The organism is Shewanella decolorationis S12 (genome assembly GCF_000485795.1).
GTDB classification, from domain to species: domain Bacteria; phylum Pseudomonadota; class Gammaproteobacteria; order Enterobacterales; family Shewanellaceae; genus Shewanella; species Shewanella decolorationis.
In genome coordinates this window covers 57,672-173,014 of sequence record NZ_AXZL01000073.1, presented here as the reverse complement: position 1 = coordinate 173,014, position 115,343 = coordinate 57,672, and the positions used below count along the sequence as shown (strand labels likewise).

The window sequence follows — 115,343 nt, the reverse complement described above, 5'->3', positions numbered from 1 at the left end:
AACTAAGCGCTTATCGCCTTCGGGTGTGGTCCACAGTGTGTTATCCAGATTTAAGCGACTCAGGTAAGTATCAGTCACTTGTTTGCTGGTGTAAAAGGCAAGACCAAAGGCTTGCGCTGCCTGCATTTTTTCATCGGAAAGCAGCTGATATTTTAGTTCGTTTTTAGCGGCTGATGCCTTTAATTGTGCGGGCGTATCGGGTGAAATGCCCACCAGTTGAAAGCCCATGTCGATAAGCTTAGGCTCGATTGCTTTGAGCTGACCCATTTGGTTGTTGCAAAACGGGCACCAGCCGCCACGGTAAAAGAAGAAAATCGTTGGCTTTTGTGCCGTTAATTTCGCTAAATCAACGCTTTGACCATTCATATCTTGCAAAGTGATTGCGGGGATTTGCTCACCGTTGAGTAATGGGCTCACCGAATATTCATCCTTGGCGATAGGTTGGGCTAACGTACTAAAACTGCCGAGCAATAGGCTGGTGGTCAGTAAAAAGCGCTGTAGTAGGGACTGCATCAGTCATCTCTCCGTGTTATTTGATTATTCTTCTTAATCAAGCGATTGAGTCTGGCTTGTGTCTTTGAGTCGGTCTAGGTTGTAGTGACTCAGATAAGAACGGCTAACGGGCCAATTTATTGCAGTTTTAGTGGCATCTTTTATCAAGGAGTATGAATTAATCGTTAGCGTGGTGGAGCTTCGTTTTGCTGTGACTCAAGGGTGTGGTGGAGAAGCATGTAGTGATACTATTGCTTGGATGTTCATAGGTTACAGAGCAATTCACTCAATTTTTCAATAGGAAGCAGTAAATGGATAAGGGATTATTTAACGCATTAAAGAAAGTCTATTATAAAAAGTCCTACCGTAAAGATGAGCATGGCTATCAGCAAAGAATCGATAATGGCGATGTGTTCGATGTTGATACGGGAACCTCTATCTATTCCTATCAAGGCCTATCTGATACCGAAATAGCATTGATTGAACAAAGTGGCTATCCGGTTAACGACAGGGTTAAGCTGAGTCATGATGATGTGGTGCTCGGCTATAAAGCGATACTAAAGCAGGCTAATCTTTCCCTCGACAATTTACTGGCGGCCTATTTATGTGGTTTTTCAAGCTTCCCGCGCGGTCGTCAACCAATTCTCAGCTATCTGTTTGCTAAGGCGCTACCAGAACATTCGATGCCAACCGATAGTGACATTTGTCCTGTGTGTTCCATCAAGCGCGTTAACTGGATTGAGCAGGGGCAAGAAATCTTTTCCTGTTACGCTGGCAGTGTGTGGAACGAGCGCTGGGCGCACAAACTCATAGAATTACAAGAATTTTTTACGCTATCGCCTTGTAAACCAAGCGCTGAGGATGTGGCCATCTTCAGTGCTTTAATTGAGGCAATTCGTCAGGCTCCTGCGGATGAAACACCTGGAAAACTCGAGCAAAGGGTGAAGAAAGCCAAGATTATCCCTAAATTTAATAAGTACAGTTTCCGTGGCCAACTGACGGTGTTAGCTGAGCTTGGTATCATGCCTAATCCTTATGTTGCGCCGCTCTATGAGACTTTTACGCCATTTGAGAATATCTGCAATATCAAATATCCCGGCAGTATTCGCTCCGATATCATCTTACCGCTTGCGGGCTGGTGCGGTGAAAATCCCATTGATGAGGCACGACTTAACCAATTGTTTGGCGGTTTTTCGAATAAGTGATCAGCCTCAGTTCCGTGGGCTAAGTATTGAGTAAATGAGGCCTGCTGATTTAGTCCGTTTAGAGATTGGACTGAGATAAGCCATCTTTAGAGCGAGTTACTCTTATAGCCTATGGCTTGTAGCTCATGAATTCGGCTCAATAGAAAAGCGTCCCTTGGGACGCTTTTTTGCTTTTATGGCGAGACTGATAGGCAAAGCGGTATCGCCTATATCAGTTGTTTATTTTAGCTTTTTTGCCTTGCTTGGGGCTTGGCCAACCTTCATTTTCACCCGGCGGCCCTGCATGCTTTTCTCGGCGATGATCTGCTCGCTGACGTTGTCGAGTCGCTGTTGTTTCTTGGCAAAACTACGACGGGTTTGTAGCTGCTTTAACAGCAAGTCGCGACTACCGACTTCGTATCCTGGCACGGTAATTCGACGAATTTTTTGGCCGATTAGCTTTTCAATATCAGCTAGTGTGCGCTCTTCTTCACGGCTCACAAATGAAATTGCAACCCCAGATTTACCCGCGCGGCCGGTGCGGCCAATACGGTGCACATAGTCTTCGGCAAGGAAGGGTAAGTCGAAGTTGACTACATACTCAAGGCTTGGGATGTCTAAGCCTCGGGCGGCGACTTCGGTGGCAACTAAAACGCGCACTTTACCGGATACAAACTCACGCAGCGCACGGCGACGGCTACCTTGTGCCTTTTCTCCGTGGACGACTTCAGAAGGAATACCGTCTAAATTCAATTCTTTCACTAAGGTGTCAGCCGCATCGCGCGTTGCGGTAAAGACTAACACTTGTTGCCAGTTCTTTTTGCCAATCAGCTCGGATAAGAGTTCGCGTTTACGGCGCTGCTCAACTGGATACACCACTTGGCTTACAGTATCGGCGGTGGTGTTTTGCTTATCGGCACTGATCACCTGAGGCTTGACCATCATCTCGTTGGCCAGATTTTTTACTGCGCTCGAGAAAGTAGCCGAAAACAACAGGTTTTGACGTTTCTTATTCACCGCTTGGAGGATTTTTTGAATATCGGCATTAAAGCCCATGTCTAACATACGGTCGGCTTCATCGAGCACTAAAAAATCTACGTTAGAGAGGCTTAAATTACAGGCGGTAAGATGCTCAAGTAAACGGCCGGGTGTCGCGACAATAATATCAGCACCGCGTTTAAGTTTTTGCGCCTGGGTCTCAATCTTTACGCCACCGTAAATAGTTAATACGCTGAAATTTAAGTATTTGCTGTAGGCTTCAACGTTATCGGCGACTTGGGCGGCCAGTTCACGAGTCGGCGTTAAGATTAATACTCGCGTGTTCGATTTTAAGGTTTCGCTGGGATTTTCTGCCATCTTTTGCAGAATAGGGAGAGCGAATGCCGCTGTTTTACCCGTGCCTGTTTGGGCGCTCGCCAGCACATCTTGCCCCCGGCGGATGGCGGGGATGGCCTGTTGCTGAATAGGTGTCATTTTTTGATAACCGCAATCTGAGATAGCGCGTAAAATCTCGGGGCAAAAACTAAAAGATTCAAATCTCATTTTGGATTCCTGTCAGTCACTTATTCAATCATTCAAGCGCATCATTCTATTGTTTAAAGCGCACTCTGCCGCACTTTATTCATTACAGCAGCGCTTCACTAAAATAGTGCTTCAAACCTATGCACTTGCTTACGCATTCCCACCACTCTGTATTTTCATTTTCGCACTTTGTGCAGCAGAAAAATGGCGGGCGCGGAGTATAGCAAAATTTTCGGTTAAAACCTGTACTTTTTAACCTTTTGGGCTTTTATACCAATCACATTAAATATCTAATCAGTTCAGAGTCTCACAGGCATCTCAATCCAAGGCGCATTGAAGAAGAAATGGTTATTAAGTCAATGTAACACGGAAGCGAGATGCCTGTGAGGCTCCCGCTGAATGAACAGATATTTAATACGATTGGTATTATGGCGCAGTGTTAGCGGGTTTTGACATGGATAAAGGCGTTGGAAAGGCTGAAGTGAAGCGTCTCGCACCATTGTCTGTATCGACAATGGTGCGATAGGCATATTAACCAAAGGCGCGGCGTAGACCGAGCGCCTTTTCGGCGTTTTGTTTGAGGTGATTGGCGGCATCACCAATTTGATGGGTGGCGGCGAGGTTTTCGCTACTGGTTTGGGTGATGGAGTGAATGTTGTTAGTGATTTCATGCACCACTTGGCGCTGCTGATCGGCGGCCACCGCGTTTTGCTGGGCGAAGGTGTGGATCTCACTTACCTCTTGGTAAATGGTGTTGACGTTCTCGGCGGAAGTTTGAATATCGTTAGCACACAACTCGGCATGTTGACGACTTTGCTCCATCTCCTTCGCCCAAGCATTTAGCATGCTGAACATCTTGTCGACGCTTTGGGAAATACTGTTAGTTGATAACTGGGTACGGCTCGAAAGCGCGCGTACTTCGTCGGCAACAACCGCAAACCCACGGCCTTGCTCGCCTGCGCGAGCCGCCTCAATCGCGGCGTTAAGGGCGAGCAGGTTAGTTTGCTCGGCAATCGAGTCAATCTCACCCATGGCACTGGCAACCCGCTCGGCTTCTTGATTGAGTTGATGGGCATTATTGGCCGCATCGGCGACGGATTTGGCTAATTGCTCAACTTTTTGGGTGTTGGCCTTCATATTGGCGCTGCTTTTGAGGCAGAGATCATAGGCGGTGTTGATACTGGTCGAGGTCAGCTGAGTATTTTGCGCGACTTCGGCAATGGTAGAGCTCATTTCTTCCATTGCACTGGCGAGTTGCTCAAGCTGGTTTTTCTCTTGATCTAGACTGACATAGGTTTGCTCAGTGGTCACCACCAGCTGATCGGCAATGGCGTGCAACTGATGAGCCTGATCTTGAGTGCGTCCAAGTACGCCGTTCATCTTGGCTTGCAATAGGATCAATTGGAAATCGAGAATCGATGAGGTATCTGCGCCCGAGTAGATATAGCGGCTGATAGAGTCATATTTCTCCTGCATTTCAATCAATTTGGCTGGAATGCGAAAGGCCTCGTCGTAGAAAATGGCCAGATTGAGGCTCATCAAAACCGCCCCTGCGAAAATCACGCCCCAACCCCAAAAGTAACCTGCAATCAGTAAACCTGTGGTAGCGACGACTGCGGAGACAAAACGTTTTTGCATTAAGCTGAGTGGTTTAGGGATGGGTTTATTTTGTATTAGCCTGCGGTAGATCTCCGTGGCTTTACTGACATAGGCCGCCTGCGGCTGAATACGCACCGACTGATAACCTATGATAGTCCCATTCTCAAACAGGGGAGAAACAAAGGCATCGACCCAATAATAATCACCATTTTTACAGCGATTTTTGACTATGCCTCGCCAGGATTGGCCGGATTTCAGCTTTTCCCACATCTCTTTAAAGGCGTCACTAGGCATATCTGGGTGACGCACTTTGTTGTGGGGATAGCCAATTAATTCTTCGGCACTATAACCTGATACTTCTGCAAAACGTTGATTAACGTAGGTAATAATCCCACGGGTATCAGTGGTAGAAATTAACTCGTCTTGTGGTTTTAGGCGGATTTCTTGTGCATTGCTATGGATATGGCTGTTTTTACTGCGGATAGGGTTACTCTGGCTCATTTAGTGTGTCCATTCAGGGCCGATACGACTTTTAGGGTAAATATAATGGGTAGAACAGGTGCCAGCTCTCATGGGGGCGGGCTGATTATGTGATAATGGTATCATTTTTGTGTGGGTATTGGAGAGCGGTTTTTTAGCTTTACCCGCAACCAAAGTAATGTTTTATTGCTTTTATAAGGTTTTGCAAATATTAGTTTTTTTATTGTTGTTTAAACGAGTGTTTATCCTGCCTTTCACCAAATTTAGTGTGATATCTACTTTAGTGTTAGCGGTTTTCTTAAGGTAAAAATAACCTTAGATTCACAACGCGTCCTGAAATTTTTTACTAAGCTCATTAACATATTGGTTTGCGGTTTTTATTTGGTTTGTACAAGACAAAATGTTATCAGATAGAGATGTTAGAGAGTTCTAAAGGTAAGGCGATTAAGGGTTTTAGACTTACTCACAAGCTAGCATTGGATTGCAAAAGGATTTTTATGGCTAGAGCAGAGCCGAGAGAGTTTACCCGATATACATCTGGTCTTTCCCACTGGCGCAGAGTGATTTTTAAACGGTTATTTGGGTTTCTTGCGATCCTGTGTGTGCCTGTGTATTTCACCAGTGTTTATCTTTGTATTGCTGCCGATTTATGGGGCATGGCGATTTTTGATACCTTTGCATATTTGTTATTAGTCTTATTGCTTTTTTATCCTCATTTTTCTGATCGGCTTAGATTTAGTTTAGGATGTTTGCTTGCCTATGCCATTGGTGTTGGCTTTCTTATTGCGATAGGGCCGTCAGGCGCTGGATTTTTCTGGCTATTTATTTTCCCTCCGCTGAGTAACATTTTTTTAGGCACTAAGGCGAGCATCTACGCCCAAGTTTTAAATGGTGTGAGCTTAATTTTGATTGGGTTGGCGTATCATTATGAGTGGCTGATTTGGCCCGTCACTCAAGGATATAGCACTGGCATTTGGGCTGTTGTTTCAATTAATTTCCTCGTAACCAATGCGATGGTAACCCTGACTATCGCTTATCTCTTAGGCAAGTTAACCTCCTCCCTCGATTCTACTCTGGCTTCTCGGCAAGCGACTGTACTGGGCTTAGCTAAGCTTGCTGAATATCGAGATAATGAAACCGGAGCGCATTTGTTGAGAATGCGGCAATACTCAAAAATGCTCGCTACACAGCGTATGTTGGCTGACAATCCGCCACCAGAGTTAGACGAAGATTTTATTCAAGACATTAGCCTCTCGGCAATTTTGCATGACATAGGCAAAGTTGGCATTGCCGATGCAATTTTGCTAAAACCAGGCCGATTAACTCCAGATGAGTTTGAACAAATTAAGGCGCATCCCGTTATTGGGGGGCAGGTTCTGGCCAGTTTGTTAGAGTATGCTCCCCAATGCACCTTTATTAAAATGGGTAGGGATATTGCTTCAGGCCACCATGAGAAATGGGATGGTAGTGGTTATCCACTTGGATTAAAAGAAGAAAATATTCCCTTGTCCGCAAGAATTGTTGCTCTAGTCGATGTGTATGATGCGTTAACATCGCCACGCTGTTATAAGCGGCCCTTTAGTCATGAAGATGCCAAAGCCATGATTCTTGAGGGGCGAGCCACACATTTTGATCCTGCCTTAGTTGATTGTTTTATGCAAATTCATACTGAGTTTGAGGTGTTGTCAAAAGCGTCGTTACATGATGATCCTCAGTTAACGGTGGCACAACCTAAAACGTTGTAACCTCAATACGCTAAAACAATAAACCCAAGACTGATTGTCTTGGGCTTATGTGGTTTGGGTTTTTAACGATGAGTGATTAAATGGCTTTTGTCGCCTGTGTGAGCCACTCAAGCTCACTGCCCGACATTAATGGCGATAAGGTATTAAACACTTTCTGATGGTAAGTATTAAACCAGTCGATTTCGCCTTGGGTTAACAGGCTCTTATCGATAAGGCGAGCATCCATTGGGATCAGCGTTAAGGCATCAAATTCATACATCTCACGCTCGGCGCCCTTTAAGGCTTTACAGTGTTGCACTACCACTAGGTTTTCTAAGCGGATCCCAAAACTGTCGGCGCGGTAATAACCTGGCTCGTTGGATAGCACCATGCCTGGCATTAGGGCGATGGCATTGAGGTTTTTACCGATGCGCTGCGGGCCTTCGTGCACGCTGAGGAAATGACCGACGCCGTGGCCAGTGCCGTGGTCGTAATCAAACCCATGTTGCCACAGATATTGGCGGGCGAAGGCATCGAGTTGTTGCCCCGTTGTGCCTTTAGGATAGCGGGCTTGATCTAAGGCGATATGGCCTTTTAATACTAAGGTGACCATTTTCTTCTGTTCATCGGTCACTTTACCAATGGCGATGGTGCGAGTGACATCCGTGGTGCCGTCCAGATACTGAGCGCCAGAATCCACAAGGTAGATGCTGTTCATCGTCATCATCGCAGGCGTGCCATTGTTATGGTTGTAGTGGCACATGGCCGCATTGGCGCCAGCGGCGGAAATGGTATCGAAACTTGGCTCGCGATATTGTGGATCTTCGAGGCGGAAGCTTTCTAACTTGTCGGCGAGGGTTGCTTCATCGTGCAGACGATTGGCGGCAACTTCGGCATCGAGCCAAGCGAGGAAACGGCTCACGGCCACACCATCACGGATATGGCTGGCGCGCATGCCGGCTAATTCGGCGGCATTTTTCTGTGCCTTAGGCAGGGAGACGGGATCAATACCGGCAATTAACTTAGCGCCTGCATCGCGGGCGAGATTTTGTGCCCAAGCGTTAGCAGAATTTGGATCGGCGAGCAGTTTCACGCCCTGTAGGCTTGCCAAGGTATCGGCAAGGGAAGCTTCGCTGTTAAAGCTCACACCTGCTCCAACGTGTTCCTCAATGCCTTCAGGGAGTTTGCTTAAATCGGTGAACAGTTGCATATCGCCATTGGCGTGAAGTAGCGCGCAGCCGAGCACTACGGGAAGACGCGGCACATCGTTTCCACGGATATTGAGCAGCCAGCAGAAGGAGTCCAAAGCGGCGATCAGCGCGACATCGGCGCCCGCTTTTTTGACTAATGCGCCAATCTCGGTCCGTTTTTGCAGGCTGGTTTTACCCGCACTCTCATTACTAAATAGCGTGATAGGTGCGCTCGATGGTGCTGGTCGGTTTTGCCAGTGTTTATCAATCGGATTCTGTTCGACAGCAACCAGTTCAATTTGGACTTTCGCTAATGTCGCTTTGGCGTTTTCAAACCAAGCTAAGGTGTGTAAACGGGCATCAAATCCTACGCGCGCACCAGCGGTTAACGTGTCACATAGCCATTCGATTTGCGGTGTGTCGGTCAGGCTTTCATAACTGAAGAGATTTGCATCCACCTGCAGACGCACTTGCACCGTATAACGACCATCGGTAAAGATGGCGGCTTTGTCTTTTAAGACAATAGCCATGCCCGCAGAGCCAGTAAAATCGGTTGCCCAGTACAGACGCTCGTTATGCTCAGGCACATATTCGCCTAAATACTCATCGGCGCGCGGGATGATAAAGGCATCTAAATTGGCACTGGCGAGTTCACTACGAATGGCGGCAAGACGGTTAGCAATCTTATTAGGCAGTTGGGATGATAACGACATAGGGGCTCCAAATTTTGGCATTGGCGGCTGACGTAGGCGGCCAAATTATCCTGCGTAAGGTTGGCGAAAAGGATGCGAATTGGCGGCGATTATCGCAAGCTCTACGCTTAAGATGCAAGGGGATGGAATAAAGGATTTTGTATACAATTTTGTTTTTTAGGCATCACTTAGCGGTAACAAGGTGTGTGATCTTAGGCGAATTCTCAAATTGAAATGTTATCTTTATCACTCAGTTCTTTCGACTAATTCTTACAAATTAGCTACTTAAGTTTTATTCAATCGCTAATATTTGCCCATTATGCTAACATTCGCCATCTCCGCTCGGGGTCAGAGGGGAGCACATGTATCAGTGGAGTTGGCGATGCAAACATTAACAATAGACGTGGGCGGTAGCAAAGCCCTGTTTGAACTTCAACTCAAGGGGCATACAGAACAATATAAAATCCCCACGGGTGAAGGCTTTAAAATTGAAGATTTAAATGATCAAATCGCGGCGCTGGAACGGGATTATGATTTACAGAACTACCATTTAGCGATCGCTGTACCTGGACTCGTACAACAGAATCGTTTGGTGTCCTGTAAATCTCTGCCCGGTCTCAATGGGCTAGACTTTGAAACCGTGAAAACCCAAGGCGAACTTAAGTTTATCTGCAATGATATTGACGCTGGTATGCAGGCAACCTGTGACGAAAAATATGCCTGTGAGCTGTTAGTCATGTGTGGCACTGGAATAGGCATGTCGATCGCGTTGAGCGGCAAGGTTTTTACGGGCGCGACGGGAGTCGCGGGGGAGCTTGGGCATTGCCGGGTGATGACGGAGGCGGGGGAGTTTAGTCTAGAGCAACTCGCCAGCGGTGATTCTATCCGCAGCCGTAAGATTGCTACCGCCGATGATTTATATCTTGCCGGCACTTATCTTGGGATGGGGCTGGCGTGGGCGGTTAATCTGTTTAATCCGAATCGGATTTGGTTAGCAGGCGGCATGATGAACAGTGCGCCGTATTACAAGGGTTGTCTCGATAGTTTAAGACGCATGGCCCTAAGAGCGCCGTTAGCCGAAATGAAGATTAATCGTGTCGATGATATGGAAACCTTAGTCTGCCGTGGCTTATCAGTGATCTTGGCAAGGGATTACTCGAAGGACGCCGCCTGACGGCTTTTGATTGAGGTGCGCATGGGCTAAGATTGAGGCGTGATAGGTTCGTTCAGGCGATTAATCTTGGCTTGCTGACGCAGATATTGATTCAGATATTGATTCATATTAGGTCAAGTTCAACAGCATGCGGCCCTCGGATTTGTGTGTATGCAGTGCACTGTGCATATCACCTTGTTCGATGACCGCATTTTTGTTTACACGAGTTATCAAGGTGTCTTGTATAACCTCTTTCTTAAGAATTTCGATTTTTGTGTTGTTTTTGCTGTTGATTACTCGAGGCGATGATTCGACTCAATTGCATAATCAATCCCTTTAAATACAATTAATTGCTAATTTTTTTGAACTCAATAGTTCTACCTTTCTTTAAAGCCAATCCGGCGTTGATAATCGGTGCAACGGCCTGTTTGTTAATATTTAGTTGCAATTTAACGCTATCTCGGCATATGCTAATTAATGTAATGACAACGTTGTCATTTGTGTAAAAGGCAAACCAATCGAAAGATTGGGACGCAAAGCCTCCGGTCTAAGGGTTCGTTTGTACCTATGATAGCGGGGATACCACAGGTTGTTTCTTCATGCTGCCGTTGTGCGCACATGGTTTTAAGAGTGTTGTTTCCTGTCTACGCTTTGTTTGCCTTATTGATGCATAACTTACTCAATAGGGAAATCTCATGTTTAAGACTCAAATCTCCACCTCGGCGATGCTGGTGGCCTCGGTGCTGGCCTCTGCTGCCAGTTTTCAAGCCTTTGCTGCGCTCCCCGGTAAACCGACCTTAGGTTGGGGGGAAACCAAGTTTGCCATTATCGAGGTGAATCAAGCCGCCTCAGCCTATAACCAATTAGTGACGGTTAAAGATGCCGCCGATGTGTCGGTAAGTTGGAATCTGTGGAATGGCAATGTAGGTGATAAAGCTCAGGTTTTACTCAATGGCAGCCCTGTGTGGGAAGGGCCATCAGGCGCTTCTGGAACCGCAAATTTTAAGGTGAGTAAAGGTGGTCGTTATCAGATGCAAGTGCAACTGTGTAACAGCGATGGTTGTACAAAAAGCGATGCTAAAGAAATCCTCGTTGCTGATACTGATGGCAGCCATCTAGTCCCACTGAATGCGCCTTTAAAGGAAAACAATCGTCCCTACGCGAATAAATCGGGCAAAGTGGTCGGGGGGTATTTCGTAGAGTGGGGCGTTTATGGACGTAAATTCCCTGTCGATAAGATCCCCGCGCAAAACTTAACCCATATTTTATATGGCTTTACCCCGATTTGTGGTGGCAATGGCATCAACGACAGCTTAAAGGAAATCGAAGGCAGCTTTGAGGCATTGCAGCGCGCCTGTGCTGGCCGTGCCGATTTTAAAGTGGCGATTCACGACCCTTGGGCGGCGGTGCAAATGCCGCAGGCGGGGGTGAGTGATTACTCCGATCCCTACAAAGGCAACTTCGGCCAATTGATGGCATTAAAGCAAGCCTATCCCGATTTGAAGATCCTCCCGTCCGTTGGCGGCTGGACGCTCTCCGATCCCTTCTACTTTTTAGGGGATAAAACCAAGCGCGACACCTTTGTCGCCTCAGTGAAGGAGTTTTTACAAACCTGGAAGTTCTTCGATGGTGTCGATATTGATTGGGAGTATCCAGGTGGTGGCGGGGCAAACCTCAATTTGGGTAATGCGAATGACGGAGAAACCTATGTGCTTCTGATGCGTGAGTTACGTGCCATGCTGGATGAGCTAAGTGCTGAGACTGGCCGTACCTATGAGTTAACGTCTGCAATTGGTATTGATGACAAAAAAATGCAAAAGGTTGATTATCAGGCTGCTCAGCAATACATGGATTACATCTTCCTGATGAGCTACGACTTTAGCGGAGCGTTTACTTACACAGGTCTTGCCAATCAAACGAATCTTTACCCTTCTAGTTGGGACCCTAATACACGTTTCAGTGTCGATAAAGGGATCAAAACCCTTTTAGGTCAGGGCGTTACTCCAGGGAAAATTGTAGTTGGTGCAGCCATGTATGGCCGCGGCTGGACAGGTGTTAATGGCTATACAGATGGAAATCCATTTACAGGAACGGCTACAGGGCCTGTTAAAGGGACTTGGGAAAATGGTGTAGTCGATTACCGTCAGATAGTAAACGAATATATGGGGAATGCTTGGACCTATCTATACGATGACGTTGCCGAAGCGCCTGCTGTTTTTAACGCTGCAACAGGTGACTTAATTACCTTCGACGATGCTCGTTCTGTTAAAGCCAAGGGCCAATACGTGTTGGCCAATCAGCTCGGTGGTCTGTTCGCGTGGGAACTGGATGCCGATAATGGCGACATACTCAATGCCATGCACGAAGGTCTAGGCCATGGTGAGGGCTCGACGCCACCAGCAAATAAAGCGCCGATTGCCAATGCGGGAGCGGATATCACGGTAACGGGTGCTGCGGATGTGACGCTCAACGGCAGCGAGTCGCGGGATCCTGAAAACGGTACCTTGAGCTATCAATGGAGCCAAGTCTCGGGCCCAACTTTGAGTATCAGTAATGCGGATATGGCCAATGCGCTGGTGCAGCTGAGCGAGGCAGCATCGGATGTGGTGTATGTGTTTAGCCTGCGAGTCACAGATCCTGAAGGATTATCGTCAACCGATACAGTGACTCTCACCCATAAGGCCGAGACAGCAAACCAAGCGCCTGTGGTGACTGTGCCAGCGAGTGTGACGGTTGAAGCGGGGCAATCGGTGAGCATCAATGCGACGGCGACCGACGCCGATGGCGACAGCCTCACCTACGCATGGACAGTGCCCAGCGGCGTGACGGCGAGTGGACAAAACAGTGCCGCATTGGTGGTGACGGCGCCGACGGTTACCCAATCGACCCAATACAGTTTGAGTGTATTGGTCTCCGATGGCGCCTTAGATGCCAGTGCAGCCTTGACCTTAACCGTGACGCCTAAGGCGTCGGGCGGTCAATGTGACGCAACTGACCCTAATGCGGCCAACTATCCCGCCTGGAATGCGACAAGCATTTACAACACGGGTGATACCGTGAGTTATAACCAACTGGTTTGGAAGGCGAAATACTGGACTCAAGGTAATACACCTTCAAGAACCGCCGACCAATGGCAATTGTTAAGTCAGGTCGAGTTGGGCTGGGATGCGGGTGTTGCCTACAACGGCGGCGCAACCACTAGCTATAAAGGTCGCAAGTGGCAGGCCAAATGGTGGACAAAGGGAGATGTCCCCGGTGTCGCGTCCGTTTGGACAGATATTGGTGCTGCAACATGCCCGTAAGGGATAGCTAGAGCGCCTAAATGGAACAAAGCCATGCAGTGCATGGCTTTGTTTTTAAAATCGAAATTAATTTATCTTTAGCAGTTCAACATCAAAAATCAGTACCGAACCACCGCCAATTTTGCCAGTGCTGCGATTGCCATAGGCCAGTTCGCTTGGGATAAAGAAGCGGTACTTATCGCCTTCGACCATCAATTGCACGCCTTCGGTCCAACCTGGAATGACACGATTGAGTGGGAAAGCAATGGGTTCACCGCGCTCGACCGAGCTATCAAACACAGTGCCATCAATTAAAGTGCCGTGGTAATGCACAGTCACTGTATCACTCGCCTTAGGATGAACCGTGCCAGTGCCTTGCTGTAACACTTGATACTGCAAACCAGAGGCGGTGGTTTTCACCCCTTCTTGGTTTTTGTTTTGCGCTAAAAACTCATTACCTAAACGGATATTTTCTTGGGCCGCTTTTTGGTTATTCATCGAGGTAAAGAAGTAAAAAATCACCCCAGCAATCACAACAACGGCAAGTAACATTTTCATTTTAAGGAGCACCTCAGTCAATTTTGGCCATGTTATCAGTTTTTTAGCCGAAGTGGCTAGCGCCTCGGTTTGGCGCGGTGCTGGATGATCCGCGTTACATTTTCTCACTGTTTTAAAATGGCTAAAGGCTTTATCCCGTTTTAGAGATCGCTTAACCTGTGACATTAGACTCCACAAAAACTCAATAAAAACAGATAAGAAGAATAAACAAGGACAGTCTTATGTTAACCAAAGCGGCAAAACCTCTGGTCAAACTCGTCGACCGTTATTTACCCGACCCTTATATCTTTGTCTTGCTCTTAACCTTAGTGGTGTTGATTTCGGCCGTGGTGGCCGAGCAGAAAACCCCACTCGAAGTCATCAATTACTGGGGCGATGGCTTTTGGGCACTGCTGAGTTTTTCGATGCAGATGCTATTAGTACTGGTGGCAGGATTTATGCTCGCCAGCTCGCCACCGATTAAGAAATTACTCGATGGCATCGCAGGATTTGCCAAGTCGGCGCCTCAGGCGATTATCTTAGTGACCTTGGTTTCCCTCGCCGCCAGTTGGATTAACTGGGGATTTGGCTTAGTGGTCGGCGCCTTATTCGCTAAGGCCTTAGCGCGTAAAGTGCGTGTAGATTACCGTTTATTGGTTGCCAGTGCTTACTCGGGATTTGTGGTTTGGCATGGCGGCTTAGCGGGCTCGATTCCGCTAACCATTGCCACGGCGGGGCATTTCTCTGAATCACAAATCGGTATTATCCCCACCAACGAGACCATATTCGCTAGCTTTAACCTGTTGTTAGTGCTGATTTTGTTTGTGGTGATGCCGCTGGTAAACCGCTTTATGTTGCCCGAAGAGAAAGACAGTATCTATGTCGACCCTAAGGCGCTTGAGGATGGGGGCGCAGACGATAACGCGGCGCAGTTAACGGCCAATTCGACTCGTCCTGCCGATAAATTAGAAAACAGTCGCTTGCTCGGTTGGAGCGTCGGCGGCGCGGGACTCGTTTACTTAGGTTATTATTTTACGGTGCAGGGCGGCAGCTTAAACCTTAACCTAGTCAACTTCTTATTTTTATTCCTCGCCATCGTGCTGCATCAAACGCCACGCAGTTTGTTGCTGAGTCTCAACGAAGCCATCAAAGGCGGCGCGGGTATCGTTATCCAGTTTCCTTTTTACGCTGGCATTATGGCGGTGATGGTGCAATCGGGGTTAGCCCAGAGTATTTCTGAAGGTTTTGTGGCCATCGCCAGCACCGAAAGCCTGCCATTTTGGAGCTTTATCAGTGCCGGGATTGTGAATATTTTCGTGCCTTCGGGGGGCGGACAATGGGCGGTGCAGGCGCCGATTATGTTGCCCGCTGCCGAAGCCTTGGGCGCCGATGTGGCTCGTGTTGCTATGGCCGTGGCTTGGGGAGATGCGTGGACCAATCTTATCCAGCCTTTCTGGGCGCTGCCTGTGCTAGCGATCGCCGGGTTAAAAGCTAGGGATATCATGGGATTCTGTTTAATACAGTTGCTGATCACCGGGGTGATTATCAGTATCGCCCTAAGCTGGTTTTAATTAGGGCGGATTGACATTTCCTAGGCTATTTGGGGTGTCTTTTGACTGATGTTTCTGTAAGGCAATGGCCGGATGATATCGTTATTCTACATTCTTATGTTTGTCCCAGGATAAGCTGCAAGTTATCCTGGGTCTTAAATTTGTATTTAGATAGCTAAGGCGTATTGACGTTTCAGGGGTATTTTTGCAGCCAAATGCTGCCCGAAGGGTTCGTCTGGCAAGCCCTTGCTCTTACTTTCTGTTATAAGTGCCGCTTGTCATTTGAGTAGAATAACGACACATCATTCCTTGTTTCGCGAGCACATGCACGCCAGAACGAACAAAATTTAATCTCGAAACGTCAACATGCCATAATCATCCTGTTTTTCATTTTTTAAAATTGCAGATGTTAGGAGAGTTGTTGCCTTTGATAGTGCTGATTCAAGGCATGAACTTTAGATAAATTTCTCCATAAGGCCTGTGTGGATCCCATAACCTAGCAGGGCTAAGTTGGTCACGACCGTGAGCCAAAACAATTGACGAAAGGCGGCTTTGACCGATTTATGCCGTAGTAAATGCTGGGCAAACAGTGCGCCGGGCCAACCACCGAGGAGAGACATTAGATGCAGGGTGCTTTCCTTGGTGCGCCAGCGACCTTTTCGCGCCGCCGATTTGTCGAAGGCGTAGGCGGTAAAGGTACATAAACTCAGCAGCAGGTATAAACCCACAATCGCGATGGGCAGCATATGCCAGCAAGCGGCGCCGATTAACATCGCCAGAAAAACCAGTGCTAATAATAAAGGCATCGAACTCTGACGCGAGCGCACAGCTCTTGGTTTTGCCACTTTTGATTTCGCGACTCTTGGTTCCGTGGTTCTAGATTTAGTCGCTTTTCGCTGATTTACTCTTTGTTGAGTCGCTCTTCGTTCATGTACTGGAGCGGATGGCGTTTTACTGACTCTTATGTTGTTCATTGTTCGAGTTCAAATGGCTACTAGCGTTGATGGACTTAAAGGCGAGCTGGCGCCAGAGTTTTTCGAGTGGCCCTTGGTGAAAGTAGCGTAAATACAAGCTTGCGAGTAGCAATTGCAGCAGCGAGTAACCCAGCGCTATTGCTATATAACCGCCCCTATCGAGGGTTAATAGTAACTCGGGGGCGAAGTGGCGAAAGATAAACACACCGACAATGGATTGCAATATATACAGACTAAAGGCGAGTTTGCCGACATTTTGCAAAGGTCTTAGCACTGTCGTGCGATTTTGGCAGATTTTAACCAATATATGGATGTAAATCAGTGCGGTAGGGATAGCACTTAGCATGACTATGATGTCCGAAAACATCACCAGTATCGGGTTTTGAGTTAAGCTCAGCAGAGTATCTAGGGCTGAGAGCGCTAAGCTGGCTAAAACCAGCTTGATTAAGGTGTTACGCTCAAACCCCTGCTCGAAGCTACCTTGGCGATAGAGCGCCATACCGAGCAGCATCAGGCCACCCGTGAACCACATTAGTGTAAAGGGAATAACCAGCGCCATGTAACCGACCTGCATGACATGCAGGAACAGTTGATTGCTATAACTCGATGTCCAAGCGCTGTATTGCTCGGCGAATAAGGGCGATTCGCGGGTAAAGAGTTCGTCACTGCCCATGATGCTGATTAAGCAGATAACCACTAACGAGCTGAAAATAAAAATATTGGCCTTACGTTTTAACTCGGCGATGCTGGCATCTCGGTAGCAGAGTGCTAAAAAGCCGCTGACCCCATAGGTCAGTAAAATATCACCTGGCCAGATAATGATGCCGTGGATCAGGCCAAAGACAATCAACCATTTCAAGCGTGAACGTAGCAGCGAATAGGCCGCTAAGCCTTTATCGCTAAATCTTTGATATTGAATATAAAGCCCGACACCAAATAAGATGGAAAACAGGCTGATAAAACGCCCTTCAATAAAGAAATTGCTAAAGGCTTCGAGCACTTGGTCTGAGAGCAATGGGATTTGATGGGGCGCATAGCCATAAAAGCTGATCCCCATAAAATAGATATTCATAAAAAATATCCCCAATACCGCTAACCCACGTATGGCATCGAGGTTGGCATTACGTCCAATTGGGATAGGCTGATGGGGCGTGTGAGTCGCATCTACGGGATTTCCCCAAGGATCCTTGGCAGCTTGAGTGATAGGTTTGATAGCAGTCATCCTTTTGCTATTGGGGAAAGTTAGCCGAGTCAGCTCGGCGAGATTGAGTTGATAATACAAGGCGTTAGCTTAATAGGCTCTCAAACCAATGAACACTCAACTAATTAAAACGTTAGGCGCGAGGATCGCTTTGAAAGATATTGGCTATTCACCAATATCTTCGTTCCATAGCTGTGGCTTGGCGGCGATAAAATCGCGCATTAACTGTTTGCACTCTTGATTGTCTACCACTGTCACCTCTACTCCGCGCGACTGTACATAGGCCTCCGGTCCTTGAAAGGTGACATTTTCACCGACCACTACCTTAGGTATACCGTAGAGTAAAATCGCGCCACTACACATATCGCAGGGGGAGAGGGTCGAATAGAGCGTGGCCTTTTGATAATCGGCGGCGGTCAATCTGCCCGCATTTTCAAGGCAATCCATCTCGGCATGCAGCACCGCGCTGCCTTGTTGCACGCGTTTGTTATGGCCGCGGGCGACAATTTTCCCGTCGATAACTAATACTGAGCCAATGGGGATCCCGCCTTCGGCTAGTCCTTGTTTGGCCTCATCAATCGCGGCCTGTAAAAATTCATCCATTTAGATCCCCTATCTTAGGTTGTTTGGCTTAGCATAGCAGCCCGCAAGCATTGAGCAAGACAACCTAAGTGATGATTTCGGTTTACGATTCTTGGCTAACAGATTCAGACTTAGGGACTTTTGTTTTCGAGCTTTTGTTTCCGAGCTTTTGTTTCCGAGCTTTTGTTTCCGAGCTTTGGCTTCTGAACTTTGGCTTATTTCTGCGGCTTTTCTGAAATCCATAACTTGATATGTCCTTTTACGACCACCACGCCTTGGGTATCGTAGGCGGTAACCGGCACCAGCATATCGCCGGGCGTCCACTGCTCTGGGGTGACTTCGGCAACACATAAAATATCACTACCCGCCTTGGCGGTGTAATCTAGGCTCATGCCCTTGGGGATCCAACGTAGGTGCGCTGGAATCGATGCTTCGGCCATCACGCCCATCGCCATTTCTAAGCCGTTACAGATGGCAATAACATGCACGGTTTTTATATGGTTATGAACGGCATGACGTTTATTAATCAGGCAAGCACAGCGGTTAAGGCGCAATTCAGTGATTAAGGGTTTAATGGTGGCAAAATAAGGTGCCATGCGTGACACCATGATAGAGAAGATTTTTTGGCCAAAGGGTAAACCTTGGGTCTTATGGTAAAGCGCTAGAACCTTATTGGGCTTAGCGTTTGGATTTTGTGCGTTAGGGCTCATGGTTATCCTTCATCGGAGTGCAAACTTTAATTGTTAGTCTTTGGCCGTTGATATTTTTAGCGCTTGGCGGCGTGCCTTTTTCTTTCTGGTCGGATGAGTGTAACATTGGGGTAACATTAAATGCCAGTCGGGTAAGTTAAGTAAACTTCATTTCGCGGTTTTTACACCTACACCGTATAATCTCGACAAATTTGTCATCAATGACACCTCATATTGATTTAACTACAAGGACTTACATTGAAATATTTGCTGACCTATTTTAAGGGGATGGCCATGGGGGCCGCCGATGTGGTGCCAGGGGTTTCGGGCGGCACTATTGCTTTTATCACTGGGATTCTTGATACCTTGCTCGAAAGCGTTAAACGTATCAATCCTTCACTGTGGGGGGTAATTAAATCGCAGGGGATTAAAGGCGCCTTTGAACATATCAATGGCGGATTTTTACTGAGCCTATTAGCGGGGATCCTAACTAGTATTTTTACCTTCGCTAAACTGATTTCTTGGTTGCTGGTGGCACATCCGATTCCGATTTGGTCATTCTTCTTTGGTCTGATCATCATCTCTGTGGTGCATATGCTTAAACAGGTAAGTGGTTTTACGCTGGCACGTTTGGGGTTATTCGCGTTAGGGGTTTTGGCTGCTTGGGTGATCACTGTACTGAACCCTGTGTCGGTCGAGGCTAGCTATTTAAATATTTTCTTCGGCGGTGCAATTGCCATTTGTGCCATGGTATTACCGGGGATTTCAGGCAGTTTTATCTTATTATTGCTTGGCTTATATCCAGTGGTACTCGCGGCGGCAAAAAATATCCAAATCGATATTTTGGCCTGTTTTGCCTTAGGCGCTTTGTTGGGAATTTTATGCTTTAGCCATTTACTCTCAGCCTTGCTGCGTAAATACCATGATGCGACCGTAGTATTTCTCACGGGCTTGATGCTCGGCACCTTAGGTAAAATTTGGCCTTGGAAACAAACCTTAACCTGGCGTACCAACTCCCACGGTGAACAAGTGCCGTTATTGGAGCAAAATATTTCGCCGCTGAATTTTGAACAAGTGACGGGCCAACCTTCACAGCTGATGTTAGCTGTGGTGTGTATGTTGGCGGCCATCGCCTTAGTTTGGGGTTTAGAGAAGGTCGGCAAACGGGATTAAGTCAATACTGTGGATGATATGAATAAAAGCAGCGATATTCGCTGCTTTTATGTTTTAGGGCTAATGGAAATTGCTCGACTTAAGGTCAATGTCATTTTGGTTCTGCTTTGTTTACAATCAGCGTTTAGATTTTGCGTACATCTGTCGATGTTGTACATCCGTTTAAACTCAGTGAGAGTTTGCCGTTACGATAAGGATATAATTGTGGAAAAAAATCAGGTCTCTTGGGTTGGTGCGGCGCTAGCCATTTTTGCCTTAGGTCATGTGGTTAACCTACTCATAGATAAACAAGATTCTGAAATATCTCCCGAGTTAAAGCAGCAAATTTCAGACACGATACAGGCTCACAGAACGCCCGCTTCAGCGAATAATGTCTTAATCCATGAGCCAAACAACCGTGAGATTGTCGAGACTTCGACCAAAATCCCTATGCCTGCAGAATTAGCCGATGTGAGTCAAATCTACAGTAATCTCAGTGCTTTTGCCGCACTCAAACGAGACGGAACTGTGGTCACATGGGGCGATGGCGAGTGTGGTGGTGATAGCACTAACACCGCCGAGCCTCTACTTAATGTAAAACAGCTGTATGCGGCTGAGGATTCCTGCGGCTTTGCTGCATTAACCCATGATAACAAACTGATCCCTTGGGGAATGGGCTATGAATTTATGCCTTGGACTCAAGGGATGAGACCTGTACTGTATGATGTGCGCGACTTTGTTGTGACTCATGGTTTTTATGCGGCTATAAAACAAGATGGAAGTGTCGTCAGTTGGTCTAGTGACGATGCATCAACTGCTGAACTAAGCTCTGGTAAATACGCCGCGCCTGCGATGACCAATGTCGTGTCTGTGTCTGTTAACCATGGTGCTTTTGTCGCCTTAAAACGGGATGGGACAGTCGTGACATGGGGGCAGGCTGAGTATGGCGGCGATAGTCGCGAAGTCGCCTCAGAGCTTAACAATGTGAAACTCCTCTATGCTAACGATAATGCTTTTACCGCCATGACCGCGACGGGGAGATTGGTGTCGTGGGGTGGGGTAAGAGCGGATCAAAAAGGTCGTGAGCAAGTGGCAAAACTTAACCAGCTTGCGCCTGCCGTGAAAGTTGTTTCTTCCGAAAATGGCTTTGCAGCGCTGCTGGCTGACGGTAGTGTTTATGCGTGGGGGGAGGGGGAGTTAGCTGAGGATTATGTGCCATTCCCTGCTCGTTTATCTCGCCCAAATCGCGCCAATAAAGTGATTGATATTTTTGCCAATAATGGCGCGTTCGCCGCCTTAACTATCAGCCGTCAACTTATCGTATGGGGCAGTAAATACCATGGTGCCGATACGACAATCCTTAAGGATAAGTTACAAAGCGTGCATAAGGTTTATCCCTTTGATGAAGGATTTGTCGCGCTACGTAGGGATAATACGGCTATCGCTTGGGAAGGATGGGAATTGGCAGAAAACCAGCCGCGTTATCAAGAGGTCACTCAGGTGAGCAAAGTGGTGATCTATGAACGTGAGTTTGCCTTTTTAAAGCAGGATGGCACTGTGATTGATGGACACACAGGCCCTAAAACTGAAATCACTCAAGCCACGGATATTTTCCCCACGGGGCTAGGTTTTACGGTTAAACGCCAAGATGGTTCGATTGCAGTATGGATGGGTGAAGAGCCTGCCGTGATGTTAGATAAGCAAGCCGTTGATTTGAGTCAAATGCGGGATATTCGTAGTAATTTGCTGGATGTGATTGCGTTAATGGACGATGGCACGGTTAAGGCGTGGAATATGATGGGCAATTTGAGCAATCTTTAAGCTAATGGTTAATAAAAACTGATTAAATTTAGATAATAAAAACAAAGGGCTAAGATAAATATCTTAGCCCTTTGTTTTAGGCTGAGGCTTTGTCATTTTCAGCTTGATTGGCTTTGATTTCACGCAAATAGCGGTAAATAGAATGCACTGAAATCCCCAATCGAGTGGCGGCTACTTGGGCGCTGTCTTTGAGTTCAAAAATCCCTAATTCATAGAGTTGATTGACGATTTCACGACTTTTTTGCGAAGGTGAAATCGCCGCGTTAGCACGAACTTCATGATTCACACTGTCAATCGCACTATGTAGCGCCTCATCAATATTGCGTGCGAATACTTCGGGTGAATGGGTCTGCTCACTGCTAAACAGTTGCTCTGGCATCATAGTGCGCAGGACTGATTGCAATGGGGCATCCATATCCGTGTTGATACAGAGCAATCCAATCGGTTGATCTTTGCTATTGCGGATAATGGTGGTGGTTGATCTGAGTGTTTTGCCGTTGGCACATTTTGTCAGGTAAGCGTTAGAAATATCTTGTCCCGATTTTAGTTTTTGTATCGCAAGATTGGTAATCGGCGCGCCAACTTCTCGCCCGGTTATATGTCCATTGGCAATTTTGATCACCGAGGGGTGCTTAGCGTCTAAGCTGTGCAGCACCACCTCTGTGTGTTGACCATACATGGCGGCTATCCCATCGACGATATTTTCGATGGACTTGAGTATATCCAGATCGCTTTGGGTTAAGTCATGTAATTTCATCATGTTAGCCTTTATTCAGAAGCCTCTCAGGAATAACCGTCTTACTCTGACATGATGTTAATAATGGTGACATCCGTCGATGACATACCATTGAGTACCATCTTGCCAATGTTTTTGATGGTCTTCTCTACATCTTTGGCAATGATACCTTGCCCAGAAACGTTTTGGCTGTTGAGCGCCATTAAGAAGGATCGCACCGCCGCACTCGATGAGGTACTGACCTTCATAGCACAGGAGGCTTTAGCACCATCACAGACCATACCCGAGCTGTCACTGATGACGTTTTGAATCGCAAAGCAGGATTGCTCGAAACTGCCGCCCGCTAAATACACCATGGCCATAGAGGCGGCGGCGCTGGTGACCGTGTTGCCACAGAATGCTGACAATGGCGGATAGTGGGACTTGATATAAATCGCCCCTAGGTGGCTCATGATGAGTGCGCGAGCCAATTTCTCTTCGCTGACTTTATAACACTGGGCGGTGATCACCACAGGAATCGTCGCTGCAATTCCTTGGTTACCACTGCCTAAATTGCTCATGGCGGGCAGATTGGCACCGCCCATTCGCGCATCCGAAGCCGCCGCAGTGAGCATCACAATCTTATTGAGTAGGTCTTCGCCAATAATCCCTGCGGCAATGCCGTTTTTCATGGTGCGGCCGACTTCCAAGCCATAGGGTTTGGACATGCCTTCATCGGATAATTTACTGTTTAATTCCGAGGCTTTAAGAATAAATTGGATTTCTTCGAAGGGGACTTCTTGGGCGAAGCGGTAAATCGATTCAATATTGATATCGACGCCGTCGCAGATTGAGCCTGTAGCCTTGGCTTGGGCGTTATCAGCGGTAAATACTAACTCACCATTTAAGCGCTTCTCGGCAATTAAAGTATGGCCGCCGCAGATTTTCACCATGGCTTCCTGTTTGCCAGCGGTTAATGTCACACAACAATAGATAAATTCGTCGGTCTCGGTACGCTCAACCTTCACTTTACCGGCATCAATAAGGGTTTGCGCCTGTGCTACTTGCTCTGGTGTCACATTGGCTAGCACTTCTAATCCCGCATCGGCATTACCAGCAAGTGCGCCTGCGGCAGCGGCGATAGCGAGGCCGATTTTACCTGTGCCGGGGACATAAACGCCCATCGAGTTTTTATACAAGTTATCAGAAACTTGTACTGCAATTGACTCAGGGTCCACCGGTAATAAGGTACGGGCCACGGCCGCCGCATAGGCTGCGGCAATCGGCTCGGTACAGCCTAAAGCGGGTTTAACCACTTGGTTAATAATCTGAATATATTGCTGCCATAGAGGTTTCATCGGGCTACAACCTTACCAATTTATGCGTGAACGTGGGCGATGGCTTCGACTTCCACTTTGACACCCAGTGGAAGATCTTTTACCGCAAAGCAACTGCGGGCAGGGCAGTCAGTTTTAAAATAGGTTTTATAGACTTCATTAAAGGCGGCAAAGTCGCTGATATCACTTAAGTAGCAGGTGGTTTTAAGCACAGTCTCTAGGCTGCCACCGCCAGCTTCAATCACGTATTTCAGATTCTCAAGGCATTGCACAGATTGTTCGCTGATCCCGCCTTCGACAACCCCACCTTTCTCTTTACATACAGGTAGTTGTCCAGAGGTAAAAATCAGGTTGCCATAGCAAGTACCGTGGGAATAGGGGCCAATCGCCACAGGAGCGCGTTCTGCGTGGATAGTTGTTTTCATCATTGAGCCATCAAAGTTTAAATTTGCAACATTATTTGCATTTTTTCTCATTAGAGCAATTGCTATTACAAAAGATTTTTATAGGATGACGATGAAATTAAGATTATCTTAATATTATCAGTGTTTTGCGGTTATCCTGGTGAGTAAGCAGTCTTACGTTGGCTCAAATGAATTTGCATTAAAGATAAGTTAATCAAGAACCAAACTGTTAAATCTGTAGTGGACTATTCTTATCTTTACCAATTTGAAGAGGTTAATGGGGCGATATCAAACAATGACGCAGAACTAATCGGATGATTTCGTAATTAAAAATACATCAAACAACAGAAAACAAGCACCAATACAGCTCCAAAACTGCGTTCGAAGTTGTATTGGTCATTGGATACGGTTAGAGCTTGAATTGTGAGGTGGCGTTTTTCAGTTCATCAGCAAAATCGACTAATCCTTCCGATACATCCCGTACTTGCGACAAGATTTGTAAGGTTTCGTCAAAGGAAGCATTCATACTCACCACATTATTCACGACTAAAGAAGCAACGGAAGCTTGCTCTTCAGTGGCTGAGGCAATGTGGGTATTCATACCATTAATACTCACAATCTGTTCTTGGATCGATTTTAGCGCCAGCCCCGTATTTTGAGCATTGGTTTCGTTTTCAGACGACTTGGCTAGGGCAACATTCATGGTATTCACCGAAGAAACCGCGGCGGTTTTTAGGTTTTGTAATACCTGACGGATCTCCGTTGTTGCATCCGCTGTTTTAGAGGCTAGCGCTCTAACCTCGTCGGCAACAACGGCAAAACCACGCCCTTGCTCACCCGCCCGCGCGGCTTCAATTGCCGCATTTAACGCTAACAGATTGGTCTGCTCTGCAATTGATGTAATCACATTCAAAATTGAGGTGACATTTTCAGTATCCCTTGCGAGTTCATTAATTGAGCTGGATGCAACCTGTATGCCTTTATTGAGATCCTGTGAGATATCAATGGTTCTTTGTACAACGTTCATACCTTGCATGGCTTCTTTTTCGGCTACTTGAGCTGCGCTGGCCGCTTGGCGGGCATTTTGTGATATTTCTATGACCGAGTGACGCATATCTTCCATTGATACTTGCACTGTACTGGCATCTTGGCTTTGCTGTTGTGTTGCTTTGGTAGCATCTTCCATACGTTGTTTTAACGAACGAGAGCTATCCAAAAGTGGGTCGGTTACATTAACAACTTGAAGGATTGAATCGGCCAGTAACCGAAGGAAACGGTTGAAGTTACTGGAGACTTGTCCTAACTCATCTGTACCAGAAACCTTTAATTGATGATTTAAATCGCCTTTACCATCGGCAAGTTCTTCTAGTGAGCGGGCAACGCTGTGGGCGGATGAACTAATAGACCTTGCAATGGCGATAGTCACTATAAACATGACAATCAGCAACGCGATTCCAAAAGATACAGTAAGCCATAGGCTTTGCTCAGAGCGGTCAGCCGCTTCTTTAATGGCATCCTTAAATTCGATAATTTTATTTTGTTTATAGGTTTGAACCTCATTGAGTACAGCTTCAAAGGCTTGGGATTTTTCTTGACTGATTTGGCCAATATTCGCCATATCGATAGTACCAGCCAGCATGCCCTTAGCCAGTTTTAGCGTCATTTCATTATAGCGAGTGAGTTTGTTTGAGAGTTCGTTGAGTTGGTTTGCTTGGGTGGGATCGACAATATCGAGTTGTTTAAGGTTTTTGCGAACCGAGTCGTACATATTCCCAGCATTGGTGAGTAAATCTTCATCTGCAAATGAAACTGATTGCGTATAAAGTTCATCGAGTCGTTGAACAAAGAATACGTTTTGGTTTGCCAGTTCCACTCTTTGATAAACCTGTTGTTCCATGTAATTAAGTGTTGCGCGGTTTTTGTTAATTGAAATAACACTAATGCTTAAGTTCAAGGTGAAAATAATTACCGCTAAAATAAAAATTGCACCAACTTTTTTAAAAATTGAAACGTTATTAAATAAATTCATTATCAGCCCCCAAACGGTGCCGGAGCATGCTCCGGCACTCCAACTTAAAATTCGGCAACGACTTTGACCGAATCATTGGCCTCACTACTATCAATATAGCCAATAATATTGGGGTTTGAAGAAACAAGTTTGATCATTTCTGCCCCACTAGTGACTTCTTTGGGCGGTGTTCCTTTACCGGTAAATACTTTTTGTGACCAATAGGATTTGAGTTGACTCGAAGACTTACCTAAGACTTTAGAATCAAAGGTTTCTCTTAACGGTACTGCACTGTCTAAATTGACGGGGACAGCGGGAGCACCACCAGGGAATGTCTTTGTTTTTCCTAGGTAAATATTTTCAATGGCCTTTTGGTCAATTGTATCGCTATTGCTTGGATGGACGATGACGACCACGCCCGCAAATAATGGCATCGATACTAAACAAAGTAGGATTGAGCAAAGTAATTTTTTCATGTCTCTCTCCTAAAATACCAAGTCAACGCCGAGGCTGATTGATTGCGAGTCACCCGCTACCTTCATTCCTGGGCCGCCATCATCTTTTACGTCATCGTACTGAATTTTAAAGGCGGCGGAGGGATGGAAATCCCAACGTATACCCGCAGAAGTAGTGTGATGGACTTCACCACCTTCACCATCATTAAAGTCAGAATACGAGACATAAGGCATAACAGATTTTATGCGGTATCCCAATGTGACGAGATAAGTGTCTAGATTACTGCCATCTAGATCCAATCTATTCAGCTCAGATAAAAATAAGAAGTTGTTATAATCGATATTGACCGATAAGCCGTAAAATTTACCTGTTCTTTGTTTATTGCCATTCCATTCTTGTTGTACACCACCAATATAACGCTCATTGGTATATTGCATATGGGTTAAGCGAATATCCAACCAGTCACGATTTAATTGCACTACGATTCCACCAATATCTTTCCAAACTTCGCGAGTGTTCTCGAGAAAGAAGAAATCGGAGAGTAATTTATTGGGGTCACTATCTTCACTGCCGTAATAGACCTGTCCAGACATAGTCCATTCGCCAATAAGATAGTTATATAGTGCACTAACACCTGTGTAGTTAAATATTTGCCATGTGTAGTTGTCTGCTGGTGGACGGATCCAAGGGTAGGCGTAGCCTACGTCAAAAAAGTCACTGTAGTAGTACAGTGGTAGACGTTTCTTGCCCCCCTGTACTGTCCAGTGCTCATTGATTTCGTACGACAGATAAGCCCATTCAAAATCGGCTGAAAAGTCATCGGCTCCGCGGGAAACAACCTGAGCGGTTGCTGATAACCCTTCAAGTAAATCGGCAGAAAATTGAATACCAAAAAGTGTGTCGGGTTTAAAGCTGATATCTTCATCGTATGCGCCTACGAGTGGGTAATCAGCGAGGAAGGTTGGACCAAGATCAAACTCTGCAACGCCAGTGCCATCTATTACTCTACCCGCAACCACCGAGGCAAAACCCGAAATATTCACTTCGGCTTGGGCACTCGTGGCAAGTAAGAGAGAACAGAGACTGAATAACAGTTTATGTTTCATAGATTAACCTACTTTTGTAAGGTATGTGCATTTTTAAGCCTAGAATGAATGTGGATTTTTACCATTTTTTTTGGAACATTTTTGCAACAATCAAGTCTAAGTCTCATTTTCCTGCAGAGCTTCAGGGCTTTTTAACTTTTATTTTGATTTATTTGGTGTTTCGTCACTTTGTTCATGTATGACTTAAGAGGCTGTCGAGCTAAACATGCGCAAGTAACGTGTGACAACGTTTTTAAGAGTACAGAATTGACCAACTGTTAAACTCAATACCTTTGCGACAAAATGTCCCACTTGTCTTAACTATTCTTGCATTAATGTGCTCTTTAAGGCGTTTTTGGTACATCGATCTCATTCCCATTCACAACACTATTGAGGTGCAGATGGGACTTTCTATAATCGCTACCAAGTACTTTAGTGGTCTCTTTTTTTCTAATGCTCATCAACATAAGGAATGCCTAATGCAAAGACGTGATTTTTTGAAAGGTGCAGCGATTTTGTCGGCGGCGGGAACCGTGATGCCAGTGTTGGCGGCATCGACCCAAGCCAGTTCAATGGCCGATAAAGCCTGTGGCCGTCGCCGTTTTACTTTAACTAATACTTATCAATTAGTGGCGCCAGAGGGCTCATCGGGCGTAGTGAAGTTATGGGTTCCGTTGCCTGAAAACACGGCTTTTCAACAGGTTGAAAAACTTAATTTTAGCGGCACTTATCAAGATGCCTATATCAGTGCTAATAACCATTATGGTGCGAAAACCCTGTTTGCCACTTGGCCCGATGCCAAGGGTAAGATGACCCTAACACTAGAGTTAGTGATTGAAACCCAAGATTGGGAACCCCTTAAAAGTGGCGAGTTAACCCATTATCGTGCACCAGCTAAACCTGAGTATCCTGCCGATGTGTCGATTTACCTGAAACCAACCAAGCATATGCCAGTAGACGGTATTGTGAAGCAAACCGCGGATAAAATTGTGGGTAAAGAAACTGATCCGCTCAAACAAGCACAACTCATTTATAACTGGGTGAGTGCGAATATGTACCGTGATAACAGTGTGATAGGTTGCGGTAGTGGTGATGTGGCGGCGATTCTTGAAAGTGGCAAACTCGGCGGTAAGTGTACCGATATCAACTCAGTCTTTGTGGCGCTGATGCGCGCAGTAGGTGTGCCTGCCCGTGAAATGTTTGGTATTCGCTTAGGCCAAGCCATCAAAATGGGTAAATACTCCAAAAAAGCCTTTGGCAGCGCCGATGATAAGGGCTTTGCCGACGTGACTGGCGGTCAACATTGTCGTGCTATGTTCTATTTAGCGGGTTACGGCTGGCTGCCCGCCGATCCTGCGGATGTCACTAAAATGCGCCTCACCGAGAACAAGGAACATAGCGATCCTGCGGTGCAAGCGGTGAATGATTACCTGTTTGGTAACTGGGAAATGAATTGGGTTGGCTTTAACTATGGCCGCGACTTTGACTTATTCCCCGTGGCGGAGCAGACTCCACTGAACAATTTTGGTTATCCCTATGCCGAAGTGGACGGCGATCCTGTGAATTACTATGAGCCAAAAGTCTTCGCCTATGAGTACAAGTCAAGCGAGCAGCGCTAAACCACTGCTTGCCACCATGGCCGCCGCCGTTGTTGCGGCGGTTGCCTCTAGCCTTTGCTGCATCGCGCCCTTAATTTATTTAGTGTTTGGCGTGTCTGCGGCAGGGCTGTCGGGGTTATCGAGCTTAGCTTGGTTACAAGTGCCCATGTTGCTCCTATCAACAGGGTTGATTTTGCTGGGTTTTTGGCGTTTGTACTTTGCGAAAAAGCCGCTTTGCACAGGCAAGTTTAGTCGGGGACAAATGTTGCTTATCTATTGGCTTAGCGTGCCGATTGTGCTGGCATTCCAATTGTATCCCTTTGTTTTACCTTGGCTATTAGAGGTATTCGAATGAAGCCACTATCACGTATAGCACGACTCGTGCTCATCACCTCACTGGGGTTTACGCCATTCACTTGGGCGGATAACGTACAGGTAACACTCGATGTTAAAGGCATGACCTGCCCACTGTGCGTCACCGTCGTCAATCAAGCACTGCGCAAAACCGATGGTGTGATTAAAGCTAAGGCGAACCTGAAAACCGAGCAAGCCGTGGTCACGGTTGCCGAAGATTTTAACCTCGATAAGTTGATTACCGCCGTCGATGCCACAGGCTATAAAGGCACTATCAATAAGGTTGAAAAGCAGAGCTGATATTGATTTAGTACAGCTTCACTATTTAATCTAAAAAGCACAACTTAATGGGGTTGTGCTTTTTTGTTGGGAGCAATTAGGTGCTGAATTCTATCAAGCAAAACAATATTAATATTGAGTTTTTCACTCACACTGCAATGGTTAATGCCGATTAATTTACTACTTTTGACTGAATAAAATTTCTGGTTGTCGCAATGACTATTTTACTTGCAGCTGTAATATGCGATATAGACTCATTACATTATTAGTACAAATAAAACCAGTAACTAATTATGAGGGCCGGAATCTTATCAATACCCTTGAGCTAACGCATTTGAATAAGAAAAGAATCTAATGGCATGTTTACAAGGTGAATATTTATATTTTTGCTAAAATGTGTATGACTTTAAAAGTCTTTATCTCGACTTTAATTTGGGCTTGTAATAGATTTTTTAATACTATTAATGAACATATGTGATTATTTTGTTAGCATCAGCGTTGTTTTTTAAGGTGAGTTTGTCGCTACAGCCGTCATCGAACACTACTCATTTTAAGCTGCTGCAATCCTATTTTTAATACTTCAAAAGCTATTTTTACGGTCGAATTCTTCGTCTGCACAGAGCATTTTGAATGCGAAATTACCTTCTATATCCATCAATAACACAGCTTGCGAAGCTGGCGTGTCCAATAAAATCGCCGCAAAAATGTATTTATGTTCGATTAACAGGCATAATGCGGCGTTTTAATATTCAGATACAAGGAATAACCATGAAGTATTTGGTTAGCGTAGTTACATGTTTTCTATTATCAGCCTGCTCATTTGGCGATGCCGATGTGGAGTTTAAGCCGCAGAAAGGCGATGAGCGCGCGTATCAGGTGTATAGCACGGCCCTCATCTCGGTCGAAGCCGGTGGGCGTTCCGAAACGGTGAATACCACATCCCATCAATTGCTGCGTTATAAGGTGCTCGAGGCGGGTAAAAATAGCCGCTTCGAAGTGCACGTCGATTATATGAAAATGCGTGATGGTCAAGGGAGTGGCGTAAGCAGCGGTGAACGGGCTGAGCGAAATCCCGAAATGCATGCCATTTTCTCTCAGGGTTTTGAATTTACTTTAAATTTAGACGATGGCACGGTTAAAGAATTTAGTGCATTAAATAAACCCGCTTGGCAAGCCATGCTGGCAGAGCGCGGGCTTGAGCTTGAGCAGGAGCTTAAAAAACTCTTTAGTTCATCGGTCTTTATTAATGCAATACCCGCTAAAGAGGGGGCAGTGGTTATGCTTCCGGCCTATCAAGGCCATGCAAATTCAAAGCTTACCGTGTTAAAGGTCACTGATACTCATGTTTTGGCTCAAGTGGAAAGCGAAGGTGAGCAAGCCAAAATATACGGCCAACTAATGCTCGAGCGCGACCGCGGATGGCTCGTGCAGATGGGACTAGTGGCTGAGGTGCCCTTTGAGCGTTACGGCTTTAAGGGGACGATGCGCAGCAATGTGATTATGGTGCCTAAGGAGCGTGAGTTGGGCGACCTATCGCAGCGAGTGGCTTTTGATTACGATTTCCCACCGGGTGAATATGAAAAACAGCCCGAATTATCATTAGAAGAGGCCAATAAACCCTTAAGCCAAGAGGCGGTTTTTGCCTACGATGCGGGTTACTTTGACCTTTACGATGACCAACTTAGTCTTACCTATCAGCATGATTTTTCAGGTTTAAAAGCATCAGGAGAGTTTCGTCTAACCGATATTACGGCGCACAGTGCCGATGGTAGCGTTTTACCGCTACAACTCGATAAGATTTATCGCTTTAATTTCGCTGAAAAGGATGGTTTTTATAAATCCGTAGAACAACATTTACTCGTTGGCTGGAATGAGCCCTCAGAGCTGCTATCCCAAGTTGTTGAGTTTCGCGCAAAGGCCCATTATCAGGGCGCTAAGCTGGTTAAACTGGCATTAACACCCGATCCAAACAAAACGGTGTCCATGCAGTATAAAGATTTACAGCTGGAATTTGCCCCTATCCCCGATAAGCCTTTTTCTTATGTGCTGACATCGCGCGATCCAACCCATAAATCTTGGTTAGCGGGGCGATTTGACGGTGCCGAAGGTGCCATGATGAAGTACCAATCGCCGTCGGTAGAAGGGCCTGCTTGGTTAACTGCAGCCGAACGGAATATGCTGGGGTTAGCTGCATCGATGCAATTTGAACCCATCACCTTCTTTAGTTTTCCGGCCGAGCCGCCAACGCTAACCATCTATGTCAATACTCCGGATGAGAGCCGTGAGTTGACCAAAAATGTTCGTTTTATTCCGATGATGGATTACATGAAGAACGTTGCTTATCCCCCAGTGGATCAGCGCACGCTTTACCGTGATGATATGTATGCGAGCTACAATGAAGCGCCGCAAGAGACATTAGCTGCGGACCCCGCCTTAGTCGAACCCCAAATGGTGGCTAAGTATGGTGTGAGCCTACAGTTAAGCACCGAGCAAGCTGCCGTGTGTTCGCTAACTGTGGTGGATGCGCCCCAAGTTGACGGTCACAGCTTGCAATGGACGCAGATCAAATCCGAAAACAGTATGGCGGAACACCTTGAGAAGACAGTTCTATATCAACTCACCAGTGCCGATAGGATCCGTCGCAATTTTTACGATATTAAAGTCAGTAGCGCCTTGAGTTGTAGCGGTACACCCGAATGGCAATCGCTTGCGTATCAACCTAAGCAAGGTTGGTTGATTGATACCACTCAATTGCCAGAACTCGATACCACGCAAACAGTGGGCGAGGTGATGCGTCGTTATCGTTTTTTAAATGCGCAGAAGATTCCACTCGCGCCTTTTATGTCGGCTGAGCGCGACGATTTTTATCAACGTCCGTTACAGCAAGTGTTGCATCAAGACCGATGGTTGGAGCTGCAAGGGCGAGTGCAAGCGATTGAATACCTGAAGGTTAGCGGCGAGCCCGTTAATAAACAGTGGGTTACTACATTTCCTGCGCTGCCTTAAGGAACTGATATGAGAGCCTTATTACTATTATCTGTACTATTCATGTCGTTTAATGTGTTGGCTGATCGCATCTTACTCGACCAACAATGGCTGCCAAGCGAGGTGCCAGGTGAAGCGATTTACTACCAGAAACAGCAAGCGATTGAGCAAAATGGCGTGTGGCCAGTAGCGCTTTTTTATGTAGAGACGGATAAACCCGTTTTTAAGGGGACAGTCAACGGCCCCAATTTAGCGGAGAGTGCTATTGTCGGTGATTTCGAATTTTATCACCCTAATGGTCAACTCTCTCGCAAAGGGCGTAGCGATGCACAGGGGCGTTATCAGGGAATGCATCTGTATTACTGGGAAGATGGCACACGCTCGGGTGAGTACCAATATCAGAATGGCAGGCTTCATGGGGAGCAAAAACGTTTTCACACCAATGGTCAATTACGCGATCATAAACATTATGTGAATGGTGTAGAGTCTGGATTAGCGCAAGGTTATTTTGACAATGGCCAACTGCAAACACGAGTCACCTATGGCGCTAACGGTATGGAAGGCTTATATGAAAGCTTCCATAGCAATGGTCAGCCAGAGCAAACCGTGAATATGGTGGCGGGAAAAAGAGAAGGCGAGCGCCTTTACTGGGCAAAAGAAGGCTGGTTATTCACTAAAGAATTTTACATCAAAGGAAAATTACACGGTGAAGTGTTAGTTTATCAAGCCGCTGATGTGCCTCGAGAAATTAAACATTATCAGCATGGTAAGCAGGTAGGAAACCAACAGCGTTTTGATCAGCAAGGGCGGTTAGTTGAGCAACAAGTCTATGATAAAGAGGGTCGTGAAATACAAAATACGGCCTATGATAATGCGGGTAATGTTACGACCCAAACTGACACGCAATATCTGGCCAAAGGTCGACTGACTACGCAAAAACGTTTCGATGCAACAGGAGCATTAACCTATCAATATCAGCGTGATACCGTGAAGGACTGGAGTCTGCTTCAGCGTTTTACTGCCACTGGTGAATTAATCGGACGTGAAGAACAACTCAAAGGGCGCTACGAAGGCGTATATATCGGCGATGGCTGGAATGGCTATATAAGACGGATAAACTACAGCAAAGGTGAAATGCACGGCGCATATCGTGAAGATAACGCCTTAGACGGCGGGTTTGTTACTGGGCAATATCACTTCGGCACAAAAGTTGGCAAGTGGGTAACAAAAAATGCTGATATGACCCGTAATGAGCAGTTTAATCAACAAGGCCAGCTTAATGGCGAACAGATTGAAATTGCCGCCGATGGCACGGTAATGCATCAAGCGTTTTACAAAAACGATAAGTTACATGGTGCATATTTACAGCGTGACTTTGATAAACAAATTCAGGCCAAAGGACAGTATGTTAATGGCCAGCGTGAAGGCAAATGGCTAGTCGATGAAAGTAGCTACAATCAGGTCAAGTTATGGCATGGGCAGTATCGGGCTGGGCACGAAGTCGGTCAATGGCAAGCTTTCTCCGTTAATGGCCACTTATTAGGACAAAAGCAATATGATAATAAAGGCCAATTGCAAGGCAAAAGCTACAGCTTTAACGAAGATGGCAGCTTAGAGCGAAGCGAGGAGTTCGTTGATAACCAATTACACGGCAAGTTGGTGTACTACTTCAACGGCGAAGCCTCATCCGAGTACCATTATCAAAATGGTGTCGATGTGGGGGAATAACGTATGAAACTCACTTTGAGCTTTTTTTAATTCAGTTGAGTGTTTACCTATTTGCATAACATACTAATTTTGCATGCATTTCATCCTTATCCCTTCGTAAAACCTATGGATGGTCAAAGGCAAGGTAAATTAGAAAACTGCGTTGGCTGTGGTGATCAATTTTCAACTAGATAAATTGACCACCGCTGCTGATGCCTCGAACTACAAGGTCGTCATCAGCTCAAGCGAGGCGTTCGAGTAAGAACTTAACACACTAATTTTGTCTTTCTAGGACGGCTTTTAAGCGCGCAAAGGTTTTCATTGAGTCCGTGGCTAACATCGTTTGATACGCCGGATTTTGGGCATGCAACTCATATTGATTCGACGCTGTTTTTCTAACAACGCGGAGCAAATACTGGTTATCACCCGTATCGTCTTGGGTTTCAATTGCCATGGTCAGGTTTGAGATAGACCCTGCACTTTCTGGCGTGACCCATTCCAGCAGCAATAAATCGCCATCTTGAATTGGATTTTTACCCCCATTCATCGAATTGCCAGATGCGGGGGCAACAAAGTGCCGTTTGGGATCAAGTAAACCGTAACCAGCGGGGACGCAATAGTGCTCGGCATTTTGTGCTGAACCATGCTTAAAGTGGCCACAGGCGATTTTCAGTTCAGGATAGAAGGGTAACAATGTTCCTTCTGTTGATGGTGTTGACTCAAAAGGTAACACCTGCGCCAGTGGTTTTGCTGCCGTGTTGGTATTTTTGGTGTTGTTAGTGCTGGCATTGCTCGTGTTCACCGTGGCTTTTTGCTGCGGTCGCTGCACATATTGTGCTAAACGCAAATCGACTAGCTCTTGTACCCAGTCATGCAGTAGTTCGATATCCGCTTCATCTATTGCAAATGTCGCCACAAAACGCTGCATAGCGTCTATTTGAAACCACGGCGGTGTTTTACTGTTGGCCTTTGTAAAAGCCTTAATTGGATTGTCTTTCCAATAAGTTAGCCAGCCTTTATCCTGAGCCTTAAATTGCTTGGCGGCCTGCGTTAATTCCTGCGCCATTAAATCGGGGCGGCGACAAAATACGGCATGGCTACGCTCGGCAAGTGCCGCAAGCGTGGGCGGATTGCGCAAACCATCAAGTTCGAGCAGGGCTTCGAGCAAAATGGCTTTGAAGGATTTTGTCATGGTGGTGGTTTCAACTCCATGCAGCAAAAAATCACCATAACGCGTCACCATGTCCGAGAAGCGCGGCTCAGCCTCTTGGCTGGCTACGAGGTGAAACCAGCTTTGTGCTTGTTGACGCACTTTATTCATCTCAATCCCGTGATGGTAAAACTCGCTGGCGGTGGGACGATGGGCTAACTGGTTTGCAAGTTGTTGATATTCTTCTTGTACAGAAAAGCGCAACCGTTTAACTAAGCTTTGCCAAAACTCAATCAGTTCCAGATCAAAATTGACATGGCAACCTTTGGGCAGCGCGTTGACTTGATTGAGATTTTTTAATACTTCCCGCAGACTGCCAAGGTTGTATAGCGTTGTAGGCCGATTTAAAAATGACTCGTGATTACCAATAAAATCAAGCACAACCAGTTTTTGCTTTTGGGTTTGATGGCTAAGACGCAAGCCTCTACCTAACTGCTGCAAAAACAGGATTTTTGACTCGGTGGGTCGGATCATCAAAATGGTATCAATCGCTGGCAGATCCGTGCCTTCATTAAATAAATCGACTGAGAAAATAACCTCTATACGTCCTTGCGCTAACCATTGCAGTGCTTGATTGCGGCGCACTTTTGAGTCGCTGTAAACGGCGATGGCGTTAATGCCTTTGTTGGTGAAATACTTCGCCATAAAGTCAGCATGTTTTTTAGAGACGCAAAAGGCTAAGGTGCGAGTTTGCTTACTTTGTTGCCAATGATGCAGAACATGGGCTGCGCGGCGTTGGGTGGCAAGGGCATTATCCAAAGCATCGGGATCAAATTTGCCGTTTCGCCAAGGGATGTCTTGATAATTGACCGCTTGATCGTAAATGCCGTGATAATCAAACGGCACCAGTAATTTCCCATCAATGCCATGCACTAGGTTGCGTTCAAACACTAGGTTGTTATCGCATAAACTAAGGATATCCGCTTGATCCGAACGCTCTGGTGTGGCGGTTAAGCCAAGGAGAAATTGGGGACGAAAGTAGGCCAGCAGTTGACGGTAGCTTTTGGCCGCTGCGTGATGGAATTCGTCCACCACAATATAATCGAAATGATCGGCAGCAAAGTGCTGTAGATGCTGTTGCTTGCCAAGGGTGGCTACCGAGGCAAACAGGTAGTCCGCGTTTCTATCTTGATTCAATCCATTGTACGAACCTGTTTTTACCTCAGGCACCAATTGATTAAAGGTCTTTTCCGCTTGAATAAGGATCTCTTCTCGGTGGGCAACAAACAGTACCTTTTTGGCCTCAGTTTGCAGGGTATCAAATGCGGCCAACCAGGTTTTGCCCATGCCCGTTGCTAGAACCACTAATCCTCTGGTGAAACCCTGTTCACGGCTCGCCTTCAGTGCTGCTAATGCCTCCATTTGTACCGCATTGGGCGTGGGTGGCTCGATATGTTCTTGTTCTTCGTAAAGACTAACGGCGGCAATACTCCGTTGTTGCTTAGTGTGTTGGTAGCGGCCAAGGTAACTGTCGATCCACTCATGGGTCAGCGACTGACTCTGATTGTGGTTAAAAATGGCCTCAAACTGCTTACGGATATGGGCAAACTCAAGCGCCGCGGGTGAGGTGAGTGGCAGCTCAAAATCATGGCGTAATGCCCATTCATGGCTGTGTAATAACGCAGTTTTACTGATGTTATTAGAGCCAATCCATGCGCAACCTTCGATTATTTCATCCTGCTCGCTACGGATAAAAATGTACGACTTCATATGAAAGCTTTGATGGCCGCACACAAATATTTTGCACTTGGCACCACGTTCGGCCAGTAGCATTAAACGGCGCAGGGCAACAGGATGGGTGATAGAGAGATAATCCGATGTTAGCAGTTTTAAACTCGCACCACTTTGAAGGGCATCGAGCAGCGGATCAAATAGTAAATCGAGACCTGATGGTTGGATAAAAGAGACGGAAATTTCGATTTCACTGGCGTGATTAATGGCTTGGATCAGCCTTGGTAGCAAGGGATCGTTTGCCCCGCCATAGGACAGTTTTTTGCCTGAGTAGAGTGAGGTTTGTTGTTCGATCATGGTTTACTGCTTAAGGAGTACTGCATTGAGCCACTGTTCGTTTTCACGTCCTACGCGTAAATCGGTTGTTAGCCAGACTTTATCAATCGCAAGTGGCAAACCAGTTAATAGCTCGGCTAAGAGTGCTTCATCGCAGTGGGTAAAGCTGCGGCCGTCACGTTCGACTTCACCCTGTCCATATTTGAATGAACAGTAAAATGCACCGCCCGATTTCAACATACTGGCAAGATGCGCGAAGGTATCTGGTAGTGAGGCTTTTGATACATGCAGCAGCGAGGCACAGGCCCAAATGCCGTCATATTGCTGAGTCGATGTGAACTTCATAAAGGTGGCAACCCTAACAGGCTTGCCTAGCAACTGCTGCGCTAGCGTGGCAAGTGCTTCACTGGCATCAAATGCATCGACGTGAAAACCAAATTCGATCAAACGTTTACTGTCTCGACCTGAACCGCAACCCGCATCAAGCACGCTGCCGCCTTTAGGTAAGTAAGGGGTAAATTGTTCAAGTAGGGAGGTAGAATCAACTTCTACGGTCGAGGCATAAAACGAGCTGGCGTTCTGGTTATAAAAATCGATGGACATAAACACTCCTTATCTAGCTGTCGATAGTAGCGTTTTAGTCTTTATTGTTCAATGTGTTGCATTGCTGTGGTTAACAGTTTCTACATTCTGTAAAAATGCAGTTGCTGTTATCATTTTTACCTCATTTTTTGGGGAGTGTTATTAGCGCTTCTAGGGTGAGCTTTTTAGGTATACGTCTGTTATTAATCGTATTTAACCAAACAATTTGCGAGCTGTTTTCTGGGCCAATACTAATGTGGATGGGGTTGTCATCACCATAATAATAAAGTCGATCAAAGGGCAAATGGCTCGCGACCCAAATAGCTACTGCTTGCGATGAGGTGTTGTTTACCCGTAAATCCATTGCAGCACCGAGGCGAGGGCAGATAGGCTTGCCCTTGGAATTGAGCTCATAGGCAGCATGTTGGTCTAACGTTGGGGCGATTCTTGGGGAGGTATTTTTGCGGATTAAACTTCTAAGTTGTTGCCCACAAAATCCAAACGTGAGTTCTACTGAGCCAAAGTGGTCTGTAATGGGGTCGAGTATTTCTTTCGCGAGTTTTTGGTAGGCTTCCCAGCTTTGCGTTTGCATGGGTAGGTTATCGTATTTGGCCTTGTGCCAGGTTTCGCCACAGTGAAATAAATCTCTAAATCGATAGTAACGGCTACAGTATTCGTTAAGTTTTGGGTTTGGACTTATCATCTTTATTTTCAACAAGTAGCGACTAAACCTCATATGGTTACTTTGAGGCTTAAGTGCTATTTATGCAACTCACTTTACCGATGAGAAAGTGCTGAAAATAGATGATTTCTTACTAGGAGGATTTAAGTAGAACTTAGATTGATAGCGGTATGAAGATAATGTGGGCATTGTGTGGCCATTTTGCCGCCACTAAAAAGAAAAAGGACTTAGCATTTCTGCTAAGTCCTTGTTTTATTTGGTGGAGGCGGCGGGACTTGAACCCGCGTCCAGAAAACCTACATCCAAGGCGCTACATGCTTAGTCTTTCTATTGTTTAACCGTTTGAACTCCGAAAGACAGGATCCCACACGGTGAGTCCGGTACTGTTTCGCGGTTCACCCCCGGACAGGGTTCCCTCGCTAGCACGATGTGAGATGACCATCAAATCCACTGCCCATGTGCGAAACGTGTGGTAGATGGCTAGCGGCATTAAGCGGCTAGAGCGTAGTTATCGTCGTTTGCAACTATAACTTTGCGGCTTTTAACGAGGCCAACCGCCCCTCGGCATGCTCCCAGGGTTTCGTGAATCCTGTCGAATCCAGAATCGCCCCCAAGAAAGTTGATTGTAACTCGTAGCGTGGCGATAACCTAGTATCATTTGCTGCAAGTTCAATCGTTTGTTCATTATCCGCGCGTTTTTTCCTTTTTCATTACGCGGGCTTTTTCAACTTGCCACTCACGCGCTTTAGTATCTTCACGCTTGTCGTGGTCTTTTTTGCCTTTACCTAGGCCGATTTCCACTTTGACCCATGCCCCTTTACGCCAGTACATGGAGATGGGGATAATCGAGTAGCCTTGACGTTCCACTAAACCTGCTAGTTTGTCTAACTCTTTACGACTTAACAGTAATTTTTTGAGTCGTATAGGGTCACACACCACATGGGTGGAGGCGGTATTGAGCGGAATAATGGTACAGCCGTGCATAAAGGCTTCGCCATTTTTTAAGAAGACGTAGCAGTCCGATAGGTTCACTTTACCCATGCGGATAGACTTCACTTCCCATCCCATGAGGGAAATGCCAGCTTCCATTTTTTCTTCGAAACGGTATTCGAAGGTTGCGCGCTTATTACGTGCGATCGTCGCAGGCGCGGCTTTTTTTGAGTTTTTCTTTACCATAGTGGCGCCATTATACGCACGGTGAATCAATTTGAAATGGATATAAGGGTTTATTTGAGCTATTTCAAGCCTTCATTAATTCATTGCTGGTTTTTTGTACGGTTTTGCTTAGTCATCATAGGGATATGTGAGGGGTGCGTTTTTTAAGTATCGTGGTAGAATCCAAACCAATTTTGTTAGCTTCCCTAGAGAGTAGGGCGCGCGGAGTTCGCTTGAGACAGCGTGTTTACTTAGATTGAGAGTGCCAAGCCCTATGCCGCAGATTTCTCGAAGTGTGTTAGTTCGTTTTAGTGCGATGCAAATGTATGATTTAGTCAATGATGTTGAGTCGTACAAAGAGTTTTTACCCGGTTGTGTTGGCGGTAAAGTGCTTGAGTTTGATGGTAAAACCATGCTGGCCTCGGTCGATGTGAGTAAGGCGGGGATCCGTAAGACCTTCACCACGCGCAATCAGGTGGTGCCGGGAAAGAGTATCGAGTTAAGACTTGAAAATGGGCCTTTTAAACACTTATTCGGCCAGTGGCGTTTTACCGAGTTGACTGAAGATGCCTGTAAGGTGGAGTTTGACTTAAATTTCGAGTTTTCCAGCTCATTGGTCGATATGGCTTTTGGTAAAGTGTTTAATGATCTTATGGTGTCTATGGTGACGGCGTTTACCAGCCGCGCTAAGGTAATTTACAGTGACAAATGAAGCAGATAAGTTCGTCGTCGATGTTATTTATGCACTGCCGACTCAGCAAAAGGTGATTTCGGTTAGCGTATTGCCCGGCACGAGCGCGATTGACATAGTGCGTCAGAGCAATATGGTGAGTTTTTTCCCTGAGATTGATTTAGAAACGGTAAAGCTTGGGGTGTTTAGCAATGTGGTTAAGCATGACCAAGTGATTTTACCCGGGCAGCGAGTAGAGATTTATCGCCCGCTGATTGCCGATCCTAAGGATGTGCGCCGTCGCCGTGCCGATAAGGCCAAGGATGAAGGTCGTGCCAATAAAGTGACCGGTGGACGGGTGTCTTAATCTGTCCGCAACACGAACAAACAAAAAGCGCCATGGGCGCTTTTTGTGTTTAAGGCTAGTGTTAAACCAGTATGCTTACTTGATAGGCTTTTGAACTTGCGCTTCGGTTTGATTTTCTTTCACTAATGGCTTTTCATCTGGGCGCTGTGCTGGCACGAGTGGCGCAGACTCAGCGGTGTTGGCCATAGGTAACTTACTCTGCTCAAGCGGCGTATTAAACTCTGGGCTTAATTCATAGTCGCCCTTCACTAAGCTTAATTTGTTGCCAGTAAAGTGCAGGATCAATTCTTTATGGGTAATGCTCGCATCACGGCCACTCTTATAGTGGTACACATAATACCAAGTGTCATCGGCAAAGCTGTCACGCAGTACTGGGCGACCAAGAATGTATTCGGCCTGCTCTTTGGTCATGTCGATACGCAACTTTTCAACCTGTTGCGGCTCCATGTAGTTGCCTTGCGGAATATCGGGCTTATAGATCAGCCAATCAAACACGCTACAGGCACTGAGCGAAACTGAGAGCGCAATGGCGCTCAGCAGGGTAAGACTTTGCTTTTTATTGATCATTGTATGCGCTACTTCTGAAAATCTGGCGGCCATCATACCCAAGCACTCCCCCTTATGACAAGGGTAATTGGGCGTTGCGGCGCTTATCGTTGCAATTGTGTGAGTTTTCGACCTAAGCGGCGCGTTTTAGTTCGCGATGAGTGAAGATTTTTATAATGAACACTGATTTACGGCGATTGGTACCTGTATCGCTTTTTATTTTATATGTACCGTGTAAGGCGGTAATTAGGTCAGTAAATTTTACCAAATGCAGTATTGTGCTGTGGCATTGTTAGCTAAATGTGGGTAGAGTTGTGAAAGTTTTTTGTTTTGATGATCTTAGCGATGATATTGGTTTTAGAGAACGTTATTTCAGCGCTTGAATTTATGTATTAATCCGCCGAGATCGCCTTTTTAGGAGAGACCATTGGGATCACTCGTTTGTGTGGGTACGGGGTTACAGCTCGCGGGGCAAATTAGCGTATTAAGCCGCAGCTATATTGAACATGCCGATATTGTATTTTCACTCTTACCCGACGGTTTTTCGCAGCGTTGGTTGACGAAGCTCAACTCCAATGTCATCAATTTGCAGCAGTTTTATGCGCAAAATGGTGAAGTTAAAAATCGTCGGGACACCTACGAGCAAATGGTCAATGCCATTCTCGATGCGGTGAGAGCGGGTAAAAAAACCGTGTGTGCACTCTATGGCCATCCGGGCGTGTTTGCCTGTGTATCCCATATGGCTATCACTCGCGCCAAGGCAGAAGGGTTTTCAGCCAAGATGGAGCCGGGGATTTCGGCCGAAGCTTGCCTGTGGGCCGACTTAGGGATTGACCCTGGCAACTCCGGGCATCAAAGCTTTGAAGCTAGCCAGTTTATGTTTTTCAACCATGTGCCCGATCCCACTACCCACTTATTACTCTGGCAAATCGCGATTGCGGGCGAACATACCCTAACCCAATTTCATACCTCGAGTGATAGGTTGCAGATCCTCGTGGAGCAGTTAAATCAATGGTACCCGCTCGAGCATGAGGTGGTCATCTACGAAGCGGCTAATTTGCCAATCCAAGCCCCGCGTATCGAGCGTTTACCTTTAGCGAATTTACCCCAAGCACACTTAACACCGATTAGTACGTTGTTAATTCCGCCAGCAAAAAAGCTGGAGTACAACTATGCTATTTTGGCTAAGTTAGGGATCGGTCCCGAAGATTTGGGCTAAATTGAAGTGTGATATTGAGTCATTATTAACAATAAGGAGAAAACATGTTTGCATTATCGGATTTTTTTACCCAGTTAGGCCAAGATGCGCAGTTAATGGAAGATTATAAGCAGAATCCACAGGTGGTAATGCTTGCTTATGGTTTAAGTATTGATGAAATTACTGCTGTCATGACGGGGGATATGAAAAAACTCAAAAGCTTAAGTGGAGAAGGCGATTACCAGTCTTTCTTACTGGTTAATCATGGTAACCGTTCTGAATACCACGAAAATGTTTTAAGTTCTGTTGACTCAAAGTTAAGTCTTTCTAGAGTCGGTATTATTTAAGCTAATAAAGGAATAAGCATGTCTGCATTATCGGATTTTTTTACCCAGTTAGGCCAAGATGCGCAGTTAATGGAAGATTATAAACAGAATCCTGAGGCGGTGATGCGTGCCCACGGATTAACTGATGAAGAAGTTAACGCTGTAATGACTGGGGATATAGAAAAGCTCAAAACGTTAAGTGGTGATAGTAACTATCAATCCTACCTTATTATTTCATGTGGTATTGGTGATTAATTGAAGCTTTTTAGTGTTTTCATGTCGGCAATCTTGTGCATATTCTGTATGCCCTTGATTGCTGCATCTATAAATTATGATGAAACACTCGCTAAGATTGAAACATTACAACATTCTGATTTACCTGCTGCTATAAACCTACTTAAAACAATTGAATCTGAATTTGGTTCTATGTCTCGCTTACAGCAGGGACGAGTTTTGCTCTTTAAAGGTGCAGCTTCTATTTATTCAGGACAGTATCAAACTGCTATTGAGTTATTGGGCCAATCAGAACCCTTACTCAAAGACTCGGAAATGCTATTTTCTGCATATAGTTATGAGGCAACAGCCTATATTGCTCTACGTCATTTCAATGATGCATTTATTGCAATGGGAAAGAGTCTTGGTTTAATCGAACGAATAGAGGACACAAATCTTAAACGTGCGTCTTACTTACGTTTAGCTAGCTTGTATTCGGCGATGGGGATCTCAGAGGAAGTTGCTACATATGCCACTAAAGCGCTTGCTCTTGCCTCCGAAAGTGATGTTAAAGATATTTGTGGGGCTAGGCTTTATCTATCAGTACATCAATTAGAGATAGCGTCGTATGTACAAGCATTTGATGAATTTAAGTCTACTCGTAGTTATTGTGAATCCAGTGGTTACCCACTAATTGCGAATATTGCATTAAAAGGTATGGGAGAATCGAGTCTTAGATTGAATGAGCCACAGCTTGCTATCTCTTACTTATTAGATTCTCTAAAGGGGTATGAATCATTTAATTTTGAGCTGGAGATTAATAGCGTACATGAGTTGCTCAGTGAAGCTTATTTGTTGTTGCAAGATTCTACGAAAGCTGAGTTACATGCTCAATATGTTATGAATCTTGTGGATGATTCTAGCAATACAGAGCTTAAGCACGGTGCATCACGTGTACTCGCTAAGATTTATGCTCAAAAACAGCAATTTGAGCAAGCCTACGAATACTCCAGAAAAGAGCAACATTATAATCAACTGATTTTTGATGAGTCGAGGATGAAAACCCTTGCTTATCAAGCGGCTAAGTTTAATGCCGATGAGCAGGCGCGTGAAATCAACTTGCTGAATAAAGAGCGCGAACTTTACATCGCTCAGCAAACGGTAAAAGAGCGTGAGTACACTAATATGCTGATGTTTATCACGATATTAGTGGGCGGGCTGTTTTTCCTCGCGATTTTGTTAGTCGTGGGCAATTTGCAAAAACGGCGTTTTATGCGCATGGCCAGAATGGATGCGCTGACGGGCGTGCTTAACCGTGGTGCGGGGCAAGATCTTGGCGAAAACTTGTTTGTGCAAGCCGCTGCCCGAGGGGGAGATTATTGTGTGATTTTATTCGACTTGGACCATTTTAAACGGATTAATGATTCCTACGGCCATGGTACGGGTGACTGGGCGCTGAAAAAAGTCGTGGAAGTATTAAAACCCCATGTCCGCAATGGTGATGTGTTTGCCCGGATTGGCGGCGAAGAATTTGCGTTGTTTTTGCCCTATGCCAATGAATCTAAGGGGATGGAAGTTGCCGAACAATGCCGAAGCCGGATTGAAGCCATTGATACGCATCTCTCGGGGCATAAATTTACTATCACCGCGAGCTTTGGGGTCAGCGGTATGACAACAGAAGACTTAAGCTTAGACCCTCTACTACACCGTGCCGATATGGCGCTGTATGCCGCAAAATCCAATGGCCGTAACAGTGTATTCTGTTATGAGGACGCTTTAGCCTCCGATAAACGCGCCACCAATATTACCAGTCAGTTGGCAAGGCAGTAGGATACGAGTTGTATTGTCTGTGTAACTGACTGTTTAGGTTAATGTAACGCGGTTTTCTTCTTTCGCTTTTTCGCTTATTTCTTGCATTTTCTCGATGATTTTTAGGTCAATTTTTCACACTTTTTCCTGCCTAACTAGAGTATGATTGCCAGCGGTAGCCGAAGCTTTTTTGCTTAAGGCTATACCTATTTTTTGCCTTTCGCTAACGTTGTGGAGCCCTAATGGAAGAGTCGAGTCTGCTCACTTCTGTACTGTTATTTTTATTGGCCGCGGTGATTTTTGTGCCCTTGGGCAAACGTTTTGGCGCAGGACCGATTCTGTCTTACCTCGCTGCTGGGGTGATTTTAGGCCCAGGAGGCATGGCGCTGGTGTCGGATCCCGCCGCCGTGCTGCATTTTGCCGAGCTGGGTGTGGTACTGATGCTGTTTGTGCTCGGGCTTGAACTCAATCCGAGCAAGTTATGGGAGCTGCGCAGCGCCATCTTTGGTCTCGGTAGTGGTCAGTTACTCCTTTCTTGGGCGGCAATTGGCGGTTTAGCCTGGGGATTTAGCTTATCCATTGAGGCAGCATTAGTGGTTGGCGCGGCGTTATCACTATCATCGACGGCCTTTGCGGTACAACTGATGAGCGAACATCGACTACTGACCACTCCGCTTGGCCGCGATGCCTTTGGGGTGTTGTTAATGCAAGATCTCGCCGTGATCCCCATGTTGCTATTAACCGCTTACCTTGCACCTAATTCGGCCCAGATTGAGCACCATGCGGTGCCATGGTATTGGACCTGCGTGGCCTTAGTGGGCTTTGTGTTAGTGGGCAAATATCTGTTACCGCGGGTACTTAAGCTTGTCGCCAGCAGCGGGGTTCGTGAGGTGTTAACCGCCTTTGCATTATTGCTGGTGATGGGTAGCGCCGAATTGATGGAGTGGTTAGGGCTGTCGGCGGGTATGGGCGCATTCTTAGCTGGAATTATGTTGGCTAACTCCAGCTACCGACATCAGCTCGAAACCGATATCGAACCTTTTAAGGGCTTACTGCTTGGGCTGTTTTTTATGGCGGTCGGCATGAGTATGGATCTCAAGCTGTTTTTAACCGATCCCTTACTTATCCTCGCGATTTTGCTGGGCATGCTGCTGATTAAGACTCTCGTGCTGATGCTCCTTGGCCGTTTACGGCACCATACATGGCGCCCGAGTATTGCTCTAGGCCTTATCTTGGCCGAAGGCGGTGAGTTTGCCTTCGTGCTGCTGTCGCAGGCGCAATTATCCAGCATAGTGGATGATAAAATCGCCCAAATCTTAGTGCTCGCCATCGGTTTATCCATGGCAGTCACACCGATGATTTTCACGCTTTTTAGAGCCACTAAACCTAAGGTGGTGGATACTCGTTTACCCGATACCATTAATGTGACTGAATCCGAGGTGGTCATTGCCGGATTTGGGCGGGTAGGGCAGATCACTGGGCGGATTTTAGCGTCATCGGGTATTCCATTTGTGGCCTTAGATAAAGATGCCAGCCATGTGGATGTGATCCGCAAATATGGCGGTGAGGTCTATTTTGGCGATGCCAGACGCTTAGATATGTTGATGTCTGCGGGGATTGCCCGCTCGCGCTTGTTGCTGCTGGCCGTTGATAATGTTGAGGATTCGATTGAAATTGCCCAGCAGGTAAAAACCCATTTCCCCCATATCAATATCGTCGCTCGGGCTCGTGACCGTAACCACGCCTATCGATTAATGAGCCTTGGGGTGACCGATGTGTTCCGTGAAACCTTTGGTTCGGCTTTGTCTGCCAGTGAGAAGATTTTGCAGGGCTTAGGCTTATCACAGGTGCAGGCCAATGAAAGGGTGAAGATTTTTGCCGAGCACGATAAAAAGCTGGTGATCGCTAGTGCTGCCCATCAACATGATTTAGCCAAGCTGATTGATTTATCCAATAAGGGTAAAGCTGAGCTGGAGTCGCTGATGCGTGGCGACCGGGAGAATGTCAGTTAAGCCTGCCAGCTAAAACAACAAGAGAGCCTATGGGCTCTCTTGTTGTTTATGGGCTTAAGGAAAACGCTTAGAAACTGTAGCTATATTGCAGTTTCACATTACGCTCTTCGCCTGGCATGCCGCCGAGGAACATGGCTTTGCTGTAATAGTCTTTATTGAATAGGTTGTTGATATTCAATTGTAACTTCCAGGAGTCGGTGGCATAGCTGATGGCAGAATCCACTAAGGTGTAGCTCGGCACATAACCATCTGGGATACCAAATGAGCTTGAGTGCGTGCTTCTATCATCCACATACTTGGCGCCTAAACTCAGCTCAATTGGGCTTGTTAAGGCAAACCAGTCTGCACCATAGGTTACCCAAGCACTCGCGGTAACATAGGGCACACCTTTTTGGCGGGTGTCGTAGTTGGCTTTGTCATTCGGGTTTTGTTTATCCCTAGCGTCTTGATACATGCCGTTGAGGTTGATGCGCCAGTTATCGTTTAAGTGGGCATTGAGATCCAACTCGACCCCTTGGGTATCTTCGCTACCATCGTAAAAGTACACGGGCACATCGGCACCTGACACGCCAGCGTTATAGTCTGGGTTGTTGTAAGGCACATTAGTGCGTGAGCTTTTAAAGAACACTAGTGATGCCAACATTTGATCATCAAAGGCTTTAAAGCGCATGCCGAGATCGTTACTGACGGATTCTGAGTCTTCGCGGTCGGTATTTTCCCCAGTGATAGAACCTAAAATGCTATAGGCGGTGCGACCTTTTGAGTGATTGACGAAAAATGATAAATCATCAATGGGCATATAAGTTAAGCCCAAGTTGTAGGTCACGCCGTTATCTTTGCTATCTTCCTCAGGAGTGGGGCTCGCTTGACTCGCGCTGTAGCGCTCATCCACACCTAGGTGTTCATAGCTCTGTTTGATTTCGTTAAAGGCCACGCCAACACGGGTGGTAAAGCCATAACCTAGATAACCCACATGTTGCACGCCTAGGCCCCAAGCGCTGACTTTTTTATTGTAGTTGGCGGTTTTGAGCGGATCGTAGTCGGCAAATTTACCCGTTCCCCAATTTGGATTGCGGATATCGTAAATGTACGGTAGCGAACCACGGTAAATCACTTCGCCTTGTTTGTTTTTAATGACTTGGTCCGCATCGTAAATCGAGAATTGCTCGAGGCGAATGTTGCGGTCTTCGTAGTTAGCATTCACCAGTAATTCGTTGTCGATATTGCCGATTTGGAAGTCGTAACGTAGATCGGCAAAATACTGCCATGAGGTTTCTTCGGCATCGAGTTGGCGGTATTCCTGGCGTCTAGCGGCAAAGGGATAGAGCACACCATTTTCAACCAGTGGCGCGCGGGGATCGGCGTTTATCTTGCCTTTGTTATTCCAGTACACATAGTTGTAAGCCCCTGTTTGACGGGCAAAACCTGTAGTGTAGTCGCGATATTGCAACTGCTGGTTGAGGAACAGATTATCGGTAAAGTAGATATTGTGGGTCAGCTTGAACCTTAATTCTTCACCTTCATTATCTTTTGCCATGGGAGAAATTAATCCCGCGTCTCCGAAGGAGTAGGGAGTTAAACCATCACCACTGGCGAGTGATGCCGCTAATTGCTGACGCTGCTCGTCGGTTAGCTGTATGCCTTGACCCTTAGGATCGTTAATCAAATCTTGCCAAGTGACTTCGCCCGCGGTTTTGCCACCGACAGAATCGGCATTGTAGATACGGATTGGATGGCCGATGGAGTCAACGGCAATGGCGTCTTTAATATACGCGCCGGATAGCATCAGATCTTGGCTATCACTTAATACCCACTTGAGTGAGCCGAACACTTCATCACGGTCGGCGCCTAAATCTCGGTAACCTTCACTGCGGGCGGTTTTGGCGACTAAGCGGTACGCAAGATCATCTGTGATCCCACCCGTACTATCGATGGCGAAAGAGTAGGTATCCCACTGGCCAACTTCTGTGGTGAATTTGTGTTTGGACTCAAATTGCGGTTTCTTCTCAATCAGGTTGATCACGCCGCCCGCGCTGCCCATACCGTAGAGCCCAGTAGCTGGCCCTTTTAAAACCTCAACGGATTCCACATTGGTTAGGGAGCGAGTGGGGTTAAAGGTGTTGCCAAGGCCTGCACCGCCATACATGCCGTCATAGGTGTAGTTCGCGCCGAGGCCGCGAATGACCAAGTTATCCCCAATGCCGTAGTTATTGCCTGCTTGAGTCACCCCGCTGATATTGCGGATCAAGTCCTGCAGATTATCGACTCCTTGGCTGTTAATCAGCTCCTGGTCAACGATAACAACCGCCGCAGGTGTTTCCATCAAGGACATATCTGACTTAGTCGCAAGTCCTGAGTTTTTCACCACGGAGTTTTGTCTGCCGTACACCGTTATACGTTCGATGTTTTCATCGCGAGCAGAAGCTGTGTCATCGGCGTTGGCTGTGTGTGGTAAAGCACTGAGGCAGGCGAGTGTTATAAGTGATAAGCGAAATACTGGCTGTAATACTGGCATTGAAAGTCCCCCAATCAGAAAGGTCGCGAATGATAATGATTTTCATCTACTTTGCAACCCCTTGTTTGGCACTTAAAAGGCCATGAATCTTGGTTATCTTTACATATGAAATACGGTTAACTGCGTTGGGTATAAAGACCTTCACTATCACCTGTTGCCCTCACTTGAAGCAACACGTGGTCAGAATTCTAATTTGTTTCATTTTTTTTATAAAAAAGTGATTTATTTTTTGGGTTAACCATATCGACTGGGCTTTTTGATCGAGATACATAACCCGTGATCCCTGTCACTCATCCCTCATTGTGTTGACACTTTACGTAAACGTAATAGTTAAACGAGTGTTTAAATTTGTTGGGTGTTTCATTTTTGTTAACTTGTTGTTTTGGTTAGTTTTGATTGCTTTCCTTTAGATGGAGTTCAAAACGCTGCTTGTTTTCTACTTAGGTCGAATAAGGGGTAAATGCTGTATATTTAAGTTTTCATTGTGTAATTAATTTACGTATAAAATTACATGTTGTCTGAAGTGGTAAAGTTGTCAGACAAATTTCACCTCCCAAAAGATCACAATAACCATTAAAGATAAAAGTTGTTTAAAAACATGTTATTGCTTTATAAGCCCCGCTTTGGTCAGACCAATTTTTGATGTTTTTTGGTCAAATGTTTTAGCGGTCATGACACTTTTGGATAGTTGCAAATACAAATGTTTGTCTGTAAGTTTTGGTTCTAAACGAACATTTGAATGTTTTGCGGCGAATGTTTGTACATGTTACCCATGTCTTTACTGGTAATGAGTCGTAAACGAGCAAGAGTTTTGCCTCTTGAGAGGGTGAGAAGATGACGGAACAAACTTTAAGTGAGCAGCAATTGAATTCGGCACAGAATAAGACCACTGCGAATGGCACGCTGACCATAGTGGGAAATACTATCCCTGGCCAAGAAGTGATTTTTACCGAAGGTGCGCTGGCGTTGCTTGAGTCACTTTGCCGGGAATTTGCAGCAGAAGTGCCCACCTTACTCGCCAAACGTAAAGATAGACAAGCGCGTATCGATAAAGGGGCTTTACCTGACTTTTTACCCGAGACTCGTGCTATTCGTGACGGTGCATGGAAGATCCGTGGCATTCCGAATGACTTACTCGACCGCCGTGTCGAAATCACCGGTCCCGTTGAACGTAAGATGGTGATCAATGCACTCAATGCCAATGCCAAAGTGTTTATGGCGGATTTTGAAGACTCTTTAGCACCAAGCTGGCAAAAGGTGGTTGAAGGTCAGATTAACCTGCGTGATGCCGTGCGCGGTGAGATTGAATACACAGCGCCTGAAACCGGTAAACATTACAAGCTAGGCCCAAATCCTGCGGTATTGATCTGCCGCGTACGTGGCCTGCACTTAAAAGAGAAGCATGTTGAATTTAACCAGCAGTCCATTCCCGGCGCGTTATTCGACTTTGCGATGTACTTTTACCATAACTATCGCCAATTGCTGGCGAAGGGCAGTGGTCCTTACTTCTACATCCCTAAACTCGAGAGCCATATCGAAGCGCGTTGGTGGGCAAAAGTGTTTGCTTTTGTGGAAGAAAGATTCTGCCTACAGCCTGGCACAATCAAATGTACTTGTTTGATTGAGACCTTACCCGCGGTGTTTGAAATGGACGAAATTCTCTATGAATTACGCTCAAACATTGTCGCGCTCAACTGTGGTCGCTGGGACTATATCTTCAGCTATATCAAAACATTAAAGCGCCATAGCGACCGCGTTTTACCGGATCGCCAAGCGGTGACCATGGATACGCCTTTCTTAAGTGCCTATTCAAGACTGCTGATCAAAACCTGCCATAAACGTGGTGCACTGGCGATGGGCGGCATGGCGGCCTTTATTCCAGCTAAGGATCCCGCTCAGAACGAAACTGTGTTGCAACGGGTACGTAAGGACAAAGAGCTTGAGGCTCGCAATGGCCACGATGGGACTTGGGTCGCTCACCCTGGTCTTGCTGACACGGCAATGGGGATCTTTAACGAATACATAGGCCAAGATCATCAAAACCAATTACATATCACCCGTGATGTGGATGCACCGATTCTCGCCGCAGAGTTACTAAAACCCTGTGATGGTGAGCGCACTGAGCAAGGGATGCGCCTGAATATTCGCATCGCTCTGCAATACCTTGAGGCGTGGATTAGTGGCAACGGTTGTGTGCCGATTTACGGATTAATGGAAGATGCGGCAACCGCTGAAATCTCCCGAGCCTCGATTTGGCAATGGATCCAACATGGTAAGTCACTCTCAAACGGTAAGCTTGTCACTAAACAATTGTTTAAGGACATGCTGGTAGAAGAGTTAGCGAATGTGAAAAAAGAAGTGGGCGGTGACAGATTCACCCACGGTAAATTTACCCAAGCGGCAGTATTGCTTGAGGATATTACCACTTCGGATGAGTTGGTCGATTTCTTAACCTTACCCGGTTACGAGATGCTAACAGCTTAATTTCAAATGCTTTAACAGTTAATGCGTTTTATGGGATGCGTTATGGCGGTGGATATCGCCAATTAAACCAATGGGCAGGGTGACGCTGTGGGGCAGCGTCACTTGCTACAACACCACACGAAAGGAGTGACATTATGACTAAGGCAACACAGACTTCACGTCAGGCACAGATTGACGCGATCAAAAAAGATTGGGCAGAGAATCCACGTTGGAAAAACGTACGTCGCCCATACACTGCAGAGGAAGTCGTGGCACTTCGTGGTTCCATTGTTCCTGAGAACACCATTGCCAAACGCGGTGCCGCTAAACTGTGGGATTTAGTCAACGGTGGCGCAAAAAAAGGTTATGTGAACTCCTTAGGTGCACTGACTGGCGGCCAAGCGGTACAACAGGCTAAAGCGGGTATCGAAGCAATTTATCTGTCTGGTTGGCAAGTCGCGGCAGACGCTAACTTAGCGGGCACTATGTACCCAGATCAATCCTTATACCCAGCAAACTCAGTGCCTGCGGTCGTTTCACGCATTAATAACTCCTTCCGCCGTGCTGACCAAATCCAGTGGAGCAACGGAGTTAATCCGGAAGATGAAAACTTTGTCGATTACTTCCTACCCATCATCGCCGATGCGGAAGCAGGTTTTGGTGGCGTACTGAATGCGTTCGAGTTGATGAAGTCGATGATCGATGCGGGCGCCGCTGGTGTGCATTTTGAAGACCAATTAGCTTCAGTGAAAAAGTGCGGCCATATGGGCGGTAAAGTATTAGTGCCAACCCAAGAAGCGGTACAAAAGTTAGTTGCAGCGCGTCTTGCTGCTGACGTGAGCGGTGTTGAAACGCTGGTTATTGCGCGTACTGATGCCAACGCTGCGGATTTATTAACCTCTGATTGCGACCCATATGATCGTGACTTTGTGACTGGCGAGCGCACTAGTGAAGGTTTCTACCGCGTGAAAGCGGGTCTGGATCAAGCGATTTCTCGCGGTCTGGCCTACGCACCTTATGCGGATTTAATCTGGTGTGAAACCGCTAAGCCCGATTTAGAAGAAGCACGCCGCTTTGCTGAGGCAATCCATGCTCAGTACCCAGACCAATTGCTGGCCTACAACTGTTCACCTTCGTTCAACTGGAAGAAAAACTTGGACGACGCGACGATTGCGCGCTTCCAGCAAGCGCTGTCGGACATGGGCTACAAGTACCAGTTCATCACTTTAGCGGGTATCCATAACATGTGGTACAACATGTTTGACCTGGCTTACGACTACGCTCGTGGTGAAGGTATGAAGCATTATGTTGAGAAAGTTCAAGAGGTTGAGTTTGCGGCAGCGAAGAAAGGTTACACCTTCGTGGCGCATCAACAGGAAGTGGGTACAGGTTACTTCGACCAAGTTACCACAGTGATCCAAGGCGGTCAGTCTTCTGTGACTGCGCTGACTGGTTCGACCGAAGAAGAGCAGTTTTAAGCGAAGCTTGTCGTTTAATTAAAATGTTGTACCCGTAAGATGTTGTACCTGTAAACCCTGTGTTTAGCTGCATTGCAGCTGTTGTCCCCGTGCAGTTCGCCTACATGTGCTGCACGGGTTTTTAAGTCAAACCTTGTGACTTAACTTCCTACCCAGTCAATACATTGCTTGCCTGAGCTTGGCGACTCTCTGAGTCGCTATTTTTTTATCTAATTACCCAGTCAATACATTGCTTGCCTGAGCTTAGCGACTCTCTGAGTCGCTATTTTTTTTATCTAATTGATTATTCTGGTGCAACTCTGACTCGAGTTGGTGCAAGTTTTTAACCGTTTTACAAAGAGTTAATGCTATCTCATTGTTATTCAATGGCTATTTATCTTGGCCTAAATAATGCTGTGAATTGGCTGTAAAACTTGGCATTCACAGTGAGGTCACCGTCATGAAATATTACAGTCGTCGTTTAGTCAAACCTGAGCATTTAAATCCTGCAAATACCCTCTTTGGCGGCCAGTTATTGAGTTGGATTGACGAGGAGGCGGCCATCTTTGCAGCATGCCAGATGAAGAGCAGCAGCCATGTGACTAAGCTGATTTCTGAGATCAATTTTATGACGCCGGCGCGCCAAGGGGATGTGTTGGAGTTTGGCTTGGAACTTGTCAGCCTTGGGCACAGTTCCATTACGGTCAGTTGCCAAGTGCGTAATAAGATGACGCAAGCGCCTGTGGTCAGTATCGATAAGATGGTGTTTGTAAACGTAAATGCACAAGGGTTACCAGTCCCTCATGGTATTCGTGCTAATGCGGCATAATGCCTTGAGCTTGATAAGACCTTAAGCTTAATAAAACAGAGTGACGCATGGGCGTCACTCTGAGTCTTTAGTGAGATCTTCTTTGACCGATTTCACCGCATCCCGTGAAGCATGACCAATGGCTTTGGTGGTGTCGCGGGTGGCGTGACCAATCTCTTTTGTCACGTCCTTAGTGGTGGTACCGATAGCGCGACCCGCATCTTTTAAATCAGCACATGCCGTGGTGGCAAGCAGTAGAGGCAGTATCAACAGCGTCGCTTTTGTCATTGTGTTTATCCTAAAACTAACGGGTGCCTCGCAAGATACCAAATAGTTACGCAAAACGCCTTAATAATCTTGCTAATGCAATTTGAGATGGGGATGAATAATGCGACTGATACCTTTTGCAAACATTAAAAGGCTGCCTTTTACCACTCCGTGCAGTTCAATTAAATGTCGCCGATAGAGAGAAGTGTAAACAAAGCGAGCGATTTTGCCTTCTACCATCACACCACCTCCGATAAATGACAGCAAGTTGCCCACGGTATGAAATTTCGACAGATTAACAAGCGACCCAAGATCTTTATAAACATACTGATGATGTGCGTCTTGTCCTGCAAGCAGTAGCATAATATTGTCGGCCGTCATGAGTGCCATTTGTCGTGCCGATTGCCCCCTTGGTGGAACAAAAGTACCGTTGGGTTGTGGGCAAGCAGCACAGTCACCAATTGCAAAAATATGCGGATCGCGGCTGGTTTGCATATTTTGTTTTACCACCAACTGGTTGATATGGTTGGTTTCAAGTCCGCCTATTTCTTTCAGAAAATCCGGTGCCTTTACCCCTGTAGACCAGATCACTAAATCGGCGGGGATCATTTGCCCATCAGTTGTGGTCAGCCCCGTTTCATCCACCTGATTAATGCGTGTTTCAGTCATAACCTTAACGCCGAGCGCGGCTAATTCTTTGGTTACTGAGTCTGAAATTTCACGCTTTTCTACTTTAGGTAAAATTCGTTTATCAGCTTCAATGAGGGTGACCTCCAAAAGACGTGAATCGATGTTATAGCCAAACCCGCGCAACTGATCCACGGCATGGTGCATTTCCGCAGACATTTCGACCCCAGTGGCCCCCGCACCTACAACAGCAATTTTAATTTTATCGGCCAGCAGGCTATGGCTGGCATAACGGAGAAACTTATTCAGCAAAATTTTACGGATTGCCATTGCTTGCTCTGTATTATCAAGAAATTGGCAATGCTCACGTATGCCTGGAATGCTAAAGTCATTAGCGATGCTGCCAATGGCGACCACTAAATAGTCATAATCAATATGACGAGATGGGAGTAGTACATCACCTTTATCATCACAAATCGCTGACAGCACTACTTGCTTGTTTTGTCTATCGATATCCGTCATTGCGCCCTGCTGAAAATGGTAACCATGGGCGGCTGCATGGCTTCGATAGCTTAAAGCGTCGATACCGACATCGAGTGCGCCAGTCGCAACCTCATGGAGTAATGGCTTCCAAATATGGCTTTCTGCGCAATCGATTAAGGTCACTCTTGCTTTGCCCTTACGCCCCAGTTTATGGCCTAGCTTAGTTGCAATTTCCATCCCGCCAGCACCACCTCCTACGATAACAATATTTGCTATAGCCATGCCGATTATTCCTGTATGTTGAATGATTAGATTGTGCTGCGGAAAAGGTTTTGAAACAAAATAGTAACCTTGGCCTCGCGTCTCAAGCAATGAGACAAAATGACGTAGATAAGCTAGGTTTTTATTTTATGTAATTGATTTTATTGTTTTTATTTTTATTGCTTGAGCAGGTTATGACATCTTGTAGCGCGCAAAGTGTGACGCACTTCATGACAGTTATTTGATAACTGTGCGCTAGCTCACTTGTTGTCGGTGGCTATTTCATCAAGTGGGTTTATCTGCCGAGATTGCGATTCAGTTGTTTCTGGCTAGGCATGGAAGGTCGCTAGCGCGCCGTAAAGTGCTAGACGAAAAGATAAGGTGAAAATTCGATATTGTTTTTGTTTGGGCTCTTAAAGAGCAAGGGCCACAAGGAAGATGAGTTGAAATGTCCCTGTAGCCCTATGATGTGTTGAGGTACTGATATGAGTGTTTACCTAACACTGATTTTGCATAATAAATGGAAACTCATTTGGCCTAAATCGTCGCCGAGTATTGATTTGTCTAGATAGCCGAATAGTGTTATTCGAGCTTCGCCAGACGTTGCTGATAGTCCTGAATGAGATGCTGCATAATTTCTTCAGGAGCGGCATCATCGCAACAGGTATCGAGGAAGATTTTAAAGGTGACGAGCGCGTGACCATCATTTTTAAGCCTATCGCTTTGCATCGAAAAGTAGGCTTCTTCATTGTCGGCTTTGCGGACTACAAACTTACTGGTTTCAAAGGATTTACTGCCTGAGAGTTCGTGCCATTTGGTGATACGGTTTAAGGCAATTTCACTGGATTGGTTTAATTCGATGTGGTTTAACCAACTCACTGGATGTTCGGGATCTTTGTAATGCGGACATCTAACTGTGTAGTTATATACATGAGTAATTGCTGTCATAGCGTACCTACCTGTTGAGGATGTTGCTGCCATCATAGGCATCGTTTTTGAATTCGGTCAATCATTAATTGCGCTGATATCGCTCGTGTTAAATCACCGTTTTTACAAGTATTTTTGTATAAAAATGAGCCAGTTAATTCATTTCCTTCAAGTGTTATTTAGCATGAGTTTTTAACGAATAACTATGTGCTAGCTCTCAGTTTTGCACTCAAATTCGTTTTTGCTTAATTACTGCGCAATAAAGCAGCAAATAAGTGAGCAGATTTGAATGGCACGATAAGCCATTAAACATTAGCAAATTATGTAGGAAGTGCATCGGGATGGGGATAAATGGACAGAGGCCCATTCGTTAGAACGGGCCTCTCAGCTGGCTTCATCTTTTGCAGGGAAAAAGCGAACTGGAGCCAGTCTAGCTGATTTGTAACAGCATGTAACCCACTAAGATCACGTTTTTACGCTATTGGAGCTATTTTTCGATCTATGGGATCCCAACTGCCGAAGATTAAGGCGCTACGGTGGTTTTTACATTATGGCGTAGTGCTAAATTGGCTGAGTCCGCCTAAAAGAAAGGCCCAAACAAGATCCCTTGTTTGGGCCGATTCTATGTCGTTAGCTTGCGCTAGCCGAACAACATCCTGTCAATGGGCGCGCGACAGACGGCGTTAATGCGTATGGTCTATAACGCGTATTGGCTTATAACGCGTTAGTGAAGATCTGGCAGATCTCTTCATGGGTTGCCTGCTTAGGGTTAGTGAAACCACAGGCATCCTTTAAGGCGTTCTCGGCCAGAGTTGGAATATCTTCCGCTTTAACCCCGAGTAAGGTTAGGTTTTCTGGAATGTGTACCGCAACAGATAGGGCTTTAATCGCGGCGATTGCCGCCGCAGCACCTTGCTCATCGGTCATATTGGCTACATCGACACCCATCGCCTTGGCGATATCTTTTAAGCGATCTGGTACCACTTTGGCGTTGTATTCTTGCACATGGGGTAATAACAGGGCGTTACATACACCATGGGGCAGGTCGTAGAAACCGCCTAATTGGTGTGCCATGGCGTGCACATAACCTAAGCTGGCGTTGTTAAAGGCCATTCCCGCTAAGAATTGCGCATAGGCCATTTGCTCACGGGCTTCGATATCTTGGCCTTGTTTTACCGCATTCACTAAGTTGCCTTGAATAAGTTCAATGGCCTTAATAGCGCAGGCATCGGTAATTGGGTTCGCTGCGATAGACACATAGGCTTCAACCGCATGGGTCAGCGCGTCCATGCCTGTTGCAGCCGTGAGGCTCGCTGGTTTTTTCAGCATCAGCTCAGGGTCATTCACTGACAGTATTGGCGTGGTGTGTTTATCGACAATTGCCATTTTGATATGGCGAGCTTCGTCAGTGATGATACAAAAACGGGTCATCTCGCTGGCAGTACCAGCGGTGGTGTTAATGGCCACTAATGGCAGTTGTGGCTTAGTGGATTTATCTAAGCCTTCGTAGTCTTTGATGCTACCACCGTTAGTTGCGACGAGGGCGATACCTTTTGCGCAATCGTGTGGTGAACCACCACCTAATGAAATCACGAAATCACATTGATTGGCTTTTAATAGTGCAAGACCCGCTTCAACGTTACCGACAGTTGGGTTAGGTTGTACGCCATCAAACACGGTTGAAGTAATGCCGTTTTGGCCGAGTTTTTCCGCCACTTCACCGACTAGACCAATATTAACTAAAGGTTTATCCGTCACGATTAACGCGCGTTTAAAGCCTAAGGTTTTAATATCACCGATAGCGTCATCGACGGCGCCTTTACCTAGTACGTTGACTGAAGGAATAAAAAATTTTGCAGCCATAAGTTCACCTATTTGGTTGTAGATTAAATTTGTTTCTTTCTGGTGACCAAACTACCAATTAAGGGGTCGTCAAGTTGTGATCTAGATCGGCTTAGATAGATTACTGAGGGTAAATTCCCACTAAAGTTGGAACTGGGTAACTAAATAATGAACTTTTATGACAGAGATTAAGGTTTGCATACGCTATGTTTTTTAAGAGTTTTTTCAGCTTTCACTTGTTTAGTTAAACTCAGATTGTTACACGATAAACTACCCACCAAGGTGAGTTGTGGCTGCGTTTCTGGTAAGGTGCGGCCGTTGAGGTGATGAGGAGTAAGCGAAGTACGATGGAAAAATATGAACAACTGCTGATTTCACTGCGCCGCGTGATCCGCGCTATCGACATTCATTCGCGGCAACTCAATAAACATTCCGGCTTGACGGGGCCGCAGTTGATGGTGATGCAGAAAATTGCCCAACTCGACGCTCCCTTAGCTAAGCAGGTGGCCGAAGAAATCACTCTTAGTCCCGCTACTGTGACGACAATTATTGATAGGCTTGAAGGGCGGGGATTAGTGATCCGCAAACGCAGCGAGTCCGATAAGCGTAAAGTCCATCTGTATTTAAGTGAGGCGGGTCACGCATTATTGCAGGAATCGCCTAAACCGCTTCAGGAACACTTTATTAAGCAATATCAAAATCTTGAAGAGTGGGAGCAGAGTCAGCTACTCTCATCGGTGGAGCGAATTGCGGCCATGATGGATGCCGATAAAATTGATGCAGCACCTATGCTGTTGGTGGGTAAAATTCAAGGGGACGAATAATCCCCTTTCGGTCTTAAATAATACAAAAGCACTGTCTATACAGTGCTTTGTTGTTTTGGTTAGGCGGCGGGGCAGTTAGTTTCCGTCACACTATTAATCAAAATTTCATTCACTGGTGTGTCGCTAAAACCGTTGCTGGTTTTGGTTGGCACAATGCTTATTTGATCCACCACATCCATCCCTTCGACAACTTTACCAAAAACAGCATAACCATAGTTGCTCGTCGAAGCATCAAGCTGCGGATTATCTAACACATTGATAAAGAACTGTGATGTCGCTGAGTCTGGCACTGTGGTACGCGCCATTGCGATTGTGCCACGTTTGTTGCTGATGCCGACGGCGGCCTCGTTTTTAATTGGCGCACTGGTTGGTTTGCTCTGTAATCCCGTGGTGAAACCGCCACCTTGGATCACAAAGTTATTGATGGTTCTGTGGAATAAGGTGCCGTTATAGAATGACTTATCGACATATTGTTTAAAGTTCTTGCCCGTGATCGGCATATGGGTGAGGTCGATGGCTAAGGTTAAATCCCCCTTTGTAGTACTCATTAAATAACAGACATCGGCGCTTAAGCTCGGTGGGGTCGGGTCAGGTTTGGGGATATTGGGAGTGAGCTCATCTTCGCCACCGCCGCAGGCAGTGAGGGCTATGCTCAAACTGCTGGCGAGTAAAAGTCCCGTAAATCTATTCATATCAATTTCCTTATTTTTGCGTCGTTCGCCACGCCTCTGCCTGCTTGGATAATGTAAGTGGGCATAGGTAAATGTTGCGATTAAGTGTTGTTTTTGTTTTGTGCGCGCATAGTGACAGAGCGATGAAGGGGATTTCAACATTAAAAATGTAATTGATACAAAGTGTTGCAGCTAATGGCTGATGCTGGCGTTGCTGCTTGAGTGGCGGAGTCAACTTCAGCGCAGCTTCTAGAACCTGTCCTCGAAGATTACACACTGTTTTGCTTGCGCCATTTAAGCGCGTTGCACCTTTTTTAACCACTATCTGCTTCAAACTAGTGCGTTGATAAGATTACCCCAAGGGCAATGGCTGGGGTAATGAAGAGGTATATTAGATTCAAGATGCTGATTTATAAGTTTTCTTTGTTGTCATCTGGCTGACACAAATCTGTCTTCATGCTGTTATTTTGCGCTGGCATGGTTACTGCCTATCTAAGGCTATGGATGAGCAGTCGCGGGGGCGACAAATATGGGGCTGGATAAGTTGCTGTATTTGCGGGGCGTGGGAGCAGACTTTACTGACTGCTTCGGCAAGTACATCCGCATTCCCGAGGCTGACAGGCAAGGGATTTTGACCTGTATGTTGCAGGAGAAAAACACTCAGGCCTGCGAGGCAAAGGATGAACCATTAACGAGTTTACTCAATGGTGACGAGCTTGACGCTCAAGTGTATCAACTCGATGCTCACCATTGGACACAAGTGTTGCCGGCGTTTCATTGGTGCTATGTCGACGAACCTTGGGTCTGCCTGTATTTACCTCAATCTTACCGTGGCGATCTGCTGCTCACCTTTACCTGTGAAAAAGGGGACAGGGTTATCCTCGAGGTACCGTTTTCGGCGCTAAAACCGATCGGGGATTACCGTATTCAGGCGCAGGAGTTGGCGAAATTTGGCACTAGCCCCTTTGCCAATGAGTGTCAGTTCCTGCAATACCGTCTTGACCTCTTAGGCCATGAGTTTTATTGCCGTGATGTGGACGATACCAGTGAGCCATATATCGATTCAGAGACTCGCCGTTCATGGGAAAATGTTAGCACCGCGCCAAATACATCTGACAATAAAGACAACTTAAGTGATTTATCTTGCCTGGGGCTTGGGTACCACACCCTGAGCGTCAGTTTGCTTGGGCTGGCGGATGATCAGCAAGGCGTATCAAGTGCAGGAACGTCAGCAGCAAGTATATCTTCTGCAAGCAAGGCGACTGAGTTCCATGGCACTTTTATGGTGGCGCCGAGAACCGCCTATCAAGGGGTGATGAGTGCTGTGGCTCAAGGAAAGCGCCATAAACCTTGGGGCGTGAGTCTTCAGCTGTATAGCCTGCGCAGCGAAAGCCAATGGGGTATCGGCGACTTTGGCGATTTAGAGCAACTTATTGGTTTAGTGGCCGAGTATGGCGCCGATTTTATTCAACTCAATCCATTACATGCCTTAGATATTGCCGCGCCGGAACATCCGAGTCCCTATAGTCCCTGCGATCGTCGAAGGCTTAATCCGCTGTATATTCATTTACCTAGCGTGCCTGAATTTGAGTCATTAAAGACGGAGTTTGCGGCGAAGGAATGGCAAGAAGCCATCTCCCTACTCAATGCGGAGAACTGGCTCGATTATCCCAAGGTGAGTGAACTTAAGTACCGCGCATTTGCACGTTTATACACAGTCTTTTGCGAACACCATTTACAGCCCAACACACCCAGAGCGCAGCGGTTTGAGGATTTTGTAGCAGAGCAGGGCGCGCCGCTCAGGGAATTTGCCCAAGCTGAATCGCTACGCAGTCCAAGGGCCATCGCACAGGATGAAGGCTTTTATTTATACCTGCAGTTTGTGGCTGAAGATCAACTGCAATTGTGCCAACTCAAAGCCAAAGAAGCGGGGATGGGTATAGGGCTTATCCGCGATTTAGCCGTGGGCGCAGCGTTGCAGGGCGTTGAGGTCCAAGCCAATTCGCAGCAGTTTTGCTTAAACGCCAGCATAGGCGCACCGCCAGATCCCTTCGCGCCGCAGGGACAAAACTGGGGTCTCACGCCCCTCGATCCCGTCAAACTAAAGCAGCATCAATATCGTCATTTTATTGAGCTGACTCGCGCCAACATGACCCACTGCGGTGCGCTGCGAATCGACCATGTGATGGGACTGCTGCGACTCTGGTGGTGGCCACTAGATAAGCGCCTCGGCCATGGCGCCTATGTGTATTACCCGGTCGAAACCCTGTTGGCGATTCTCTGCCTTGAGAGTCAACGTGCTCGCTGTGTGGTGATTGGTGAGGATTTAGGCCTAGTGCCGCCCGATATTATTCATCGCCTGTATCAGGCGGGGATCTATTCCAACGAGTTGTTCTACTTCTGCAAAGACCATCAGGGCTTTAAGCCACCAAGCCATTATAAGTTCCAGAGTTTGATGATGCTGGCAAACCACGATGTACCGACCTTAGTGGCTTGGTGGACGGGCAGCGATTTGCACCTGAGGCGACAACTCGAACTACTCAAGACAGATGATGAATTGGGAGAAGCGCTCGCCGGACGTGAGCAAGAAAAACATCAGCTCGCGCAGTGCTTAATCTCCCGAGGCTTATTGCCGGAGACAGATATTCAACAGATTGATATTGAAGATTTATTAACGGCGTGGATGCCCTTTGGCGCCTCGGGCAACAGCGCACTTTACAGCGTGCAATGGTGCGATCTGCTAGGGGACCGCCATGCGGTGAATATCCCCGGCACTTGGCTCGAGTACCCCAATTGGCAGCGGCGATTGCCCATCAGCCTAAGTGAAGCAGCTGGTAGGCCTACGCTGGCTAAGCGTTTGCAACGCATTGCTGCGGCAAGACATTTGCCAGAAACGGCTGCGCATACAGATACCCTTTGACTAAAAATGGAAGCCAAATGATGACTCAAGCCCAGACTTACTTCTATGACGGTAGCGATGTCGCGCTGTTAAACGGTCAATATACGGATGTGTTTTCCCTGCTTGGTATGCACAGTATCAACGAGGGCAAGGCCTTGGTGGTGCGCTGTTTTTTACGCAATGCCCAAAAGGTTGATGTGATAAGTCTTAAGGATGGCCGCAAGGTGGCGAGCCTTGAGCGCGTCAATGAGGCGGGGCTATTTGCGGGTACGCTTGGCAGACGGGTTAAGCCCTTTTTGTATGCGCTACGGGTGACTTATCCCCTCTGTGAGCTGGATATTATCGATCCATATCAGTTTGGCTCGCTCCTCAATAGTGAAGATTTATACCTTTTTGGCGAGGGGAGTAGCGAACAGGCCTATCGCTTTCTCGGTGCCAACTGGCGCCAAGTTGATAGCGTTGAAGGCGTGCATTTTTGCGTATGGGCCCCCAATGCTAAACGAGTCTCTGTGGTGGGGGATTTTAACCACTGGGACGATACTCGCCATGTGATGCGCCAACATCTGGCCAACGGCTTGTGGGAGATTTTCCTGCCTGCTGTTGCCGAAGGCGCGCACTATAAGTTTGATTTGGTTTATCAAAATGGCGAGCGCCACGCCAAATCTGACCCGATGGCGACCCAAATGGAATGTGCGCCGCACAATGCCTCCATAGTGCCGAAAAAACACCAACACCCGTGGGCAGATTCACAATGGATGCACAAACGCGCGACCACGGCTTGGCATCGCGCCGCTATGTCTATCTACGAAGTGCAGTTAGGCTCTTGGCGCCGAAAAGGCGAGTTTGGTGAACAATATTTTGATTATCAAGACTTAATTGAGCAGTTGATCCCCTATGTGAAGGAGCAAGGTTTTACCCATATCGAGTTGATGCCAGTCAGCGAGTACCCCTTCGACGGCTCTTGGGGGTATCAACCCGTTGGCCTGTATGCGCCGACCCATCGTTTTGGTGATGCTAATGGCTTAAAGGCCTTTATCGATGCCTGCCATCAGGCCGACATTGGCGTGTTACTCGATTGGGTCGCGGCGCATTTCCCTAAGGATCCCCACGGCCTTGTGCGTTTCGATGGCACTTGCCTCTATGAGCATGAGGATCCGCGCAAAGGCACACACCCCGATTGGGATACGCTGATCTATAACTACGACCGCGGTGAGGTGCGCAGTTTTCTGCTCAGCAATGCCTGCTATTGGTTGCGGGAATTTCACTTAGATGGGCTAAGACTCGATGCGGTGTCATCCATGTTGTACCTCGACTACAGCCGCGAACCCGGGCAATGGCTGCCCAATGCCTATGGCGGACGGGAGAATTTAGAGGCAATTCATTTTCTGCAAATGTTGAATCAACGTTTGTATCAAGCCTTCCCTGGCATTTGCATGATAGCCGAAGAGTCAACCGCCTTTGCGGGGGTGACTAAGCCGACAGATAGCGGCGGACTGGGGTTTGGTTTTAAGTGGAATATGGGCTGGATGAACGACAGCCTAAGCTACTTGGGTCGCGATCCCATTTATCGCCAGTATCACCATAACCAGCTGACCTTTAGCCTGATGTATGCCTATTCTGAGCAATTTATGTTGTCGATAAGCCACGATGAAGTAGTGCACGGCAAGGGCTCTTTGCTGCATAAAATCCCCGGTGATGATTGGCAAAAATTCGCCACCCTCAGGGCCTATTACGGCTTTATGTGGGGGCATCCGGGCAAAAAACTACTGTTTATGGGCAGCGAGTTCGCCCAGCGTGACGAATGGAACCATAACCATAGTCTCGATTGGCATTTGCTTGCTTTTGAGCCCCACCAAGGCGTGCAGCGCTGGCTTCGGGATCTGAATCGGCTTTATCGACAATTCCCCGCTTTATCTGTGCTCGACTATGAGTCGCAGGGTTTTCGCTGGCTCGACTGTGACAATGGTCGTGACAGTATTTTTAGCTTTGTTCGCTATGGCGAGGGCAGTGATGTGCCCTTGGTGTTTGTGGTGAACATGACGCCCACTCTGCACCAAGGATTTCGTATCGGCTTGCCCCAAGGCGGGGATTTTTGTGAGTACCTCAATAGCGACAGCCATCTCTATGGTGGCAGCAATCAGGGGAATGCGGGCAAGGTGGTTGCCGAAGATTTACCTTGGCAGGGCATGGCATCGAGCGCGTTGATCACTGTGCCGCCTCTGGGTTGCTTAATTCTCGGGCCCGCGACGGATGCGCCAAGAGATACCAGCCTATGACGAATCCCGTGCCTGTAAATGCTGATGGCTCAACCGCGTATAACCTAAGTGCGGGGCAGCCCTTTCCCTTGGGGGCGACGGTCGATGATGGCGGGGTGAATTTCGCCCTGTTTTCGGCCCATGCCACTGGGGTGGAGTTATGTCTGTTTAATGCCCGAGGCGAGGTGGAAATTCAGCGCATCGCCTTGACGGAGCAGACCCAGCAGATCTGGCATTTGTATGTGCATGGACTGAGTGCCGGCCAGCTTTATGGCTACCGTGTTTATGGTCCCTACGAGCCGCAATTAGGCCACAGATTTAATCCGCATAAGTTGCTATTAGACCCTTACGCTCGCCAGCTCGTGGGACGCTATCACCACCATATCGCCAACTTTGGTTATGAGATTGATAACCCCAACGAGGACTTATCTTTCAGTACCTTAGATAACGCGGACTTTGTCCCCAAATGCAAAGTGGTCGATACTCGCCCTCTTTTGGATGCGGCTAAGGCGCATGCTATTCGGCCTCTCTTGAGTAAGCGTGAGCCACTTCCGCTTGAGCAGTGCATTATCTATGAGATGCACATAAAGGGGTTTACCGCACTGCACCCTGAGATAGATGCGCCGCTGCGTGGCACCTTTGCAGGTCTCTCCTCCCAAGCCGCGATAGATTACTTAGTTAATCTCGGCGTAAATTGCGTCGAGTTACTGCCTGTTCAGGCATTTTTCTCCGAGCCTTTTTTACTTGAAAAACAGCTATCTAACTATTGGGGGTATAACAGCATTGGCTTTTTTGCGCCTGAGCCGAGTTATCTCTCGAGTGAGGATATCGCTGAGTTTCGTAACATGGTGGATGCACTGCATGGCGCGGGTATCGAAGTCATTCTCGATGTGGTCTATAACCACAGCGCTGAGGGTAGTCGCCTCGGGCCGACCTTTAGCTTTCGCGGTATCGACAATCTGAGCTATTACCGCCTGCATCCAAATGATAAACGCTTTTATATCAACGATACCGGCTGCGGCAATACCTTAAATCTCAATCACCCGCGCATGTTGCAGTTGGTGTTAGATTCGCTGCGTTACTGGGTTGAAGTGATGGGGGTCGATGGTTTTCGCTTCGATTTAGCCGCTTGCCTTGGCCGTGAAGCCTATGGATTCGACCCTGGTAGCGGTTTTTTTGATGCGCTGCTACAAGACCCCGTGTTGTGCAGAGTGAAGCTGATTGCTGAGCCTTGGGATATTGGCCCGGGTGGGTACCAGCTGGGTAATTTCCCGGTAGCCTTTAGCGAGTGGAATGACAGATACCGTGACACTATGCGGCGTTTTTGGCGCGGCGATCATGGCATGTTGCCCGAGTTTGCGCGGCGTTTTCATGGCTCAGGGGATTTCTTTGAGCACAGCGGTAGGCCTCCCGCCGCCAGTATCAATTTTTTAACCAGTCACGATGGTTTTACCCTCAAAGATTTAGTGAGTTATTGCGAGCGGCATAATTGGGCCAACGGTGAAGAAAATCGCGACGGTCACCACGAGAACTTCAGCCATAACTACGGAGTAGAAGGCGACACTGACGACGCGACCATTCTTGCTCTGCGCGCCCGCCAGCAACGCAATCTATTGACTACATTATTCCTCTCCCAAGGGGTACCTATGTTACTCAGCGGCGATGAGACGGGCCGCACTCAAGGCGGGAATAATAACGCCTATTGCCAAGATAACCCATTGAATTGGTTCGATTGGTCAGCGGACGGTATGGATAGCTCATTACTGAGTTTCACCTCACAGCTGATTGCCTTGCGTAAACGCTTCCCGCTGCTGTGCGCCAAATGTTTTATCCATGAGCAGCTAGTGGCCAATGCCTTCAATTGGTCGCCTGAGGCATCTTCACCTCAAGCATCAACCCCTGTCTCAACCCCATCGGGGGCAAGGCTGGATTGGTTTAGCCGTCAAGGTGAACCTATGAGCAAAAGCCTGTGGAGCGAGTCCATGGGGCGCAGTCTTAGTGTGGTGTTATCGGGCAATTTAACTGCCACTCAGCCGCAGACTCAGGGTGACAGCCTTCAAGCGCTGCTGTTGATGGTTAATGCCGATGAGCACCCCTTGGCCTTTACCCTGCCGGTTTTTGACGGTTTAGGGCCGTGGCAATGCCTGCTGCATACCCAAACTGATCCACAATTTTTAACTCACACTGAGCCGCTGGATGCTCAGTCCTCACCGACGCGATATTTGCTACAGGATCGCAGTCTTATGCTGTTTCATGCTGATTTTATAAGGAATTAACTATGAGTCATAACAGTGAGCTGAGCCCAAATACCAGCGGCGTTACTCCCAAAAAACGTTCAACGAAGACGGGTGAAAGTAAGAGCAAAACCGCTCACGAACCCTGCGAGCCCTGTGATGCCTTGCCCGCTTCTTTTACTCGCCATGTTCGCTATGGATTAAGCCGCGGTGAAGGGGCGCGTGGTGAATTATTTCAAGCGCTGGCTCTGAGCGTAAAAGAGCAAATGCTGGATGATTGGCGTGAGACGCGCATCAAAGATAGCCGCTATGACAACAAACAAGTGGCCTATTTATCACTCGAATTTTTAATGGGCAGAACACTAGGCAATGCCTTGTTAAACTTAGAGTTAGAGCAAGATAGCCGCGAGGCATTAAGCCATTATTCTGTTTCCCTCGAGGAGATAGAAGAGGCCGAACATGACGCTGGCTTAGGCAATGGTGGCCTTGGTCGGCTTGCAGCTTGTTTTCTCGATAGTTGCGCCAGCATGGACTTATCCGTTACTGGGTATGGCATTCGTTATGAATACGGCATGTTCGCCCAAAAGATAGTTGATGGTTATCAGGTTGAGCGCCCTGATCGCTGGTTACGTGAGGGAAATCCATGGGAGGTACGTGTACCGCACCATAATGTGACGGTAAAGTTCTTTGGTCACACCGAATCCTATGTCGATAAACAAGGGCGCAGGCACATGATTTGGGTTGATACCCAAGATGTGCTCGCCGTGGCCTACGATATGCCTGTTCCCGGTTATCGCAATGGTCGCGTGAATAGCTTAAGACTTTGGAAGGCTGAAGCCACCGATGATTTTGACTTAGCAGAATTTAACCAAGGGGATTACACCGAGGCGGTGGCGCGCAAAAATCTCGCCGAGCAGATCACTATGGTGTTGTACCCCAACGATGCCAGCGAAAACGGTAAAGAGTTGCGGCTGCGTCAGCAATATTTTTTGTCTTCCGCTAGCTTACAAGCAATTTTAAAACGTTGGGTGCATCACCATGGCAATGATTTCACTCATTTTGCTGAAAAAAATGTGATGCAATTGAATGACACCCACCCAAGTATTGCGGTTCCCGAGTTAATGCGGCTGCTGGTGGATGAATATGGCCTCGAATGGGACGCCGCGTGGGCGATCACCAGCCACACTATGGCCTATACCAATCACACATTGTTGCCCGAGGCGTTAGAGCGCTGGCCCGTGCGTATGATGGCGCTGATGTTGCCGCGAATTTTAGAAATCATCTATGAAATCAACGCCAGATACCTCGATTTAGTTGCCCACCACTGGCCGGGGGATGGCGCTAAACTGGCCAGCATGTCGATTATTCAAGATGGCCCCGATCCCCACGTGCGCATGGCCTACTTAGCCATAGTGGCGAGCTTTTCGGTAAACGGTGTGGCGGCGCTGCATACCCAGTTATTAAAGTCGGGCCTGTTTAAGGATTTTTATAGCCTGTGGCCGGAGAAATTTAACAATCGCACCAATGGTGTGACCCCAAGACGTTGGTTAGCCCACTGCAATCCTTCACTCGCCAAACTGTTAACTAACCATTTAGGCAAAGGTTGGGTGACGGACTTAAGCCAACTGACGGCGCTCAATGCCTTAACCCAAGACGCCAGCTTTATCCAAAAGTGGCGTGAGGTGAAGCAAGCCAACAAGGCGGTGCTGGCCAAGATGATCGCTAAGGAATGTGGCGTCGAGTTTGACCCTTCAATGCTGTTTGATGTGCAGGTTAAACGGATCCACGAGTACAAGCGTCAGCTACTTAATATTCTGCATGTGATTCACCTTTACCATCAAATCCAGCAGGGGCATACAGAGCATCTGGTGCCACGCTGTGTGCTGATTGGTGGCAAGGCGGCGCCCGGTTACTTTATGGCGAAACTTATCATCAAACTCGCGAGCAATGTTGCCCATATGGTTAACTGTGATCCTGTGGTGGCGCCGTATCTGCGTTTTGCGTTTCTGCCCAATTACAACGTCAGTGCTATGGAAAAAATCTGCCCCGGAACCGATGTCTCCGAACAAATCTCCACCGCGGGTAAGGAGGCCTCTGGCACGGGCAATATGAAGTTCATGATGAACGGCGCACTCACCATAGGCACCTTAGATGGCGCCAATATCGAGATGCTCGAAGAGGTGGGCGAGGATAACTTTTTCCTCTTTGGCCTTAACGCCGAGCAAGTGTCGCAAATGCGCTGTGATTACCAACCGCAACGGATTATCGCCGAGTCCCAGGCCTTATCCGAAGTTATGGCTTTACTCAAGAGCGGCCATTTTAACCTGCTCGAACCGGGGATTTTCGATTCTATTATCGCCTCGATTGAAAGCGCGGACGATCAGTGGATGACGGCGGCGGATTTCGACAGTTATCGCCTCGCCCAAGAGGCTGTGGCTAAGGCCTATAAAAATCCTAAAAAGTGGACGCAAATGAGTATTCGCAACACGGCGGCCAGCGGTCGCTTCTCCAGTGATGTGACGATTGCTGGCTATCGAGATGATATTTGGAAACTGTAACGGAGAGATTAATGAGCAAAGGAATGCGCAGTGGAATGCAATGCTGCGGCCTTAGGGCGGCAGGGAAGAGTGGTTGTGAAGCAATCGGCACTGATGTGCTATTTGGGGAGTAGAGCCTATGTCTAATGTACGTTATATCAGTAATTTAACTCGTGAAACCTATGCATTGATTCTGGCTGGTGGCCGAGGCTCGCGTTTACATGAACTCACCGACTGGCGCGCCAAACCCGCGCTGTATTTCGGTGGTAAGTTTAGGATCATCGATTTTCCGCTGTCTAATTGCATCAACTCGGGGATCCGCCGCGTTGGGGTGGTGACCCAATATAAGTCGCACTCGTTAATTCGCCATGTAATGCGCGGTTGGGGTCACTTTAAAAAGGAATTAGGTGAGTCGGTGGAAATTCTGCCAGCCTCACAACGTTACTCTGAGAATTGGTATCAAGGCACGGCCGATGCGGTATTTCAAAATATCGACATCATCCGCCATGAGCTGCCCAAGTATGTGATGGTGCTCTCGGGTGACCATGTGTATCGCATGGATTACGCTGGCTTATTGGCCGCCCATGCTGAGTCCGGCGCCGATATGACAGTCTCCTGCCTCGAGGTGCCTGTGGCCGAGGCGGCGGGTGCATTTGGGGTGATGGAAGTCGATGACGATATGCGCATCCTAGGATTTGAAGAGAAACCTAAACACCCTAAACACTCCCCAGGCAATCCCGAGAAGTGCCTTGCCTCGATGGGCAACTATGTGTTTAACACAGAGTTTTTGTTCGATCAGTTGAAGAAAGACGCGCAAAATGCCAATTCCGATCGGGATTTTGGTAAAGATATTATTCCCTCGATCATCGAAAAACATAAAGTGTTTGCCTACCCCTTTAAGAGTGCTTTCCCCAACGAGCAAGCCTATTGGCGCGATGTGGGTACCTTAGATTCCTTCTGGCAGGCCAATATGGAATTGTTATCGCCCACGCCTGCCTTAAATCTCTACGATGCAAAATGGCCGATTTGGACCTATCAGGAGCAATTGCCCCCCGCCAAGTTTGTGTTCGACGATGACGATAGACGCGGCATGGCGGTGGATTCGATTATTTCCGGCGGCTGTATTATCTCGGGCGCGACAGTGCGCCGCAGCGTGCTGTTTAACGAGGTGCGGGTTTGTTCCTACTCCGTGGTTGAGGATTCAGTCGTGTTGCCCGATGTGGTGGTGCTGCGGCACTGTAAGATTAAAAACGCCATCATCGACAGGGGCTGCATCATCCCCGAAGGTACAGTGATTGGTTATAACCACGACCATGACAGGGCAAAAGGCTTTAGGGTGTCTGAAAAAGGCATCACCTTAGTCACCCGCGATATGTTAGGGCTGCCGGTGGGCTATGAGTAAGGCCAAGTTGATAATCTGCTTGAATATTAACCCTGTTGGAGTATGAAGTTAGGTGAAACGCATATTAATGGTTGCGGCGGAAAATGGGGCGCTGAAAGGGGCGAAAGTGGGCGGTATGGCGGATGTGATCCGTGACTTGCCCCAAGCGCTCGCGGGTGTTGGTATCCAAGCTGATGTCATTATGCCCAGCTACGGATTTTTAACGGGCTTTGACGCCAAACTTATCCATGAGTTTGAGCTGAGTTTTGCTGGGCGACAGGAGCCGATTAAGTTGTATTGGCTGGCGCACCCAAAGGTGGAAGGTGCCAATATTTACTTGCTCGAGCATGGGCTGTGGCAATCGAGCCCCGGGCAGATTTATAGCCAAGGATCGAGTGATCGCCCCTTTGCCGATGATGCGACTAAGTTTGCGCTTTTGTGTGCAAGTGTTGCTAAAGCCTTAGTGGCAGGGCTTGTGCCTATGCCAGAGCTTTTACATCTGCACGACTGGCACACGGGTTGTTTAGCCATGCTGCGGGCGCTGGCGCCTGAGTATCAAGCGTTGCAAAGCATAGCATGTGTGTTTTCGATTCATAACCTTGCGCTGCAGGGGATAAGGCCGCTGAGCCATGATACCTCAAGCTTTGCGGCTTGGTTTCCTCATTTATTCGCCCAGTTGGATGAGGGACAACGCGCCCAGATTATCGATCCCCGTTATCCCCATTGCATTAATCCGATGCGGATGGGGATTGCACTGGCGGATAGAGTGCATCTCGTCTCACCCACCTACGCCAAGGAGGTATTGCTTCCCTCTCGCCCAGAGTTGGGCTTTTTTGGTGGAGAAGGGTTGGAGGCGGATTTACAACACAAAGCCGATCAAGGTCGAGTACTGGGGATTTTAAACGGTTGCGAATACCCAGAGGCTTTAGCTCAAACTTCCCTCGAACGTATGGGATTAACTGAGTTTAGGGCGCTACTGAATTGCATAGAGTCGGCCTTAGTGCAGTGGCAGGGTGGGCGAACTCAGGTGAGTTGTGTTGATATGATTGCCTTTACTCGGCTGCAAGCTCTGTGGCGCCAAGCCTCTGCGGGGGAGTTCCCGGACTTTCTGTTGACTTCGGTCGGTCGGCTGACCGATCAAAAAGTGTTGATCCTTCGCCATATTTTACCTTCAGGCTTATCGGTATTAGAGACGTTACTGCAACAGTTGCAGCAGACGCAGCCCAAGGCTCTATTTGTGTTGCTTGGCAGCGGTGACCCCGAGATAGGGCAGTTTTTTCAAACCCTTGCGGCTAAGTATGCTCATTTTGTGTTTCTACAGGGATACAATGAGGAACTCTCGCAGTGTCTTTATCAAGTGGGTGATTTGTTCCTGATGCCAAGCTCCTTCGAACCCTGTGGTATTAGCCAAATGCTTGCCATGCGTAGCGGTCAGCCTTGCCTTGTCCATGGTGTGGGCGGATTGCGGGATACGGTCGAGGACAATGTCGATGGTTTTGTGTTCTATGGCGAAGATATCAAAAGCCAGGGCGAGGCTATGCTGGCAACGCTGACCGAAGCACTCGAGAAATTTAACCGTCGGGATTGGACGCAACTAAAACGTAAGGCGAAAGCGCGGCGCTTCGATTGGCATAGCATCGCCCTTGATTACCAGAAACAACTTTACAACATTTTGTGAATTAGCCCATGTAATTAGATCATGATTTGTAAGCAATTCTGCTACACTTCTGGGGGAGAGTTTTCGTAAGATAAACCATTTCCTCATTTTTGGAGTTGCTTCCACATCCATGGATAAAAGCATTTTTTTACCCTTAGTACAAAATGCGGCGTTATTGCTCGCCTTAGTGTTTTTGTACGATGCAATTCCTAAAAAGCATCAGCGGCAGTATTTTTTGCTGTGGCGGCTGGGGATCGGGTTACTCATAGGTGGCATAGGTGTCGCGATTATGAGTACCCCATGGATGTTTGAACCCGGTATTATCTTCGATACCCGCTCTGTGCTGTTATGTGTTTCTGGCCTGTTTTTTGGTGGTTTACCGACGGCGATTGCCGTTGTTATCACATCCTTGTACCGACTCAGTATTGGCGGTGTTGCCATGTGGGTTGGTGTTGGCGTCATTATCAGTTCCGGTCTTATCGGTGTGATATGGCGGCATTATCGAAAAGCTCACCTTGCGAATATTTCGGGCACTGAAGTAATAGGTTTTGCCTTCTTAGTGCATCTTGTCATGTTGTCGTGGTTTTTCCTGCTGCCGAGTCAATTTGCTATACCCGTTCTCGCAAAAATTACTCTACCCATTTTACTGATTTATCCTCTGGCCACTTGGCTGTTGAGTCGCTTGCTATCTCGCCGTTTTGAGCTAGAGCGGGACGAGCAAATCCGTTTGCAGGATGATTTTTTATTTCGCAGCCAATTTAACGTCGGCAATATTGGGATTGCCATTACTGGCGTCGATCAAAAGTGGATCAAGGTGAATCCAAGATTATGCCAGATGCTTAAATACTCAGAGGATGAGTTGCTGCATATGACTTGGAAGCAGCTCACTCACCCCGATGATATCGAAGCTGATGTATTGAAATTTGAGCTAATGCTTGAAGGGAAAATCGATAATTATGAATTAGATAAACGCTTTATTGCGAAGGATGGTTCACTGGTTTACACCCATATGACAGTGGCATGTAAGCGCGCAAACCATCAAGTCTTGCTGGTTATTGCTGGCTTTTTGGATGTCACGGCGCAAACATTAGCTGACATGGAGGTACTCGCCAGTCGTGAGCAACTTGAGTTGGTTCTGAGCAGTAGTGATCTTGGCGTATGGGACTGGGATATTCGTAATGATCATATCGAGCGTAATACTCGCAGCGCAGATATCTTAGGTTGCGATATCGATATGCTCAATGCCAATAGCCGCCAATGGATGGACTCGATTATCGCCGAGGACAGGCCCAAGGTGCTGCACTCCATCGAGGCCCATATTCGTGGGGAAACGCCGCAACATAGGATGGAATATCGCTTAAAAACTCTTAATCGTGATATCCGCTGGATTTTAGATACGGGTAAAGTGGTGAGCCGCGATGCCAATAACAACGCCTTGAGAATGTGCGGTACTTATACCGATATCACTGAAGCGAAGTTGATTGAGGAGTCTTTAAAACTCTCAGCATTGGTCTATAACAATAGTTCTGAAGCCATGAGTGTGCTCGATGAAAATGGCGTGATTATCACAGTAAACGCCGCGTTTACTGCAATTACTGGCTACAGTGAGTCTGAAATTCGTGGGCAGCATATTCGTATGCTGTATTGCGACCTGAATGGGCATGATTTTTATACTCATATGAATAATGACATTCGTGAAAAAGGCGAGTGGCAAGGAGAAATGCGCCAACGGCGTAAAAACAATGAAGAATACGTGATTTGGCTAACTATCAACACAATTAACGACAAAGAAGGTCAGCCCTATCGCCGTGTGGCATTGTTTTCTGATATCACAGATAAAAAACAGAGCGAGCATTTGATCTGGAAACAGGCCAACTACGACACGCTCACGGGCTTGCCGAATCGGCGCATGTTGCTCGAATATTTAGCCGCCGAAATCAAAAATGCCGACCGTAATCGAAATCACTTTGCTCTGATGTTCCTCGATTTGGATTACTTTAAAGAAGTGAACGATACCCTAGGCCATGCTATGGGGGATCTCCTGCTGATAGAAACCGCCAGTCGCTTAAAATCCTGTGTGCGGGATGCCGATGTGGTGGCGCGTCTCGGTGGCGATGAGTTTACTGTGGTGCTCAGTTCGATGGCTGACCATAAAGGGATAGAGCGGGTTGCCGAACATATTTTAAGACGCATAGCCGAGCCCTATGTGTTGGGGGAGGAAACCGCCTATATCAGCGCCAGTATCGGCATCACGCTTTATCCTGATGATGCGACCAGCATCGAAGGTCTGCTCAAACATGCGGATCAGGCTATGTATGCGGCGAAAGATCAGGGTCGTAATCGTTTCAACTATTTCACCCCTTCGATGCAGGAATACGCCAAGTATCGGATGCGCTTAATTCATGATTTGCGTCAAGCGGTGGTGAATAAAGAGTTTGAACTGCACTATCAACCTATTGTCACTATGGAAACGGGCGAAGTGCTAAAGGCGGAAGCGTTGCTGCGTTGGTTCCATCCTGAACGGGGGCAGGTTTCTCCTGCGGAATTTATTCCTGTGGCTGAAGATACTGGGCTGATTGTCGAGATTGGCAATTGGGTATTCGAACAGGCGGCGCGCCAAAGTGCCCTATGGCGAAAAAACCTTGGGGTTGAGATCCAAATTAGCGTCAACAAATCACCGATCCAGTTCCGCGATGAGGGTACGCTGTTACACAATTGGTTGGAGTTACTACAGGAATTGGATGTCACTGGTACAGGGGTGTGCGTCGAGATCACCGAAGGGTTACTCCTCGATGCCAGTATGGGCGTGACTGAAAAACTCTTGGCCTATCGGGATGCGGGCGTTCAAGTTTCCCTAGACGACTTTGGTACCGGTTATTCGTCCTTAGCGTATTTGAAGAAGTTCGATATCGATTACTTAAAAATCGACCAATCCTTTACCCGCAATATTGATACGGATGAAAACGATCAAACCCTGTGCGAAGCCATTATCGTAATGGCCCATAAACTCGGGATGAAAGTGATCGCCGAAGGGGTCGAAACCGAGGCGCAGCGCCAAGTGTTGCTCAATGCAGGCTGCGATTATGGTCAAGGTTACTTATTTTCAAGGCCAGTGAACGCTACTGAGTTTGCGAGCAAGTATTTGGTTAAAGAGGCTTAGTTGATAGCTGTGTAACCATTGCCCTGCGCTGATAGGCATTTTTTGCCTATAAATGCGTCGTAAACTTTGCTAGACTCCGCGACCCCGTAAAGGGCCATATGGCAGCTGATTCGAATAGCAGTTGATTCGTGTAGCGGTTGATAAAGCTGCAGACAACGCCGCACTTTATTCAACCAAGCTGCACTCAGCGGTTTTGCATTAACACTTCGCACTAACAAAAAGAGCTTTTATGAAATTTGACACACTCGGCTTATCTTCCCCTATTTTGAATGCGATAGCTGAGTGTGGCTATCAGCAGCTCACGCAAGTGCAGCAGCAGGTGATCCCCCTCGCGCTCGAAGGAAAAGACATTATGGCCTGCGCCCAAACGGGCACAGGCAAAACCGCATCCTTTGCCTTACCCGTGCTTGAGCAACTGTCAAAACAGCCAAATGATAAGCCTCTGCTGCGTGCGCTGGTGATGACGCCGACCCGAGAACTGGCGATTCAAGTTTGCGCTAATATTCAGAAATATAGCCAGTTTTTACCCCTGAAAACCTTAGCCGTTTATGGCGGGGCTAACATGAATCCCCAGCGTAAAGGGGTGGAGCAGGGCGTGGATATTCTGGTCGCAACACCAGGGCGACTATTCGATATCATTGGCCAGTTCCATTTAGATCTATCGAGTGTGACTACCTTAGTGATCGACGAAGCGGACCGCATGCTCGATTTAGGTTTTGTGCGCGATATTGAAAAGGTAAAACGCCTAATCGCCACAGAGCATCAAACCATGTTGTTTTCAGCCACCTACAGTGATGCGGTCAAGCAACTTTCCCATAAGATGCTCAATCAACCCGAGTGGGTCAATGTGGCCGAAAATACCACGGCATCCACGGTTGAGCAGCTCGTTTATCGAGTCGATAAGCGCCGCAAGGCCGAGTTATTGTCAGAGCTTGTCGGGCGCAATAATTGGCGTCAGGTGCTGGTGTTTGCCAGCACCAAGGAATGCGCCGAGCATCTATTGCAGGAACTCAGCCTCGATGGGATCAGCGCGGGCGTGTTCCACGGCGATAAAACCCAAGGCGCGCGTAATCGCGTGCTCGATGATTTTAAAGCTGGCAAACTGCGGGTGCTGGTGGCGACCGATGTGGCGGCGCGCGGCTTAGATATTCAAGCGTTGCCCTTAGTGATTAACCTCGAATTGCCATTCCTTGCGGAAGACTATGTTCACCGTATTGGCCGCACCGGCCGTGCGGGGCTCTCGGGTCGCGCGATTTCATTTGTGTCTCCAGCCGACGATGAGATGCTAGCTGAGATTGAGACCTTGATTGGCCAAACCCTGCCAGTGACGGTACAGCCCGGTTACGAGGAAGGCACACCGCTGCCAGCGCGTTACCGTGAGGCGCCTACGGCAACCACTAAGACCGCTAAGTGGAATTACAAGAGCAGTCGCAATACAGGGGCTAAAGGGGCGGGCGGCAATGGCACTAAAGGTCATGGCTCGAAAGGCAACGGCGCGCGAGGTAAGGGCGGCTTTGGCGGCAACGCCGGATTTGGTCAATCGAGCGAAAGCCAAGCTCGGGCGCGTAAATCGCCAGCCCGTGAAGGTAAATACGCCAAAAATAAGCCGAATACTCCAAAGGGTAAATAATCCCTCAGCTTCCACTTATCCATTTATCAGCGCGCCATAGGCGCGCTTTTTGTTGAGCTTTAACGGGATAATCCCTACACTCGAGTGCCCTCAATTCTGTTCGTTGCCATGAGAGTGTCGTCCATGATAGTCAAAGCCATTCCCACCAATATCATCACAGGCTTTTTAGGCGTTGGTAAAACTAGCCTGATTAAACAGCTCCTTAAAACCAAACCCGAAGGCGAAACCTGGGCAGTATTAGTCAATGAGTTTGGTGAAGTCGGGATTGATGCCGGGTTGATGGATGCTAGCGACAGCGGCGTGCAAATTCGTGAGGTGGCGGGTGGTTGTATGTGCTGCGCCGCAGGTGTGCCAACTCAAGTTGCTATCAATCAACTGATCGCCCGTGCAAAGCCCGACAGATTACTGATAGAGCCAACGGGGCTTGGGCATCCCAACGAGATAATCAAAGTGCTTAGCGCGTCCCATTATCACAATGTTATCAGCTTACAGAGCACCCTATGCCTTGTCGATGCACGCAAATTACGGGATGAGCGCTACCATGGGCACGATAATTTTATCCAGCAGTTGCAGGTTGCCGATGTAATAGTCACCACGAAAACCGATTTATACCCCGAGTTTGAAGCGGCAGAGGGCGGGCGCTTGGCGGAGGACTTAAGTCAATATTTGAATGAGTTACAGCTGAGTGATACTCGTGTGGTTGAACACAATGCATCACAGGGATTATCCGAAACTTTGCTCGACAGCCTTAAGCAGCCACGGCGTCAAAAAGCATTGAATGGCAAATCCGCCGCTTTTACACCAGTGACTGCATCCGCAAGTTTTTTGCGTAAACCTACTGACAACTTAGCATTACAGAGCGTTTTTGCTGAGGAAGCGAGCGAGCAAGGATTTCAGTTTGATGCGCGCGGCTTAGTGCGTAAACACAATCAGGGCGAAGGCTGTTTTAGCTGTGGCTGGGTCGTTGAGCCAATGCAAGAGTTTGATTTTGATAAACTCATGCAATTTATCTCGGCACAGACTCAAGGTCATTCTGCACTTTTGCGGTTAAAAGCTGTGATGATCACCAGCGATGGTATTGCTGGGATCAATTGGAGTGATGGCGATATGGCGGTGACAGAGCTGGACGATAGCCTAGATTCCCGGCTGGAAATGATTGCCACCGAGGCATTGAATTGGGATGCCATTGAACAAGCGCTGCTTGACTGCTTAGTCGTCTGAGTGTGGCGAAGAGATTAATCGATAAGCGCTGAGCTAGGGATGGTAACCCCTCTGATTTTTGCAAGCTTTGCAAGTTCTCCTGAGTCATACATTGCTTGTAAAAATTGATCAAAATGTTGCTGAAGCGGTTGAAACTTCTGATATTTGGGGAAGGCCATAAAACCATCTTGAATATCAATGACCGGCATAATAGGCGTAATGGCCTGCGGGATTTTGATTTGCGAAAGCACGGCTTGAGTATTACGTACATTGGTTGCAAGTAAATCGAGATCGCCGCGGGATAAGCGTTCTATACCACTTTTGAGATCGGCAAATTCATTAATTGTGAGTGTTTTTGTCCGCTCATTAAATCGATAACCATAGCTCCATCCCTGCATTTTACCTATCCGCAATCCGTGGATATTGTCGTAGGTGCCATCCCAAGTTGTGGGATTATTTGTTCTTGCATAAAAAACAATTTCATCGCGATAAAAGGCGAGGGACGAAAAGGCTAAGACTTTCTGTCGTGCTTCTGAAATATAGGGGCCAATTAGAATATCCGCTTGCCCTCGCTCGACCATTGCCTGAGCCCGTCGCCAAGGTGCGATTTGATAATGAATAACGACTTTCTGTTGTTCGGCAAATCGATTGAGAATATCTACACCCAAACCGCTGTATTCACCATTAGATTTTTGTTCAAAAATCTGGCTAAAAGAGGTGCCAACGGCGAGCAGTTCTTGCGCATTGATGGCGCCGCTAGTGCTTAAAAGTAACAATAAGAGCAACTGTTTTAAGGTGTTTTTTACTGCCATGTTATTCCTTAGATGGCTGCATTATTCCAATTTCAATGGGGTAAGTTTGTTTTATACAAACAATCACTGATTGGGCTATCGATAAATTGTACACCGTTTTGTTTACTGCTTTGTATCTGCGTTAATGCCTTGCTTACGGAAATCTGTTTCGGCAATTAGAGAGTAACTAAATAAATTTATTAGTAATTTGGTGATTTGTAAACTTAGGTTTGCTTGTTTCAGTTTGTATCTTTGTCTCCTTGGTTGTTATACAAGTTTTTATTCAGGCAGGCTCAAGCAAACTGAGTTATGCTGCGCCGCCCATAGGTATTTTTCGATAAGAAGTGAGCCAATGAAGTTACAGCAAGTAGATAAAACGGTTTACCGCAGCAATATGAACCTGTTTATGGTGGCCTTAGTGCTGGGGTTGATTGTTTTATCCTTAAGTTTTGGGGCGGGATTGATTGCGCTCTTTGGTGTTGAGGCAGTGCCCGGTGAGCCAACAGGGAATTTCCACTGGAATCTACTCGGGGTGATTTTGGCGGTGTTACTCTGTAGTGCCATAGTGTATCAACTTAAGACTAAGCCCTTTTTTAGAGAGATTTATTACGTCTGGCAGTTAAAGCAGCTACAAAATCGCATTTACCGTAAGCTGAGTAAAATTCGGGGTGCGGCGGCGACTAATGATGTAAATGCCTTGATTACGCTGCTGTTTTACTTTACCAGTTTACGCCAAGTCTATCTGCTGGATGATAATACTTTGACCTTATCCAGCGTTGATAAGGAGTTAAACCAACTGCAAGAGCAGTGCAACGCCTTGGGGTTAACGCTCTCGGCCGAGCAATTTGAAGTAGCGTTGTTAGCGGGTTTTTAGTGACATTTGTGCCAAGCATTGTCACATCCAACAAAAAAGTGAGTGCCTATACACTCACTTTTTCTAACTTACTTTTTAGAAATCACTTTTTAGATAAGCCTATTGGGGGCAGAACGTGTACCCCTAAAGACCTCAATCCATTAGTGCACGGCTTGCTGCGCTCGTTGCAGCGTCAGTAACCACTTACCATAGATATAAATCCCTACAGCCGAAATGGTGCCGATCGCGGCGATAATATACCAAGCCATGCCGATATTGTGGCTGTGGTAGAGCAGCTGAGTCAGATCATGGGCGTTTTCGCCAGTAAAGCTGACTAAGGTGGTAAAGGCTTCCCCTTGCGGGATAGCGTTCACATCCGCTGAGCTCATGCCGCGTTCGAGTAATAACTCGCGTGAGAACAATTCTTTCGAGGCAAAAATCTCATAGAGTTTTGGGCCAAAATAGCCTTCTAAGCCCCAACCAATTCCTTGAGGTAACATCACAAAGCCAAGGTACATGGCTTTTTTACCTTCGGGGGCAATGTTACCCATAAATTCGTTCTTCTTCGGGCTTATCATCATCTCGCCGATGGAGAACATGGCGATGGCAAGCACGATAAACCACGCCGCATGGAAGGCACCGATAAACACAAAGGCTAAGATACTGAGTAAACAGCCAATCAGCATTGCCGTGGTGATGCGGTATTTGGCGGTCAGGGCGGCAATTAAAAAGCAGCTGGTCATAATCAGGCCGGCGTTAAGGTTTAACATGCCCTCAGGCATCACCTTAGTGCCTTCGTTATTTAACCCGAGCCAGAACTGTAAAATGCCGTTACTGGTACCTTCGCTACCAAACAGGCTGGTGACAATCACACTGGTATCGACCCACTCCGAAATATGAATAGGCAGTACGTCGAACAGGGCATTAAAAAGGAACCAAAAGCCAGAGAACACCAGCATGTAATAAATTACGATAGGCTTTTTAAGCTCATGCCAAGCATCGCGCCAGAGTGATTCTTGCTTAATTTCACCGGATTTAATTTGTTGATTACGGGCGAGACGTTCGGCTTTACCCGGCTCGGTATAAGTTAATAAAAACAAGAAGTTTAACGAGATAATCGCAGCGCAGGCATAAAACACATTATCCCAAGAAAGTTGGCGCATATGTACGGCAACCAATGGGCCCAAGAAGCCACCGATATTCACCACTTGATAAAATATTCCCCAGGCCATCGAGGTGTTATTGCGATTGGTGGAGAGCACTAAGGTGCCTTGAATGCCGGGTTTAAATATCCCAGTACCAATAGCGAGTAATAGTGCCCCCGATAAAAAGCCCCAAAAACTGGGGAAGAACGCCATGGTCAGGTAGCCCATGATTTTTATCACGGTAGAGCCGAAAATGGTTTCCTTGTAGCCAACCCTATCGGAAATCCCGCCTGTAAACACGGGCACAAAGGTCTGCATAATGGCCCAAAGTGAAATAATGATGCCATAGTCGCTGAGGCTGATCCCCAGACCGCCCGCCGACTCGGGGGCTTTGGCGTACAAGCCCGCACTGGCTTTAACGCCGTAATAGGCGATACGCTCGACCAGCTCCATGCCGCCCACTAACCAAAAAATATAACTTAGGCTAGTTATGGAGGCCCACATGCCTAACTGCTTGACTTCGCGCAGATCATTCTCTGCATTTGGACTATTGTGACTCATGTCCTTCCCTTTATTATTGTTATTGAATTTAATTCCACTAATTCATTATTAATTAAATGGTTAACTCAATTGTTTAGGCAAATAATGCCCAGGTAATTAACCGATTTCGGGCAATATAAGCCTACACTTTACCTAATTAAGGGTTAAATACCAAAAAAGTAGTGAAAAATGATGAGTTTCGCCACATCTGTTATTGAGTGATGCTAGCTTGTTGTAATCACGGAATAAATGTGTACTAGCAGTAAGGCATTGTGCTGATTAGTTTTTGTTAAAAATCCACCTCATTCAATCCCTTTGGTATTAAGGCAAAATTTAGGTACAATCCACTGCCGCAATTTTGTTCATCCTTTATTTATTTGTTTCTGAGTATTAGAACTAAAGTCTGCGTGCGCCCTGCCTTTATTTTTATGAGATTAGGTTATGACTGCAATTTCCCATAGCGCAACGGATCAACGCCTGCTGCAAGAGCCAATTGCTAAGCTCTTCTGGCGCTATACCATTCCAACGATCGCCTCCATGCTGGTGACTGGGGTTTATGTCACCATAGACGGTATTTTCGTTGGCCATTATCTCGGCGAAACCGGGCTGGCGGGCATGATGCTGGCCTATCCCGTGGGCGCGATTCTCTATGCCGTCGGCGCCATGATAGGCATGGGCAGCGCGGCCTTAGTCTCGATTAACTTAGGGCAAGGTAATGTCGCCAAGGCGCGTAAGTTGCTCGGCAATGCCTTTAGTTTGTGTTTACTGGCGGGGGCATTTTTTGCCTTAGTCGGCGGGATATTTTCTCGGGATATTTTAATTGCCCTCGGCGCCGAGGGGGAGATACTCGAAAACGCTAACGAATACCTGTTCTGGTATTTTGCTTTATGTCATTTCCCTATTATTTCAATGGCATTCACCACCTTGCTGCGTAACGATGGTCGTCCATCTATGGTGACCTTTGTGCTGATCTTAGGTGGCGTGCTGAACACCTTTTTAGATTGGCTGTTTATTGTGGTGTTTCCCTTTGGTTTGGCTGGGGCGGCGATTGCCACCATGTTGTCCCAGGCCGTCACAGGCTTACTCTGTTTACAGCATTTTTTCGGAGCGCGCACTCAGCTCAAAATCAATCTTGAGCAGATGAAGCTTAAGCTTGATAACTGCGTCAATATCGCCCGTGTTGGTTTGCCAAGTTTTTTAATGAATCTGTATCTGTCGATTGTATTGACTCTACATAACACCGCCTTTTTATGGGTTGGTGGCCCTTTGCATGTGGCAGCATACGGGGTGGTGAGTTACACCGAAGCGTTTTTCTATTTGATTTTTGAAGGCATTGCCCTCGGTACCCAACCTATTTACAGCTTTAATGCAGGGGCAGGGCGCTTCGATAGGGTTAAACAGGCTCGCAATATCGCCTTTGGCATGACCTTACTTACCGCTGCATTTGGCTTAGTGTTGATTTATTCCCGCCCTGAATGGTTGGTGTACCTTTTTGCCGGTGACAACCCAGGCTTAACGCCGGTGGCGATTGAAGGCATGCGATGGTATTTCTGGGGCTTACCGATGGAAGGTTTGATTCTTGTGGGCGCCAGTTTCTTCCAAGCGATTAATTGTTCTAAACAGGCATCGATTTTAACTGGCGCAAAACTCATACTGATTGCCGCAATTATCTATTGTTTTGCTTGGGCTTTTGGCGTGATTGGCGTGTGGGTGTCGCTCGCGACCTGTAGCACAATGCTGGTGATTTGGATGTTTATTGCGATGGGCCAGCTCAAGATTAAATCCTAAGTCATTATCTTTACGCTTGAGACCGTCTAAGTACTAGCGTGTCGGCATGCGCTCTGATACATTTCGCTGGTTTAATCCCAGCTTAAAATTAGCGCAGTTTTTAGCCTGTGTTTTATCGATAAAATACCGCTAGCGACTGACCGTAAAAGCGTGTGGATAGGATAGAATTCTGGCCTTTTTAGGCTTGGTCGTTGATATATATGTTTTATGAGGCTCTTATGCGCACCGCTGTTGTTATCTCAATGCTGTTGTTTGGCGTGTTAACCAGTGTTAATGCCAGTGCCAAGGATAATGAGCTAGTGTTTGCTAGCGATTTTGAGGGTAACCGCTTATCTCAACCTTGGTCTTGGATCATGGGCTGCCAATTTGAGGGCGCTGAGCCCCACAGTGGTGAGAGCGCATTATTATGTGCCGAAGGCAATAGCAGTATCGTCAGTAAATTTCCTGTATCCGAAGCGGGCCTGTTAGAGTTTTGGGTCAAGACTCAAAATATCCAAACCCAATATCGGATTAATGTACTCACATCACCGGTATTAAAGCTGGATGCCCAATGGCAACATGTGGCGCTGATTGATATCACGCCCAATACGACAGAATACTTGGCCCACAGGGTGTCGATTGACGACCCTAGCCGCCAATATATTCGCCTCGATATCGAAGCCATTAATGGCCCCATCAGTTTGGATGACTTAACCCTAGATAAAATTCGCCTCGATATTGCGCTGCAAAAAAACGAGCAAAAAATCATTGGCGGCATTTTAGATAAGCTTAAAGAAGACAAAAACTACGAGGTTCAGGCCGAATCCTTTAGGACCTTAGGTAAAAACTACGCCGCCCAGCTCGAAAGCCAAAGACAATACCTTGAATATTCCAATGCGATTTACTCAAGTATCACCTTTGTATTGGCGACCTCTGAGCGTAACAAAATGTCTAACCCATTGGGTTATAACACTTTTAGGTCAGTCTTGACCGATGCTAAGCGGGTGGCATCGCCGATTCAACAGGCGCGTTTAGGCTCTATGGTCAAGCCCTTCGGTGACTTAGCCACGGCCACCTTAAATGTGGTGAGTGCGGGCGCTTATTCGGCATTTGCTGAACCCTTTAAATCCTTCCTTGCGGCCACCTTTGACCGCTCAAACTATGACAATAGCGACTTAAGCCGTAGTGATAAAAAATTTGCCGAGGAAAACGGCCTGAAGATTTATCAGCAGGCCGAACGCTTTATGTCTGAGATCGAAAAAGAGCTGCAACAGGTTACGGCGCTCGATAACGATTTAGTGAGTATGCAGAAGAACTTAGATGCTTTCCGTAAGGATTTAGATAAGCATCTGCGTAGCTATCTGCAACACGCTAGCATAGCCCGTACACCCGAAAATTACAGTAAGGTCATGAGTAAAGATGAGCAGACTCGAGCGCAAATCATGGCCGACGTGAATGCCAATATCAGCGCCAAGGCCGAAGCTTTACTTGCCTCAAATAGTAATGCTGAGTTAGTGCAGTACATGATTAAAACGACTGAAAAAATGGATGAGTTTCAGGAGTTTAAAGAGCGTTTTAATCAAATCACCTCAGCGATGTTAACCTTCTACGATCGCTTTGAGCGCTCTATTGCCGCCGAGCAAAACCCCTTCACTGACCCCAGCGATAGGGCGGTTTGGGAGCAACATGCCCAAAGTGCACGCAATTATATTCGCCAATCGAAGGAAGCTTTTACTAAGGCCTTTATGTAGTGGATTGTTGTAGAAACATCTATTGAGCTTTTTCATAAAAATGGCGGAGAAGAAATTTTCTCTGCCATTTTTTATATACGCAATTTACCCAACCGATCGTTTAATAAACCATTTTAATCTGAGCGTGTTGTATGAAAATTGAAAGTGCATTATGTTGTTGATTTAAAATCGCCAGCAGAAGAAGGTGCGGGTGATAACGTCAACCAACTGCGGTGATTGTCGCACTGAATCTAGGCGTTAATTATATGAATATTACACGCACATTTTTCTATTATGAAAGAAACAGAAAACAACAAGCCAAAATTCTCGCTTTTAATATGCTTTTTTTGCCCGTTATCTTCTGGCTTTTTTTGATATTGATTCCCAAAAGTAATCCTTTTTATAACGAGTTTTTGTATTACGCAAAATATATTGTTGTGGTTTCTGAGCTTGCCCTGTTATCGCTAGTAGCATGGTTGCTTACTCATCCTGCGAAATTTTATATCAAGCTGACAAACTCCGAGTTCAGCTCATTTCACCCTACTTTTAAAGAATGGACGTTTAGCGTAAATCCACAAGATATTATTGAAATTGAGCACAGCACAGATATAGGATCAAACGCTAGCCTTATTTTAGTGAAAATGAGTAATGGTTCATCAGTGTTATTGAGCCCTAACTATCCATATAAGCGAAGCGAACTATACGATGCATTGCGGTTAGTTAACCCAAATATAAAAACGCCCAAGAACACTTGGTTGTTCCCTTATAAAAAATAAAAAATCAATTATTGACTGGCCAATCTCAACATGGGATGTCATGTCCTGCAACTCACAGTAATCCTGTTTATCTAAACCAACACTGCCCATTTGTGTTATTGGGTTAATATGTTTTAAATACACCAATATTTTAATGAGTTAGCTCAAATTTATGCCTCAGCTTTCGCCCTTTAACTTTTGATTACTCTCATTTAACACGTACAAGTTGTAGACAAACCAAAAGTGCATATGTTGTTGATCTAAAATGGATGGCCAGATTTTTACTGAAATCACATTGAATGATGGACACGGCCATATCTTAACTTCGCTCTGCGATGGAGTTCATAGACTTCACAACCTAACAATGGCTCAGTTCTATTCAGCACTGCGCCAAAACGCTCAAAGTAGTCCTCATTAACTTGCTTTGCACTGATCAGTGGTACTTCCATACTGACATCTACACGACCTTTACGTATCAACGCTGGGTCAAGATGATCAAGATGATTTGTGGTCATTATGACTAGGCAGTCATCAAGAGGAATGATCCCGTCTAACGCGTTTAGTACGCCACCTAAAGTGAGTGGTGGGTTGTCGACATTGCTTTCAGCTGCACGTGATACCGTAGCCTTTACACAATCACAGTCCTCTATTAACAACATCGCTCCGGGCGCTACCTTTCTAATTGCTTTATGAATAGTGGCATCATTGACAGTCGATAGATTTAATATGTAAAGATCGCGATGATACTCAACCGCTAAGGCCCTCGCGATACCCGTCTTACCCGTGCCCGTTTTTCCATGTAGCAGTATGGTTAGCTTACTGACAACCGATTTTCCCCGACTTGCGAAGTTATCAACTTCCCTCATCAACTCCTGCTTAAACCCTTCATCTAGCACTAAGTCACTAAACCCCGATGATTTCAATGTGCCATAGCGACACCATTCGGTTTCTTCGAAAATATTCACTTTCGGCTCAGTAGAGATGTCTCCACGAGTAACTTCTAAAAAACGATGAAGTTTATCTTTTGCCCACCATGGTGCGCTTACAGTAATAGAATCGTATGCCATCGTACTATCGACCTTAGTGCGGGTTGCCAACATAAAACAGCCATCGTATTTAAACAGGTGCATACCGTAGCCAATAGACTTAACACTGACACGCCCGTCGTAGTTCACACCATAGTCAAAGTACACAGCCTCAGAGATAGAGCGTGAAAAAAACGGAATGGTAGTATTACTGATCAAAAAGGACAGCTTATTGAATATCTCTGTGCGTGCCTGATGGCTATCGTCTATAGTGAGCCGCACAAATAGCAGGCTACTGAGCCAACTTAACAGTTTCGCGGGAACATCTTTTAGTATGTAGCCTACGAGTCCAATTAACGTAAATGTTAATACTCCGACAATGACAGCTGTCAACAAAGGATCACTATTGGTGAGCGCCTTTATTTGTAGTAATACTTCGTTCATTTACTCACCTTTACTATAAATGCCAAATAGATATAGTCGAGAATACGACCAGCCGCGTCGAGAATACTCGCAAGGCATCCTCAGTATTACGCTATCGCACTTGGTTAAAGCGACTTGATAAAGATCCCTTGCTTATCACTAGCTATTGCTTTGGCTGCGGCGCTTATCAAAGAGTAGGCGCCTGAATGTCGTACCAATGCAGGGATACGTGATAACGACCATGGCTCTCGTTCATAAGCTTAAAAATCCTAGATTGCTCTATTCACCTAGTCGGCGAGCGAAGGCCATGGCAAGCCTGTACCTTTAGATTATTAATCCTTATAAATCAAATTGTTCAAATATCGTCATGCTAAATTTTAAATAAGAAAGCCGCCAATGAAGGTCGGCTTTCTTGTTTCGATTGTCCCGTAACCTTTGCGTTTTCTTGGTTACATTAAATCTTGAGGCATTACAGCAAATACACGTTCAAGCTACAGGCACCGTGGGCACCGACGACTAAGGCTTGCTCGATATCGGCGGTTTTTGAGGGGCCTGCGATAAACACACCAAACTCACCTGAGGCTAGCGTGATGTCTTTTGCCGCTTGGTGCATGTTTGGCACAATCTTATTGGTTGGCAGGGCTAAGATCAGGTTTTCACAGATAAAAGGCGTTACTCTGTGGCCTAAGTTCTTATTGTTTACCCAAATGGCACCATTTTCGGCAACACCAATATCCCCAGGGATCACCGCATAATCGATATCCCTAAGTTCATGGGCTGTGGGTGGCACATCACGGTTTGCTGTGATGCCTTCAACGAGTGAGATGACTTGTAAGCCTTGGGCGAGAAGCTCATCCACCTTGGCTTGCAGTGCCGCAAGACCGCCTTCGCGGTGAAGTGTACCCGCCACTGTTTTAAGATTGGTTTCAAACTGGCCAACCAGATCTTCTACCCTCGGGGCGACATCGATGCTTGGCATTGGATGGTTTGTTAAAGCCGACAGTTTGAGCGCATTGAGAATTTCGTGCTTACTAGACATCTTATAGGCTCCTGTGTTTCTTAAACCAAGCTTCGAAGCTGGAGTTGGGGGCGACGGGCAGTTCACGGTATTTACCCCAGGCGCCGCTAAAGGGCTTGAGCAGACTACCGGGCAGAATGCGCAGTGCAGTTCGGGCTGCGCCCATTGAGCAATTGAGCAGAGTCGTGCTTGCCATAAATTTACCCACTAATGGCATATAGCCGTTTTTGCCGTAAGGGAGTTGTCCGGCTTCGGCCTTAAGGCGTCTGTGGTGGTGAATAATCTTATCGAGCGGCACCTTGGTCGGGCAGACATAGGTACAGCTGCCACACAGGGTACAAGCCCAAGCGATGGAGTTGGTATCGTCATGCTTGGCACCTACGGCAATCCCAATCGGGCCGGGAATAGTGTAGTTGTAGCTGTAACCACCAGAGCGGCGATACACAGGACAAGTATTTAAACAACCGCCGCAACGAATACATTTCAATGATTCGGCAAGAATTTTATCCTTCATCATCTCGGTGCGGCCATTATCGACGATGATTACATGCATCTCTCCATCGACCTGGGGTCCACGGTAGAAGGCGCTATATGTAGTGACGGGTTGACCGGTCGCGTTACGCGCTAGGGTGCGCAGTAACACGGCGGCGCTGTCGATATCGGGGACAATTTTGTCGATCCCCATTGAATGCAACTGCAACTTGGGCAGGTTAGCGCCCATATCGGCGTTACCTTCGTTGGTACAAACGACCACGGCGCCCTTATCGGCAATCGCCATGTTTACCCCTGTCATGGCGGCATCGGCGCTGAGGAACTGCTCACGCAGGTGAGCACGGGCGGCACGGGTTAAATACAAGGGATCTGCTGCCCCCGCTTTAGTGCCGAGTTTCTCATGGAAGAGGTCTCCGACTTCTTCTTTTTTCATGTGGATAGCGGGCACCACAATGTGCGAAGGCGGCATTTTCGCGAGCTGAATAATCCGCTCGCCCAAGTCGGTGTCGATAACTTCAATCCCGCGTTGCTCTAAGTAAGGATTGAGGTGACATTCCTCGGTAAGCATGGACTTAGACTTAACTAACTTCTTCACTTTATGGCTAGATAAGATGTCGTGCACAATACGGTTGTGCTCGGCACCGTCCTTTGCCCAGTGCACTTTGATACCGTTTGCAAGACAGTTTTGCTCAAAGGTTTCAAGGTATTGTGCAAGGTTGGTTAAGGTATGCAGTTTGATTTCGGAGCCTAACTGACGCAGTTGTTCCCACTCGGGTAAGCTGCCTGCGGCGCGGTCACGTTTTTCGCGCAGCACCCAAAGGGCCTTTGAGTGCCAGTCAACACGGGTTTCATCACGGCAGAAAATATCTGCCTTGTGGGCGTGAACCTGCGAACCCGTTGCCTCGTGATTATGTTGATATGCCATAGTGGGTCTCCTAGAGCGCGGCGTTAAGCACTTGCGCTATGTGGCGAATTTCAATTGGCAATTGTTGTCTGCGGATCATGCCATCGAGGTGTAATAGGCATGAAGGGTCGAAGCCAACCACATATTGCGCGCCTGTTGCCGCGTGGGCTTGGGCCTTGTCTTTACCCATCTTGGCGGATACGGCGCCTTCATCAACGGCAAAAGTACCACCAAAGCCACAACATTCATCGCGACGGTCTGGATAGACAATGTCGATTCCGGCGATATTGGCGAGCACGGCTTCAACTTTGTTGAATCGCGGGCCCATTTGCTCGCTTGGCGTGGCAAGACTGAGCATACGAATGCCGTGGCAGCTGAGTTGTAGGCTGATCTTATGGGCAAAAGGCTTGTTAAAGGCGGGAATGGGGGCGATATCGTGGAGGAACTCGGTCAGCTCATAGAGTTTGTCGATAACGGCTTGTGCTTCTGGGCTGTTATCAAATTCGTGGAAGTTTTCTTTGGCGGCCACTAAACAAGAGGCAGCAGGGCAAACAATGGCATCACATTCCACACCCTTGAAAGCATTAAGTAATTTCAAGGTAGTACTGCGTGCTGCATCAAAGCAACCCGAGTTGGTCATAGGTTGGCCACAGCAAGTTTGGCCTGCGGGTAGAATCACTTGGTGTCCGAGTTTTTCCAGTAATTCCAGTGTTGCGATTGCGACATCTGGCATCATTTGGTTAACAAGACACGGGATGAAAAGGGCGATTTTCATTGTGCTTTCTCTTTCTTGTTAGTGAACGACATTGCCTTGCACTGTGACCCCAAAGTCCACACAAATGCTAAGGTAGTTGATCAAATATAGGCTTATCGTAAGTAAATAAGTAGCCCTAATTTAGTAAATGATCTTGTTGATTTTTGCAAAAATGAGAAATTTTTAATGTGTTGATTTTTAAGTTTATATTTTGTTTTTTGCTAGTGAGAAAACTCTGTGGTGGTGGGTGTTTTATTGATAAATGAGAATAGTTTGCTTCTAAAGAAAAACGGGGCTATTTTAAGCCCCGTTTATTCAGCGTGTTAGCGGCTGCACTCTTCGAGCAGATACGCTAAGTGGCGGTAGGAAATGCCACTGTGCTGCGTTAGGCCGACCTCGCACATACGGTTGGCGTAATAGCCTTCCTTAATCTCGACAGGAATGAGCTTTTTAATATTACGCAGGGCGCTGGCGTTGATTTCTGGCTTATACAGGCCTTTTTCTCCGGCGTAACCACAGCAGTCAATGCCCGCAGGTTTGAGCACTTGGCTCGAACAAGCATCGGCAATCGCTTGCATCTTAGGCTCTAACTTCATCTTGCGTGCACTACAACCTAAGTGCAGGGCCAGATTGACCTTTTTGTTGATGGTCAGTTTGTCCAGCAGCTTGTCGTGCATAAACTCAACAAGGTCAGTGATTTGCACCTGAGGGTTACCCGTGAGGGTGCGATAGGTACAAGACAAGGCATCGACTAATACGGGGATTTTGCCGCCATTACTCATCTTGCTGACCACGTCGATAAGCTCTTGGCGTTTGGCGTCGGCGTTTTTAAAGTCGCCCTTAGATTCCCACATTTGGCCGCAGCATAAATCGCGGGTCTTTTCAGGGGTGATCACGTTGTAACCTGCACGCTCAAGCAGAGTGACGACGACTTCTGGCAAGGTGCGATTATCCGGATCCTTAGGTGTTGGGCCAAAGGTACGGCCACCACAGGCTGGGAAGTAAACCACGGTTTCTTGCCCTGCTTTAGCTGGGGACGGTTTAGGCAGTTTGCCACCTTTGGGGAAGTCTGGATTCCAATAGGGCACTTCTTTAGAGAGTAAGCGGCCAGTTTTCATCAGCGCGTTGGTGATACCATCGCCAGTGATTTTATGGATAACCCCAAGTACATCAAAGCCCGTACTGATCACTTGGTTAACGGCGCCGAAGTGTTTGGCTTGGAAATCCAACACTTTTTGCTCAGTGGTGCTGATATATGGGGTGCGCAGTTTACGTACCAACTGACCCATGCTGTTGTCGACAGGGCAGGCGATAGTACAGAGCTGACAAGCCGCGCAGGTATCAATCACATCATACTTGGCATCGGCACGCATTTTCTCGGCGGCGGCTTTATCGCCTGACTGCTCTAAGCGCTCGATTTCACGCAGAGTAGCGATACGTTGACGTGGCGAGAAGTTAAGTGCTGATGTTGGACAGGTTTTTTCGCAGAAGCCACATTCGATACATCTATCAACAAAATCATCGACGACAGGACAGGGTTTGATATTTTTAACGTGGACGTTCGCATCATCGTTAAGAATAACGCCTGGGTTTAAAATACCCTGAGGATCAAACAGTTGTTTGATGTTCTTCATCAAAACATAAGCATCTTGTCCCCATTCTTTTTCAACGAATGGTGCCACTGCACGACCAGTACCATGCTCAGCTTTCATCGAGCCGTTGTACTTGTTAATCACCATATCGGCGATATCGTCCATAAAGGCATGGAAACGGTCAATATCGGCCTGCGTAGTGAAGGCGGGGGTAATGATAAAGTGGAAGTTACCCGCTAGCGCGTGGCCATAAATACAGCCTTCTGGGTAGCCATGTTTATGGAACAGTTCAGTGATATCGTGCGCAGCTGCGGCTAGATGTTCAAGCTCAAAGGCAACGTCTTCGATAATAACTGAGGTTCCCTTTGGACGTTCACCACCAACAATGGGGAAAAGCCCTTTACGCATCGCCCAGTACTTGTCGTAAACTGCGGGATTGGTACTGAATTCCATCGGACGGATGAAGTCAAAACCAGCCAGTTTGGCACTGACATCTTGGGTATAAGCTTCAAGAGTTTGCGCATCATCTGCGCGGGATTCAATCAGTAGAATCGCTGATAGGGCAGGTAGTTCTGACAACCAATCAGGCATGCCTGGCTTGCCGGTTACCGCTTTAATGGATGGCCAGTCGAGGAGCTCTGCCGCAGAAACGCTTTCACCATTAATGAGCGGAATGGCGCGTGCCGCATCTTCCATATTATGGAAGACGGCCATGGCGGAAGCTTTAAATTTAGCTTCATTCACGGTGTGATAAGTGACTTCATTAATGAAAGCTAACGTACCTTCCATCCCGACCATTAGGTGGTTAATAATGTCAAAAGGATCAGTAAAATCGATTAAGGAGTTAATACCGTAGCCTGTGGTATTTTTGATGGAATATTTTTTACGAATGCGTTCGGCTAATACGGTGTTATGGCGCGTTAGGTGGGAGAGCTCGCTCAGATCTTGCAGTAATTTTCCGTGAGTCTTGGCAAACTCAGCCTTAGATTTTTCACAGCCAGTATCGAGTTCTGTGCCATCTGCAAACAACAGTTTTGCCGATGCGATGGTTTGGTAACTGTTTTGTGCTGTACCACAGCACATGCCTGAAGCGTTATTGGCGACAATCCCACCAATTTTTGCAGAAGCGATTGTCGCTGGATCTGGGCCTATTTTGCGATTCAGTGGCGCGAGCACAGCATTGGCGTCTGAACCAATAACGGCGGCACCTAAGGTGATTTGTTTCGCATCGCTACTTACTTCAATCTTTCTAAAACCATCATGGCCAAGGATAAGTAAAATGCCTTCACCAATGGCTTGGCCTGATAAACTGGTTCCTGCCGCTCTAAATGTGACTGGTGCATTATGCTTGCGGGCAACGGCTAAGGTGAGTTTGACCTGTTCTAAGGTTTCTGCGTGGACAACGACTTCGGGGACAATCCTGAAATAGCTGGCATCGGTAGACCAAGCAAAACGGCGGACGGGATCATCCGTCACTGGACGATCACCTAATTGCGTTCTGAGATCATTGATGACCTCTTTGTAGTTAATCGACATAACATCACTCTCTTTATCGTATATAAGAAAGTCGAAGTCACTCGGCGTGACTTCGAACAAGATGGATTAGAAGCCACCCCAAAGTGTTGCGATAGTGCCTGCAAGTAAGGCGTAGCCAAGGGCAACAGGCATAGTTTTACGAATGATTTCAGACTCTCTACCCGCCATACCTACTACAGTTGCAGCGGCAACCACGTTCATCACACACATCATATTACCGGCGTTAGCACCGATACCTTGTAGTGCTAATACCAGTGTATGGTTCATGCCAATGTTGTCGGCCACACTGTATTGTAAGCTGGAGAACATCATGTTTGAGAAGGTCGCTGAACCTGACAGGAAGGCACCAAAAATCCCCACAATAGGTGCCATCCATGCCCAAACCGCGCCCATAGATTGACCTAACATATCGGCTAAGGCGACTGGCATAGACGCAAGGCCTGCACCATTAACACCTGAGTTTAAGAAGATTTTCACCATAGGCACAGATGCACCTAATGAAATGATGGTTGGTAGCATGGACTTACATGAAACGCCTATGGATTGCTTAATTGCAGGGCTTTTCATCTTGAACAGGAAGAAACCTAAGATACACACGGCCACGAAGAAGGCGCCAGGAGCATATAAGGTTGCAAAACTGGCTTTAAGCTCAGTGCCCATTAGGCCTGTCCAGCTGATGTTGAAACTGGATAACCAGGCTTTAAGTGGCGCAACGGTGCGTGAAAGCACTAATAGCGCAGCCATGATGATATAAGGTGTCCAAGCGGCAATTTGTGAGAACTTAGCAGTCGTCTCAATTTTTGCACCTTCTTGGTTATCATTTTCGGCAAAATCATTCCAAGGGGTTTTTGGCAGTAAGTAGCCTTTACGAGCAACAGGGATGACTAAAGCCATACCAATTAATGCGCCGATAACCGATGGGAATTCAGGACCCGCAAGATAGTTGATAATCCATGCTGGAACAGTAAAGGCAAGGCCTGCGAAAATCGCAAATTTCCAAATGGCTAAGCCTTCTTTAAAGGATTTATTGCGGCCAAAGAATCCTGTCAGTATGGTCACCATGACAAGTGGGATTAATGTACCTGTAATTAAGTCGATAGTGATCATATGCATTACGATAAAGCGAGCATAACCAACGTAGCTACCGCCGTGGGCTGCAAATTGCTCAGCAGCCAAGCTAACACCGCCTTGGGTTAAGCCTTGCTCCATACCAAATAGCACGGGTAAACCGATTGCACCGAATGACACACAAGCTGAGTCGGCAATCAAGGCTACAACTGCTGCGGCAACTGGGGGAACGCCCAGTAATACCAGCAGCGGTGCACCAATGGCGGCAGGCGTACCAAAGCCAGCGCTACCTTCAATAAAGGCACCAAATAACCAACAAATAATAATTACTTGAACACGGGCATCGGCACTGATGTTAGTAAAGCCTGCGCGGATGGTATCCATGGCCCCTGAGTATTTCAGGGTATTAAGTAGGAATACCGCGCCGAAGATGATGGTTAATGGAGTGATGGCTGACAGTAGTCCTTCTAGAATGGACGCGGCCATAAGGGTGGTATCCATTTGCCAAATAAATACGGCGGCGATTGCCGTAACTACCATGGAAATGGGCATAGCTTTTGACGCTGGCATTCTCAGTAATACAAGGAAGATCATTACACTGAGCACTGGCGTCAAGCTCGCGAAAAGTTGCAGTATTGTCATGCTTGCCTCTACATAAAGTGGTCTGTCTTATGTTTTATAGGGATCTTATTAGTGTTTAGATGTCGAAACTCACAACGGATAAGTCAGTAGTATTCACTACTAATAATCACTGCCACGACATTCTGTGGTGTGTACTAGACGCTATTCGAGGTTGAACTTATATGATCTAGATCATTTTGGCTGCTATATGAAATGCTAATTTACAGCGCTGCGGGAGGCTTCTCTCATAGGATTTTCCTAACTGTGATCGGTATCACTTCATGGTGGTTTGTTATATTTCTTTTAGTGATACTAGCTGTGCTTTTGGTTTTATTTAGTTATAAAAAAGGCGATATTTACTAAATTAGCTATCAGTATTGCAATTAACTGATCTATTTATTTCATTAATGGGCTATTGATGAATTTTTAAGACAATTTTAAGGTGTGATTCATATCACGCATTTTGTTGCCGTGAGCCAGAATTATTTTTACCGAAATTATTTAATGTATTGATTTTTAAGAAATCATATCATTTTGAACACGGGTTAATTGATGTGATCTAGTTCACGCTAAATGATGGGGTGTGTTTTGGTGTGATAAAGATCACTTAATGAATTTTGAGTTAATCTGAAATTTAATAACGATTAATGAAGGTATTTACAGCACTGTTACGGTTTTATGATTCACCTTTAAACCAGTGTTGCTAATTTAGTTAATGGTAGGTTTTGCATTAACGACAAATGTTTAGTCACAAAACCTAAAATAACTTACTGCCCCAGCCGAGTTTGGTACGCAAAACGTGGAAATAATTATGTCCTTTTGGATGGATAAGCCTGAGTTGCTCTGAACTGCGGCGCACTATGATTTCATCACCGGGCAATACCGCTAAATGCACGTGGCCATCGCAGCTTACTTCTAAATTCTCACCATTTTCAGGGGAAACGACCATCTTAATGGTGCTGCAGGCATCGACCACAATTGGGCGGCACGACAGTGTATGTGGAAACATGGGCACTAAGATTAATGCCTGTAAATTGGGGGTAAGAATGGCGCCACCTGCCGACAGGGCGTAGGCGGTAGACCCTGTCGGCGTTGAGACTATCATGCCGTCAGCGCGCTGGCTGTACATGAATTGATTGTCAATATAGACTTCAAATTCAATCATATGGGCTATTTTACCCGGGTGCAGTACTGCCTCATTCACTGCGGTGTTACTGGCTTTTAGCTGACCATGGCGATAGACTTCGGCCTCGAGTAAAAAGCGGTGCTCGGTATCAAATTCACCATCGAGCACTTTGGCGAGCGCTTCTTCAAAGGCATCGGGTGGTAAATCCGTTAAAAAGCCAAGATTGCCACGGTTTACACCAATCACGCCTACATCGAAGCGTGCCAGCACTCTGGCGGCGCCGAGCATATTGCCATCACCACCTACAACTATGGCTAAATCACAGCGAGCGCCAATCTCTAATAAATCGACCGCGACGATATTGGTCCCTAACTCGCTGGCAACGCGCTCTTCCACGAGGACTTCATATCCTTGCATCGTCAGCCAGTGGTGCAGACGTTTGAGGGTTTGATTTGTCCCTGAGTGGTGCGGCTTGCCAATAAGGCCAATGGTGTGGAACTTTGTGGTCATATTTATGCTAGATCTGGCCTTAGGCCTTGAAACGTCAAAATTGATCCCCATAATATGCCCAGAGTATTTAGAAACAAAGCATTTTTAGCTGGAGTGAAAATGAGCAACGAGTCGATTAAAGCAGAACAGGATCTGATCCAAGAGGGTGTAGAGTCTGAAGTTTCTACCGAAGAAGCGAGTCTGATTGATGAGCTTACCCAAGCCAATTTCCGTATTGAAGAGCTGGAACAGTTACTCGCTGACGCTTTGGCGAAAGTTGAAGAGCAAAAAGATTCAGTTATCCGTGCTGCTGCCGAAGTAGACAACATTCGCCGCCGTGCCGCGATGGATGTGGAAAAGGCGAACAAATTTGCCTTGGAAAAATTCGCCAACGAATTACTGCCAGTGTTAGACAATATGGAACGTGCGCTGCAAGGTACTAATCCGCAGGATGAAACCACCAAAGCGATTTACGAAGGTGTTGAGCTTACGCAAAAGAGCTTCTTGACCGCCGTGGCTAAGTTTGGGGTAAAACCTATCGATCCACAGGGTCAAGCCTTCAATCCTGATCAACATCAAGCCATTGGTATGCAGCCAAGCGCTGAGTATCCAGCCAATACTGTGATGTTAGTGATGCAAAAGGGTTATGAGCTAAACAGCCGTTTACTGCGTCCTGCCATGGTGATGGTGTCACAGGGTGGCCCTAGCCAAGAATCTGCTTCGATCAATATTGAAGCCTAAGCGAGCGCGCTGAGCATTAAGTAATAAAAAGGACTGCAGATGCAGTCCTTTTTAGTTTGAGATTTTTATTTAAGCTAATCAGCAACTTACTTTATCATTTACAGGGAGCAAGCTCCCTTCACCTTAATTGGCGAGATAGGCATTAATTTGCGCTAACATACCTTCGGCATCGAGTTGTAAATCATGGGTCACTTCTTCAGGAGAGCCATGTTTAATAAACTCATCGGGTAGGCCGATTTGCAGTACAGGTTTAGGCATTTTAAGCTTTTGCAGCAGTTCTAATACACCAGAGCCTGCGCCGCCCATAATGGCGTTTTCTTCCACTGTCACGAGCACATCGTGGGTTTGCGCCATCTCTTTAACTAAATCCACATCTAAGGGCTTCACAAAGCGCATATCGACAACGGTGGCGTCTAAGCTTTCTGCGGCGGTTAAGGCTGCGGCTAAGGTGGTACCAAAGTTCAGCATGGCGATACGTTTGCCTAAACGCTTAATCACGCCTTTACCAATAGGCAGCGCCGTCATGGCTTCTACCTGAGTCGCGCCTGTGGCGCTGCCCCTTGGATAACGCACCGCGCTCGGGCCTGCATCATAGCAATAACCGGTATAGAGCATTTGGCGACATTCATTTTCATCCGATGGCGCCATGATCACCATATTTGGGATGCAGCGCATAAAGCTTAAATCGAATGCCCCTTGGTGGGTTGGGCCGTCGGCACCGACGATACCGCCACGGTCAATGGCGAACAATACCGGTAAACGCTGAAGCGCCACATCGTGGATTAGCTGGTCATAGCCCCGTTGCAGGAAGGTCGAGTAAATGGCGACCACAGGCTTATAGCCTTCACAGGCAAACCCTGCGCCTAAGGTCACCGCATGTTGCTCGGCAATAGCGGCATCGAAATACTGTTTCGGAAAACGCTGTGAAAACTCCACCATGCCCGAACCTTCACGCATGGCAGGCGTAATCCCTAAGACTTTTTCATCCTGCTCAGCGATATCACATAACCATTTGCCAAACACTTGTGAGAATGTTGGCAGTCCTGGCTTAGTCGCTGGCTTCTTAAACTGCGATGGGTCAAATTTAGGTACCGCGTGCCAACCGATAGGATCTTTCTCGGCTGGCTCATAGCCACGACCTTTTTTGGTCATGATGTGCAGCACTTGTGGCCCCTTGAGATTGCGCATATTGCGCAAGGTTTCCACTAGGGCTTCGACATCGTGGCCATCAATGGGGCCGATATAGTTAAAGCCTAACTCTTCAAACAGAGTGCCAGGTACAACCATGCCCTTGAGGTGCTCTTCGGTGCGCTTGGCCATCTCTTTGATGACCGGCATGCCTTTGAGTACTTTTTTGCTGCTTTCACGAATGGTGGTGTAGAGACGGCCCGACATCAACTGCGCTAAGTGATTGTTGAGCGCGCCGACGTTTTCTGAAATCGACATTTCGTTATCGTTCAGCACCATCAGCATATCGTTGTGCAAATCACCCGCGTGATTCATGGCCTCGAACACCATACCGCCCGTCATGGCGCCATCGCCAATTACGGCGACCACTTTGCGACCTGCCTGTTCTTTTTCGGCTGCAACGGCCATGGCTAATGCGGCACTGATAGATGTGCCTGAATGCCCCACGCTAAAGGTGTCGTATTCACTTTCTTCCCGCCAAGGGAAAGGGTGTAAGCCGTTCTTTTGCCTAATGGTGTGCATTCTGTCGCGGCGACCGGTGAGGATTTTATGGGGATAGGCTTGGTGGCCAACGTCCCAAATCAAACGGTCAAACGGGGTGTTATAGACATAATGCAGGGCAACAGTCAGTTCGACTGTGCCGAGTCCAGAGGCAAAATGTCCGCTGGACATGCCAACGGACTTAAGAAGAAACTCCCGCAACTCATCGGCCAATTGAGGTAACAGGGCCTGAGGAAGCTGGCGGAGTTCATTAGGAGTGTTGGCCTGAGCCAACACGGGAAACTGTGAAATGTCCAAACTCATAGCGAGATACTTCGTCTCTTATTATATTCTTCGCTCAATGATATAGCGGGCGAAGTCTGCAATTAACTGGCTATTGTATGGCAATTTAGCCAGCGCTGATAGTGCCTCTTGGATCAGTTGCGCGGCGGTGTCTTTGGCGCCTTGCAGTCCAAGTAGTTGCGGAAAAGTACTCTTATTTGATTCAGCATCAGAGCCTTGGGGTTTGCCGAGTTCTTCCGTGGTGGCAATGATGTCCAGAATATCGTCTTGCACTTGGAAGGCAAGTCCTACCGCATGGGCAAATTCCATCATAGTCTGATATTCATCTTTTGGCGCATTGGCGGCAATCAGTGCTAACTCAACGGCGCAGCTGATAAGGGCGCCCGTTTTCATATTATGCAGTTGAGTTAAGGCCTTAAGGTCGATGAGCTTATCGGTTGAGGCTAAGTCAATCGCTTGGCCGCCACACATACCACGGTAACCCGAGGCTTTCGCCAGCGCTCTCACCATGGCGATATGCTGCTCGCTGCTGATCCCTGGCACAGCTTCGGTCACAATTTCAAAGGCTAAGGTTTGCAAGGCATCCCCAGCAAGTATAGCGGTCGCTTCATCGAAGGCGATATGCACTGTGGGTTGACCACGGCGAAGGTCGTCATCGTCCATGGCGGGTAAATCGTCATGGATTAACGAATAAGCATGAATACACTCAATGGCGGCGGCGCAGGCGTCGAGCTTTTCAAGCGGCACGCCAAACATTTGCCCCACACCGTAAACCAAGAAAGGACGAATACGCTTACCGCCTAACAGCGCGCCGTGGGTCATGGCGGCCTTTAATTGCGGTGCTGTGTCTTCGAGTGTACTGAAACGTTGTTTTAATTGGTCATCAACCCGTAGTTGATATTCTTTTATTGCATTGACTAACACGCTTATTCGCCCTCAACGGCATAGGGAGATAGGGGCGCATTTTCATCCTGCTTGAGTAAAATGGCCACTTTTTGCTGAGCTTGCTCGAGTTTTGCTTGGCTGTTACGCACTAGATTGATGCCACGTTCAAATTGTTTTAACGCATCATCCAGAGAGACATCGCCCTGTTCTAATTCGGCAACGATGCGCTCGAGTTCACCAAGGGATTCTTCAAAACTGAGATTTTCGGGTTTCTTCGCCACGTTAATAATTCCTTTGAAAGAGCGGACACAAGGTATATCAGGGCGGCCCAAGGGTCAAATTCAGTCGACGGATATTTGCTCGATAGCACGCTTTGTTGCTGAATTTTTTTCAGAAAATTGAAATTGCCGCTAAACTTGCTTAGTGCTTGTCCGATAAAAGACAATAATAGCATTATGCTTATAATCATCCTTCGACATCATAAAATAAGACTTGAGTTAAGACCAAAGTGTGAACCTGCTGCGGGTGACATTTAGTGTTATTTTGCGAATAGAGTCAGTATGATGTCGTTTATACCGAATATTGAGGAGCCGTTGTGGATTTAGCTACAGTTATAGGACTAGTCGGGGGCTTTGGTTTTATCCTTTGGGCTATGATGACCAGCGGCGGCCTGGCAATCTTTATCGACGTTCCCTCAGTGTTTATCGTGTTCGGTGGTTCATTTTTCGTCGTAATGATGAAATTCAATCTGAAACAGTTTTTGAGTGCGGTAAAAATCGCCGTCAAAGCCTTTATGTTTAAGATTGATAAGCCAGAAGACCTCATTGAGCAATCTGTTACTATGGCCGATGCCGCCCGTAAAGGCGGATTCCTAGCCCTCGAAGAAGCGCAAATTTCCAATAGTTTTATGCAAAAAGCCGTCGATATGTTGGTCGACGGTCACGATGGTGAAGTGGTGCGCGCCGCGCTTGAAAAAGACATAGCCCTTACCGAAGAGCGCCATCGCAACGGTATTGCGATTTTTAGGGCCTTTGGTGACGTTGGCCCTGCGATGGGGATGATTGGTACCTTAGTGGGCTTGGTGGCCATGTTATCCAACATGTCAGATCCTAAATCGATTGGTCCTTCGATGGCGGTGGCCTTGTTAACGACGCTGTACGGCGCCGTGGTTGCTAACATGGTGGCTATTCCTATTGCCGATAAATTGAGCTTGCGTATGGGCGAAGAGATGCTTAACCGCAATCTGATTATGGATGCGGTATTAGCCATTCAAGATGGCCAAAATCCGCGGGTGATTGAAGGTTTCTTAAAAAATTATCTTGCTGAAAAACAGCGGAAAATCGATACAACGGACGGAGAGTAGCCCATGGCTAAGTGCAACTGTCCACCGCCCGGAGCGCCGCTCTGGTTGGCAACATTTGCCGATTTGATGTCCCTCTTGATGTGTTTCTTCGTGCTGCTGCTGTCATTCTCCGAAATGGACGTGATGAAATTTAAGCAGATTGCAGGCTCGATGAAGTATGCTTTCGGGGTACAAAATAAGGTCGAAGTCAAAGATATTCCTAAGGGGACGTCTGTGATTGCGTTGGAGTTTCGTCCTGGTCGTCCCGATCCCACGCCAATTGAGATCATCAACCAACAAACCAACGAAATGACCGAACCCACGTTGGATTTCCAAGCGGGTGAAGACGATAGCGCGGGGGGGACTCAGCAGCAAAATGGTTCGCAGCGGGGCGGTGAAGCCTCGGCTACGGCCCAAGAAACTGCGGATGCGGTTAAAGCTGAAGCCGCGGCGGCGCAGGATAAAATTAATCAACAAGTGAAAAAAATGGCGCAGGAGCTCAATAAAGAGATCACTGATGGCGCCATTGAAATCGAGTCACTTGGGCAGCAAATCATTATCCGTATTCGTGAAAAGGGGTCATTTGCGTCTGGTTCGGGGTTCCTGCAACCGCGATTTAAACCTGTGGTGCGCTCGGTCGGCGAATTGCTAAAAGATGTGCCGGGGATTATCACTGTTTCAGGTTACACCGATGATATGCAGATAAGTGATGAGCTCTACAGTTCGAACTGGGATCTCTCGAGCAAACGCGCAGTGGCGGTGGCCGATGTGCTGCTGCAAGTGAAGGGCTTCGATCCCAAGCGGATGAAAGTAGTCGGGATGGCGTCGAATAATCCCATCGTGCCTAATGACTCACCTGAAAACCGCGCGCGAAATCGCCGCGTTGAGATTGCTATTGAGCAGGGTAAGGCAAAAGAATCTCAGGAAATTCAAGTAGGGAATTAGCGTTAAGCTTGAATAAAACGCCGTGAATGTTTCACGGCGTTTTTCTATGTGATTTTTTTGACTTGTGCATAAGCGCACGCCACCAGCAGTCCGTGTGTGGAAACAGGTGCGCCAATCGCCGTGAGTTTGTTATAATCCGGCGATTATTCTTTTAACCAATTTTGCTGTTTACAAAATTGCCCGCGGAAATCCCATGAAGTTTATTGTAAAGCTGTACCCAGAAATCATGATGAAGAGCAAGCCCGTGCGCATGCGCTTCACCAAAATGCTTGAAACCAACATCCGTAACGTGCTCAAAAAAGTTGATGAAGATGCCAAAGTGCAACGTCAATGGGACCGTATTTGGGTAAAGGTGCCAAATGATAAACCTGAATTAGCTCAGGCCTTTGGTGAGCGTTTAGCCTGTATTCCTGGGATTGCCCATGTGGTGCAAGTGGATGAATACAGCTTTACCTCAGTCGACGATATCTACCAGCAAGTCTTACCCGTTTACCGTGATCAAATTGCCGGTAAAACCTTCTGTGTGCGCGTCAAACGCACTGGCTCACACGATTTTAACTCTATCGAAGTCGAGCGTTATGTCGGTGGTGGCTTAAACCAATTTACCGATGCGATTGGCGTGCGTTTGAAGAACCCAGAAGTGACAGTTAACCTCGAAATCGAGGGTGATAAACTGTATATGGTGACTAAGCGTATCGAAGGCTTAGGCGGCTTCCCTATGGCGACGCAGGAAGATGTATTGTCCTTGATTTCGGGCGGTTTTGACTCAGGCGTGTCGAGCTACCAATTTATTAAGAAGGGCGCTCGTACCCATTACTGCTTCTTCAACCTCGGTGGCGCGCAGCATGAAATTGGCGTGAAACAAGTCGCTTACCATTTGTGGAAAACCTATGGTGAATCCCACAAGGTGAAGTTTGTGTCTGTGCCGTTCGAGCCTGTGGTGGCCGAGATTTTAGAGAAAATCGACAACGGTCAAATGGGCGTGGTGCTCAAGCGTATGATGATGCGCACCGCGGCGCGTATTGCTGAACGTATGGGCATTCAGGCGATTGTGACTGGTGAGAGTTTAGGCCAAGTATCGAGCCAAACCTTAACTAACTTGAACGTGATTGACCGCTGCACCGATATGCTGATCCTGCGCCCGCTGATCGCCATGGACAAGCAGGATATCATCAACGAATGCCGCCGTATCGGCACCGAAGATTTTGCTAAATCTATGCCCGAATATTGCGGCGTGATTTCGCAAAAGCCAACCGTGAAGGCGGTACTGGCCAAGATTGAGGCTGAGGAGACCAAATTCTCTGAGGACTTGATTGACCGTATCGTTGAGCAGGCCGTGGCCATTGATATCAGGGAGATAGCAGAACAAATGAATACGCGTATCACTGAAACTGAAACCGTTGTTGCTATCGACACCAATGAAGTGGTGATTGATATTCGCGCCCCAGAGGAAGAAGAGAACAAGCCGCTGGAGATTGAAGGCGTGGAAATCAAGCGCATTCCTTTCTTCAAATTAGCGACTCAATTTGCCGATCTCGATAAGCAGAAGACTTACCTGTTGTACTGCGAGCGTGGGGTGATGAGTAAATTACAGGCGCTATACCTGATTGAGCAAGGTTATCACAATGTTAAGGTTTACCGCCCTTAAGCGATAGCCAGTAAAACGCGAGCTAAGGCCAAACATCAACTTTGGCCTTAATACGCCGATTCGCAGGTAAACGAATACAAAAAAGCCGCATTGGAATGCGGCTTTTATTTTACGGATAAGCAGTGCAATTTATTCGGTCTTGACCACTTGCTGGGCCGGTAACATTTCATCGGCAAGCAATAAGGTAGGATCCTGCAGCGCTTCTTCATGCATTTTTTCCATCGTCGCAGTCAGTTCAGCATTGATGCTTGCCTGTAAATCACTGGTGTCGATGATAATTTCTGCATCGATAACATTTGCGCTGACATTGGCACTGAGTGCGCTGACTAACACTAATGCAAAAGCAGATTTTAAATTGAACATAGTCGCCTCCGGGCTGACAAAGTATTGCTGTCAGACATTCCCATCACCCGTTCGAGATTGTCCAACTCATGTGTTTCGTTGGCGCAAAATTTAATCAAAAACGCTGGCCTTTACAAACGATTAAATGTAACAATACGGATTAGAAAAACTAATTAAAAATTGAGATAGAGATCACTATGTCAAGACGCTTACCACCACTGAATGCGGTTAAAGCATTTGAGGCCGCCGCACGGCATTTGAGCTTTACTCGAGCGGCTGAAGAATTGTTTGTGACTCAGGCTGCGGTGAGTCACCAAATTAAAGCGCTGGAAGATTTTCTCGGATTAAAATTATTTCGCCGAAAGAATCGATCACTGCTACTGACCGAAGAAGGCCAGAGCTATTTTCTCGATATTAAAGATATCTTCACTCAACTGGCGGATGCGACCGACAGGCTACTTGCACGTAGCGCCATTGGTTCGTTGACCGTGAGCATGTCGCCAAGCTTTGCTATTCAGTGGCTGGTGCCGCGCCTGTCGAAGTTTAGTGAAAAAAATCCCGATATTGACGTACGAATTAAGGCAGTAGACACAGAGGCCAGCTCTTTAACCGACGATGTCGACGTTGCCATTTATTATGGTTTAGGCAATTGGCCAGGGCTTCGCGCCGATAAACTCCGTAATGAAGTGCTGATCCCCGTATGTTCGCCCATGCTGTTAAACGGTCCTAAGCCCTTGTCTAAGCCGGAAGATTTAAAACACCACACGTTGCTGCACGATATGAGCCGTCACGATTGGCAGGCCTGGTTTAGACAATGTGGCATTCACGATATCAACGTCAACCAAGGGCCGATTTTTAGTCACTCTTCCCTCGTTTTGCAGGCGGCTGCCCACGGCCAAGGTGTGGCGTTAGGTTATAGCGTACTCGCTCGCCCCGATATTAAGGCGGGTCGACTGGTGTGCCCATTCCAAGAAGTGTTAGTGAGCAAAGATGCCTATTACCTCGTCTGCCAACAGAATCATGCCGAGCTGGGTAAAGTGGTCGCGTTCCGTGAGTGGATGTTAGATATGTTTGCCGAGGAGTCACGCAGTGAGTTGTTGCCCGGATAATCCTTTGGTCAACGAGGATGTGGTGCCTAGTGCCTATGTGTTAGAAGGTGAGCCATCAGAGACCTTGATTTTATTTGCCCACGGTGCTGGGGCGAATCGAGATTCAGACTTTATGTGCCAAATGGCAGCAGGTCTTGTCGCAAATGGTTTTCAAGTGATGCGCTTTAACTTTCCCTATATGCAGGCCAATGCCGTGGATGGTAAAAAGCGCCCACCTGATAGAGCGCCAAAGTTACTTACCTGTTTTAGCGAGATGCTCGATGTGGCACATGCTCAGCCTGAGGTTAAGCGTGTGGTCTTGATGGGCAAATCCATGGGCGGACGCATGGCGGCGTTACTGGCCTGCGATAGTGTGCAAGCGAGCCATATCGACAGAGTCATTTGTTTAGGTTATCCCTTTATTCCGCTAAAGGGCGGTGAACCTAGGTTAGAACCCCTAAACGACTGCCAAGTGCCGGTGTTAGTGCTCCAAGGGGAACGGGATAAGTTTGGCGGTAAGATGCAAATCCCTAGCTGGCCGCTTAACAGTAATATTCAAATTGCATACTTAGCCGATGGGGATCATAGTTTTGTCCCAAGAAAGTCGTCAGGCACGACCGAAGCGGCTAACCTTGCATTGGCTGTTGATTTATCAGCAAAATTTATTGGCTAATGTTTTTTCTTGATATGGCGTAAAGCGCTCAGAGTCTGGATTAACGGCTTGAGCGTCATCCGTCGTAAAGCCTATTGGTTTTTGGAGGTAAAAATGCGTAAAGGATTGTTATTACTCGCCGCGGTAAGCGGATTTTTTGCGGTTGCGCTAGGCGCTTTTGGTGCCCATGGACTCAAGGCTGTCGCACCGCCTGAGCTGATTGATGTGTTTAATCTAGGCGTGCAATATCACTTCTATCATACCTTTGCGCTGATTGCCGTGGCCTTTGCCGGGCAGTGGTTAACCTCGCGTTTGCTGGACTGGGCGGCGTACCTGTTTATGGCGGGCATAGTGTTGTTTTCTGGCTCGCTCTACGGTTTAGCGCTAGTCGGTAGCAAGTGGTTAGGCCCTATTACCCCAATGGGCGGTGGCTGTTTCTTATTAGGTTGGTTATTGCTGGCCGCGGCCGTATGGCGCCATAAAGTGGTGGATGGCAACGAGTCATAATACTTGTGTGGCGTAGCCACTGCGCCGTGCGTTCATGCTGCCAATAACACAAAAGCCCGATAGCAAATCGGGCTTTTGTGTATTGAAATTGCTATACTGGCGCCCAAATCGATAGTCGGCCATGTTTATGGCTTGGATTTCTTAAGGATCTCCATGAAAAACCTATTTTTATTTTGCCGTGCAGGCTATGAGAAAGAATGCGCAGCAGAAATCCAACAGCGAGCCGCCGAGCTCAATGTGGGTGGCTTTGTTAAGGCCAACAACAACGATGCCTACGTGGTATATCAATGTTTTGAAGAAGACGGCGGCGATACCTTAGTGAAGCAACTGCCGTTAGATTCACTGATTTTTGCCCGTCAGATGTTTGCCGCAAGTGAGCTGCTGGCGGATTTACCCGAGTCTGACCGTGTCAGCCCGATTGTGGCTGCGCTCAGTGAGGTGAGTAAAGCGGGTGAGCTGAGGGTTGAAACCCCAGATACCAACGAAGCCAAAGAGCTATCGGCATTTTGCCGTAAGTTTACCGTGCCTTTGCGCCAGCATTTGAAAAAATCCGGCAGTTTACTCGCGCAAGAAAATCCTAAGCGTCCGATTATCCACGTGTGTTTTATCGGCCCAGGTCGCGCCTACGTAGGTTATTCCTTCAGCAACAACAGCTCGCCCTATTTTATGGGGATCCCGCGCCTGAAAATGGCTGCCGATGCGCCGAGCCGCTCAAGCTTGAAACTCGATGAAGCCTTCGCGCAGTTTGTACCTAAAGAAGAGCAAGAAGTGCGGGTTCGCAGTGGCATGAATGCGGTGGACCTAGGTGCTTGCCCTGGCGGCTGGACCTATCAATTGGTGCGTCGTGGCATGATGGTCTCCGCGGTCGATAATGGCCCAATGAATGAAAAGCTGATGGAAACCGGACAAGTGAAACATTTCCGCGAGGATGGTTTCCGCTTCGAGCCACAGCGTAAAAACATTTATTGGTTAGTGTGCGACATGGTTGAAAAACCTGCGCGCGTGGCTGAGCTGATTGAAGCTTGGGCCATCAATGGCTGGTTTAAAGAAGCGATTTTCAATCTCAAGCTGCCGATGAAGAGCCGTTATAAAGAAGTGATGGCGATTTTGAATACCATGCAGGAAATCCTCAAGGAAAACGGCATCAACGAATTCCAGTTACAGTGTAAGCATTTATACCATGACCGTGATGAAGTGACTGTGCACCTGTGGATTAGACCGAGCCAGGCTTGGAACTAATCAGCGGTTTTTAGCGTTCTGTTAGTGAGTGAAGAAGCCCCAAGTCATGCTTGGGGCTTTTTATTTGGCTGTCCCGCTAAATAGCGGCCATAAAAAAACGCACCCCAAGGTGCGTTTTTTGTTTCGCGCAAAAGCGATTATGACAGACGGTCAAGCACCGCTTGAGTGAAGTCAGTCGTACCGTGGGTGCCGCCTAAATCGCGAGTCGTACGGTCGCCTTCTTCAATCACTGCCGATACGGCTTTACGGATCAAATCGGCTTTATCGGCCATGCCTAAGTATTCCAGCATTTGGATAGAGGCTAAGATCACTGAGGTTGGGTTCGCGAGGTTTTTACCTGCGATATCTGGCGCGCTGCCGTGAACCGCTTCGAAAATCGCTGCATCACGGCCAATGTTGGCGCCGGGTGCCATACCTAAACCACCGACTAAACCAGCACACAGATCCGACAGAATGTCACCGAACAGGTTGGTGGTCACGATAACGTCGAAGTTTTCTGGGTTCATCACTAGCTTCATGCAAGTCGCATCGACAATCATTTCTTCGGTTTTGATGTCTGGGTAGCGTTGACTCACTTCACGGGCCACTTTCAGGAACAGACCTGAAGTTGACTTCATGATGTTTGCTTTGTGCACGATAGTGACTTTCTTACGGTTTTCTTTGCGGGCCAGTTCGTAGGCGAATGTCGCGATTTGTTCTGCGCCTTGGCGAGTGACGATACTGGTCGCTTCAGCAGTGGTGCCGTCTTCAGACACTTTTTGACCGTGGCCTGAGTACATGCCTTCGGTGTTTTCACGCACTGTGATGATATCAATGTTTTCATAACGGGCTTGAGTGCCTTTAAAAGACAACACTGGACGTACGTTCGCGTACAGGCCGAATTTCTTACGTAATGTCACGTTGATAGAGGTAAAACCTTCGCCTACTGGTGTAGTTAGCGGGCCTTTCAGGGTGATGCGGTTTTTTTCGATCAGTTCTAAAGTACGCTGCGGAAGTAGTTCGCCTTGCTTCTCGAGAGCAGTTAAGCCGGCATCGGCAAATTCATATTCAAAATCACAACCTGCTTTATCGAGAATTTTTAAGGCTGAATCAATAATACTTGGGCCAATTCCATCACCTGGAATTACGGTTATCGTTCTTTTTGACATGGAGAAGTCCTTCCACGGTTCGTCGTTACTGCAATCGTCAGACCCGGTATTAGCCGGGTAACATGACTATGAATTTGGTGTTTTTTCTCACTATTATTTTAACCGTCTTTGGTCAAACTTCACAGGAAATAGTGAGCAATATCACGATTTTTTATTGGGTAAAACTTGTAAAAATACTGGGTTATAACGATGATGGAGAGCCAATGGTTAAAAAAGTCTACTTTAGTCTAACAACTACATAAAAGAGGAAGACATTGAAGTTATTACCTATCACATCGCTAGTGCTGTTATCCCTCGGAATATTGCCGCATGCCCATGCTGAAACTAGCACTAAACCCCTTACCCTGACCGACATAATGAAGTTTGAGTCCCTTGAAAAGCCCGTTATCGCTGACAATGGTCAAGTGCTAGCGGTAGAGGTGGCGCCGGATCGTGGCGATAGTCATGGTTTAATTAAAAACCTGCAATCAGGAAAAGACTTTCAGATTGAAGGCGGCTCAGACCCTATCGTGAGTCATACTGGCCGTTATGTGGCTATGGCCGTTAAGCCTAGCTTGCTTAAAGTTGAAACCAGTGATGCTAAAGCCAAGAAAAAACTTAAGGCTGATATGGTGCTGCTCGACACTGAAACGGGCTCGCAAACCAAATTTGAACGGGTAAAGGAATTTGTCTTTAGCGACGATGGCGCGCATTTAGCCATTTGGTATGAAGCCGACGAAGAGGCCAAGAAAGACGCCAAAGAGAAAACCGAAGGTGCCGATGATAAGCCCAAAGCCGAGAAGGTGAAAGTCGATAAGTTCGACCAAGGCCGTCGTTTTAGCTTAGTGAATCTCTCTTCGCCTTCGCAACGGGTGGATCTGGAGCATGTGACCGCCTATCAGTTTGATAAAGACAGTCGCCGCTTGGCTGTTGCGGTCAATGATATCGAGGCGAAACAGCACCAACTGCAACTGATTGATTTGAAAGACTACAAAAAATCAACGGCATTTGAATCTCAAACCCAACAAATTGGCGCGCTAGCACTTTCAAAAAATGGTCACTGGCTGGCCTTTACTCAAGGTGATGCGAGTGAATTACCCTATGGCCGCAGTTATCAGTTAAGCCTAGTTGATATCGCTTCGGGCAAAATTCGCCCCGTGCCAAACACCAAAGAGTGGACGTTAAATCGTTACGCCAGTTTAAACTTTTCATTAGACAGTGAGCGACTCTTCTTTGGCCGTGTGCCCGAGGTGAGCCAGCAGCTCAGCCTGAAGAAAATTACAGAAGAAAAAGATCTTTACGACAAAGAGATAGTCACAGGCCTACGTGGGCTTAAGGTCTGGCATGGGGACGATCCGCGGATTAAACCCCATGAAATCAAGCAATATGATAAAGAGCAAAAGCGCACTTACTTAGCCGTGCTGCATTTAGGATCAAACAATGTGGTGCAGCTTGGCGATAAAACGGTGCCAGATGTGACCCTGTCACAGCACAAGCGTTATATGTTGGCAAGCTCAGACTTGCCCTATCGCAAGATGATCACTTGGGCGGGTTTTTATCAAGACTATTACTTGGTGGATATCAACACCGGGCGCAAGTTGCCGCTGTTAACCCAACAACCAAGTGATGCTGAGCCGAGCTTATCGGGCGACGGCAAATATGTTGCCTATTATCAGCAAGGTAATGTGTATTTATACGATATTGCCGAAGGTCGTCGCACCAATCTGACTAAGTCTTTAAAGGTGAGTTTTGCCGATGAAGACCATGATTATCCTTCCAATGCGCCGGGTTATGGTTTTGGCCCTTGGCTTAAGGACGATGCAGGTTTCCTCGTCTACGACAAATACGATGTATGGCAGTTTAATACCGCATCGAAAAGTGGATTTGCCTTAACCGCAGGGCAGGGACGCGCTCAAAAAATTCAATATCGTGTTGAAGGCTTAGTTGATAATCCCGATGAGCCAACCACACTGGCCTACAACGCCACTGTGCTGCTGCATGGTTACAGCGACAAGACTAAAGCCGATGGTTTTTATCAAGCGACCTTAGGCGAAGCGGGCGTTAAGACTTTGATGGAAGGCGAGTATAAATTAACAGTGCTTGGACGCAGTAAAGATGCGGATACCTTAGTGTTCTCTAAGGAGCGCTTCGATCTGTTCCCTGACTTGTATACCGCAAGCTATCAGGCCCCGCAAAATGCCGTGAAGCAAACCGATTTAGATAAGCAGCGCCAAGCCTTTAATTGGAGCCAAGCCGAATTAGTGCATTGGACCAATGGCGATGGCAAGCCGCTCGATGGTGTGTTGATTAAACCGACTAACTATCAAGCGGGCGAGCGTTATCCTGTGCTGGTTTATTACTATCGCTTTATGACTGACAGGCTACATGCCTTCCCGCAAATGAAGGTCAACCACAGACCAAACTTTGCTTGGTATGTGAATAACGGTTATGCGGTATTCTTGCCGGATATTCGTTTCGATATCGGTTACCCCGGTGCCAGTTCGGTTCAAGCACTGACCTCGGGTGTGCAAAAGCTTATCGAGATGGGTGTTGCCGATGCTAACGCCATTGGCTTACAAGGGCATTCTTGGAGCGGTTATCAAACGGCGTTTGCCATCACTCAAACCAAGATGTTTAAAGCCGCAGTGGCGGGTGCCCCAGTGGCCAACATGACCAGTGCTTACAGCGGTATTCGCCATGGCACTGGGCTTGCGCGCCAATTTCAATACGAAACCGGTCAGAGTCGTATAGGTGAAAGCCTCTTTGCTGCGCCGCAAAAGTATATTGAGAACTCGCCAGTCTTCTATGCCGATCGCATTCAAACGCCGCTGATGATCATGTTTGGCGATAAAGACGATGCGGTGCCTTGGGAGCAGGGTGTTGAAATGTACTTGGCGATGCGCCGTGCGGGTAAAGATGTGGTGTTTTTACAATATGAAGATGAACCCCATCATCTGAAGAAATACCCTAATAAGCTCGATTACAGCATTCGCATGATGGAATACTTCGACCATTATCTTAAAGGTAAACCCGCGCCAGCCTGGTTAAGCCAAGGCGAAGCCTATGTCGAATATAAAGCCGATGATGAGTAATCCTCTGTTTTAGGTTTATCTATAAGCAAACGCCACCGAAAGGTGGCGTTTTTTATGGCAATAAGGGCGCGAGCTAGCTCATTGAAATAGTCCTTTTATACTCTTGAAATTACCATGGCTCACCTGTTTGACATTAGCGTAGTCTGTAAGTTTTAAAGAAATACAAAGCATGCTTTGGGACAAGAAGAGCGTTAAATATTGGAAGACGAATATCATTGCATGGTTATTGAATACAGACCATATTTAAGGGCGAACCATGGTATTTGCTCAACGACACGGTGAATAGAAATCTAGGATTTCTAAGCTTATGAACGAGAGCCATGGATGGCGAACAGGCCGTTAAACAGGGATGTTGTTCAAGTCCTTCCTTGGATGCTCGACCGCCCCGTCTGATGTGAATGGATTCACGAATGCCGCGGTGGCATGGATGCCAAAGAGCGGCCATGGGGCGGACGGTCGTCTCGCTAATCACCATGGCTCACTTGTTTAGCATTAGCGTAGTCTTTAAGTTTTAAAAAAATACGAAGCATGCTTTGGGACAAAAGCGATTAATCTTTGTATCTATTTATGGAGTTTATTGTCATTGTTTCCCCAGTGACTCGCCGTGAATATATCCCTATAGGCTCGACGGCGACATCCATGTCGCCAACGGTCACTGGTGCCCCAATGCCAATTTTAACTACCCATTTGCGATATGTACGTTAAAAGCAAATGGACAAATTCGAGTTAAAGTCTTAACTCTAACGCATCGGCTTCGGATAAAAATATCTATGGGTTAACGCCGTGGTAAGGGGCACACAAAGCGAAGCTTTGGGTGTCCCGCGCAGGGCCGAAGTGAACTTGACCACTTTGTTAAGGCATTTTCTGGAAACTAGCATCCATTGCCTCCCGATCGTAATCAAGTAGATAGTTAGAAAACTTGTTGTAAAGCTCAGTTAGAAGGCTGTGATTGGGACCAACTACATCCATGCCCCGATCATCATACGGCCATACCTCAATAGATTTCTTAAGATCGAACAAGTAATACTCAGCCGGCGGGCAGGGCTTTATTCCCTGGTCGCAAGCCAAGCTACACCACAACAATTTATTCAAGGCATTATATGGCAGAGCGAAAGCGACAGTGTGCCAATATTCATCTCCATCTGTCGCCCACTCTGGATCATCCTCGTTTTTCTCTTTCCAGTGCTCCTTCTTCATAGAAGGATATAAGCCGATATGCCTCAATTCTTTTAAAACAGACAAAACGGACATCAATGATTCTTTACCAAAGATACGAATGCACACAACAATTTCATCATCAAAGATAGTTGAGCATATCTCTAGCGCCTTTTTATAAGCGAGCTCGAACTGTTCAAGCCAATCCCCACCTTCAGATAGTTCAAATCTTAGACCGCCCGGATTGGTGTAAAAAATTGGCCTTTCAAAAGCCCTTTCACCAAATATTTCTTTGATTCTTTGCTCGATGATCATTGGAGCCTTAACGCCTCAAAAACCGGCGCCGCAGGCGCGT

At 47.0% G+C, this 115,343-nt stretch carries 86 protein-coding genes, 1 other RNA gene, 1 pseudogene and 1 riboswitch (1 of these 89 only partly in view); of the genes and pseudogenes, 45 read left to right on the top strand and 43 right to left on the bottom strand.

What is annotated here, in order from left to right:
• Positions 1 to 513 carry the 5' portion of a peroxiredoxin-like family protein gene (locus tag SHD_RS16560; RefSeq protein WP_023268185.1) on the bottom strand. It extends 135 nt beyond the left edge of the window, so the window shows 513 of its 648 coding nt (coding positions 1-513); it begins with the start codon at positions 511 to 513; its stop codon lies beyond the left edge, outside the window.
• A 290-nt stretch (positions 514 to 803) separates the two neighbouring features.
• Between SHD_RS16560 and SHD_RS16555 the strand changes: the two genes are divergently transcribed.
• A complete protein-coding gene (locus SHD_RS16555) occupies positions 804 to 1,697 on the top strand; it encodes a hypothetical protein (protein WP_023268184.1) in 894 nt (297 codons plus the stop codon).
• A gap of 219 nt (positions 1,698 to 1,916) precedes the next feature.
• On the opposite strand, the gene SHD_RS16550 is transcribed toward SHD_RS16555, so the two are convergent.
• Positions 1,917 to 3,218, bottom strand: a complete 1,302-nt coding sequence (locus tag SHD_RS16550) for a DEAD/DEAH box helicase (RefSeq protein ID WP_023268183.1) — start codon at positions 3,216 to 3,218, stop codon at positions 1,917 to 1,919.
• A gap of 510 nt (positions 3,219 to 3,728) precedes the next feature.
• Entirely contained in the window at positions 3,729 to 5,297 is a 1,569-nt protein-coding gene (locus tag SHD_RS16545; RefSeq protein ID WP_023268182.1) for a methyl-accepting chemotaxis protein, read from the bottom strand.
• A gap of 476 nt (positions 5,298 to 5,773) precedes the next feature.
• Here SHD_RS16545 and SHD_RS16540 point away from each other — a divergent pair, with 476 nt between their 5' ends.
• The gene (locus SHD_RS16540) at positions 5,774 to 7,021 is read left to right on the top strand and encodes an HD-GYP domain-containing protein (RefSeq protein WP_039978573.1); all 1,248 of its coding nucleotides are present in this window, start codon (positions 5,774 to 5,776) and stop codon (positions 7,019 to 7,021) included.
• 76 nt (positions 7,022 to 7,097) lie between these two features.
• Here the strand turns inward: SHD_RS16540 and SHD_RS16535 are convergent, their stop codons facing one another.
• The gene (locus SHD_RS16535) at positions 7,098 to 8,903 is read right to left on the bottom strand and encodes an aminopeptidase P family protein (protein ID WP_023268180.1); all 1,806 of its coding nucleotides are present in this window, start codon (positions 8,901 to 8,903) and stop codon (positions 7,098 to 7,100) included.
• 361 nt (positions 8,904 to 9,264) lie between these two features.
• On the opposite strand from SHD_RS16535, the gene SHD_RS16530 reads away from it, so the two are divergent.
• Positions 9,265 to 10,056: an ROK family protein gene (locus SHD_RS16530; protein WP_039978572.1), complete on the top strand. Its 792-nt coding sequence runs from the start codon at positions 9,265 to 9,267 to the stop codon at positions 10,054 to 10,056.
• Between the two features lie 477 nt (positions 10,057 to 10,533).
• Positions 10,534 to 10,622: riboswitch (cyclic di-GMP riboswitch) on the top strand.
• A gap of 108 nt (positions 10,623 to 10,730) precedes the next feature.
• On the top strand, positions 10,731 to 13,337 hold the full coding sequence (locus SHD_RS16525; protein WP_023268178.1) for a glycosyl hydrolase family 18 protein: 2,607 nt from the start codon (positions 10,731 to 10,733) through the stop codon (positions 13,335 to 13,337).
• Positions 13,338 to 13,403: 66 nt separating this feature from the next.
• On the opposite strand, the gene SHD_RS16520 is transcribed toward SHD_RS16525, so the two are convergent.
• Positions 13,404 to 13,874, bottom strand: a complete 471-nt coding sequence (locus tag SHD_RS16520) for an FKBP-type peptidyl-prolyl cis-trans isomerase (RefSeq protein ID WP_039978609.1) — start codon at positions 13,872 to 13,874, stop codon at positions 13,404 to 13,406.
• A 221-nt stretch (positions 13,875 to 14,095) separates the two neighbouring features.
• Between SHD_RS16520 and SHD_RS16515 the strand changes: the two genes are divergently transcribed.
• The gene (locus tag SHD_RS16515) at positions 14,096 to 15,424 is read left to right on the top strand and encodes a short-chain fatty acid transporter (RefSeq protein ID WP_023268176.1); all 1,329 of its coding nucleotides are present in this window, start codon (positions 14,096 to 14,098) and stop codon (positions 15,422 to 15,424) included.
• 434 nt (positions 15,425 to 15,858) lie between these two features.
• On the opposite strand, the gene SHD_RS16510 is transcribed toward SHD_RS16515, so the two are convergent.
• The 4 genes from SHD_RS16510 to SHD_RS16495 form a co-directional block, all read right to left on the bottom strand.
• Positions 15,859 to 16,377, bottom strand: coding sequence for a DUF1294 domain-containing protein (locus SHD_RS16510; protein ID WP_200862650.1), 519 nt, complete (start codon positions 16,375 to 16,377; stop codon positions 15,859 to 15,861).
• The gene (locus tag SHD_RS16505) at positions 16,355 to 17,599 is read right to left on the bottom strand and encodes a DUF418 domain-containing protein (protein WP_023268174.1); all 1,245 of its coding nucleotides are present in this window, start codon (positions 17,597 to 17,599) and stop codon (positions 16,355 to 16,357) included. The genes SHD_RS16510 and SHD_RS16505 overlap by 23 nt, the downstream gene beginning before the upstream one ends.
• Positions 17,600 to 17,743: 144 nt before the next feature.
• On the bottom strand, positions 17,744 to 18,181 hold the full coding sequence (locus SHD_RS16500) for a nucleoside deaminase (protein ID WP_023268173.1): 438 nt from the start codon (positions 18,179 to 18,181) through the stop codon (positions 17,744 to 17,746).
• Between the two features lie 194 nt (positions 18,182 to 18,375).
• Positions 18,376 to 18,870, bottom strand: a complete 495-nt coding sequence (locus SHD_RS16495) for a hotdog fold domain-containing protein (RefSeq protein WP_023268172.1) — start codon at positions 18,868 to 18,870, stop codon at positions 18,376 to 18,378.
• A gap of 237 nt (positions 18,871 to 19,107) precedes the next feature.
• Between SHD_RS16495 and SHD_RS16490 the strand changes: the two genes are divergently transcribed.
• Together SHD_RS16490 and SHD_RS16485 are read left to right on the top strand one after the other, a co-directional pair.
• Positions 19,108 to 20,022 carry a polyprenyl-phosphate transporter gene (locus SHD_RS16490; protein ID WP_023268171.1) on the top strand — a complete coding sequence of 305 codons (915 nt, stop codon included), beginning with the start codon at positions 19,108 to 19,110 and terminating at the stop codon, positions 20,020 to 20,022.
• Between the two features lie 204 nt (positions 20,023 to 20,226).
• Complete coding sequence (locus SHD_RS16485) at positions 20,227 to 21,822, top strand: RCC1 domain-containing protein (protein ID WP_039978570.1); 1,596 nt, start codon at positions 20,227 to 20,229, stop codon at positions 21,820 to 21,822.
• A 76-nt stretch (positions 21,823 to 21,898) separates the two neighbouring features.
• On the opposite strand, the gene SHD_RS16480 is transcribed toward SHD_RS16485, so the two are convergent.
• The 6 genes from SHD_RS16480 to SHD_RS16455 all read right to left on the bottom strand — a co-directional run bounded on the left by SHD_RS16480 (position 21,899) and on the right by SHD_RS16455 (position 27,848).
• Complete coding sequence (locus SHD_RS16480) at positions 21,899 to 22,579, bottom strand: helix-turn-helix transcriptional regulator (RefSeq protein WP_039978569.1); 681 nt, start codon at positions 22,577 to 22,579, stop codon at positions 21,899 to 21,901.
• 41 nt (positions 22,580 to 22,620) lie between these two features.
• Positions 22,621 to 23,895, bottom strand: coding sequence for an L-cysteine desulfidase family protein (locus tag SHD_RS16475; RefSeq protein ID WP_023268168.1), 1,275 nt, complete (start codon positions 23,893 to 23,895; stop codon positions 22,621 to 22,623).
• Positions 23,896 to 23,915: 20 nt separating this feature from the next.
• Positions 23,916 to 24,299 (bottom strand): RidA family protein, encoded by a 384-nt coding sequence (locus tag SHD_RS16470; protein WP_039978608.1) that lies wholly within the window; start codon positions 24,297 to 24,299, stop codon positions 23,916 to 23,918.
• Between the two features lie 388 nt (positions 24,300 to 24,687).
• A complete protein-coding gene (locus tag SHD_RS16465) occupies positions 24,688 to 26,307 on the bottom strand; it encodes a methyl-accepting chemotaxis protein (RefSeq protein WP_023268166.1) in 1,620 nt (539 codons plus the stop codon).
• Between the two features lie 44 nt (positions 26,308 to 26,351).
• Positions 26,352 to 26,762, bottom strand: coding sequence for a type 2 periplasmic-binding domain-containing protein (locus SHD_RS16460; RefSeq protein ID WP_039978568.1), 411 nt, complete (start codon positions 26,760 to 26,762; stop codon positions 26,352 to 26,354).
• A 9-nt stretch (positions 26,763 to 26,771) separates the two neighbouring features.
• Positions 26,772 to 27,848, bottom strand: a complete 1,077-nt coding sequence (locus SHD_RS16455; protein WP_023268164.1) for a hypothetical protein — start codon at positions 27,846 to 27,848, stop codon at positions 26,772 to 26,774.
• A gap of 458 nt (positions 27,849 to 28,306) precedes the next feature.
• Here SHD_RS16455 and SHD_RS16450 point away from each other — a divergent pair, with 458 nt between their 5' ends.
• From SHD_RS16450 to SHD_RS16430, 5 genes are all read left to right on the top strand, one after another.
• A complete protein-coding gene (locus SHD_RS16450; protein WP_039978567.1) occupies positions 28,307 to 29,446 on the top strand; it encodes a transglutaminase-like domain-containing protein in 1,140 nt (379 codons plus the stop codon).
• Positions 29,447 to 29,462: 16 nt separating this feature from the next.
• Positions 29,463 to 29,780 (top strand): membrane protein, encoded by a 318-nt coding sequence (locus tag SHD_RS16445; RefSeq protein WP_039978607.1) that lies wholly within the window; start codon positions 29,463 to 29,465, stop codon positions 29,778 to 29,780.
• Positions 29,777 to 30,079: a heavy-metal-associated domain-containing protein gene (locus SHD_RS16440; RefSeq protein WP_023268160.1), complete on the top strand. Its 303-nt coding sequence runs from the start codon at positions 29,777 to 29,779 to the stop codon at positions 30,077 to 30,079. The genes SHD_RS16445 and SHD_RS16440 overlap by 4 nt, the downstream gene beginning before the upstream one ends.
• Before the next feature lie 747 nt (positions 30,080 to 30,826).
• Positions 30,827 to 33,064: a hypothetical protein gene (locus tag SHD_RS16435; protein WP_039978566.1), complete on the top strand. Its 2,238-nt coding sequence runs from the start codon at positions 30,827 to 30,829 to the stop codon at positions 33,062 to 33,064.
• A 9-nt stretch (positions 33,065 to 33,073) separates the two neighbouring features.
• A complete protein-coding gene (locus SHD_RS16430) occupies positions 33,074 to 34,771 on the top strand; it encodes a toxin-antitoxin system YwqK family antitoxin (RefSeq protein ID WP_039978565.1) in 1,698 nt (565 codons plus the stop codon).
• A gap of 253 nt (positions 34,772 to 35,024) precedes the next feature.
• Here SHD_RS16430 and SHD_RS16425 read toward each other — a convergent pair whose 3' ends face one another.
• From SHD_RS16425 to smpB, 5 genes are all read right to left on the bottom strand, one after another.
• Positions 35,025 to 37,988 carry a DEAD/DEAH box helicase family protein gene (locus SHD_RS16425; RefSeq protein ID WP_023268157.1) on the bottom strand — a complete coding sequence of 988 codons (2,964 nt, stop codon included), beginning with the start codon at positions 37,986 to 37,988 and terminating at the stop codon, positions 35,025 to 35,027.
• A 3-nt stretch (positions 37,989 to 37,991) separates the two neighbouring features.
• Positions 37,992 to 38,570 (bottom strand): class I SAM-dependent methyltransferase, encoded by a 579-nt coding sequence (locus SHD_RS16420; protein ID WP_023268156.1) that lies wholly within the window; start codon positions 38,568 to 38,570, stop codon positions 37,992 to 37,994.
• A gap of 121 nt (positions 38,571 to 38,691) precedes the next feature.
• A complete protein-coding gene (locus SHD_RS16415; RefSeq protein ID WP_039978564.1) occupies positions 38,692 to 39,252 on the bottom strand; it encodes a hypothetical protein in 561 nt (186 codons plus the stop codon).
• A 236-nt stretch (positions 39,253 to 39,488) separates the two neighbouring features.
• Positions 39,489 to 39,843, bottom strand: a transfer-messenger RNA (tmRNA) gene (gene ssrA, locus SHD_RS21680).
• A 72-nt stretch (positions 39,844 to 39,915) separates the two neighbouring features.
• Positions 39,916 to 40,407, bottom strand: a complete 492-nt coding sequence (gene smpB, locus SHD_RS16410; RefSeq protein WP_023268154.1) for an SsrA-binding protein SmpB — start codon at positions 40,405 to 40,407, stop codon at positions 39,916 to 39,918.
• A 253-nt stretch (positions 40,408 to 40,660) separates the two neighbouring features.
• Here smpB and SHD_RS16405 point away from each other — a divergent pair, with 253 nt between their 5' ends.
• Both SHD_RS16405 and SHD_RS16400 read left to right on the top strand, forming a co-directional pair.
• Positions 40,661 to 41,098, top strand: coding sequence for a type II toxin-antitoxin system RatA family toxin (locus tag SHD_RS16405; RefSeq protein ID WP_023268153.1), 438 nt, complete (start codon positions 40,661 to 40,663; stop codon positions 41,096 to 41,098).
• On the top strand, positions 41,088 to 41,423 hold the full coding sequence (locus tag SHD_RS16400) for an RnfH family protein (RefSeq protein WP_011623525.1): 336 nt from the start codon (positions 41,088 to 41,090) through the stop codon (positions 41,421 to 41,423). The genes SHD_RS16405 and SHD_RS16400 overlap by 11 nt, the downstream gene beginning before the upstream one ends.
• 75 nt (positions 41,424 to 41,498) lie before the next feature.
• Here SHD_RS16400 and SHD_RS16395 read toward each other — a convergent pair whose 3' ends face one another.
• Positions 41,499 to 41,990 (bottom strand): outer membrane protein assembly factor BamE, encoded by a 492-nt coding sequence (locus SHD_RS16395; protein WP_039978606.1) that lies wholly within the window; start codon positions 41,988 to 41,990, stop codon positions 41,499 to 41,501.
• Positions 41,991 to 42,396: 406 nt separating this feature from the next.
• On the opposite strand from SHD_RS16395, the gene SHD_RS16390 reads away from it, so the two are divergent.
• The 5 genes and pseudogenes from SHD_RS16390 to SHD_RS16370 all read left to right on the top strand — a co-directional run bounded on the left by SHD_RS16390 (position 42,397) and on the right by SHD_RS16370 (position 47,527).
• On the top strand, positions 42,397 to 43,188 hold the full coding sequence (locus SHD_RS16390; protein WP_039978563.1) for an SAM-dependent methyltransferase: 792 nt from the start codon (positions 42,397 to 42,399) through the stop codon (positions 43,186 to 43,188).
• Between the two features lie 44 nt (positions 43,189 to 43,232).
• A pseudogene (locus SHD_RS16385) lies at positions 43,233 to 43,439 on the top strand (hypothetical protein); the annotation flags it as partial.
• A gap of 93 nt (positions 43,440 to 43,532) precedes the next feature.
• On the top strand, positions 43,533 to 43,748 hold the full coding sequence (locus SHD_RS16380; RefSeq protein WP_023268149.1) for a hypothetical protein: 216 nt from the start codon (positions 43,533 to 43,535) through the stop codon (positions 43,746 to 43,748).
• Positions 43,749 to 43,796: 48 nt separating this feature from the next.
• A complete protein-coding gene (locus SHD_RS16375) occupies positions 43,797 to 45,536 on the top strand; it encodes a tetratricopeptide repeat-containing diguanylate cyclase (protein WP_023268148.1) in 1,740 nt (579 codons plus the stop codon).
• 221 nt (positions 45,537 to 45,757) lie between these two features.
• Complete coding sequence (locus SHD_RS16370) at positions 45,758 to 47,527, top strand: monovalent cation:proton antiporter-2 (CPA2) family protein (RefSeq protein ID WP_023268147.1); 1,770 nt, start codon at positions 45,758 to 45,760, stop codon at positions 47,525 to 47,527.
• A gap of 67 nt (positions 47,528 to 47,594) precedes the next feature.
• Here SHD_RS16370 and SHD_RS16365 read toward each other — a convergent pair whose 3' ends face one another.
• Positions 47,595 to 50,042 (bottom strand): TonB-dependent receptor, encoded by a 2,448-nt coding sequence (locus SHD_RS16365; RefSeq protein WP_023268146.1) that lies wholly within the window; start codon positions 50,040 to 50,042, stop codon positions 47,595 to 47,597.
• Between the two features lie 834 nt (positions 50,043 to 50,876).
• Between SHD_RS16365 and aceB the strand changes: the two genes are divergently transcribed.
• The 3 genes from aceB to SHD_RS16350 all read left to right on the top strand — a co-directional run bounded on the left by aceB (position 50,877) and on the right by SHD_RS16350 (position 54,791).
• Entirely contained in the window at positions 50,877 to 52,526 is a 1,650-nt protein-coding gene (gene aceB / locus SHD_RS16360; protein WP_023268145.1) for a malate synthase A, read from the top strand.
• A 134-nt stretch (positions 52,527 to 52,660) separates the two neighbouring features.
• On the top strand, positions 52,661 to 53,983 hold the full coding sequence (gene aceA, locus SHD_RS16355; RefSeq protein ID WP_023268144.1) for an isocitrate lyase: 1,323 nt from the start codon (positions 52,661 to 52,663) through the stop codon (positions 53,981 to 53,983).
• Between the two features lie 439 nt (positions 53,984 to 54,422).
• On the top strand, positions 54,423 to 54,791 hold the full coding sequence (locus SHD_RS16350) for an acyl-CoA thioesterase (RefSeq protein ID WP_011623516.1): 369 nt from the start codon (positions 54,423 to 54,425) through the stop codon (positions 54,789 to 54,791).
• A gap of 54 nt (positions 54,792 to 54,845) precedes the next feature.
• Here SHD_RS16350 and SHD_RS16345 read toward each other — a convergent pair whose 3' ends face one another.
• The 4 genes from SHD_RS16345 to yiaY form a co-directional block, all read right to left on the bottom strand.
• A complete protein-coding gene (locus SHD_RS16345; RefSeq protein WP_023268142.1) occupies positions 54,846 to 55,058 on the bottom strand; it encodes a hypothetical protein in 213 nt (70 codons plus the stop codon).
• Between the two features lie 72 nt (positions 55,059 to 55,130).
• The gene (locus tag SHD_RS16340) at positions 55,131 to 56,429 is read right to left on the bottom strand and encodes an NAD(P)/FAD-dependent oxidoreductase (RefSeq protein WP_039978562.1); all 1,299 of its coding nucleotides are present in this window, start codon (positions 56,427 to 56,429) and stop codon (positions 55,131 to 55,133) included.
• 561 nt (positions 56,430 to 56,990) lie between these two features.
• A complete protein-coding gene (locus SHD_RS16335) occupies positions 56,991 to 57,356 on the bottom strand; it encodes a hypothetical protein (protein WP_023268140.1) in 366 nt (121 codons plus the stop codon).
• Between the two features lie 693 nt (positions 57,357 to 58,049).
• On the bottom strand, positions 58,050 to 59,198 hold the full coding sequence (yiaY, locus tag SHD_RS16330) for an L-threonine dehydrogenase (RefSeq protein ID WP_023268139.1): 1,149 nt from the start codon (positions 59,196 to 59,198) through the stop codon (positions 58,050 to 58,052).
• 326 nt (positions 59,199 to 59,524) lie between these two features.
• Between yiaY and SHD_RS16325 the strand changes: the two genes are divergently transcribed.
• Positions 59,525 to 60,001 (top strand): MarR family winged helix-turn-helix transcriptional regulator, encoded by a 477-nt coding sequence (locus tag SHD_RS16325; protein ID WP_023268138.1) that lies wholly within the window; start codon positions 59,525 to 59,527, stop codon positions 59,999 to 60,001.
• Between the two features lie 59 nt (positions 60,002 to 60,060).
• Here SHD_RS16325 and SHD_RS16320 read toward each other — a convergent pair whose 3' ends face one another.
• Positions 60,061 to 60,693 (bottom strand): peptidylprolyl isomerase, encoded by a 633-nt coding sequence (locus tag SHD_RS16320; RefSeq protein WP_039978561.1) that lies wholly within the window; start codon positions 60,691 to 60,693, stop codon positions 60,061 to 60,063.
• A gap of 10 nt (positions 60,694 to 60,703) precedes the next feature.
• Entirely contained in the window at positions 60,704 to 61,006 is a 303-nt protein-coding gene (locus tag SHD_RS22125; protein WP_200862649.1) for a hypothetical protein, read from the bottom strand.
• Positions 61,007 to 61,201: 195 nt separating this feature from the next.
• Here SHD_RS22125 and malQ point away from each other — a divergent pair, with 195 nt between their 5' ends.
• The 9 genes from malQ to SHD_RS16275 all read left to right on the top strand — a co-directional run bounded on the left by malQ (position 61,202) and on the right by SHD_RS16275 (position 79,646).
• Positions 61,202 to 63,592 (top strand): 4-alpha-glucanotransferase, encoded by a 2,391-nt coding sequence (gene malQ, locus SHD_RS16315; protein WP_023268136.1) that lies wholly within the window; start codon positions 61,202 to 61,204, stop codon positions 63,590 to 63,592.
• A 17-nt stretch (positions 63,593 to 63,609) separates the two neighbouring features.
• A complete protein-coding gene (gene glgB, locus SHD_RS16310; protein ID WP_023268135.1) occupies positions 63,610 to 65,847 on the top strand; it encodes a 1,4-alpha-glucan branching protein GlgB in 2,238 nt (745 codons plus the stop codon).
• Entirely contained in the window at positions 65,844 to 68,102 is a 2,259-nt protein-coding gene (glgX, locus tag SHD_RS16305; RefSeq protein ID WP_023268134.1) for a glycogen debranching protein GlgX, read from the top strand. Before glgB ends, glgX begins: the two co-directional genes overlap by 4 nt.
• A 2-nt stretch (positions 68,103 to 68,104) precedes the next feature.
• Positions 68,105 to 70,618, top strand: a complete 2,514-nt coding sequence (locus SHD_RS16300) for a glycogen/starch/alpha-glucan phosphorylase (RefSeq protein ID WP_023268133.1) — start codon at positions 68,105 to 68,107, stop codon at positions 70,616 to 70,618.
• A 118-nt stretch (positions 70,619 to 70,736) separates the two neighbouring features.
• Complete coding sequence (gene glgC, locus SHD_RS16295) at positions 70,737 to 71,999, top strand: glucose-1-phosphate adenylyltransferase (RefSeq protein ID WP_023268132.1); 1,263 nt, start codon at positions 70,737 to 70,739, stop codon at positions 71,997 to 71,999.
• 67 nt (positions 72,000 to 72,066) lie between these two features.
• The gene (locus SHD_RS16290; RefSeq protein WP_023268131.1) at positions 72,067 to 73,656 is read left to right on the top strand and encodes a glycogen synthase; all 1,590 of its coding nucleotides are present in this window, start codon (positions 72,067 to 72,069) and stop codon (positions 73,654 to 73,656) included.
• Between the two features lie 109 nt (positions 73,657 to 73,765).
• On the top strand, positions 73,766 to 76,795 hold the full coding sequence (locus SHD_RS16285) for an EAL domain-containing protein (RefSeq protein WP_023268130.1): 3,030 nt from the start codon (positions 73,766 to 73,768) through the stop codon (positions 76,793 to 76,795).
• A gap of 229 nt (positions 76,796 to 77,024) precedes the next feature.
• Entirely contained in the window at positions 77,025 to 78,425 is a 1,401-nt protein-coding gene (locus SHD_RS16280; RefSeq protein WP_023268129.1) for a DEAD/DEAH box helicase, read from the top strand.
• 123 nt (positions 78,426 to 78,548) lie between these two features.
• On the top strand, positions 78,549 to 79,646 hold the full coding sequence (locus tag SHD_RS16275) for a CobW family GTP-binding protein (RefSeq protein WP_023268128.1): 1,098 nt from the start codon (positions 78,549 to 78,551) through the stop codon (positions 79,644 to 79,646).
• Positions 79,647 to 79,660: 14 nt separating this feature from the next.
• Here SHD_RS16275 and SHD_RS16270 read toward each other — a convergent pair whose 3' ends face one another.
• Entirely contained in the window at positions 79,661 to 80,437 is a 777-nt protein-coding gene (locus tag SHD_RS16270) for a substrate-binding periplasmic protein (protein WP_023268127.1), read from the bottom strand.
• 331 nt (positions 80,438 to 80,768) lie between these two features.
• On the opposite strand from SHD_RS16270, the gene SHD_RS16265 reads away from it, so the two are divergent.
• Positions 80,769 to 81,290, top strand: coding sequence for a DUF3087 domain-containing protein (locus SHD_RS16265; protein ID WP_023268126.1), 522 nt, complete (start codon positions 80,769 to 80,771; stop codon positions 81,288 to 81,290).
• 140 nt (positions 81,291 to 81,430) lie between these two features.
• Here the strand turns inward: SHD_RS16265 and SHD_RS16260 are convergent, their stop codons facing one another.
• On the bottom strand, positions 81,431 to 82,975 hold the full coding sequence (locus SHD_RS16260; protein WP_023268125.1) for an MFS transporter: 1,545 nt from the start codon (positions 82,973 to 82,975) through the stop codon (positions 81,431 to 81,433).
• Positions 82,976 to 83,395: 420 nt separating this feature from the next.
• Between SHD_RS16260 and SHD_RS16255 the strand changes: the two genes are divergently transcribed.
• The 3 genes from SHD_RS16255 to SHD_RS16245 all read left to right on the top strand — a co-directional run bounded on the left by SHD_RS16255 (position 83,396) and on the right by SHD_RS16245 (position 87,227).
• On the top strand, positions 83,396 to 84,742 hold the full coding sequence (locus SHD_RS16255; RefSeq protein WP_023268124.1) for an MATE family efflux transporter: 1,347 nt from the start codon (positions 83,396 to 83,398) through the stop codon (positions 84,740 to 84,742).
• Positions 84,743 to 84,960: 218 nt separating this feature from the next.
• Positions 84,961 to 86,472: a BAR domain-like protein A BdpA gene (gene bdpA / locus SHD_RS16250; protein ID WP_039978560.1), complete on the top strand. Its 1,512-nt coding sequence runs from the start codon at positions 84,961 to 84,963 to the stop codon at positions 86,470 to 86,472.
• Between the two features lie 245 nt (positions 86,473 to 86,717).
• Positions 86,718 to 87,227, top strand: a complete 510-nt coding sequence (locus SHD_RS16245; protein ID WP_023268122.1) for a hypothetical protein — start codon at positions 86,718 to 86,720, stop codon at positions 87,225 to 87,227.
• Positions 87,228 to 87,496: 269 nt separating this feature from the next.
• On the opposite strand, the gene SHD_RS16240 is transcribed toward SHD_RS16245, so the two are convergent.
• From SHD_RS16240 to nadK, 7 genes are all read right to left on the bottom strand, one after another.
• Complete coding sequence (locus SHD_RS16240; protein ID WP_023268121.1) at positions 87,497 to 88,675, bottom strand: AAA family ATPase; 1,179 nt, start codon at positions 88,673 to 88,675, stop codon at positions 87,497 to 87,499.
• Positions 88,676 to 89,123: 448 nt separating this feature from the next.
• Positions 89,124 to 89,693 (bottom strand): LutC/YkgG family protein, encoded by a 570-nt coding sequence (locus SHD_RS16235; RefSeq protein WP_023268120.1) that lies wholly within the window; start codon positions 89,691 to 89,693, stop codon positions 89,124 to 89,126.
• A gap of 1 nt (position 89,694) precedes the next feature.
• Positions 89,695 to 91,089: a lactate utilization protein B gene (locus SHD_RS16230; protein ID WP_023268119.1), complete on the bottom strand. Its 1,395-nt coding sequence runs from the start codon at positions 91,087 to 91,089 to the stop codon at positions 89,695 to 89,697.
• Positions 91,090 to 91,099: 10 nt separating this feature from the next.
• Complete coding sequence (locus SHD_RS16225) at positions 91,100 to 91,843, bottom strand: (Fe-S)-binding protein (protein ID WP_023268118.1); 744 nt, start codon at positions 91,841 to 91,843, stop codon at positions 91,100 to 91,102.
• A gap of 302 nt (positions 91,844 to 92,145) precedes the next feature.
• Complete coding sequence (locus SHD_RS16220; RefSeq protein WP_039978559.1) at positions 92,146 to 94,950, bottom strand: FAD-binding and (Fe-S)-binding domain-containing protein; 2,805 nt, start codon at positions 94,948 to 94,950, stop codon at positions 92,146 to 92,148.
• A 66-nt stretch (positions 94,951 to 95,016) separates the two neighbouring features.
• Complete coding sequence (locus tag SHD_RS16215; protein WP_039978558.1) at positions 95,017 to 96,660, bottom strand: L-lactate permease; 1,644 nt, start codon at positions 96,658 to 96,660, stop codon at positions 95,017 to 95,019.
• A 736-nt stretch (positions 96,661 to 97,396) separates the two neighbouring features.
• On the bottom strand, positions 97,397 to 98,275 hold the full coding sequence (gene nadK / locus SHD_RS16210; RefSeq protein ID WP_023268115.1) for an NAD(+) kinase: 879 nt from the start codon (positions 98,273 to 98,275) through the stop codon (positions 97,397 to 97,399).
• A gap of 99 nt (positions 98,276 to 98,374) precedes the next feature.
• Here nadK and grpE point away from each other — a divergent pair, with 99 nt between their 5' ends.
• On the top strand, positions 98,375 to 98,995 hold the full coding sequence (gene grpE, locus SHD_RS16205) for a nucleotide exchange factor GrpE (RefSeq protein ID WP_039978556.1): 621 nt from the start codon (positions 98,375 to 98,377) through the stop codon (positions 98,993 to 98,995).
• Between the two features lie 123 nt (positions 98,996 to 99,118).
• On the opposite strand, the gene dxs is transcribed toward grpE, so the two are convergent.
• The 3 genes from dxs to xseB are packed head-to-tail and all read right to left on the bottom strand — an operon-like array spanning position 99,119 to position 102,132.
• Positions 99,119 to 100,987 carry a 1-deoxy-D-xylulose-5-phosphate synthase gene (dxs, locus tag SHD_RS16200; RefSeq protein WP_023268113.1) on the bottom strand — a complete coding sequence of 623 codons (1,869 nt, stop codon included), beginning with the start codon at positions 100,985 to 100,987 and terminating at the stop codon, positions 99,119 to 99,121.
• 21 nt (positions 100,988 to 101,008) lie between these two features.
• Complete coding sequence (gene ispA / locus SHD_RS16195; RefSeq protein WP_023268112.1) at positions 101,009 to 101,890, bottom strand: (2E,6E)-farnesyl diphosphate synthase; 882 nt, start codon at positions 101,888 to 101,890, stop codon at positions 101,009 to 101,011.
• 2 nt (positions 101,891 to 101,892) lie between these two features.
• Complete coding sequence (xseB, locus tag SHD_RS16190) at positions 101,893 to 102,132, bottom strand: exodeoxyribonuclease VII small subunit (protein ID WP_011623480.1); 240 nt, start codon at positions 102,130 to 102,132, stop codon at positions 101,893 to 101,895.
• Positions 102,133 to 102,446: 314 nt separating this feature from the next.
• Between xseB and pomA the strand changes: the two genes are divergently transcribed.
• The 3 genes from pomA (at position 102,447) to thiI (ending at position 105,786) form a co-directional block, all read left to right on the top strand.
• The gene (pomA, locus tag SHD_RS16185; protein WP_039978555.1) at positions 102,447 to 103,214 is read left to right on the top strand and encodes a flagellar motor protein PomA; all 768 of its coding nucleotides are present in this window, start codon (positions 102,447 to 102,449) and stop codon (positions 103,212 to 103,214) included.
• Between the two features lie 3 nt (positions 103,215 to 103,217).
• Complete coding sequence (locus SHD_RS16180; protein ID WP_023268109.1) at positions 103,218 to 104,138, top strand: flagellar motor protein MotB; 921 nt, start codon at positions 103,218 to 103,220, stop codon at positions 104,136 to 104,138.
• A gap of 193 nt (positions 104,139 to 104,331) precedes the next feature.
• Positions 104,332 to 105,786, top strand: a complete 1,455-nt coding sequence (thiI, locus tag SHD_RS16175; protein ID WP_023268108.1) for a tRNA uracil 4-sulfurtransferase ThiI — start codon at positions 104,332 to 104,334, stop codon at positions 105,784 to 105,786.
• 129 nt (positions 105,787 to 105,915) lie between these two features.
• Here the strand turns inward: thiI and SHD_RS16170 are convergent, their stop codons facing one another.
• Complete coding sequence (locus SHD_RS16170) at positions 105,916 to 106,149, bottom strand: hypothetical protein (RefSeq protein ID WP_023268107.1); 234 nt, start codon at positions 106,147 to 106,149, stop codon at positions 105,916 to 105,918.
• A 176-nt stretch (positions 106,150 to 106,325) separates the two neighbouring features.
• Between SHD_RS16170 and SHD_RS16165 the strand changes: the two genes are divergently transcribed.
• The 4 genes from SHD_RS16165 to rlmM all read left to right on the top strand — a co-directional run bounded on the left by SHD_RS16165 (position 106,326) and on the right by rlmM (position 109,614).
• The gene (locus SHD_RS16165; RefSeq protein ID WP_023268106.1) at positions 106,326 to 107,237 is read left to right on the top strand and encodes a transcriptional regulator GcvA; all 912 of its coding nucleotides are present in this window, start codon (positions 106,326 to 106,328) and stop codon (positions 107,235 to 107,237) included.
• Positions 107,218 to 107,889 carry an alpha/beta fold hydrolase gene (locus tag SHD_RS16160; protein ID WP_023268105.1) on the top strand — a complete coding sequence of 224 codons (672 nt, stop codon included), beginning with the start codon at positions 107,218 to 107,220 and terminating at the stop codon, positions 107,887 to 107,889. Before SHD_RS16165 ends, SHD_RS16160 begins: the two co-directional genes overlap by 20 nt.
• Before the next feature lie 93 nt (positions 107,890 to 107,982).
• Entirely contained in the window at positions 107,983 to 108,375 is a 393-nt protein-coding gene (locus tag SHD_RS16155; protein WP_011717758.1) for a DUF423 domain-containing protein, read from the top strand.
• 153 nt (positions 108,376 to 108,528) lie between these two features.
• Complete coding sequence (rlmM, locus tag SHD_RS16150) at positions 108,529 to 109,614, top strand: 23S rRNA (cytidine(2498)-2'-O)-methyltransferase RlmM (protein ID WP_011717757.1); 1,086 nt, start codon at positions 108,529 to 108,531, stop codon at positions 109,612 to 109,614.
• 137 nt (positions 109,615 to 109,751) lie between these two features.
• On the opposite strand, the gene SHD_RS16145 is transcribed toward rlmM, so the two are convergent.
• The gene (locus SHD_RS16145; RefSeq protein WP_011717756.1) at positions 109,752 to 110,762 is read right to left on the bottom strand and encodes an isocitrate dehydrogenase; all 1,011 of its coding nucleotides are present in this window, start codon (positions 110,760 to 110,762) and stop codon (positions 109,752 to 109,754) included.
• A 254-nt stretch (positions 110,763 to 111,016) separates the two neighbouring features.
• On the opposite strand from SHD_RS16145, the gene SHD_RS16140 reads away from it, so the two are divergent.
• Complete coding sequence (locus tag SHD_RS16140; protein WP_039978554.1) at positions 111,017 to 113,833, top strand: S9 family peptidase; 2,817 nt, start codon at positions 111,017 to 111,019, stop codon at positions 113,831 to 113,833.
• Positions 113,834 to 114,685: 852 nt separating this feature from the next.
• On the opposite strand, the gene SHD_RS22120 is transcribed toward SHD_RS16140, so the two are convergent.
• A complete protein-coding gene (locus SHD_RS22120; protein ID WP_023268100.1) occupies positions 114,686 to 115,303 on the bottom strand; it encodes a DUF3885 domain-containing protein in 618 nt (205 codons plus the stop codon).
• Positions 115,304 to 115,343 lie beyond the last annotated feature (40 nt).

Excerpts from the sequence above, each read along its gene's own strand:
- SHD_RS16285 (WP_023268130.1), top strand. The coding sequence starts at position 73,766 with ATGGATAAAAGCATTTTTTTACCCTTAGTACAAAATGCGGCGTTATTG.
- SHD_RS16545 (WP_023268182.1), bottom strand. The coding sequence starts at position 5,297 with ATGAGCCAGAGTAACCCTATCCGCAGTAAAAACAGCCATATCCATAGC.
- SHD_RS16475 (WP_023268168.1), bottom strand. The coding sequence starts at position 23,895 with ATGAAACCTCTATGGCAGCAATATATTCAGATTATTAACCAAGTGGTT.
- aceB (WP_023268145.1), top strand. The coding sequence starts at position 50,877 with ATGACGGAACAAACTTTAAGTGAGCAGCAATTGAATTCGGCACAGAAT.
- SHD_RS16535 (WP_023268180.1), bottom strand. The coding sequence starts at position 8,903 with ATGTCGTTATCATCCCAACTGCCTAATAAGATTGCTAACCGTCTTGCC.
- SHD_RS16405 (WP_023268153.1), top strand. The coding sequence starts at position 40,661 with ATGCCGCAGATTTCTCGAAGTGTGTTAGTTCGTTTTAGTGCGATGCAA.
- SHD_RS16430 (WP_039978565.1), top strand. The coding sequence starts at position 33,074 with ATGAGAGCCTTATTACTATTATCTGTACTATTCATGTCGTTTAATGTG.
- glgX (WP_023268134.1), top strand. The coding sequence starts at position 65,844 with ATGACGAATCCCGTGCCTGTAAATGCTGATGGCTCAACCGCGTATAAC.
- SHD_RS16515 (WP_023268176.1), top strand. The coding sequence starts at position 14,096 with ATGTTAACCAAAGCGGCAAAACCTCTGGTCAAACTCGTCGACCGTTAT.
- SHD_RS16420 (WP_023268156.1), bottom strand. The coding sequence starts at position 38,570 with ATGTCCATCGATTTTTATAACCAGAACGCCAGCTCGTTTTATGCCTCG.
- SHD_RS16425 (WP_023268157.1), bottom strand. The coding sequence starts at position 37,988 with ATGATCGAACAACAAACCTCACTCTACTCAGGCAAAAAACTGTCCTAT.
- SHD_RS16325 (WP_023268138.1), top strand. The coding sequence starts at position 59,525 with ATGGAAAAATATGAACAACTGCTGATTTCACTGCGCCGCGTGATCCGC.
- SHD_RS16455 (WP_023268164.1), bottom strand. The coding sequence starts at position 27,848 with ATGAAACATAAACTGTTATTCAGTCTCTGTTCTCTCTTACTTGCCACG.
- SHD_RS16450 (WP_039978567.1), top strand. The coding sequence starts at position 28,307 with ATGCAAAGACGTGATTTTTTGAAAGGTGCAGCGATTTTGTCGGCGGCG.
- smpB (WP_023268154.1), bottom strand. The coding sequence starts at position 40,407 with ATGGTAAAGAAAAACTCAAAAAAAGCCGCGCCTGCGACGATCGCACGT.
- SHD_RS16495 (WP_023268172.1), bottom strand. The coding sequence starts at position 18,870 with ATGAGCCCTAACGCACAAAATCCAAACGCTAAGCCCAATAAGGTTCTA.
- SHD_RS16225 (WP_023268118.1), bottom strand. The coding sequence starts at position 91,843 with ATGAAAATCGCCCTTTTCATCCCGTGTCTTGTTAACCAAATGATGCCA.
- glgC (WP_023268132.1), top strand. The coding sequence starts at position 70,737 with ATGTCTAATGTACGTTATATCAGTAATTTAACTCGTGAAACCTATGCA.
- SHD_RS16500 (WP_023268173.1), bottom strand. The coding sequence starts at position 18,181 with ATGGATGAATTTTTACAGGCCGCGATTGATGAGGCCAAACAAGGACTA.
- SHD_RS16505 (WP_023268174.1), bottom strand. The coding sequence starts at position 17,599 with ATGACTGCTATCAAACCTATCACTCAAGCTGCCAAGGATCCTTGGGGA.
- SHD_RS16350 (WP_011623516.1), top strand. The coding sequence starts at position 54,423 with ATGAAATATTACAGTCGTCGTTTAGTCAAACCTGAGCATTTAAATCCT.
- SHD_RS16270 (WP_023268127.1), bottom strand. The coding sequence starts at position 80,437 with ATGGCAGTAAAAAACACCTTAAAACAGTTGCTCTTATTGTTACTTTTA.
- yiaY (WP_023268139.1), bottom strand. The coding sequence starts at position 59,198 with ATGGCTGCAAAATTTTTTATTCCTTCAGTCAACGTACTAGGTAAAGGC.
- SHD_RS16180 (WP_023268109.1), top strand. The coding sequence starts at position 103,218 with ATGGCTAAGTGCAACTGTCCACCGCCCGGAGCGCCGCTCTGGTTGGCA.
- grpE (WP_039978556.1), top strand. The coding sequence starts at position 98,375 with ATGAGCAACGAGTCGATTAAAGCAGAACAGGATCTGATCCAAGAGGGT.
- SHD_RS16460 (WP_039978568.1), bottom strand. The coding sequence starts at position 26,762 with ATGAAAAAATTACTTTGCTCAATCCTACTTTGTTTAGTATCGATGCCA.
- rlmM (WP_011717757.1), top strand. The coding sequence starts at position 108,529 with ATGAAAAACCTATTTTTATTTTGCCGTGCAGGCTATGAGAAAGAATGC.
- SHD_RS16230 (WP_023268119.1), bottom strand. The coding sequence starts at position 91,089 with ATGGCATATCAACATAATCACGAGGCAACGGGTTCGCAGGTTCACGCC.
- SHD_RS16540 (WP_039978573.1), top strand. The coding sequence starts at position 5,774 with ATGGCTAGAGCAGAGCCGAGAGAGTTTACCCGATATACATCTGGTCTT.
- SHD_RS16245 (WP_023268122.1), top strand. The coding sequence starts at position 86,718 with ATGAATATTACACGCACATTTTTCTATTATGAAAGAAACAGAAAACAA.
- SHD_RS16340 (WP_039978562.1), bottom strand. The coding sequence starts at position 56,429 with ATGGCTATAGCAAATATTGTTATCGTAGGAGGTGGTGCTGGCGGGATG.
- SHD_RS16290 (WP_023268131.1), top strand. The coding sequence starts at position 72,067 with ATGGTTGCGGCGGAAAATGGGGCGCTGAAAGGGGCGAAAGTGGGCGGT.
- SHD_RS16260 (WP_023268125.1), bottom strand. The coding sequence starts at position 82,975 with ATGAGTCACAATAGTCCAAATGCAGAGAATGATCTGCGCGAAGTCAAG.
- SHD_RS16265 (WP_023268126.1), top strand. The coding sequence starts at position 80,769 with ATGAAGTTACAGCAAGTAGATAAAACGGTTTACCGCAGCAATATGAAC.
- SHD_RS16365 (WP_023268146.1), bottom strand. The coding sequence starts at position 50,042 with ATGCCAGTATTACAGCCAGTATTTCGCTTATCACTTATAACACTCGCC.
- bdpA (WP_039978560.1), top strand. The coding sequence starts at position 84,961 with ATGCGCACCGCTGTTGTTATCTCAATGCTGTTGTTTGGCGTGTTAACC.
- SHD_RS16510 (WP_200862650.1), bottom strand. The coding sequence starts at position 16,377 with ATGAACAACATAAGAGTCAGTAAAACGCCATCCGCTCCAGTACATGAA.
- glgB (WP_023268135.1), top strand. The coding sequence starts at position 63,610 with ATGATGACTCAAGCCCAGACTTACTTCTATGACGGTAGCGATGTCGCG.
- SHD_RS16235 (WP_023268120.1), bottom strand. The coding sequence starts at position 89,693 with ATGTCTAGTAAGCACGAAATTCTCAATGCGCTCAAACTGTCGGCTTTA.
- SHD_RS16170 (WP_023268107.1), bottom strand. The coding sequence starts at position 106,149 with ATGTTCAATTTAAAATCTGCTTTTGCATTAGTGTTAGTCAGCGCACTC.
- SHD_RS16470 (WP_039978608.1), bottom strand. The coding sequence starts at position 24,299 with ATGAAAACAACTATCCACGCAGAACGCGCTCCTGTGGCGATTGGCCCC.
- SHD_RS16525 (WP_023268178.1), top strand. The coding sequence starts at position 10,731 with ATGTTTAAGACTCAAATCTCCACCTCGGCGATGCTGGTGGCCTCGGTG.
- SHD_RS16165 (WP_023268106.1), top strand. The coding sequence starts at position 106,326 with ATGTCAAGACGCTTACCACCACTGAATGCGGTTAAAGCATTTGAGGCC.
- aceA (WP_023268144.1), top strand. The coding sequence starts at position 52,661 with ATGACTAAGGCAACACAGACTTCACGTCAGGCACAGATTGACGCGATC.
- SHD_RS16280 (WP_023268129.1), top strand. The coding sequence starts at position 77,025 with ATGAAATTTGACACACTCGGCTTATCTTCCCCTATTTTGAATGCGATA.
- SHD_RS16145 (WP_011717756.1), bottom strand. The coding sequence starts at position 110,762 with ATGTCAAAAAGAACGATAACCGTAATTCCAGGTGATGGAATTGGCCCA.
- SHD_RS16220 (WP_039978559.1), bottom strand. The coding sequence starts at position 94,950 with ATGTCGATTAACTACAAAGAGGTCATCAATGATCTCAGAACGCAATTA.
- SHD_RS16255 (WP_023268124.1), top strand. The coding sequence starts at position 83,396 with ATGACTGCAATTTCCCATAGCGCAACGGATCAACGCCTGCTGCAAGAG.
- SHD_RS16465 (WP_023268166.1), bottom strand. The coding sequence starts at position 26,307 with ATGAATTTATTTAATAACGTTTCAATTTTTAAAAAAGTTGGTGCAATT.
- SHD_RS16555 (WP_023268184.1), top strand. The coding sequence starts at position 804 with ATGGATAAGGGATTATTTAACGCATTAAAGAAAGTCTATTATAAAAAG.
- SHD_RS16375 (WP_023268148.1), top strand. The coding sequence starts at position 43,797 with ATGCCCTTGATTGCTGCATCTATAAATTATGATGAAACACTCGCTAAG.
- SHD_RS16215 (WP_039978558.1), bottom strand. The coding sequence starts at position 96,660 with ATGACAATACTGCAACTTTTCGCGAGCTTGACGCCAGTGCTCAGTGTA.
- SHD_RS16320 (WP_039978561.1), bottom strand. The coding sequence starts at position 60,693 with ATGAATAGATTTACGGGACTTTTACTCGCCAGCAGTTTGAGCATAGCC.
- SHD_RS16300 (WP_023268133.1), top strand. The coding sequence starts at position 68,105 with ATGAGTCATAACAGTGAGCTGAGCCCAAATACCAGCGGCGTTACTCCC.
- SHD_RS16520 (WP_039978609.1), bottom strand. The coding sequence starts at position 13,874 with ATGAAAATGTTACTTGCCGTTGTTGTGATTGCTGGGGTGATTTTTTAC.
- SHD_RS16435 (WP_039978566.1), top strand. The coding sequence starts at position 30,827 with ATGAAGTATTTGGTTAGCGTAGTTACATGTTTTCTATTATCAGCCTGC.
- SHD_RS16155 (WP_011717758.1), top strand. The coding sequence starts at position 107,983 with ATGCGTAAAGGATTGTTATTACTCGCCGCGGTAAGCGGATTTTTTGCG.
- dxs (WP_023268113.1), bottom strand. The coding sequence starts at position 100,987 with ATGAGTTTGGACATTTCACAGTTTCCCGTGTTGGCTCAGGCCAACACT.
- SHD_RS16550 (WP_023268183.1), bottom strand. The coding sequence starts at position 3,218 with ATGAGATTTGAATCTTTTAGTTTTTGCCCCGAGATTTTACGCGCTATC.
- SHD_RS16395 (WP_039978606.1), bottom strand. The coding sequence starts at position 41,990 with ATGATCAATAAAAAGCAAAGTCTTACCCTGCTGAGCGCCATTGCGCTC.
- SHD_RS16240 (WP_023268121.1), bottom strand. The coding sequence starts at position 88,675 with ATGAACGAAGTATTACTACAAATAAAGGCGCTCACCAATAGTGATCCT.
- SHD_RS16370 (WP_023268147.1), top strand. The coding sequence starts at position 45,758 with ATGGAAGAGTCGAGTCTGCTCACTTCTGTACTGTTATTTTTATTGGCC.
- SHD_RS16480 (WP_039978569.1), bottom strand. The coding sequence starts at position 22,579 with ATGAAATTACATGACTTAACCCAAAGCGATCTGGATATACTCAAGTCC.
- SHD_RS16345 (WP_023268142.1), bottom strand. The coding sequence starts at position 55,058 with ATGACAAAAGCGACGCTGTTGATACTGCCTCTACTGCTTGCCACCACG.
- SHD_RS16445 (WP_039978607.1), top strand. The coding sequence starts at position 29,463 with ATGGCCGCCGCCGTTGTTGCGGCGGTTGCCTCTAGCCTTTGCTGCATC.
- nadK (WP_023268115.1), bottom strand. The coding sequence starts at position 98,275 with ATGACCACAAAGTTCCACACCATTGGCCTTATTGGCAAGCCGCACCAC.
- SHD_RS16415 (WP_039978564.1), bottom strand. The coding sequence starts at position 39,252 with ATGATAAGTCCAAACCCAAAACTTAACGAATACTGTAGCCGTTACTAT.
- thiI (WP_023268108.1), top strand. The coding sequence starts at position 104,332 with ATGAAGTTTATTGTAAAGCTGTACCCAGAAATCATGATGAAGAGCAAG.
- SHD_RS16380 (WP_023268149.1), top strand. The coding sequence starts at position 43,533 with ATGTCTGCATTATCGGATTTTTTTACCCAGTTAGGCCAAGATGCGCAG.
- SHD_RS16275 (WP_023268128.1), top strand. The coding sequence starts at position 78,549 with ATGATAGTCAAAGCCATTCCCACCAATATCATCACAGGCTTTTTAGGC.
- SHD_RS16335 (WP_023268140.1), bottom strand. The coding sequence starts at position 57,356 with ATGACAGCAATTACTCATGTATATAACTACACAGTTAGATGTCCGCAT.
- SHD_RS16530 (WP_039978572.1), top strand. The coding sequence starts at position 9,265 with ATGCAAACATTAACAATAGACGTGGGCGGTAGCAAAGCCCTGTTTGAA.
- SHD_RS22120 (WP_023268100.1), bottom strand. The coding sequence starts at position 115,303 with ATGATCATCGAGCAAAGAATCAAAGAAATATTTGGTGAAAGGGCTTTT.
- malQ (WP_023268136.1), top strand. The coding sequence starts at position 61,202 with ATGGGGCTGGATAAGTTGCTGTATTTGCGGGGCGTGGGAGCAGACTTT.
- SHD_RS16440 (WP_023268160.1), top strand. The coding sequence starts at position 29,777 with ATGAAGCCACTATCACGTATAGCACGACTCGTGCTCATCACCTCACTG.